This window comes from Micromonospora sp. URMC 103, assembly GCF_051386435.1.
GTDB lineage: Bacteria > Actinomycetota > Actinomycetes > Mycobacteriales > Micromonosporaceae > Micromonospora.
In genome coordinates, this window is the sequence record NZ_JBPQTR010000003.1 from 451927 (window position 1) to 564695 (window position 112769).

The 112769-nt window shown below is 73.1% G+C and carries 106 protein-coding genes and 2 pseudogenes (2 of these 108 only partly in view); 38 read left to right on the forward strand and 70 right to left on the reverse strand.

The annotated features are described in order from the left end of the window. Positions 1-717 carry the 5' portion of a PLP-dependent aminotransferase family protein gene (locus ACSNOA_RS02530; protein WP_436655787.1) on the reverse strand. Its footprint begins 597 nt before the window's first position, so 717 of the gene's 1314 nt are visible here — the first part of the coding sequence; its start codon is at positions 715-717; its stop codon lies off the left edge, out of view. Between the two features lie 288 nt (positions 718-1005). Between ACSNOA_RS02530 and ACSNOA_RS02535 the strand changes: the two genes are divergently transcribed. Next, positions 1006-1671, forward strand: a complete 666-nt coding sequence (locus tag ACSNOA_RS02535; RefSeq protein WP_436655789.1) for a GNAT family N-acetyltransferase — start codon at positions 1006-1008, stop codon at positions 1669-1671. Between the two features lie 22 nt (positions 1672-1693). Here the strand turns inward: ACSNOA_RS02535 and ACSNOA_RS02540 are convergent, their stop codons facing one another. From ACSNOA_RS02540 to murJ, 7 genes are all read right to left on the reverse strand, one after another. Continuing rightward, positions 1694-2857, reverse strand: a complete 1164-nt coding sequence (locus ACSNOA_RS02540; protein WP_436655791.1) for an N-acetylmuramoyl-L-alanine amidase — start codon at positions 2855-2857, stop codon at positions 1694-1696. A 150-nt stretch (positions 2858-3007) separates the two neighbouring features. Continuing rightward, entirely contained in the window at positions 3008-3331 is a 324-nt protein-coding gene (trxA, locus tag ACSNOA_RS02545; RefSeq protein ID WP_436655793.1) for a thioredoxin, read from the reverse strand. Positions 3332-3366: 35 nt separating this feature from the next. After that, positions 3367-4320, reverse strand: a complete 954-nt coding sequence (gene trxB, locus ACSNOA_RS02550) for a thioredoxin-disulfide reductase (protein ID WP_436655795.1) — start codon at positions 4318-4320, stop codon at positions 3367-3369. Between the two features lie 181 nt (positions 4321-4501). Next, entirely contained in the window at positions 4502-5557 is a 1056-nt protein-coding gene (locus ACSNOA_RS02555; RefSeq protein WP_436655797.1) for a hypothetical protein, read from the reverse strand. Continuing rightward, a complete protein-coding gene (sigM, locus tag ACSNOA_RS02560) occupies positions 5554-6384 on the reverse strand; it encodes an RNA polymerase sigma factor SigM (protein ID WP_436655799.1) in 831 nt (276 codons plus the stop codon). The genes ACSNOA_RS02555 and sigM overlap by 4 nt, the downstream gene beginning before the upstream one ends. 43 nt (positions 6385-6427) lie before the next feature. Then, positions 6428-8032, reverse strand: a complete 1605-nt coding sequence (locus ACSNOA_RS02565) for a protein kinase family protein (protein ID WP_436655801.1) — start codon at positions 8030-8032, stop codon at positions 6428-6430. A gap of 433 nt (positions 8033-8465) precedes the next feature. Further along, the gene (gene murJ / locus ACSNOA_RS02570; protein WP_436655803.1) at positions 8466-10208 is read right to left on the reverse strand and encodes a murein biosynthesis integral membrane protein MurJ; all 1743 of its coding nucleotides are present in this window, start codon (positions 10206-10208) and stop codon (positions 8466-8468) included. A 124-nt stretch (positions 10209-10332) separates the two neighbouring features. On the opposite strand from murJ, the gene ACSNOA_RS02575 reads away from it, so the two are divergent. From ACSNOA_RS02575 to ACSNOA_RS02585, 3 genes are all read left to right on the forward strand, one after another. Then, the gene (locus ACSNOA_RS02575) at positions 10333-11793 is read left to right on the forward strand and encodes a CCA tRNA nucleotidyltransferase (protein WP_436655805.1); all 1461 of its coding nucleotides are present in this window, start codon (positions 10333-10335) and stop codon (positions 11791-11793) included. A gap of 199 nt (positions 11794-11992) precedes the next feature. Further along, positions 11993-12397: a hypothetical protein gene (locus tag ACSNOA_RS02580; RefSeq protein WP_436655807.1), complete on the forward strand. Its 405-nt coding sequence runs from the start codon at positions 11993-11995 to the stop codon at positions 12395-12397. Positions 12398-12475: 78 nt separating this feature from the next. After that, a complete protein-coding gene (locus ACSNOA_RS02585) occupies positions 12476-12955 on the forward strand; it encodes a methylated-DNA--[protein]-cysteine S-methyltransferase (protein ID WP_436655809.1) in 480 nt (159 codons plus the stop codon). An 84-nt stretch (positions 12956-13039) separates the two neighbouring features. Here the strand turns inward: ACSNOA_RS02585 and ACSNOA_RS02590 are convergent, their stop codons facing one another. Next, the gene (locus tag ACSNOA_RS02590) at positions 13040-14119 is read right to left on the reverse strand and encodes an inositol-3-phosphate synthase (protein WP_436655811.1); all 1080 of its coding nucleotides are present in this window, start codon (positions 14117-14119) and stop codon (positions 13040-13042) included. Positions 14120-14142: 23 nt separating this feature from the next. After that, positions 14143-14781 carry a PadR family transcriptional regulator gene (locus ACSNOA_RS02595; protein WP_436655813.1) on the reverse strand — a complete coding sequence of 213 codons (639 nt, stop codon included), beginning with the start codon at positions 14779-14781 and terminating at the stop codon, positions 14143-14145. 173 nt (positions 14782-14954) lie between these two features. Here ACSNOA_RS02595 and ACSNOA_RS02600 point away from each other — a divergent pair, with 173 nt between their 5' ends. The 3 genes from ACSNOA_RS02600 (at position 14955) to ACSNOA_RS02610 (ending at position 20067) form a co-directional block, all read left to right on the forward strand. After that, complete coding sequence (locus tag ACSNOA_RS02600; protein WP_436655815.1) at positions 14955-15413, forward strand: DUF5318 domain-containing protein; 459 nt, start codon at positions 14955-14957, stop codon at positions 15411-15413. A gap of 197 nt (positions 15414-15610) precedes the next feature. Next, entirely contained in the window at positions 15611-18448 is a 2838-nt protein-coding gene (locus ACSNOA_RS02605) for a transglycosylase domain-containing protein (protein ID WP_436655817.1), read from the forward strand. Between the two features lie 119 nt (positions 18449-18567). Next, on the forward strand, positions 18568-20067 hold the full coding sequence (locus tag ACSNOA_RS02610; protein WP_436655819.1) for a glycosyltransferase family 87 protein: 1500 nt from the start codon (positions 18568-18570) through the stop codon (positions 20065-20067). Here the strand turns inward: ACSNOA_RS02610 and ACSNOA_RS02615 are convergent. Continuing rightward, positions 20050-22563 carry a hypothetical protein gene (locus ACSNOA_RS02615; protein WP_436655821.1) on the reverse strand — a complete coding sequence of 838 codons (2514 nt, stop codon included), beginning with the start codon at positions 22561-22563 and terminating at the stop codon, positions 20050-20052. The genes ACSNOA_RS02610 and ACSNOA_RS02615 overlap by 18 nt on opposite strands. Beyond that, positions 22560-23351 (reverse strand): deoxyribonuclease IV, encoded by a 792-nt coding sequence (locus tag ACSNOA_RS02620; RefSeq protein ID WP_436655823.1) that lies wholly within the window; start codon positions 23349-23351, stop codon positions 22560-22562. Before ACSNOA_RS02620 ends, ACSNOA_RS02615 begins: the two co-directional genes overlap by 4 nt. A gap of 588 nt (positions 23352-23939) precedes the next feature. Here ACSNOA_RS02620 and rpsF point away from each other — a divergent pair. From rpsF to rplI, 4 genes are all read left to right on the forward strand, one after another. Beyond that, positions 23940-24230 carry a 30S ribosomal protein S6 gene (gene rpsF / locus ACSNOA_RS02625; RefSeq protein WP_358181028.1) on the forward strand — a complete coding sequence of 97 codons (291 nt, stop codon included), beginning with the start codon at positions 23940-23942 and terminating at the stop codon, positions 24228-24230. 78 nt (positions 24231-24308) lie between these two features. Continuing rightward, entirely contained in the window at positions 24309-24836 is a 528-nt protein-coding gene (locus ACSNOA_RS02630; RefSeq protein ID WP_436655826.1) for a single-stranded DNA-binding protein, read from the forward strand. A gap of 41 nt (positions 24837-24877) precedes the next feature. Next, the gene (gene rpsR, locus ACSNOA_RS02635; protein ID WP_013289355.1) at positions 24878-25117 is read left to right on the forward strand and encodes a 30S ribosomal protein S18; all 240 of its coding nucleotides are present in this window, start codon (positions 24878-24880) and stop codon (positions 25115-25117) included. 14 nt (positions 25118-25131) lie between these two features. After that, entirely contained in the window at positions 25132-25578 is a 447-nt protein-coding gene (rplI, locus tag ACSNOA_RS02640) for a 50S ribosomal protein L9 (RefSeq protein ID WP_436655829.1), read from the forward strand. Between the two features lie 390 nt (positions 25579-25968). Here rplI and ACSNOA_RS02645 read toward each other — a convergent pair whose 3' ends face one another. Further along, positions 25969-27666: a hypothetical protein gene (locus ACSNOA_RS02645; protein ID WP_436655831.1), complete on the reverse strand. Its 1698-nt coding sequence runs from the start codon at positions 27664-27666 to the stop codon at positions 25969-25971. Between the two features lie 401 nt (positions 27667-28067). On the opposite strand from ACSNOA_RS02645, the gene dnaB reads away from it, so the two are divergent. Together dnaB and ACSNOA_RS02655 are read left to right on the forward strand one after the other, a co-directional pair. Then, entirely contained in the window at positions 28068-29477 is a 1410-nt protein-coding gene (dnaB, locus tag ACSNOA_RS02650) for a replicative DNA helicase (RefSeq protein ID WP_436655833.1), read from the forward strand. After that, positions 29474-30415, forward strand: coding sequence for a hypothetical protein (locus ACSNOA_RS02655; protein ID WP_436655835.1), 942 nt, complete (start codon positions 29474-29476; stop codon positions 30413-30415). The genes dnaB and ACSNOA_RS02655 overlap by 4 nt, the downstream gene beginning before the upstream one ends. A gap of 71 nt (positions 30416-30486) precedes the next feature. Here the strand turns inward: ACSNOA_RS02655 and ACSNOA_RS02660 are convergent, their stop codons facing one another. The 5 genes from ACSNOA_RS02660 to ACSNOA_RS02680 all read right to left on the reverse strand — a co-directional run bounded on the left by ACSNOA_RS02660 (position 30487) and on the right by ACSNOA_RS02680 (position 36327). Continuing rightward, complete coding sequence (locus tag ACSNOA_RS02660; RefSeq protein ID WP_436655837.1) at positions 30487-31167, reverse strand: maleylpyruvate isomerase N-terminal domain-containing protein; 681 nt, start codon at positions 31165-31167, stop codon at positions 30487-30489. Positions 31168-31280: 113 nt separating this feature from the next. Next, positions 31281-31667, reverse strand: a complete 387-nt coding sequence (locus ACSNOA_RS02665) for a zf-TFIIB domain-containing protein (RefSeq protein ID WP_436655839.1) — start codon at positions 31665-31667, stop codon at positions 31281-31283. Between the two features lie 19 nt (positions 31668-31686). Continuing rightward, positions 31687-32319: a phosphoribosyltransferase gene (locus ACSNOA_RS02670; protein WP_436655841.1), complete on the reverse strand. Its 633-nt coding sequence runs from the start codon at positions 32317-32319 to the stop codon at positions 31687-31689. A 9-nt stretch (positions 32320-32328) separates the two neighbouring features. Then, positions 32329-33720 carry a glycosyltransferase family 87 protein gene (locus ACSNOA_RS02675; protein ID WP_436655843.1) on the reverse strand — a complete coding sequence of 464 codons (1392 nt, stop codon included), beginning with the start codon at positions 33718-33720 and terminating at the stop codon, positions 32329-32331. An 81-nt stretch (positions 33721-33801) separates the two neighbouring features. Beyond that, positions 33802-36327 (reverse strand): putative bifunctional diguanylate cyclase/phosphodiesterase, encoded by a 2526-nt coding sequence (locus tag ACSNOA_RS02680; protein WP_436655845.1) that lies wholly within the window; start codon positions 36325-36327, stop codon positions 33802-33804. A gap of 522 nt (positions 36328-36849) precedes the next feature. On the opposite strand from ACSNOA_RS02680, the gene ACSNOA_RS02685 reads away from it, so the two are divergent. The 5 genes from ACSNOA_RS02685 (at position 36850) to ACSNOA_RS02705 (ending at position 43087) form a co-directional block, all read left to right on the forward strand. Then, entirely contained in the window at positions 36850-39954 is a 3105-nt protein-coding gene (locus tag ACSNOA_RS02685) for an AfsR/SARP family transcriptional regulator (protein ID WP_436655847.1), read from the forward strand. Between the two features lie 296 nt (positions 39955-40250). Next, positions 40251-40799 (forward strand): cyclic pyranopterin monophosphate synthase MoaC, encoded by a 549-nt coding sequence (gene moaC, locus ACSNOA_RS02690; RefSeq protein WP_436655849.1) that lies wholly within the window; start codon positions 40251-40253, stop codon positions 40797-40799. Then, complete coding sequence (locus tag ACSNOA_RS02695; protein ID WP_436655851.1) at positions 40796-41266, forward strand: MogA/MoaB family molybdenum cofactor biosynthesis protein; 471 nt, start codon at positions 40796-40798, stop codon at positions 41264-41266. Before moaC ends, ACSNOA_RS02695 begins: the two co-directional genes overlap by 4 nt. A gap of 136 nt (positions 41267-41402) precedes the next feature. After that, entirely contained in the window at positions 41403-42662 is a 1260-nt protein-coding gene (locus ACSNOA_RS02700) for a molybdopterin molybdotransferase MoeA (protein ID WP_436655853.1), read from the forward strand. Further along, entirely contained in the window at positions 42659-43087 is a 429-nt protein-coding gene (locus ACSNOA_RS02705) for a molybdenum cofactor biosynthesis protein MoaE (RefSeq protein ID WP_436655855.1), read from the forward strand. The genes ACSNOA_RS02700 and ACSNOA_RS02705 overlap by 4 nt, the downstream gene beginning before the upstream one ends. Positions 43088-43150: 63 nt before the next feature. On the opposite strand, the gene ACSNOA_RS02710 is transcribed toward ACSNOA_RS02705, so the two are convergent. Then, entirely contained in the window at positions 43151-44593 is a 1443-nt protein-coding gene (locus ACSNOA_RS02710) for a glycosyltransferase 87 family protein (RefSeq protein WP_436655857.1), read from the reverse strand. A gap of 215 nt (positions 44594-44808) precedes the next feature. Further along, positions 44809-45354 (reverse strand): DoxX family protein, encoded by a 546-nt coding sequence (locus ACSNOA_RS02715; protein WP_436655859.1) that lies wholly within the window; start codon positions 45352-45354, stop codon positions 44809-44811. Between the two features lie 135 nt (positions 45355-45489). Between ACSNOA_RS02715 and ACSNOA_RS02720 the strand changes: the two genes are divergently transcribed. After that, the gene (locus ACSNOA_RS02720; protein WP_436655861.1) at positions 45490-46035 is read left to right on the forward strand and encodes a GNAT family N-acetyltransferase; all 546 of its coding nucleotides are present in this window, start codon (positions 45490-45492) and stop codon (positions 46033-46035) included. A 79-nt stretch (positions 46036-46114) separates the two neighbouring features. Here ACSNOA_RS02720 and ACSNOA_RS02725 read toward each other — a convergent pair whose 3' ends face one another. Beyond that, positions 46115-47356, reverse strand: coding sequence for an AAA family ATPase (locus ACSNOA_RS02725; RefSeq protein WP_436655863.1), 1242 nt, complete (start codon positions 47354-47356; stop codon positions 46115-46117). Between the two features lie 147 nt (positions 47357-47503). After that, positions 47504-48001 (reverse strand): LppU/SCO3897 family protein, encoded by a 498-nt coding sequence (locus tag ACSNOA_RS02730; RefSeq protein ID WP_436656195.1) that lies wholly within the window; start codon positions 47999-48001, stop codon positions 47504-47506. Between the two features lie 427 nt (positions 48002-48428). Between ACSNOA_RS02730 and ACSNOA_RS02735 the strand changes: the two genes are divergently transcribed. After that, complete coding sequence (locus ACSNOA_RS02735; RefSeq protein ID WP_436655865.1) at positions 48429-49427, forward strand: EamA family transporter; 999 nt, start codon at positions 48429-48431, stop codon at positions 49425-49427. Between the two features lie 10 nt (positions 49428-49437). Then, positions 49438-50082 carry a prepilin peptidase gene (locus ACSNOA_RS02740; protein WP_436655867.1) on the forward strand — a complete coding sequence of 215 codons (645 nt, stop codon included), beginning with the start codon at positions 49438-49440 and terminating at the stop codon, positions 50080-50082. A gap of 150 nt (positions 50083-50232) precedes the next feature. On the opposite strand, the gene ACSNOA_RS02745 is transcribed toward ACSNOA_RS02740, so the two are convergent. The 5 genes from ACSNOA_RS02745 to ACSNOA_RS02765 all read right to left on the reverse strand — a co-directional run bounded on the left by ACSNOA_RS02745 (position 50233) and on the right by ACSNOA_RS02765 (position 56974). Next, complete coding sequence (locus tag ACSNOA_RS02745; protein WP_436655869.1) at positions 50233-53427, reverse strand: UvrD-helicase domain-containing protein; 3195 nt, start codon at positions 53425-53427, stop codon at positions 50233-50235. An 85-nt stretch (positions 53428-53512) separates the two neighbouring features. After that, complete coding sequence (locus tag ACSNOA_RS02750) at positions 53513-54757, reverse strand: metallophosphoesterase (protein ID WP_436655871.1); 1245 nt, start codon at positions 54755-54757, stop codon at positions 53513-53515. Positions 54758-54771: 14 nt separating this feature from the next. Continuing rightward, positions 54772-55053 carry a MoaD/ThiS family protein gene (locus ACSNOA_RS02755; protein WP_436655873.1) on the reverse strand — a complete coding sequence of 94 codons (282 nt, stop codon included), beginning with the start codon at positions 55051-55053 and terminating at the stop codon, positions 54772-54774. After that, positions 55050-56063, reverse strand: a complete 1014-nt coding sequence (moaA, locus tag ACSNOA_RS02760; protein WP_436655875.1) for a GTP 3',8-cyclase MoaA — start codon at positions 56061-56063, stop codon at positions 55050-55052. Before moaA ends, ACSNOA_RS02755 begins: the two co-directional genes overlap by 4 nt. After that, on the reverse strand, positions 56060-56974 hold the full coding sequence (locus tag ACSNOA_RS02765) for a fructosamine kinase family protein (protein ID WP_436655877.1): 915 nt from the start codon (positions 56972-56974) through the stop codon (positions 56060-56062). Before ACSNOA_RS02765 ends, moaA begins: the two co-directional genes overlap by 4 nt. A gap of 194 nt (positions 56975-57168) precedes the next feature. Between ACSNOA_RS02765 and ACSNOA_RS02770 the strand changes: the two genes are divergently transcribed. Continuing rightward, on the forward strand, positions 57169-58215 hold the full coding sequence (locus ACSNOA_RS02770; RefSeq protein ID WP_436655879.1) for a DUF4192 domain-containing protein: 1047 nt from the start codon (positions 57169-57171) through the stop codon (positions 58213-58215). Positions 58216-58346: 131 nt separating this feature from the next. Next, a complete protein-coding gene (locus ACSNOA_RS02775; protein WP_436655881.1) occupies positions 58347-59072 on the forward strand; it encodes a GAP family protein in 726 nt (241 codons plus the stop codon). Between the two features lie 21 nt (positions 59073-59093). Here ACSNOA_RS02775 and fdhD read toward each other — a convergent pair whose 3' ends face one another. Next, complete coding sequence (fdhD, locus tag ACSNOA_RS02780; RefSeq protein ID WP_436655883.1) at positions 59094-59948, reverse strand: formate dehydrogenase accessory sulfurtransferase FdhD; 855 nt, start codon at positions 59946-59948, stop codon at positions 59094-59096. A 51-nt stretch (positions 59949-59999) separates the two neighbouring features. Here fdhD and mobA point away from each other — a divergent pair, with 51 nt between their 5' ends. The 3 genes from mobA to ACSNOA_RS02795 all read left to right on the forward strand — a co-directional run bounded on the left by mobA (position 60000) and on the right by ACSNOA_RS02795 (position 62128). Beyond that, the gene (gene mobA / locus ACSNOA_RS02785; RefSeq protein WP_436655885.1) at positions 60000-60608 is read left to right on the forward strand and encodes a molybdenum cofactor guanylyltransferase; all 609 of its coding nucleotides are present in this window, start codon (positions 60000-60002) and stop codon (positions 60606-60608) included. Further along, positions 60605-60871 (forward strand): DUF6457 domain-containing protein, encoded by a 267-nt coding sequence (locus ACSNOA_RS02790; RefSeq protein WP_436655887.1) that lies wholly within the window; start codon positions 60605-60607, stop codon positions 60869-60871. Before mobA ends, ACSNOA_RS02790 begins: the two co-directional genes overlap by 4 nt. Positions 60872-61030: 159 nt before the next feature. Continuing rightward, positions 61031-62128, forward strand: coding sequence for a T3SS (YopN, CesT) and YbjN peptide-binding chaperone 1 (locus tag ACSNOA_RS02795; RefSeq protein ID WP_436655889.1), 1098 nt, complete (start codon positions 61031-61033; stop codon positions 62126-62128). Positions 62129-62147: 19 nt separating this feature from the next. Here the strand turns inward: ACSNOA_RS02795 and ACSNOA_RS02800 are convergent, their stop codons facing one another. Beyond that, positions 62148-63104, reverse strand: a complete 957-nt coding sequence (locus ACSNOA_RS02800) for a zinc-binding dehydrogenase (protein ID WP_436655891.1) — start codon at positions 63102-63104, stop codon at positions 62148-62150. 81 nt (positions 63105-63185) lie between these two features. Beyond that, positions 63186-63644: an Lrp/AsnC family transcriptional regulator gene (locus ACSNOA_RS02805; RefSeq protein WP_436655893.1), complete on the reverse strand. Its 459-nt coding sequence runs from the start codon at positions 63642-63644 to the stop codon at positions 63186-63188. A 59-nt stretch (positions 63645-63703) separates the two neighbouring features. Here ACSNOA_RS02805 and ddaH point away from each other — a divergent pair, with 59 nt between their 5' ends. After that, complete coding sequence (gene ddaH / locus ACSNOA_RS02810) at positions 63704-64537, forward strand: dimethylargininase (protein ID WP_436655895.1); 834 nt, start codon at positions 63704-63706, stop codon at positions 64535-64537. A gap of 39 nt (positions 64538-64576) precedes the next feature. Here the strand turns inward: ddaH and ACSNOA_RS02815 are convergent, their stop codons facing one another. Together ACSNOA_RS02815 and ACSNOA_RS02820 are read right to left on the reverse strand one after the other, a co-directional pair. Further along, positions 64577-65770, reverse strand: a complete 1194-nt coding sequence (locus ACSNOA_RS02815) for an ABC transporter substrate-binding protein (RefSeq protein ID WP_436655897.1) — start codon at positions 65768-65770, stop codon at positions 64577-64579. Positions 65771-65838: 68 nt separating this feature from the next. Beyond that, positions 65839-66645, reverse strand: a complete 807-nt coding sequence (locus tag ACSNOA_RS02820; protein WP_436655899.1) for an alpha/beta hydrolase family protein — start codon at positions 66643-66645, stop codon at positions 65839-65841. A gap of 84 nt (positions 66646-66729) precedes the next feature. Between ACSNOA_RS02820 and ACSNOA_RS02825 the strand changes: the two genes are divergently transcribed. Beyond that, entirely contained in the window at positions 66730-67335 is a 606-nt protein-coding gene (locus ACSNOA_RS02825; RefSeq protein ID WP_436655901.1) for a bacterial proteasome activator family protein, read from the forward strand. A 63-nt stretch (positions 67336-67398) separates the two neighbouring features. On the opposite strand, the gene ACSNOA_RS02830 is transcribed toward ACSNOA_RS02825, so the two are convergent. Both ACSNOA_RS02830 and ACSNOA_RS02835 read right to left on the reverse strand, forming a co-directional pair. Then, positions 67399-68211 (reverse strand): HAD family hydrolase, encoded by an 813-nt coding sequence (locus ACSNOA_RS02830; protein ID WP_436655903.1) that lies wholly within the window; start codon positions 68209-68211, stop codon positions 67399-67401. Then, positions 68211-69032: an HAD family hydrolase gene (locus ACSNOA_RS02835; RefSeq protein WP_436655905.1), complete on the reverse strand. Its 822-nt coding sequence runs from the start codon at positions 69030-69032 to the stop codon at positions 68211-68213. The genes ACSNOA_RS02830 and ACSNOA_RS02835 overlap by 1 nt, the downstream gene beginning before the upstream one ends. A gap of 200 nt (positions 69033-69232) precedes the next feature. Between ACSNOA_RS02835 and ACSNOA_RS02840 the strand changes: the two genes are divergently transcribed. Further along, entirely contained in the window at positions 69233-69754 is a 522-nt protein-coding gene (locus tag ACSNOA_RS02840; RefSeq protein WP_436655908.1) for a GNAT family N-acetyltransferase, read from the forward strand. A gap of 61 nt (positions 69755-69815) precedes the next feature. Here the strand turns inward: ACSNOA_RS02840 and ACSNOA_RS02845 are convergent, their stop codons facing one another. Beyond that, positions 69816-70526: a hypothetical protein gene (locus ACSNOA_RS02845; RefSeq protein WP_436655910.1), complete on the reverse strand. Its 711-nt coding sequence runs from the start codon at positions 70524-70526 to the stop codon at positions 69816-69818. A 130-nt stretch (positions 70527-70656) separates the two neighbouring features. Between ACSNOA_RS02845 and ACSNOA_RS02850 the strand changes: the two genes are divergently transcribed. From ACSNOA_RS02850 to ACSNOA_RS02860, 3 genes are all read left to right on the forward strand, one after another. Then, positions 70657-71088, forward strand: coding sequence for an OsmC family protein (locus ACSNOA_RS02850; RefSeq protein WP_436655912.1), 432 nt, complete (start codon positions 70657-70659; stop codon positions 71086-71088). A 108-nt stretch (positions 71089-71196) separates the two neighbouring features. After that, the gene (locus ACSNOA_RS02855; RefSeq protein ID WP_436656197.1) at positions 71197-71544 is read left to right on the forward strand and encodes a metallopeptidase family protein; all 348 of its coding nucleotides are present in this window, start codon (positions 71197-71199) and stop codon (positions 71542-71544) included. A 103-nt stretch (positions 71545-71647) separates the two neighbouring features. Further along, positions 71648-72370: an AIM24 family protein gene (locus tag ACSNOA_RS02860; protein ID WP_436655914.1), complete on the forward strand. Its 723-nt coding sequence runs from the start codon at positions 71648-71650 to the stop codon at positions 72368-72370. A 79-nt stretch (positions 72371-72449) separates the two neighbouring features. Here ACSNOA_RS02860 and pheA read toward each other — a convergent pair whose 3' ends face one another. The 5 genes from pheA to ACSNOA_RS02885 all read right to left on the reverse strand — a co-directional run bounded on the left by pheA (position 72450) and on the right by ACSNOA_RS02885 (position 75909). After that, positions 72450-73403 carry a prephenate dehydratase gene (gene pheA / locus ACSNOA_RS02865; protein ID WP_436655916.1) on the reverse strand — a complete coding sequence of 318 codons (954 nt, stop codon included), beginning with the start codon at positions 73401-73403 and terminating at the stop codon, positions 72450-72452. A 10-nt stretch (positions 73404-73413) separates the two neighbouring features. Further along, on the reverse strand, positions 73414-73986 hold the full coding sequence (locus tag ACSNOA_RS02870; protein WP_436655918.1) for a hypothetical protein: 573 nt from the start codon (positions 73984-73986) through the stop codon (positions 73414-73416). Positions 73987-74068: 82 nt separating this feature from the next. Further along, the gene (locus tag ACSNOA_RS02875) at positions 74069-74458 is read right to left on the reverse strand and encodes an ACT domain-containing protein (RefSeq protein WP_436655920.1); all 390 of its coding nucleotides are present in this window, start codon (positions 74456-74458) and stop codon (positions 74069-74071) included. Positions 74459-74530: 72 nt separating this feature from the next. Beyond that, positions 74531-74989, reverse strand: coding sequence for a hypothetical protein (locus tag ACSNOA_RS02880; protein WP_436655922.1), 459 nt, complete (start codon positions 74987-74989; stop codon positions 74531-74533). Between the two features lie 179 nt (positions 74990-75168). After that, positions 75169-75909 carry a hypothetical protein gene (locus ACSNOA_RS02885; RefSeq protein ID WP_436655924.1) on the reverse strand — a complete coding sequence of 247 codons (741 nt, stop codon included), beginning with the start codon at positions 75907-75909 and terminating at the stop codon, positions 75169-75171. A gap of 163 nt (positions 75910-76072) precedes the next feature. Between ACSNOA_RS02885 and ACSNOA_RS02890 the strand changes: the two genes are divergently transcribed. Continuing rightward, positions 76073-77284, forward strand: coding sequence for an arginine deiminase (locus tag ACSNOA_RS02890; RefSeq protein WP_436655926.1), 1212 nt, complete (start codon positions 76073-76075; stop codon positions 77282-77284). 39 nt (positions 77285-77323) lie between these two features. On the opposite strand, the gene ACSNOA_RS02895 is transcribed toward ACSNOA_RS02890, so the two are convergent. The 24 genes and pseudogenes from ACSNOA_RS02895 to ACSNOA_RS03010 form a co-directional block, all read right to left on the reverse strand. Further along, complete coding sequence (locus ACSNOA_RS02895; RefSeq protein ID WP_436655928.1) at positions 77324-78208, reverse strand: DUF5926 family protein; 885 nt, start codon at positions 78206-78208, stop codon at positions 77324-77326. A gap of 61 nt (positions 78209-78269) precedes the next feature. Continuing rightward, positions 78270-78752, reverse strand: coding sequence for an ATP-binding protein (locus ACSNOA_RS02900; protein WP_436655930.1), 483 nt, complete (start codon positions 78750-78752; stop codon positions 78270-78272). Beyond that, positions 78749-80206, reverse strand: a complete 1458-nt coding sequence (locus ACSNOA_RS02905) for an ATP-binding protein (protein ID WP_436655932.1) — start codon at positions 80204-80206, stop codon at positions 78749-78751. Before ACSNOA_RS02905 ends, ACSNOA_RS02900 begins: the two co-directional genes overlap by 4 nt. A gap of 214 nt (positions 80207-80420) precedes the next feature. Beyond that, complete coding sequence (locus ACSNOA_RS02910; protein WP_436655934.1) at positions 80421-81215, reverse strand: glycerophosphodiester phosphodiesterase; 795 nt, start codon at positions 81213-81215, stop codon at positions 80421-80423. A gap of 8 nt (positions 81216-81223) precedes the next feature. After that, positions 81224-81559, reverse strand: coding sequence for a rhodanese-like domain-containing protein (locus ACSNOA_RS02915; RefSeq protein WP_436655936.1), 336 nt, complete (start codon positions 81557-81559; stop codon positions 81224-81226). A gap of 58 nt (positions 81560-81617) precedes the next feature. Beyond that, the gene (locus ACSNOA_RS02920; RefSeq protein ID WP_436655938.1) at positions 81618-82556 is read right to left on the reverse strand and encodes an LCP family protein; all 939 of its coding nucleotides are present in this window, start codon (positions 82554-82556) and stop codon (positions 81618-81620) included. A gap of 204 nt (positions 82557-82760) precedes the next feature. Continuing rightward, positions 82761-83975, reverse strand: coding sequence for an LCP family protein (locus tag ACSNOA_RS02925; RefSeq protein ID WP_436655940.1), 1215 nt, complete (start codon positions 83973-83975; stop codon positions 82761-82763). Positions 83976-84195: 220 nt separating this feature from the next. After that, positions 84196-85428, reverse strand: a complete 1233-nt coding sequence (locus tag ACSNOA_RS02930) for an LCP family protein (protein WP_436655943.1) — start codon at positions 85426-85428, stop codon at positions 84196-84198. Positions 85429-85506: 78 nt separating this feature from the next. Further along, a complete protein-coding gene (locus ACSNOA_RS02935) occupies positions 85507-86484 on the reverse strand; it encodes an NAD-dependent epimerase/dehydratase family protein (protein WP_436655945.1) in 978 nt (325 codons plus the stop codon). Positions 86485-86632: 148 nt separating this feature from the next. Beyond that, positions 86633-88306 (reverse strand): solute symporter family protein, encoded by a 1674-nt coding sequence (locus ACSNOA_RS02940; RefSeq protein ID WP_436655947.1) that lies wholly within the window; start codon positions 88304-88306, stop codon positions 86633-86635. After that, positions 88284-88646 (reverse strand): DUF485 domain-containing protein, encoded by a 363-nt coding sequence (locus ACSNOA_RS02945; RefSeq protein WP_436655949.1) that lies wholly within the window; start codon positions 88644-88646, stop codon positions 88284-88286. The genes ACSNOA_RS02940 and ACSNOA_RS02945 overlap by 23 nt, the downstream gene beginning before the upstream one ends. 163 nt (positions 88647-88809) lie before the next feature. Then, positions 88810-89346 (reverse strand): annotated as a pseudogene (locus tag ACSNOA_RS02950) (flavin reductase family protein); the annotation flags it as partial. A gap of 12 nt (positions 89347-89358) precedes the next feature. Beyond that, a complete protein-coding gene (locus ACSNOA_RS02955) occupies positions 89359-89586 on the reverse strand; it encodes an alpha/beta fold hydrolase (protein ID WP_436656215.1) in 228 nt (75 codons plus the stop codon). Positions 89587-89747: 161 nt separating this feature from the next. Continuing rightward, positions 89748-90221: pseudogene (locus ACSNOA_RS02960) on the reverse strand (alpha/beta fold hydrolase); the annotation flags it as partial. A 124-nt stretch (positions 90222-90345) separates the two neighbouring features. Next, on the reverse strand, positions 90346-92040 hold the full coding sequence (locus tag ACSNOA_RS02965; protein WP_436655951.1) for an ABC transporter permease: 1695 nt from the start codon (positions 92038-92040) through the stop codon (positions 90346-90348). After that, positions 92025-92789 carry an ABC transporter ATP-binding protein gene (locus tag ACSNOA_RS02970; RefSeq protein ID WP_436655953.1) on the reverse strand — a complete coding sequence of 255 codons (765 nt, stop codon included), beginning with the start codon at positions 92787-92789 and terminating at the stop codon, positions 92025-92027. Before ACSNOA_RS02970 ends, ACSNOA_RS02965 begins: the two co-directional genes overlap by 16 nt. Positions 92790-92891: 102 nt before the next feature. After that, positions 92892-94532, reverse strand: a complete 1641-nt coding sequence (locus ACSNOA_RS02975) for a cation acetate symporter (RefSeq protein WP_436655956.1) — start codon at positions 94530-94532, stop codon at positions 92892-92894. Beyond that, on the reverse strand, positions 94533-94880 hold the full coding sequence (locus ACSNOA_RS02980; protein ID WP_436656199.1) for a hypothetical protein: 348 nt from the start codon (positions 94878-94880) through the stop codon (positions 94533-94535). It lies immediately after the preceding gene. 269 nt (positions 94881-95149) lie between these two features. Next, entirely contained in the window at positions 95150-97225 is a 2076-nt protein-coding gene (locus ACSNOA_RS02985) for a carboxypeptidase regulatory-like domain-containing protein (protein WP_436655958.1), read from the reverse strand. A gap of 145 nt (positions 97226-97370) precedes the next feature. After that, the gene (locus ACSNOA_RS02990) at positions 97371-98033 is read right to left on the reverse strand and encodes a DUF5701 family protein (protein ID WP_436655960.1); all 663 of its coding nucleotides are present in this window, start codon (positions 98031-98033) and stop codon (positions 97371-97373) included. 64 nt (positions 98034-98097) lie between these two features. After that, positions 98098-98859 carry a LytR/AlgR family response regulator transcription factor gene (locus ACSNOA_RS02995; RefSeq protein ID WP_436656201.1) on the reverse strand — a complete coding sequence of 254 codons (762 nt, stop codon included), beginning with the start codon at positions 98857-98859 and terminating at the stop codon, positions 98098-98100. 17 nt (positions 98860-98876) lie between these two features. Beyond that, positions 98877-100103 carry a sensor histidine kinase gene (locus tag ACSNOA_RS03000; protein ID WP_436655962.1) on the reverse strand — a complete coding sequence of 409 codons (1227 nt, stop codon included), beginning with the start codon at positions 100101-100103 and terminating at the stop codon, positions 98877-98879. Positions 100104-100142: 39 nt separating this feature from the next. Next, positions 100143-101654 carry a sugar transferase gene (locus ACSNOA_RS03005; RefSeq protein WP_436655964.1) on the reverse strand — a complete coding sequence of 504 codons (1512 nt, stop codon included), beginning with the start codon at positions 101652-101654 and terminating at the stop codon, positions 100143-100145. 329 nt (positions 101655-101983) lie between these two features. Next, a complete protein-coding gene (locus tag ACSNOA_RS03010; protein WP_436655966.1) occupies positions 101984-102844 on the reverse strand; it encodes an Fpg/Nei family DNA glycosylase in 861 nt (286 codons plus the stop codon). 136 nt (positions 102845-102980) lie between these two features. On the opposite strand from ACSNOA_RS03010, the gene ACSNOA_RS03015 reads away from it, so the two are divergent. Further along, positions 102981-104249, forward strand: a complete 1269-nt coding sequence (locus ACSNOA_RS03015) for a glycosyltransferase (RefSeq protein WP_436655968.1) — start codon at positions 102981-102983, stop codon at positions 104247-104249. Positions 104250-104274: 25 nt separating this feature from the next. Here the strand turns inward: ACSNOA_RS03015 and ACSNOA_RS03020 are convergent, their stop codons facing one another. The 5 genes from ACSNOA_RS03020 to ACSNOA_RS03040 form a co-directional block, all read right to left on the reverse strand. After that, a complete protein-coding gene (locus ACSNOA_RS03020; protein WP_436655970.1) occupies positions 104275-105000 on the reverse strand; it encodes a CDP-alcohol phosphatidyltransferase family protein in 726 nt (241 codons plus the stop codon). After that, complete coding sequence (locus tag ACSNOA_RS03025) at positions 104975-106042, reverse strand: iron-containing alcohol dehydrogenase family protein (protein WP_436655972.1); 1068 nt, start codon at positions 106040-106042, stop codon at positions 104975-104977. Before ACSNOA_RS03025 ends, ACSNOA_RS03020 begins: the two co-directional genes overlap by 26 nt. Then, a complete protein-coding gene (locus ACSNOA_RS03030; protein WP_436656203.1) occupies positions 106030-106761 on the reverse strand; it encodes a sugar phosphate nucleotidyltransferase in 732 nt (243 codons plus the stop codon). Before ACSNOA_RS03030 ends, ACSNOA_RS03025 begins: the two co-directional genes overlap by 13 nt. 92 nt (positions 106762-106853) lie before the next feature. Then, a complete protein-coding gene (locus ACSNOA_RS03035; protein ID WP_436655974.1) occupies positions 106854-107624 on the reverse strand; it encodes a hypothetical protein in 771 nt (256 codons plus the stop codon). Further along, positions 107621-108070 (reverse strand): NUDIX domain-containing protein, encoded by a 450-nt coding sequence (locus tag ACSNOA_RS03040; protein ID WP_436655976.1) that lies wholly within the window; start codon positions 108068-108070, stop codon positions 107621-107623. The genes ACSNOA_RS03035 and ACSNOA_RS03040 overlap by 4 nt, the downstream gene beginning before the upstream one ends. A 115-nt stretch (positions 108071-108185) precedes the next feature. Between ACSNOA_RS03040 and ACSNOA_RS03045 the strand changes: the two genes are divergently transcribed. From ACSNOA_RS03045 to corA, 3 genes are all read left to right on the forward strand, one after another. After that, a complete protein-coding gene (locus ACSNOA_RS03045) occupies positions 108186-108578 on the forward strand; it encodes a CBS domain-containing protein (RefSeq protein WP_436655978.1) in 393 nt (130 codons plus the stop codon). Positions 108579-108798: 220 nt separating this feature from the next. Then, positions 108799-109893, forward strand: coding sequence for a PLP-dependent aminotransferase family protein (locus tag ACSNOA_RS03050; RefSeq protein WP_436655980.1), 1095 nt, complete (start codon positions 108799-108801; stop codon positions 109891-109893). A 421-nt stretch (positions 109894-110314) separates the two neighbouring features. After that, on the forward strand, positions 110315-111466 hold the full coding sequence (gene corA, locus ACSNOA_RS03055; protein WP_436655982.1) for a magnesium/cobalt transporter CorA: 1152 nt from the start codon (positions 110315-110317) through the stop codon (positions 111464-111466). Between the two features lie 122 nt (positions 111467-111588). Here corA and ACSNOA_RS03060 read toward each other — a convergent pair whose 3' ends face one another. After that, positions 111589-112380, reverse strand: a complete 792-nt coding sequence (locus ACSNOA_RS03060; RefSeq protein ID WP_436655984.1) for a hypothetical protein — start codon at positions 112378-112380, stop codon at positions 111589-111591. An 84-nt stretch (positions 112381-112464) separates the two neighbouring features. Here ACSNOA_RS03060 and ACSNOA_RS03065 point away from each other — a divergent pair, with 84 nt between their 5' ends. Further along, positions 112465-112769 carry the 5' portion of a peptidylprolyl isomerase gene (locus ACSNOA_RS03065; protein WP_436655986.1) on the forward strand. 226 nt of this gene lie beyond the right edge of the window, so the window shows 305 of its 531 coding nt (coding positions 1-305); its start codon is at positions 112465-112467; the stop codon falls past the right edge of the window.

Below are 112769 nucleotides of genomic sequence, written 5' to 3' on the forward strand. Positions count from 1 at the left end.
CCGGCGGGCGCGCAGCGGGGCCGGCGCGTCGCCCTCGAACCCGAGCTGGCCGTACGGGTCGTCCTCGACGACGAGCAGCCCGGCGCGCTCGCAGATGTCGAGGACGCGTTCCCGCCGCTCCTCGGTGAGCGTCACACCGGCCGGGTTCTGGTAGGTGGGGATCGTGTAGAGGAACTTCACCCGCCGGCCGGCCCGGGACAGCTCGGCGATGGCCGCCTCGAGCGCCTCCGGGATCAGCCCGTCGTCGTCCATCGGCACGTGCACCACCTGGGCCTGGGCGGCCTGGAACACCCCGAGCGCGCCGACGTAGGTCGGGCCCTCGGCGAGCACCACGTCTCCCGGGTCGAGGAAGAGCCGGGCCACCAGGTCGAGCGCCTGCTGCCCGCCAACGGTGACCACCACGTCCTCCGGGGAGGCGCCGCAGGACGCGTCGATCCCGGAGAGGGACATCACCTCGCAGATCCGCTCGCGCAGCTCCAGGGTGCCCTGGCCGATGCCGTACTGGAGGGTGGTCGCGCCGTGCTCGGAGCCGAGCCGGCCGAGCATCTCGCCGACCGCGTCGAGCGGCAGGGCGGCGATGTAGGGGGCGCCGCCGGCCAGCGAGACGACCTCCGGACGGCTCGCCACCGCGAAGAGGGCCCGGATCTCCGAAGCCGTCATCCCGCGTACGCGCCGGGCGTACCGGTCGGTGTAGTCGTCGAGCGTCGTGCCGGTCATGACATCACCTCGATCGCTGGAGGGGGGCTCCCGTTCCGGGGCGTACCCCGGACACCGGCGACCATGGCGGCACGGGACGCCGATTTCCGATCCTAGTCGCCCCTCCCGAGGCACACGGCCGGACGTGTGGGGGCGTCCAGATGGCGGACCAGTCACCCGCAGAATGGCCGTTTGCGCGTCCCCTCCCGTACGGTCGGTTGGCGGCGTACGATCGCTCGTCGGGGGCAGGAAGGCGGCGCTGTCGTCCGTGCCGGTTTCACCACCGAGCCGATTGTGTGGGGTGCGCCAATGTCGCGACGTCTGGTCAGTCTGACCCTGGACACCCTCGAGGATCTTCCGCGTCCCTGCCGGCAGTGCGTCTACTGGGAGCTGGACCCGGTGTCGGCGGACCGCGCGTGCGCGGCCGGCGACCCGGGGCTCGAGAAGGAGGCGTGGGTCTCCCAGACGCTGCTGGAGTGGGGCTCCTGCGGCAAGCTCGCCTACGTCGACGGCATGCCGGCCGGCTTCGTCACCTACGCCCCGCCGGCCTACGTGCCCCGCTCGATGGCGTTTCCCACGTCGCCGGTGTCCGCCGACGCGGCGCTGCTCATGACCGCCAACGTGGTGCCGGCCTTCGCGGGCGGCGGGTTGGGGCGGATGCTCGTGCAGGGCGTCGCGCGGGACCTCACGAAGCGGGGGATCAAGGCGATCGAGGCGTTCGGCGACGCGAAGTTCGGTGACGCCGACGAGACGTCGCGGGGTTGTGTCGCGCCCGCCGATTTCTTCCTCTCCGTCGGTTTCAAGACGGTACGCCCGCATCCCCGGTTCCCCCGGCTGCGGCTCGAGCTGCGGACGGCGTTGAGCTGGAAGTCCGACGTCGAGTACGCGCTGGAGAAGCTGCTCGGGTCCATGAGCCCGGAGAGCCTGTTGCGGCCGGTGCGTCCCGCTCCGGCGACCCGGTCCACCGGCAGCTGAGACCGGCCGGGCCGGAGCCGGCTCAGTCCAGGACCGTGCCGGCCGCCACCACGGCCCGGAGCTCGCTGACGTCGATCGAGCCGGTCGGCACGTCCCGCTCGATGGGGAAGTACATCCGCTGGACGGCGGCCACGATGGCGTCGACGATCCGCTCCCGGAAGAGAGGATCGACGAGCCGGCCACGGTCGGCCGGTGAGGTGAGGTAGCCGACCTCGACCCGGACCGCCGGCATGCGGGTCAGCCGGAGCAGGTCCCACGCCTTGGCGTGCGTACGGCAGTCCCGCAGCCCGGTACGCGCCACGATCTCCCGCTGCACGAGCCCGGCGAGCCGCTCCCCGGTCGCCGAGGTCACCCCGTTGTCGGTGCCGTAGTGGTAGGTCGCCACCCCGTCGGCGGCGGGATTGGCGTGCCCGTCCAGGTGCAGGGAGATGAACACGTCGGCGCCGAGCGCGTTGGCGAGCTGCGCGCGGTCGGTGTCCGGCAGGCACTCGCCCGGCGCGGGACCACGGGTGAGCTGCACCCGCACGCCCGAGGCGGCGAGCCGTCCCTCCAGACGGCTGGCCAGGTCGTGCACGAGATCAGCCTCGTTCCAGCGCAGTGGCCCGTCGGGCACCACGACACCGGAGTCGGTGCCGCCGTGGCCGGGGTCGATGACCACCGTCCGGCCGACGAGCGTGGGACCGGACTGCCGGATCGCGTCGGACTCGCGCAGCCACTGGGGGCGGCCACCCACCACCTTCCGGCCCAACCGGCGCAGCGCGTTCATGGTGTGCGGCCCGCAGGAGCCGTCCGGGGTCAGCCCCACCTCCCGCTGGAACTGGGCGACCGCCCGGGACGTACGGATGCCGTAGATGGCGTCCGCCCGGCCCACGTCGTACCCCATCTCCAGCAGGCGTTCCTGGAGCGACCGGACGTCCTCGCCGGTGAGCGGCTCGGGCACCGCGTGGTAGAGGGTGCGCGCCCCGAGCCGCCAGCGGGCGGCCTCCAAGGCCCGCCACGTCTCGGCGCCGACCCGGCCGTCCACGCTGAGACCGCGTGACTGCTGGAACGCCCGCACCGCCCGCTCGGTCGCGGTGTCGAACTCGTCACCCTGCGGTTCGGTGGACGCGAGCAGGTCGAGCCCGGTCAGCACCGTACGGATCTCCGTGACGGCGGGTCCGCGGTCACCGGGACGGATCGGACGCACGCACGACCCCCTCTGCACGGATGCTGGCTGGCCGGGCGGCCCGTGCTTGAGGTTATGCGCTCCGGAACGGCGACGTGGCTCGGCCGCCGAAAAACGCGGCCCCGCACCCGGTTGCGCCAGGTGCGGGGCCGCGTTTTTCGGCGGTGCAGGTCAGAGTGCAGATTCGATGAGCTTGACGAGGTCGCCCTTCGGCTTCGCGCCCGCGATGGACTGCACCGGCTCGCCGTTCTTGAACACGGTGAGCGTCGGCACGGACATGATCCGGTAGGTCCGGGCGGTCTCCGGGTTCTCGTCGATGTTCAGCTTGACGATGGTGACCCGGTCACCCATCTCGCCGGCGATCTCCTCGAGCAGCGGCGACACCTTGCGGCACGGCCCGCACCACTCGGCCCAGAAGTCCACCAGCACCGGCTTGTCTGACTTCAGTACGTCGGCGGCGAAGCTCGCGTCGGTGACCGCCTTGGTCGTTCCCACTATCTGACCCTCCTCCGGGTGTGTTTCCTCGTTGTTCAGCCCGTGATCGTGGCGATGAAGCGCTCGGCGTCGAGAGCGGCCGCGCACCCCGTGCCGGCGGCCGTGATGGCCTGCCGGTAGGTGTGGTCGACCAGGTCACCGGCGGCGAAGACACCGGGCACGCTGGTGCGGGTGCTGGGCGCCTCGACCTTCACGTACCCCTCGGCGTCGAGTTCCACCTGGCCCCGGAAGAGCTCGCTGCGCGGGTCGTGGCCGATCGCGACGAAGACGCCGGTCACGTCGAGCACCTTGGTCTCGCCGGTGTGCACGTTGCGGAGGCGGACGCCGGAGACCTTGCCGTCGGCGCCGAGGACCTCCTCGACCACGCTGTTCCACTCGACCTTGATCTTGTCGTTGCTCAGCGCGCGGTCCGCCATGATCTTGCTGGCCCGGAACGAGTCGCGCCGGTGGACGATGGTCACCGAGTCGGCGAAACGGGTCAGGAAGCTGGCCTCCTCCATCGCGGAGTCACCACCGCCAACGACGACGATGTGCTGGTTGCGGAAGAAGAAGCCGTCACACGTGGCACAGGACGACACGCCGTGGCCCAGGTACTCCTGCTCGCCGGGCACACCGAGCGGCCGCCAGGCGGAGCCCGTGGAGAGGATCACGGCGCGGGCCTTGTAGGCGGTCTCGCCGACCCAGACGGTGCTCGCGGCGTTCGAGCCGATGTCGCCGGTGTCCACCAGCTCGACGCGGGTGACGTCGTCGGTCAGGAACTCGGCACCGAACCGCTCGGCCTGCTTGCGCATGTTGTCCATCAGCTCCGGCCCGAGGATGCCGTCGGCGAAGCCGGGAAAGTTCTCCACCTCGGTCGTCGTCATCAGCGCGCCGCCTGACTGCACGCCCTCGATGATCAGCGGCTTCAGGTTGGCGCGCGCGGCGTAGACCGCGGCCGTGTAGCCGGCCGGCCCGGAGCCGATGATGATCAGGTTGCGGACCTCGTCCACTGCCGTCTCCCGAGTTGTGTGTGTTTCGGCGCCGGCGCGCACCGACGCCGATCCCGTGCCGACGCCTGGAGGGGTGCCGGCAGCTACTACCAGAACGTCATCGTACGAACCGGGAATTCCCGAGCCGGGCGTCCGGTGGGTCACGTCACGCGTGCGCTCAAACGGCCGGCCGCCGCGGGTTTCACCCTACCCGTGTGCGGTAGCGCGTGTCTGCGCCGGAGCCCGGCACGCCGCACTCCGGGCCGCTCACCCACGCCCACCGGGCACCCGTCTCGTCGGTGAACCGGAGAACGAGCGCCTGCTCGCCCTGGAAGGACGCGTAGTCGACCAGCTCGACCACGAGCGGGCCGGCGCGGTGCTCGGCCGCGACCTCGCGCAGGCACGTGGCGAGCGCCGCCTGGTCCGTGAGCCGGGCGAGCCGGTCCCGTCCGTCCGGTGCCGGAAGGCGGTCGCCCTGGCTGCCGGCGTCGCTTCCCGGAGCGGCGGGCGCCGGGCTGTCGCCGCGCTCCGACTTCATGATGGTGGGAACCTCGCCGAGGGTCCGCGGTGTGTAGTCCAGGCCGCTGTGCGCCGGTGGGCCGATCGTCCGCGCCGGGTCGGCGGCGCTGGCGGCCTCGGGAGCGCTTGCCGGCTGGTCCATGGCGGTGCCGGCGGCCCCGCCGTCGGTCCGGTCGCCGAGCAGCTGATTGACGCCGAGCCCGACGGCCGCCACGGACACCGCGGCCAGCGCCACGGGACCGGCGATCCGGGTCCAGCGCCGCCGCCGGCGGCCGGGCCCGGTGGGCGCGCCCGGCTCCGATCGGGGTACGCCGTCGCCCGGCCGCCGCCGACCCGGGCCGCCCTGCGCGGGTACGAGTGGCGTGCCGTTTCCGGCCGTTCCGGTCTCCGGCTCGGTGGCGTCGGCCGGCCCCGCGATCGCCCCGTCCGACACCGGCTCGTCCCCGGATCCGGTGCCCCGGTCCGCCGGGTCGCCGACGGGCGCCGGCAGCGCGGCCAGGGCGGCGGTGATCCGGTCGGCGACCGCCGGCGGAATCTCCTCGACCGGCTCGGCCCAACGGCCCAGGTCCGCCTGCACGGCGGCCACCGCCGGCGCCAGCCGGTCGTACGCCTCGGCCCACGCGCTGTCCTCGGCGACCAGCCGGGCGACTGTCTCCTGCTCCGGCGTCCCGTCCAGTGCGCCGCCGACGAAGTCGGCGAGCAGGTCCTCGTCGACCTCTCGGAACCCACCGGCCGTCACGTGTCCTCCTGGTTGGCGTCCCGCCGGGATCGCCCCGGCCCTGATCCGACGCCCTCCGGGGGACGCGGGTTCCCGGAGGTGACCGGGGGCACGTCGCCCACCGCGGCTCCCGCCGCCACGGCGGGCCTCGACGCCTCGGCGCCCGGACGCGTGTCTCCGGCGACCGGGAGCGCGTCCGTGGGGGTCGGGCGCGTGTCTGCCGGGGTGGGACGCAGATGGCCCAGCAGCACCGCCAGCCGGGCCCGGCCCCGGGCACACCGGCTCTTCACCGTCCCCTCGGCCACACCGAGCATCCGGGCCACCTCGGCGACCGGGTAGCCCTGCAGGTCCACGAGGACGAGCGCGGCGCGCTGTTCCACCGGCAGCGCCGCGAGGGCGTCCCGGACGACCAGCGCCGTGTCGTGGTCGTGCGCCGGGGCGGCCGGCTCGACGCCACCCGTGGCCGACCCGCTGTCGGTGCGTACGCCGTCGGGCAGCGGCACCGTGGGATGGGCCTGTCGCCGGCGGATCCGGTCGAGGCAGGCGTTGACCACGATGCGGTGCAGCCAGGTGGTGACCGCCGAGTCGCCGCGGAACCGGCCTGCGGCCCGGTGTGCCGAGAGCAGGGCGTCCTGGAGGGCGTCCGCGGCCTCCTCCCGGTCGCCCATGGTCCGCAGGGCCACCGCCCACAGGCGGTCCCGGTGCCGGTGGAAGAGCTCGGCGAAGGCGTCGCGGTCACCGGCGACGTGCGCGTGCAGCAGCGCGAGGTCGCTCACCGGGTCGTCGGGCGCGGCCTGTCCCGGCGTGCCGGCCGGAAGCCGGCCCGTCCGGGTGTCGCGCTCGTCCATCACCACGTCCGGCGGAGGCGGTGCCCGGAACGCGGCGGCCGGATCACGACCCCTGGACCGTGATCTCCTGGACGCCGAGCTTGTAGCCGTCGTCGCTCTTGGGCAGCTCCGTGATCCACAAGAGCAGGTAGCGGTACTTCTGCTCCGCGTTGAAGCCGGGAAAGGTCATGGTGGTGCCGTCGTGTTCCTCGAACGCCGGCCCGACCGGCCGCTTCTGGTAATCCGCGACGAGCTGGGCGTCCCCGCTGGCGGAGGACGGGTACGCCCTGGTGCCGGAGAAGATCTGAGCGGAAGCCCCCTGGGCGGAGAGGACGACCTGCACCGACTTCACATTGTGCTCGGCGCCGAGGTCGATCCAGATCCCCATGCCCTTCTTGATGTTGCCGAAGTTGGCGGACCGCCGGTAGGTCTGCGTCTCCCAGCCCTCGTCCTCGTCACCGTCGAACACCTTGTTGGCGTTCTTGACCTCGGTCCGGTCGCCTTCCGGGTCGATGATCTGCGCCTTGCTGATCTTGATCGGGCCCACCGCGGCGGCGGGCTCCGCGGCGCCGCCGGCCGGCGCGCTCGACGTGGGCGCCGCGACCGGGTTGGCCTGCGGGTTCTCGTCGTCACCGCCATTGAACACGCTGATGCCGATCAGGAGCCCGACCAGGGCGACCGCGAGGAGGCCGGCGATGCCGACGGCGACCTTGCGGCCTCCGGCGGCGGCCAGGGGCGAGGGCTCCTCGCCGGTCTCGGCGGCGAAACGCAGCGGCCCCGTGTTGTCGAGGAACTCGTCGGACGGAACGTCGAGGCGGGCCAGCTCGGCGGCCAGGACGTCCGACGACGGCGGGGCGATCTCCGCGTCGAGCAGGTCCATCGTGAGGTCGTCCAGATAGGCCGGAACGCCGGCGCGGACCTGCCGGGGCGCCGCGAGGACGCCGTTCGCGTCCCGGACCGCGTCGGGGATGGCGGCGCGGCCGTGCCCGGCGGTGGCGCCGCGCAGCGGGGCCTCGGTGTGCGGCCAGTGGCCCGTCAGGGCGAAGTAGAGGATCCCACCGACCGCCCGGATGTCGCTCTCCTGGCTGTCGTCGCCGTCGGTGCGGGCGTCGGCCAGCACCACCCGGCCGTCGTCGGAGATCATGACGGTGCCGGGGTGCACGTTGCCGTGCACCATGCCGGTGGCGTGCACCGAGGCGAGGGCGCTGGCCACGGCGGCGCCGATGGCGGTGGCGCGGGCCGGGTCCAGCGGGTCGTCGGTGACGAGCTCGCGGAGCGACTGCCCGTCGACCCACTCACGCACCACGTACGCGCGCTCACCCTCGTCGATCGCGTCGTAGACGCCGACCAGGTTGGGGTGGATGACCCGGCTCGCCGCCACGGCGGCCTGGAGCATCTCGGTGGCGGAGTCGCCCCCCGGGTAGCGCAGCACGACCGCGACGGGACGGCGCAGCACGACGTCGACACCGCGCCAGACCAGCCGACCGGCGCTGTCGTTGTTGATGTGCTCGACCAACTCGTAACGCTCGGCCAGGATCTCACCGGCCGTGGGAGCACCGAAGGTCATGACCGGCGGAGCGCTCTCGTCCGCGTCCTGACCCTCGCCGACCTGGGTCACCCGTCCTCCCTCGGTGATCGTGTCGATCGATGGACCCGCGCTGCTGGGCATGTGGCTTCCCGCTCTGCCTTCGAAGGAACCGGCCGACCCGGTCTCGGCGCGAGCGCCGTCGCCTGCCGTACCCGTCGAGTGCGACCTTACCCGGGTTGCCCGCCTCCCCGACATGTCATCTTCCCGCCGTACCCTCCGGGGTGCCGGGGGTTGGGCGTCTCGTCCGGTTACGACCGTTGTCAGCCACGATGCTGGCACATGTACTAGCCAATCTACGGGTTCACCGCAAGAGGCCAGCGGAGGGGCCCGGGCCGGTGTGGCGGCTGACGCCACGCGGCCGGGGTTCCCTCCGTACGGTCGTCCAGGCTCAGCCGTACGGCTGGTTATCCACAGGCCGAACCGGTACCTGACCGGTGAATCGCGGAGTTATCCACAGGCGCATCCCCAGGCTGGTGATCCACCGTCACGGACCGTACCGGCGGGTAGGGACGCGTCAGCGGCCCAGCCGGCGGCGGACCATGCCCACCACCTCGGTGATCTCGCTGATCCGCAGGGCCATGGCGAGCGCCAGGTAGGCCACGCCGATCGCGCCACCACCGATGACCAGTTGGAGAGCGGCCTGGCCCCAGCTCAGGTGTGCCGAGTCGCCCGGAAGCAGGGTGACCACGAGGAGGCCGACGAGGGCGGCGCCGAGCGCCGCGACGAGGACCCGGCCCATGGTGCGCATGATCCCGCCGATCCCGATGCGACCGACCCTCGGCCGCAGCAGGATCGCGGAAATCACGGCCGCCGCCACGTAGGAGATCGCGTTGCCGAGCATCATGCCGGCCGCCGCGAAGGTGGCCGAGAACGCGACGTAGAGGCCGACCTGGAGCAGCACCCGCAGCGCCACCACCGGGATGTTCACCAGCGCCGGGGTGCGGGTGTCCGGAAGGGCGTAGAAGGCGAACGTGAAGAGCTGGCTGATCGCGAACGGCACCAGCGCGAGCGCGGCGACCAGCAGCACCGTCGAGGTGGCCACCGCGTTGTCGCCGGTGAACGCGCCGTACCGGAAGACCACCACCGCGATCGGCGCGGCCAGCACCGCGTAGCAGACCGCGATCGGCGCGAGCACCGCCGTGACCATCCGGGTGCCGCGGGACAGGTCGGCGGTCACGTCGTGGAACCGGCCGTCGGCCGCGGCCGCGCTCATCCGCGGCATCAGCGCGGTGATGATCGACACGGCGATGATGCCGTGCGCCATGTACAGCAGCAGGAAGACGTTGTTGTAGATCAGCAGGCCGGCGCTGTCCTCACCGGCCGCCCGGGTGAGCAGGTTGACGATCACGAACAGGCCGAGCTGGTTGACGGCCACGTAGCAGAACATCCACCCGCCGAGCTTGGCCAGCTCCCGCAGCCCCAGCTCGCGGAAGTCGAACCGCAGCTTCCACCGGAAACCCACCTTGCGCAGCGCCGGCAGCAGGCCGGCGGACTGCACCGCCACACCGAGCAGGGTGCCGCCGCCGACGAGCAGGATCTGGCCCCAGCTCATCTGGTCCGGACGGATGGCCTCCGCGCCGTAGACCAGGATGTAGAGGCCGAACGAGCCGATCACCACGAGGTTGTTGAGGATCGGCGCCCACATCGGCGCGGCGAAGTGCCCCCGGGTGTTCAGCACCGCGGCGATCAACGCGCTCACCCCGGTGAAGAACAGCATGGGCAGCATCAGGTACGACAGGTCGGTGACCAGGCTCGTGTACGCCTCGTCCTTGCCGCTCGCGTAGAGCGTGGTCAGCTTCGAGGCAAGCAACACCGCGATCAGCGCCGCGGCGGCCAGCGCGATCACCGCGAGGGTGAGCAGCCGCTGGGCGTACGCCTCGCCCCGGTCCGGGTCGGCCTTCCGGCGCCGCACGAGTACCGGGATCAGCACGCTGGTCAGCACGCCGCCGAGGAGGAACTCGTACACCTGGTTCGGGAGGAACTGCGCGGTGGTGTAGACGTTGCCGACGAGGTTGCCCAGCGCGGCGCCGATCATCAGGTTCCGGATGAACCCGGTGCCTCGGCTCACGAGGCTGCCGACCGCCATCACGGCGCTGTTCGCCGCGGCGCTCGTCTCCGCCACGACCTCCTGCGGGGGCGCCACCGCCTCCGCGCCCGGCTGGTTGAGCGGCTCGGCGGAGATGAAGGTGGCGCCGTCCGGCGGCGGCATGGCACCGTCCGGCATGGCGTTCGCGCTGCGGTAGAGCCCGCCGCTCATGTTCCAGCCTCCCCGGTGCCCCGTGCGGGCGCCCGCCCGCACGTCACAGACCTTAGTCAACGCGGGCCCGATACCCGCGCCCGGCGGCGGAGATCCCGACCCGGCCCGATAGGCTGGCGATCCCATGTCCGAAGCCTCCGCACCGCACGCCGCCGACCGCCGGGACCTCACCGCCGCGCAGCGCAACGCCGTCGCCGAACTCCTCCGGGTCTCCCCGGTCGCCGACGAGCTGGGCCGCCGGTTCGCCCGGGCCGGCCACGAGCTGCACCTGGTGGGCGGATCGGTACGGGACGCCCTGCTCGGCCGGCTCGGTGAGGACCTGGACTTCTGCACCGACGCGCACCCGGATCAGACCCTGCAGATCATCAAGGGCTGGGCGGAGGCGGTCTGGGAGACGGGTCGGGAGTTCGGCACCATCGGCGCGCAGCACGGCGGGTTGCGGCTGGAGATCACCACGTTCCGCGCCGAGTCGTACGACCAGGTGAGCCGCAACCCGGTGGTGGAGTACGGCACGAGCCTCACCGAGGACCTGAAGCGGCGGGACTTCACGATCAACGCGATGGCGGTGAGCCTGCCCGAGCACCGCTTCACCGACCCGCACGGTGGGCTCGACGACCTCGCGGCCAAGGTGATCCGTACGCCCGCCGCGCCCCAGGAGTCGTTCCGGGACGACCCGCTGCGGATGCTCCGCGCCGCCCGGTTCGCCGCCCAGCTGCGCTTCGCGGTGCACCCCGACGTACGCGCCGCCATGACCGCCATGGCCGCGGACCTGGACCGGATCACCGCCGAGCGGATCCGGGACGAGTTCACCAAGCTGCTCTGCGGCGCCGACCCGATCACCGGGCTCCGGCTGCTGGTCGACACCGGGCTTGCCGAGCGTTTCCTGCCGGAGCTGACCGGGCTCAAGCTGGAGATCGACGAGCACGCCCAGCACAAGGACGTCTACGAGCACACCCTCACCGTGGTCGCCAACGCCATCGGTTTCGAGGAGGACGGCTGCGACTTCGTCCTGCGGATGGCCGCGCTGATGCACGACGTCGGCAAGCCGGGCACCAAGGCGGTCGGGCCCGACGGTCGGGTGAGCTTCCACCACCACGAGGTGGTCGGCGCCCGGCTCACCAAGGCCCGGATGAAGGCGCTGCGTTACCCGAAGGACGTCACCGGCAAGGTCACCGCGCTGGTCGCGCTGCACCTGCGTTTCTACGGCTACGGCCGGGGCGAGTGGACCGACTCCGCGGTGCGCCGGTACGTGACGGACGCCGGTGACCTGCTGTCCCGGCTGCACAAGTTGACCCGGTCGGACTGCACGACCCGCAACCGCCGCAAGGCGGCCCAGCTCGCCGCGGACTACGACGCGCTGGAGGAGCGCATCGCTCGGATCGCGGCCGAGGAGGACCTGGCGCGCGTCCGCCCCGACCTCGACGGCAACGCGATCATGGAGCTGCTCGGCGTACCGCCCGGCCCGGTCGTGGGCCGGGCCTGGAAGTACCTGAAGGACCTGCGGCTGGAGCGTGGCCCGCTGGACCGCGACGCCGCCGAGGCGGAGCTGCTCCGCTGGGCCCGTGACGAGGGCGTTCTCGACTGAACGGTCTCGGCGAAAGGTTCGTCGCCGACGTCGCCTGACCGGCCCGCGCATTCCGGCGCCCGCCGGCACCTCCCTCCTGCGAGGGGTGCCGGCGGGCGCCGCTCTTCGGCCCTCGGGGAACGGGAACCGCCACAATCTTGCTGTTGACAAGATGCTTTCCAGGGGTCAATCTTGACACCGACAAGACGGAGGTGTCCCCATGTCCTCGGCAACCCTCACCATCGCCGGCATCCTGCTCATCACCGTGGTCACCGTCGCGTACGGCGGTCTCACCCTGCTCACCCATCTCGCCCGCCGTAAGGCCGGCTACCTCGACAACCCCGTACGCCGCGGGCTGTGGACCGCGGGCCACGCGCACGCCGGCGTGCTCGTGCTCTTCGCGCTCGTCGTGCTGCCGTACGTCGACCAGGCGCACGCGTCGGACGGCACGCGCAGCCTCATCCGCGGGCTGTTCCTGGCGGCGCCGATCCTGATGCCGCTCGGCTTCTTCCTCTCGGTGGTGCGACCGCAGGACACGCGGCCGAACAAGCTCATCTGGCTCACGGTGGCCGGCGGAGCCTCCCTGATCGTCGGTTCGCTGCTGCTCGGCATCAACCTGCTCTGACGAGCCGGCACTCGAGCGGCGAGGACGCGGCGCGGCGCCGGCGCGCCGGAGTGTCGCCCGGGCGCGGACAATGGGCGGATGCGCTGGACCGTGCTCGACTCGCCGATCGGTGAGTTCTCCGTGGCGACCGACGGCACGAGCGTCTGCGGGACCCACTTCGGCCGCGTCGCGACGGCTCTCGACGAGCCGGACGACGACCTGGCCCGTCGGGCCGTCGCCGAGCTGCGGGCATACTTCGCCGGCGAGCTGACCGGCTTCACCCTCCCGCTCACGATCCCGCGGGGCTCGGAGTTTGAGCGGGCGGTGTGGCGCGAGATGGTCGGGATCCCGTACGGGGAGACGCTCACCTACGGTGAGGTTGCGCGTCGCCTGGGCGACCTGGGGGCGGCGCGGGCGGTCGGGGTGGCCTGTAACCGGAACCCCGTCCCGGTGATCGTGCCGTGCCACCGCATCGTCGGCGCCGGGGGCAAGCTGGTCGGCTTCGGCGGAGGGCTCGACCGCAAGGTCCACCTGCTGGAGCTGGAGGCGCGGGTCGCCCTGCAGACCGCCTGGTCCTGAAGCGGGTCGGCGGCGGGCACCCGGGCACGTCGAAGGGCCGGGTCCAGAACGGACCCGGCCCTTCGACGATGCGGCGTCAGCGCGTCAGCGCTCGACCTCGCCCTTGATGAAGGACTCGACCGCGGCGTGCGCGTCGTGGTCGGCGTACTGCACCGGCGGGGACTTCATGAAGTACGACGAGGCCGACAGGATCGGGCCGCCGATCTTCCGGTCCAGGGCGATCTTCGCGGCCCGGACCGCGTCGATGATGACGCCGGCCGAGTTCGGGGAGTCCCACACCTCGAGCTTGAGCTCGGCGTTGAGCGGGGCGTCGCCGAACGAGCGGCCCTCGAGACGGATGTACGCCCACTTGCGGTCGTCCAGCCACGGCACGTGGTCTGACGGGCCGATGTGCACGTCGCTCTTCTGCATCTCGTGCGGGATCTGGGACGTCACCGACTGCGTCTTCGAGATCTTCTTCGAGACCAGGCGGTTGCGCTCCAGCATGTTCATGAAGTCCATGTTGCCGCCGAAGTTGAGCTGGTACGTGCGCAGCAGCTCGACGCCCCGGTCCTCGAACAGCTTCGCGAGGGCCCGGTGCACGATGGTGGCGCCGACCTGGCTCTTGATGTCGTCGCCGACGATCGGCAGGCCCGCGTCCTCGAACTTCTTCGCCCACTCGGGGTCGGAGGCGATGAAGACCGGCAGAGCGTTCACGAACGCGCAGCCGGCGTCGATCGCGGCCTGGGCGTAGAACTTGTCGGCCTGCTCGGAGCCCACGGGCAGGTAGGAGACGACCACGTCGACCTGCGCGTCGCGCAGCGCCTGCGCCACGTCGACCGGCTCGGCGTCCGACTCCTCGATGATCTCCCGGTAGTACTGGCCGAGACCGTCGAAGGTCGGGCCGCGCTGCACGGTGACGCCGGTCGGCGGCACGTCGCAGAGCTTGATGGTGTTGTTCTCGCTGGCGACGATCGCCTCCGCGAGGTCCATGCCCACCTTCTTGGCGTCGACGTCGAACGCCGCGACGAACTGCACGTCGGAGACGTGGTAGTCGCCGAAGGTGACGTGCATGAGACCCGGGACGCGATCGTTCGGGTCGGCGTTCCGGTAGTACTCGACGCCCTGCACGAGGGACGAGGCGCAGTTACCCACACCGACGATGGCGACGCGGACGGAGCCCATAGCGTCTGCCTCCTTCTTCTTCATCACGGCCGCTCTGTCCTGGACTCTCCAGGCGGGGGCGGGCTGGTGTCTTCTCGTCGGCCGCCGGCCGTCCCGGGTTGCGGGACCGTCGGGGCTCTGCCGGAGCGCTCGTTGGCGATGAGCTCCTCCAGCCAGCGGACCTCGCGCTCACAGGCATCGAGGCCGTGGCGCTGCAGTTCCAGGGTGTAAGCGTCGAGGCGCTCGGCCGCCCGGGCCAGCACGTCGCGTAGCCCTTCGCGACGTTCCTCGATCTTGCGGCGGCGACCCTCCAGAATGCGCAGTCGGGTCGCCTGGTCGGTCCGGGCGAAGAACGCGAAGTGCACACCGAAGCCCGTGTCGTCGTACGTCTCGGGCCCCGCCTGTGCGATGAGCTGGGCGAAGCGTTCCTTGCCCTCCGCGGTGATTTTGTAGACCACCCGACCGCGTCGGCTGGTCAGCGCGGGAACCTCCTCGGCGGTGGCGGGTGTCTCGGCAGCTTCGGTGATGCAGCCCGCCGCCTGCAGCCGGCGCAGGGTCGGGTACAGCGAGCCGTAGCTGATCGCGGCCCGGATGGCGCCGAGCTTGGCAGCCAACTCCTTGCGCAGCTCGTAGCCGTGCATCGGAGACTCCTGCAGCAGGCCGAGGATGGCGAGCTCGAGCACGGGCCACCCTCTCTTACCCTCTGCGCGGAGCGGTAACCGCCGCGATGTATCGGACCGATACATCGCACGTTAGCGTCTCGCCCCGATCAGGGCAAACCCCGAATGCGGGATGCCCCGGCTACGGATCGTCACCACGGTCGCCTCGTCCGGCCGGACCGCGTACCCTTCTCCGCATGCGTACGCAGCGCCAGGTCGTCGACTACTCGCTCCGGAAGCGAGCGGTGCTGCGTGAGCTCCTGGCCGGCCGGGTCGGCACCTACGACGTCTGCGACGCCTCGCCGTACCTGAAGAACGCTGCTCGGTTCCACGGTGAGCCGACCGACGAGCGTTGCCCGATCTGCCGGAGCGAGAACCTGATCCACGTCCACTACATTTACGGAGACGAACTCAAGCAGTCCGCCGGCCAGGCGCGGACGCTGGCGGAGTTGCCCGTGCTGGCGATGACGCTACGTGAGTTCCAGGTCTTCGTGGTGGAGGTGTGCCTCGGTTGTGACTGGAACCATCTCGTCGAGCAGTACCTGCTCGGCCGGGACGGGCTGGCCGGCGGCACCGAGGGCGGGCCGGAGCAGGGCGCGGGCGGCGACGCCGCGACCCCCGGATCGGCGCACCGAAGGCGAGAGGCGCAACGGTGACCCCAGCCCGATCGATCGGCCACGGCGCCGCGCAGGACCGCCGGGACGAACGACCGGTGATTGGCCCGATAGGCCCGATTGATTCGGAGAAGGCTTCGCGCATCCGGCACAATCGTGCCGCGGTGACGCGTGAAACAGCTCACGGCAACCCGGTGGTGGCGCAGCGGCGCCCCACCGCGACCGGCAGGGTGTGAGGAATGAACTCGTACGGCGATCCCAGTTCGCGTGGGCGGGCCCAGATCCCGAACCCGAGCGGTGACCCCGGACGGGGGGCGGACGACGCGTACCGCCGGCCCGGTGGTGACGCGCACGGGAACGGCTGGTCCGCTTCGGAGGGCTCGGCCTCAGCCGGACGCGCCTCGGTGTCGCCCCGGGGCGCCGCCCCGGGCGGCCGGGCCTCGGTGCCGCCGCCGACCGGAGCCTCCGGTTCGGCGTCGGTTGGTCGCGCCGGCGCCGGCCGCGCGTCGGTGCCCGTGTCCCCGGCGCCCGGTGGCGCGACCGGGCGCGCGGGCGCGGGTCGGGCCTCCGTACCGGTCTCCCCGGCGGGCCCGGCCGGACGCGCCTCCGTCGGCGCGGCCTCGGCGGGCCGGGCCAGCGTCGGCGCGGCGTCGGTGGGCGGCCGCGCCACGGTGGCCCGCGCGAGTGTGTCCCCGGGCTCGGGCGGCCCGGGTGGCCCCGGCGGTCCGACCGGGCCGCGCCGGACAGCCCGCGGCGCGGGCGACCCGGGTGCGGCGGCACGGGCCAAGAAGCGCAAGCGGATCAACATCCTGATCGCCGGTTTCGCCGTCTTCATCATGCTGGCCGGTCTCGGCGTCGTCGGCTTCACCTACTACTCGACCAACGTGGTGCTGCCCGAGGAGATCACGCCGCCGCAGGCGACGACCCTCTACGCGATGGACAACAAGACGATCATCGCGAAGGTGGGCCAGGAGAACCGCACGCTGGTGACCATCGACAAGATCCCGCAGTTCGTGCAGGACGCGGTGGCCGCCGCCGAGGACCGGAACTTCTACCGCCACTCCGGTGTGGACTACAAGGGCATCGTCCGTGCCGCGTGGAACAACTTCACCGGCGGTGACAAGCAGGGCGCCTCGACGATCACGCAGCAGTACGCGCGCAACGCGTACGACAACCTGAAGGACGACACCTACGCCCGGAAGGTCAAGGAGGCGATCTTCGCCTCCAAGCTGAACGACGAGTACACCAAGCCGCAGATCATGCAGCACTACCTCAACGTGATCTACTTCGGCCGGGGCGCGTACGGCATCCAGGCCGCGGCGCAGACGTACTTCGGCAAGGACATCGACAAGGTCAGCCCCGCCGAGGGCGCCGTGCTGGCGGCCCTCATCAAGCAGCCGGAGCCGAGCGAGACCCACCGGGGTTACGACCCGGCCATCAACATGCCCGACGCCAAGAGCCGGTGGGACTACGTCATCGGCGGCATGGTCGAGGAGGGGTGGCTGAACGCCCCCGGCAAGCCCCCGGCGCCGACCGAGTACCCCAGCAAGACGCTGAAGCCCCCGAAGAAGGGCGGCATCGGCGTCGACTACGGCGTGAACACGCCGTACGGCAACGTCATCAACTACGTCCGCCAGGAGATGCAGGAGAAGGGCATCTGCGTCGAGAACGAGGCGGAGGTGACCGAGGAGAAGCCGCTCTGCTCGCAGGCGCTGATGTCCGGCGGCTACCGGATCCGCACGACCATCGACGTCAAGACCCAGAAGGCGGCCGTCGAGACCGCCCAGCGCAAGAGCAAGGGCTCGGAGCTCGACGGCGAGCCCTCGAACCTCATGGCCGCGGTGGTGGCGGTCGACCCGGCGAACGGTCGCGTGCGCGCCTACTACGGCGGTGACACCGGCGTCGGCACCGACTACGCCGGCAAGAACGTCGACTCCAACGGAAACGTGAGCGGCGGCCACTCCCCGGGTTCGAGCTTCAAGATCTACACGCTGGCGGCGGCGCTCGAGGCCGGTAAGGCCCTCGAGTCGCGGTGGAAGGGCACCGGGTTCACCCCGAAGGACACCAAGTTCCACGTGAGCAACGCCGGCGACGACCACCCCGACTGCGGCGACTCCTGCACGCTGCGGGTCTCCACCCTGAAGTCGCTGAACGTGCCGTTCTACCACGTGACCGAGGAGATCGGCCCGGACAAGGTGATCGACATGGCCAAGAAGGCCGGCGTCACCACGATCTGGCGGACCGACACCAACCCGCAGAAGCCGTACGACCTCACGAAGACCGACCCGAAGGACATCGCTCCGTCGCCGTTCTTCCACGTGGTCGGCTACGGCCAGTACCCCATCACGGTGCTGGACCACGCCAACGGTGTCGCCACCTTCGCCAACGGCGGCGTCTACAACAAGGCGCACTTCCTCTACTCCGTCGAGAAGCAGGACGTGAGTACGGGCAAGTGGAAGAAGATCGCCAGTGAGACGCTCAAGCCGCAGCGCCGGATCAACAAGGACGTGGTGGCCGACGTGACCTCCGTCCTGGAGGACTACCCGGCCCAGGTCCACCACGAGCTGGCGGACGGCCGGAAGGCAGCCTCCAAGACCGGTACCTGGGAGCAGAAGGAGGACAGCCCGGAGAACGGCGACGCCTGGATGATCGGCTACACGCCCCAGCTCGCCACCGCCGTCTGGGTCGGCAACGTGAAGGAGCGGAAGCCGCTGCGGCTCAAGGACGGCACGAAGATCAGCGGCGGTAACCTGCCCGGCGCCATCTGGGAACGGTTCATGGACGCGGCGCTCAAGGGGGCGGAGAAGCTCGACTTCCCGCCCGCCGCCAACATCGGCGACAAGGACGCCGGCAACGGCAACCCGCCCCCGGCGCCGCCCGCGCCGCCGGGCTGCCCCAACCCGTTCAACCCGTTGTGTGCGAACACGCCGACCGACCCGAACAACCCCAACGTCCCGACCGACCCGAACGGCCCGGGTGGCGGTGACGGCCGCGGGCCGCTGTTCCCCGGAGGCAACGGTGGCAACGGCGGTAGGGGTGGCGGGTTGCTGCCCAGCACACCACCCGACAGGTACTGACGCGACCATCGACGCCGCCGGCAGCCGGACCATCCGGCCGCCGGCGGCGTCGTCTCGTGTGTGACATCCCGCGCCCGTGCCGGGACGCCGACCGGGGACGTACGGCAGGATGCCTCTTCATGAGCACCCAGTCGACGCCCGACACCGACGACGCCGGCACCAGCGACCACCCGTCCCGCTCCGACGGGTTCGTCCGCGGCGTGTCGGGGCTGATCGGCGGCCCGCTGGGCGACCACGCCGTGGCACTGGACCGGCCGGCCGGCCGGGAGCGCCGGTTCTGGACGGCGGCCCGGATCGTCCTGGCGCTCGCCTGCCTGACGCTGGCCCTGCACTGGGTGCAGAAGTCCCCCTGCCAGGACGGCGCGTGGCAGAACAACGTGCAGTACACCCGCTTCTGCTACACCGACGTGCTCGCCCTCTACTACGCCGAGGGCCTCAACGAGGGCAAGGTGCCCTACCGCGACCACCCGGTCGAGTACCCGGTGCTGACCGGGTACTTCATGGGTGCCCTGGGCCTGCCCGTGCACGCGCTCGGCAGCGACGACCCGAGCATCAACCAGGGCCAGTGGTTCTACAACCTCAACGCCCTGGTGCTCGGCGCCCTCGCGGTGGCCACGGTCGCCGTCATCCTGGCGCTGCGCCGCCGACGACCCTGGGACGCCGCGCTCTTCGCGCTGGCACCGGCGCTGCTGCTCACCGCCACCGTCAACTGGGACCTGCTGGCAGTCGGGTTGGCGGCGTTCGGCCTGCTGGCCTGGGCGAAGCGGCGGCCCGTGGTGGCCGGCGTGCTGCTCGGGCTGGCCGGCGCGGCGAAACTCTGGCCGCTGTTCCTGCTCGGCCCACTGCTGGTGCTCGCGCTGCGCGCGAACCGGCTGCGGGCCGCGCTCACCGCCACCGGCGCGGCGGTCGTGGCGGCGATCGTCGTGAACCTGCCCGCCGCCGTGCCGTACCGGGAGAACTGGGACCGCTTCTTCGAGCTGAGCGACGAGCGTGACATCGACTGGGGAACGCTCTGGTACATCGGCCGCTACCTCGACGGCAAGGTGGGCAACGCCGGGCAACTCGGCCCGTTCGAGTGGCTGAACGCCAACACCCCCACGCTCAACGTGCTCACGTACGCCCTCTTCGCGCTGGCGTGCCTCGGCGTGGCCGCGCTGGCCCTGCTGGCGCCGCGGCGACCCCGGCTGGCCCAGCTCGCGTTCCTGGTGGTCGCCGCCTTCCTGATCTTCAGCAAGGTGTGGTCCCAGCAGTTCGTGCTCTGGCTCCTGCCGCTGGCCGTGCTGGCCCGCCCCCGCTGGGGCGCCTTCCTCGCCTGGCAGGTGGCCGAGGTGTGCTACTTCGCGGCCTTCTACGGCGAACTGCTCGGCGTGGCCACCGGGCGGCCGGTCTTCCCCGAAGGGGTGTTCGTGCTCGCCGCCACGCTCCGGCTGGTCACGGTGGCAGTGCTTTGCGGGCTGGTGGTGCGCGACGTCCTGCGTCCCCGACGCGACCCCGTCCGGGCCACCTACCCCGACGACCCGGACGGCGGCGTGCTCGACGGCGCCCCCGACGCGCCGTGGCTCGACCGGTGGCGACGGGGGCCGGCGCTCCCGGCCGAGCCGCTAACGGCCGCCGGCTGACCCCGGCCCGCCGGTCGCCTGGGTCGGCAGGCCGGTCGGCAGGCCGCTCGGGAGGTTGGTCGGGAAGCCACTGGGCAGGTTCGTCGGGAGACCGCTCGGCAGGTTCGTTGGCAGGCCGCTGGGCAGGTTCGTCGGCAGGCCGGGCTGGCCCGACGGGGTCGGCTGCGGCTGGGGAGCGGGCGACTGCTCGCCGGGCCAGAGCCGGTAGACCACGGCGTCGCCCATCTCCTCGCGGGTGATGCCGAGGGAGTCCACCGGCTGGTCGACCGTCATCTCCCACGGCGTACCGGCGAGCTGGTCGCGCAGCAGCACCACGTTGCGCACCCCGAGGACGCGCAGGTAGTCGACGCTCGTCTGGTCGGGGAACGTCTGGGTAAGCCGGCGGACCTGGTCCAGCTGCCGGGGCGTGAAGCCGCTGCCGCCGTTGACCACGTCCTGGAAGTGCGTCGTCGACCAGAGCATGACGTGCTGGTCGAGGCTCTGGTTGCTGGGCAGGACCAGCATCGGGCCGTCCACCAGGCGCATGGCGGCCGGTTGCGGCGGGGCCACCGGGTGCGGAGTGACGTTCAATCCTTCCGCCGTCACGAGCAGCAACGGCAGCAGCGTGGCCAGGCGCAGCCACGGGCCGGGCCAGGACGGGATCCGCTGGGCGGCGAGCTCGCGCACACGGTCGGTCAGGGCGGTCACCGCGCCCGCAGCCAGGAGGCCGAGCAGCAACGTGGCCCACAGCATCAGCCGGCCCGGCGTACGCAGGCCGTTCCAGCCGGGCAGGTGCTCGAAGAGCGGGATGTACGTCCACGTGCCGCCGAAGAACCGCGTGCCCATGGCCAACGCCATCGTCCCCAGCACACCGGCGAGCAGCAGCAGCCGGTGCCGCAGCTTCCACACCGAGAAGAACAGGCCCCCGGCGGCCAGGGCGTAGAGCACGAAGCCGGGCAGCAGCGTCATCTCCGGGTGCCACGGCAGGGCGGCCCGGGCCCCCTCGTGCAGCCCGCCCCACACCCGCGATTCGGCGGGCGCCGTGACGAAACCCGACGCGGGCGGCGAGAACAGCGCGATGTCACCGACCGTGCGCTCGGCGTACGGGTGCAGCTCGGTGACCTTGAAGTAGGGGATCGCCATCAGCAGGCCCACGCCGGCGAAGAGCAGACCGCCCACCAGGTCCGCGACGACGAGCCGCCGGCCGAAGGGCCGCCGTACGGTCCAGAACCAGGTCCTGCGGACGTACCAGGTGACGACGGCGACGACCACCGTGGCGCCGAGGAAGTACGCGAAGGGCAGGCCGATGCCGAAACCGAGGCTGAGCTGCCAGGCCGCCACGAGCCAGCCGGCGTAGACCCAGCCGTCGTGCCGGCGCTCGGGGCGGTAGCCGTGCCGCAGCGACCAGCCGTGACCGCGCGCCAGCATGGCGAGGGCCAGCGGGATACCCCCGTTGGAGAGCACGTGCAGGTGCCCGGCCTGAGCCAGCAGCCACGGCGCGTACGCGTAGCTCACCCCGGCCACGGCGGCGCCCATCCGGCCCGAGCCGAGCTGCCGTGCCAGCGCGTACGCCCCGAACGTGGCGAGCGCGTGCGCCAGCACGAACATGATGTTGTAGCGGAGGATGGCGGCCTCCGGTCCCGTGCCGAGCATGCCGGCCGGCGCGTAGCCGAGGAGGGTGTCGGAGAAGGCGAAGCTCCACACCTCGGGATAGAACGTGTTGGACTGCCAGAGCTGGGCCGGGTTGTTCAACAGCACATGCCCGGACCAGGCCATCTGCCAGGCCTGCAGGCTCGGGTCCCAGACGTCCTGCGGCAGGGTGTAGAGCGGGTAGCGCAACGTCGGCCAGGTCATGAGCACGGCGAGGGCCAGCGAACCGAGCGCGGCGAGCGTCCACTCGTGGATCAGGAAGCGGCCGACGGCCCGGGCCACCCGGCGGGGACGGGTCAGCACCGGCTCGGGCGCGGGGGCGAAGGCCGCCCACGGGTCCGGCTTCGGTGTGGTCTCGACGGTCGTGCCGTCGGTCTTCGTGGCGGCGTCGCCGGCCGCCGTCCCGGCCGTGTCCGTGGCCGTCGTGTCGGCCTTTCCGGCGGCTGTGTCCTTCTCCAGCGCGGTGGCGGTCTCGTCCCGTGGGCTCCCGGCCTTGTCGCTGTCGGTACCGCCGGCGCTGCCCTCGTCGGCCCCGCCGGCCGCGCTGGCCCCGTCGCCGGTGCCGGTCTCTCCGGCGGTGTTGGTCTTCTCGGCGGTGCTGGTCTTTTCGGTCGTGCCGATCTTCTCGGTCGTGCTGGCCTTTTCGGCCGTGCTGCTCTTCCCGATGGTGCCCGTCGCGCCCGGTGCGACCGTCTTCTCTGCCGTGCCGGTCGCGCCCGGTGCGACCGTCTTTCCGGCCGGGCCGGCGCTGGGCGCTGGCCGTACCGCTGCGTCCGTGGCGCCGCCGGGGGTGGCGCGCGGCGCGTCGCCGGCCGCCTTCGTGTCGCCGGCGGTCGCGTCGCCGGTCTCGGACTGCCCGGTCGTCATGCCGCCGTGCGCCCCGCGTCGAGCTGCTCGCGGAGGAACGCGATGTCGGCCGCCTGGCCGCTCGCCCCGCCGGGGGTCTCGACGACGACCGGCGCGTCCGCGGCCCGGATGACCGCGACCACCAGGTCGGGGTCGATCGTGCCGCCGCCGAGGTTGTCGTGCCGGTCCTGGCCGGAGCCGAAAGCGCCCTTGGAGTTGTTGGCGTGCACCAGGTCGATCCGCCCGGTGATGGCCTTGACCCGGTCGACCAGCCCGAGCAGCTCCTCGCCACCGGCGTGCGCGTGGCACGTGTCGAGGCAGAAGCCCACCTCGAACTCGCCCACGGCGTCCCACAGCCGGGCCAGCGCGTCCAGCCGGCGGGCGCAGGCGTTCTCGCCACCCGCCGTGTTCTCGATCAGCACCGGGACGCCGAAGCCGCCGGAGTCGGCCGCGTAGGCGAAGGTCTTGCGCCAGTTGTCGAAGCCGACCGCCAGGTCGTCGCCGGCGTTGACGTGCCCGCCGTGGACGATCAGACCCTTCGCTCCCACGTCGGCGGCCGCCGTGGCGTGCCCGAGCAGCAGCTTGCGGCTGGGAATGCGGATCCGGTTGTTGAGCGTCGCCACGTTGATGACGTACGGCGCGTGCACGTAGATGTCGACCTCGGCGGCGCGCAGCCCTTCCGCGTCCTCCCGTGGCTTCGGGGCCTTCCACCCCTGCGGGTCGGAGAGGAAGAACTGCACGGCGTCGGCGGCTCGGGCGGCCGCCTCCGCGAGCGGGTCGGTCGAATCGACGTGGGCTCCGATACGCATGCAGGCGAGCCTACGTCGAGCCCCCGACGCACGGAACGACGGCGGGACGAGTCGGCGCCGGTGAGCGCGTCACCCGACGAACCGACGCTCGTTGATGAGGTGGGAGGGAAGGTCATCGACCGACCGTCCACGAAGCGGGTTCCCCCGTCGTGTGGCCCGACGCGACGGGGGACGGCCCGGTGAGGCGGAGGGATCGCAAGATTCCTGGAAATTTAGACCATTTCCCCCTACAGGTGACGAGACCCGTTGTATCGTCAGGTAACAACACGATAAAGCTCCGCGGGGCGTCTTCGGTCCAACCTCATCGGTGTGGTCGTTCCTCCCCAGGTCCCACCCAAGGAATGCGGACGGGACGCCCCGCGGCCCCGTCGACGGGGGTCCGGTGCCGGCTTGGTGGCTGGCACGGGCCCCCGTCGCCGTGCCCCACGGTGCCGCCCCGGGCACCCCGGGCATGATCGTCCGGACCGGGTATCCTGGTCCGGTTGTCCGCGCCCGGACGGGTCCCCCCGCTTCCGGAGCGGTCCACGACGCACGACCTCCTGCCACGGAAGGACCGTGGCCGCTTAGCCCACAGGAGGTGAGCACGTCTTGCGTCATTACGAGATCATGGTGATCCTCGACCCCAGCCTCGAGGAGCGCACCGTCGCCCCGTCGCTCGACACGTACCTGAACGTGATCCGGACCGCGGGTGGCTCGGTGGAGAAGACCGACGTGTGGGGCCGCCGGCGCCTCGCGTACGAGATCGACAAGAAGGCCGAGGGCATCTACGCCGTCATCGACCTGCAGGCGACGCCTGCGGCGGTGGCCGAGCTGGACCGTCAGCTGCGGCTCAACGAGTCCGTGCTGCGCACCAAGGTCATCCGGCCGGAGATGCGCTAAGCATCCACCCCGGCTCGCCCGGATCAACCTCATCGACCCTGTCGTAGGGCTCTGGGAGCCTGTACGACGAGACGATGAGTGCGCGAGGAGATGGTCATGGCAGGAGACACCACCATCACGGTCATCGGCAACCTGACCGATGACCCCGAGTTGCGGTTCACCCCCTCCGGGGCGGCGGTCGCCAAGTTCCGGGTCGCCTCGACGCCCCGATTCATGGACAAGGCGTCCGGCGAGTGGAAGGACGGCGAGCCGTTGTTCCTCTCGTGCACCGTCTGGCGGCAGGCCGCCGAGCACGTCGCCGAGTCGCTCCAGCGGGGCGCTCGCGTGATCGTGTCGGGCCGGCTGCGGCAGCGGTCCTACGAGACCCGTGAGGGCGAGAAGCGCACCGTCATCGAGCTCGAGGTCGACGAGATCGGCCCGTCGCTGCGCTACGCCACGGCGAAGGTGCAGAAGATGTCCCGCTCCGGCGGCGGTGGCGGCGGCTTCGGTGGCGGTGGTGGCCAGGGCGGCGGAGGTAACTTCGACGACCCGTGGGCCTCGGCCGCGCCCGCACCCGCGCGCTCCGGTTCGGGCGGCGGAAACTTCGACGAGGAGCCCCCGTTCTAATGGCGCCGAGCGCCCGCGATCGCAAACCAGGAGCAAGAGCAATGGCCAAGGCTGCGGCACTTCGCAAGCCGAAGAAGAAGGTGAACCCGCTCGACAAGGACGGGATCACCTACATCGATTACAAGGACACCGCGCTGCTGCGCAAGTTCATCTCCGACCGCGGCAAGATCCGCGCTCGGCGGGTGACCGGCGTGACCTCGCAGCAGCAGCGGCAGATCGCCCGTGCGGTCAAGAACGCCCGTGAGATGGCGCTCCTGCCGTACACGGCCACCACCCGCTGAGAGGAGGCGCCGAAATGAAGATCATCCTGACCCAGGAGGTTTCCGGCCTCGGTGCCCCTGGCGACGTCGTCGAGGTGAAGGACGGCTACGGCCGTAACTACCTGCTGCCGCAGGGCTTCGCGATCGCCTGGACCAAGGGCGCGGAGAAGCAGGTCACCCTGATCAAGCGGGCCCGCTCGGCCCGCGAGATCCGCGACCTCGGCCACGCCAACGAGGTGAAGGGCCAGCTCGAGGGCCTGAAGGTGAGCCTGAAGGCCCGCGCCGGCGACGGTGGGCGGCTCTTCGGCTCGGTCACCCCTGCCGAGATCGTCGACGCCGTCCGTGCCGCCGGTGGTCCGGCGCTCGACCGGCGCCGGCTGGAGATGCCCGGTCACATCAAGTCGACCGGCGCATACCCGGTGAAGATCAAGCTTCACCCCGAGGTGACGGCCTCGTTCAACCTGAACGTCGTCGCGTCCTGATCCTCTGAGCACCACGCGGAGGGCCCGCACCGAGCGATCGGTGCGGGCCCTCCGTCGTCGAAGGACGCCGCGCGCCAGGCGAGCGGTCGGGCCAGCCTGGACAGGCGGCGGATCATGCGAGGGCTCTGCCGCGAGCCGGCGCGGCGGATCACATCGGCCGTGCCACCCGGCTTCCGCGCATCGGGCGCGCCTCGGCGGCTGGTGATCGACACCGTCTCGCCGATGTGGCGGCTTCTTCCTGCCCAGAATGCCGCCATATCGCCGAGATGGTGTCGATCAAGGCCGCACACCGCGTCGATCAAGGCTGCACACCCTGTCGATCAAGGCCGCAGACGGTGCCGGTCGAGGCCGGCACACGGTGCCGACCAAGGCAGCGACCCGCCGGGCCGGTCAGCCGATCGGCTGCCCCGTCACCGCGCTGATCATCACGGTGGACAGGCCCCCACCCACCACGGCGGACGCGAGCGCGATGGTGGTGGCACGCCAGGTGGTGCCCACCCGACGCAGCAAAGCGGCGACCACCAGGCTGCTGACCAGCGCCAACCCGAAACGGGGCGCGCCGGCGACGAGCGACCCGAGCGCGTGCGCCCGCGGCGAGTCGCAGCCACCGCCCGTGATGTCCGTGACGCAGCCCGCCGGGGCGCTCGCGTCGAGCGTCAGCAGCCACGCGAAGATCAGCACAGCGGGGATCAGGTAGCAGGCGGCCGTGAGAAGCAGCGGCCGGAACGGCCCACCCGGGTCCGGGTCGAGCAGGTCGTCCTCCAGACGCCGACTCCAGGCGCCCGTCCCCACCCCGTCGAGGCGCCGACGTACGGAAGGTTGCCCGGTGCCCCGCGGAGCGCCGATGGGCGCCGGTCGCCGGGCACTCGGACCGGGCGCGCCGCGCGGCCGAGGCGCCGTGTACGTGACCACGGGCGAGCGCGGCGCCGAGGTCGGCCCGTCCGCCCAGCGGGGGTCGTCCCCCGCCAGCCGGGTGCCCGACCAGAACCCGCCGTCCTCGCCCGACCAGCCCCTGTCCTCGGAGGTCCGCCGAGAACGCGGCGGCTCCGTGCGGTCCCACCGGTCGGCGTCGGCGTACCGGTCCCACTGGCCCGTGCCGTCCGGCTGCTCCCAGCGGCTGGCGGTCTCCGCCTGGTCCCACTGGCCGGTGCCCGCCCACCGGTCCGCCGCGCCCGGCAGGGCGTGAACCCCCGAGGCGTCCCACCGGTCCGTCCCAACGGCCGCCGGCAGGGCATGTGCGCCCGTCGCGTCCCACCCGTCCGGCTCACCGGCTGCCGGCAGCGTGTGCACCCCCGAGGCGTCCCACCGGTCCGACCGGACGGCCGCCGGCCAGTCGTGTACGCCCGAGGCGTCCCAGGGGTCCACTGCCGGCTGGTACGCCGGATCCGGCTCCTCGTCGCGTCGCGCCGTCCGCTCCCACGGATCGACGGCCGGCCGGGACCACGACTCCTCCGCCGCACGCCGGGCCCGCCGGCTCGGGCGGTCCGACTCCGCCCGCGGCGCCGCCTCCCCGCCCGCCGACGACTCGTCACCGCCCGACCAGGTCACCTGCGGCCGGCCGGCGGGCGACCGGCGCGGACGGCGCTCGGCGAACGACCCGGACACCGGCTCGTCCTCCGCCGGGTCGGCGCGCCGGCTGCCCACGTACCCCTGCTCCTGTGGACGGTCGAACGTCCACTCGCCGGTGTGGTCCGAACCGGGACCCGACGTGATCGCCGAAAGCTGGCTACGCCCGGTCTCCCGGACGCGGCCCCGACCGGTCGTCTCGGTGCTGCGCCAATCGGCACCGGTCGTGTCGGTGCTGCGCCAATCGGCTGCCGAGCGGGAGGTGCCCGGCTCGTCGTCGTCCGGCGCGGCGTGCCGGCCACCGCCGTCGGCCCGGCGCACCCCGGAGTCCAACGCCCACCGCGGCAGGTAGGCGTCGACCGACTCCTCCTGCTCCGGGCCCCGCGACCGCCGCCGGCTCGGCGTGCCGTGCCGCTCACCCGGGACGTACGCATCGACCGGAGCGGCGGGCTCGTCCCACGACGAGATCGGCTGACGCGTACGCGGGGTGCCCTCCCCGCGTGCCCAGTCCCGGTAACTCACGGCCGGAGCGTGACCCTTCTCAACACGATGGCGCAATCCGCTGTCCAGGTGTAGCCGTTCGCTGGAGATAGTACGGGACGAAAGACTCAGCGAACCGACCGAAAACTTTCCCTCCACAGGCTGGGGACGGTGTTTTCCCAGCTCAGAAGCGTCGACCGGGCGAATTCCCCAACGGTTGTCCACACCCTGTGCACACGGTGCGCACATGCCCGTCCACCGGCGTCCACAGGTTGTCCCGAGGCTCGTCCACCGGTGGTGTTGAGCCGCTGACCTCGGGGTCCGTATGGTTGGCCACTCGACCGCCCGCGCGATGACCCCCGATCGACCGGCTCGGTCGGCAGAAGTGTCGCACCCGGACGGTAAGGCTGGGGCGAGGATCCGACGCAGCGGAGGGGGGACCCGTGTCGGTCACCGACGACATGCGGGCGGAGCCGCGCGCCGGGGGGCAGCCTCCGGCGCCCGCGCAGCGGGGCGAAGGCCAGTTCGACCGGACCCCGCCGCAGGACGTGGCGGCGGAGCAGTGCGTTCTCGGCGGCATGCTGCTGTCCAAGGACGCCATCGCCGACGTCGTCGAGATCCTCAAGAGCACCGACTTCTACCGGCCGGTGCACGCCACCATCTTCGACACGATCCTGGAGATCTACGGCCGCGGCGAGCCCGCCGACCCGATCACCGTGGCGGCCGCCCTGACCGACTCGGGCGACCTCGCCCGCATCGGCGGCGCTCCCTACCTGCACACGCTGATCGCGAGCGTCCCGACCGCGGCCAACGCGGCCTACTACGCACGGATCGTCAGCGAGCGGGCCATCCTTCGCCGGCTCGTCGAGGCCGGCACCAAGATCGTGCAACTCGGCTACGGCACCGCGAACGGCGGCAGCCGCGACGTGGACGACATCGTCGACCTCGCCCAGCAGGCCGTGTACGACGTCACCGAGCGCCGCGTCAGCGAGGACTTCGCCGTCCTCGCCGACATGCTCCAGCCGACCCTCGACGAGATCGAGGCGGTGGGCGCCCAGGGCGGGGTGATGACGGGCGTGCCCACCGGCTTCACCGACCTGGACCGTCTCCTGAACGGCCTCCACCCCGGCCAATTGATCATCGTGGCCGGCCGGCCCGGTTTGGGCAAGTCGACGGCAAGTATGGACTTTGCCCGAAATGCAGCGATCCGCGCCAACCAGGCGGCCGCGATCTTCTCGTTGGAAATGAGCAAGGTCGAGATCGTCATGCGACTGCTCTCGGCGGAGGCGCGAGTGCCGCTGCACGTGCTGCGCAGCGGCCAGCTCTCCGACGACGACTGGACGAAGCTGGCCCGTTGCATGGGCGAGATCAGCGAGGCGCCGCTCTTCGTCGACGACACGCCGAGCATGAACCTCATGGAGATCCGGGCGAAGGCCCGCCGGCTCAAGCAGCGGCACGACCTAAAGATGATCGTGGTCGACTACCTCCAGCTGATGACCTCGCCCAAGCGCACCGAGAGCCGGCAGCAGGAGGTCGCCGACCTCTCCCGAGGGCTGAAGCTGCTGGCCAAGGAGGTCGAGTGCCCGGTCATCGCGGTGAGTCAGCTGAACCGTGGCCCGGAGCAGCGCACCGACAAGCGACCCCAATTGTCCGATTTGCGTGAATCTGGTTCGATCGAGCAGGATGCCGACGTCGTCATCCTCCTGCACCGCGACGACTACTACGACAAGGAGTCGCCGCGCGCCGGAGAGGCGGATTTCATCATCGCTAAGCACAGGAATGGGCCAACGGATACGGTAACCGTGGCGGCCCAGCTTCACCTGTCCCGTTTCGTCGATATGGCGATCGTGTGACCTCGTCGGCTGGTCGTCTGTCCCCTGCGCAGAGAGAAGACGTTGTTCGCCGTGCAGCCGCAGGTGATTCTCTGACGGAAATCGCCAACTCCTATGGGGTGACACGCCAAGCTGTTCGTGGTCTGCTGCGTCGTCGTGGCGTGCCGGCCCGTGTCATCGGAAAGCTGACCGAAACCCAACGGTCAGAGTTGATTCAGCAGTATTTGAACGGGATGACGATAGGCCAGCTCTCAACTGTTTATGAAGTAACCGAGCCTGCGGTCCGTGGGCTCTTGCTTCGTCGCGGCGTCGCGCTCCGCCGAGTCATCCGGACGCTGCGCCATGACGCCTTCGACCGACTGACACCTGACGCCTGCTACTGGATCGGCTTCCTGTTCGCAGATGGCTGTATCAGCTACCGACCAGGACACATACCTCAGATTTCGGTGGCGCTAGCGGAGAGGGACCGGCAACACCTGGTTTCACTACGAGACTTCCTGGGATCGACCAGCAAGATTTCGGAAACGTCACCCACCCACAAATCCTGTCAATTCTCTGTTCGATCGCTTCGGTTGGCCGACCGGTTGACCGGAATGGGCCGATACGAGGGGCCGATTGACGAGCGGCTCCGCGGCTCACGGAACTTCTGGCGTGGCGTTGTGGACGGAGACGGGTCAATTGGTTCCTATAAGCGGTCCGCGTCGAGCTCGCGCACCACTCCTCAATTCCGTCTGGTCGGCTCGCGACGACTGCTGGATGAATTTGTCCGGTTTATCGATTTACATGAACTGGCAAGGCTCTCGGTTCGGCCACACAAGACGATTCACACGGTAGGTACGACAGGTAGGCCCGCGAGGGCCATCGTTTCGCTGCTCTACACAAACGCCACCACCGCCCTGCGGCGGAAGGCGAAAATAGCCGAGTGGATTCTGGCTGACGAACGGGCCGTTAGCCGCTGAACTCCGCTGTTTGCTCGACATGCACCGGGATCCACGCGAGGCGAGTGCCTCTTGTTTGCATTTGGCGACGGTCAGCCGAGCAGCGGGAACCAGCCCGCGACCTCGCCGAGGTCTCGCCGGTCCCGCTCGGTGAGCGGAAGGCGGCCGGTCCCCTTCAACAGGAACTCCTCGTCGTCCCAGCTCGCCGGCCGGACGGCCTCGTCGCTGAGCAGCCCGTCGAGGGTGGCCGTGGCGACCGCGGTGGCGAGCGGCCCCGGGCCCGGCGCGTCCGGCAGGTCCACCACCAGGTCGAGGTGGTGGACGACCGCCTCGGTGGTGAGAGTGGCGAGGAAGTCCGGCACCCGCAGCACGTGCCCCTGGGTGGCCACGAATCCGGACGGGTCGGCCGCGGCGGCCGCGCGTACGGCGGCGGGCGCCGTGTCGCACCAGTAGCGCACCACGCCGGAGGGGCGGTCGAAGGCGGCGGCGGAGCGGCGGATCCATCGGGCGTGCGCCGCCCCCGCGTCCCCGTCGTCGAACGGCGCCGCCTGCCAGTAGCTGACGTCGTCCACATCGGCCGGGCCGGGAGCGGGGCTGGCCAGCGCCACGAGCGCCCGTTGCGCGTCGGCGAGCACGTGGAGCAGCAGGTCGTCCACGAGCCAACCCCGGCACCGGGTCGGTCTTTGCAGGTCGGCGTCGGTCAGGTCCGCGACCACGGTCGTGATCCCCTGGTACGCCTCGGCCAACGCGTCGTGCTGCCGAACGGCGGTCATGGGGAGCAGCTTCCCACGAGCGGGCGCCGGCGGCACGAAGCGCGGGCCGGCGGCCCCACGCCAGGGCCGGCCCGGCGGGTGCCGGGCCGGCCGTCGGACGCGGTGGTCGGGTCTCAGCCGAAGAAGTCGTCGAGGAAGCTCTTGTGCTTCTTACGCCGGTAGTGCCCGTGGTAGCCGTGGTGCTGCTGGCCGTGGCCGTACGCCGGGGCCGGCGGGTAGCCGTGCGCGGGCGGTGGCGGTGGGGGCACGGCGCCGTAGCCCGGCTGGTGCGGCGCGGGCGCCGGGGGCGGAGGCGGGAATCCGCCGGGCTGGTGCGCGGGCTGGCCGGCCGGTGTGGCGGCCTGCTGGCGGCTCCAGTTCGCCTCCGCTTCGAACAGCTTCTCCAGTTCGCCGCGGTCGAGGAAGATCCCTCGGCACTCGCCGCACTGGTCGATGACGACGCCGCTGCGCTCGTACTGGCGCATTTCTCCATGACACTTGGGACAGGTGAGGCTCATCACCCGACGGTACCCGGTCGTGTCACGCGGTAGCCGTCAACGTGTCGGTGACCTCCTCGTCGCTCACCTCGTGGAAGTCGTCGTAGTAGGTGCTCACGGCCATGAACTCCGGTGGGTGCTGGGCGCAGACGACCTGGTCCGCCTCGGCGGACAGCATCTCGTACGCCTCCTGCGAGCCGACCGGCACGGCGACGATCACGCGGCGGGCGCCGAGCTGGCGGGCGACCTGCACGGCCGCGCGGGCGGTGGCGCCGGTGGCCAGGCCGTCGTCCACGATCACGGCGGTGCGGTCGGTGAGGTCCAGCGGCGGACGTCCGGCGCGGTAGAGCTGCTCGCGACGCTCCAGTTCGGTCTGCTCGCGCTGGTTGACCTCGGCGATCTCGTCCGAGCCGAGCCGGCTCGCGACCTGCTCGTTGAGCACCTGCACCCCGCCGGGGCCGAGCGCGCCGAAGGCGACCTCCCGGGCCCAGGGCATGCCGAGTTTCCGGATCACCAGCACGTCCAGCGGGGCGCCGAGGCGTTCAGAGACCACCTGCGCCACCGGTACGCCGCCGCGTACCAGGCCGAGGACGATGACGTCCGGTTCGCCGATGAGTGCGGTGAGCCGGTCGGCGAGCACCCGGCCCGCCTCGGCGCGGTCGCGGTAGGTCGTCATGCCTCAGGTCTACGCCCTGCCGGGTGTCACCGCCGGCCAGTTGCCGGAATGGGCCGGCTCGGCGGTTTCCCGGGTCGGGTCGCCGGCGTCCTCGGTGTCGCGCAGGGCGGGTGCCCAGGCGAGCAGGGCGAGCGGGTAGAGCAGGTAGCCGAACCGTGTCGAGGGCATCAGCGCGATCGCCGCGAGCAGCCCGTACCCGCAGATCAGCGCCGTGGCGGCGGCCGTGCGTGGTGGGCGGCGGGCGAGCCGGACGGCGATCGCGGTGCCCACCACGACGAGCAGCGCGGCGGCGATCAGCCGGCCGCCGGGCAGGCCGGTGGCGATCAGGTGCCCGGGGAACGGCGACTGGGCCGGGCTGGTCACGAGGCCGTGGCCGAGGGGGAAGCGGAGCACGTTCTCCACGAGGGCGTCCCGGTCGACCAGCAGGACGGGCAGCAGGGCCGCCACGGGGAGCCCGACGGCGCCGGCGGCGACCCGGATGCCGGCCCGGCGGGTGAGGCCCCAGACGACGAGGACCAGGGCGACCGGCCAGGCGAAGAGCTTGAGGGCGCCCGCCAGGCCGACCGCGACGCCGGCCCGTCCGGGTCGGCCGGCGGCGGCGAGGGAGAGCGCCAGCAGGCAGAGCGCGAGTACGGGAAGGTCGTCGCCGCCGGTGGCGAGGGTGAGGGCGCAGATCGGCAGGACGGTGGCGGCCTGTACGCCGCGCAGCAGGGCGGCGCCACGGCGTGCGGGAAGGTCGCCGGAGATCTCGGGCGCTGCCGGCCGGCCGGTGGCCGGGACGCGGCCGGCCCGAGCGCGCAGTGCGGTGACCGCGAGGGCGAGCGCGAGCGCCGTGCCCACGGCGAACCAGACGCGGGCGTCGGTCCACCAGCCGGTGGCGACCGCGCGGGGCAGGCCGAAGACCGCCATGCCCGGCTGGTACGGGGTGTAGCCGAGGAGCCGTTCGTCGGGAGGCAGGGCCGCGATGGCGTCGTGGCCCAGGTACGGGGTGCCGTGTTCGACGAGCCGGGTGCCGGCGTGCTCGACGACGAGCACCTCTTCCTGGGCCCGGTCGGTGCGGCCGGTGGCCCGCTCGACACTCTGGCGTACGAGCGGCAGCAGCGTGGCGGTCGCCCAGGCGAACGCGGTCACCGCCCACCGTGCCGGCAGCCCGGCGAGCGGGGAGCGCGGGTCACGGCGGTGGATCAGCAGTTGGGCGGTGACGGCCAGCGCGGCGACGAGGTAGCCGATGGCGGCGGTGCCGCCCCACGCCCGGTGCGGGAGCAGCGTCGAGGTGTACGCGGTGATCGCCGCGAAGCCGGCGGACACGGCGTACAGGAGGAGGTCCAGGGCGAGACCGCCGGCGGCGGCGTCGACGGCCCGCCAGCTCCGTCGACGGGTGGGCGGGGCTGCGGCGGTCACGCCGGCAAGTGTGGCAGATCGTGGTGGCGTCGGAACCGGCCCGCTTGCGCGGGAATCCCGTCGATCCGGAGCGCGGCCGTGTCAGGCGGGCTGGTGCGGCAGCCGCTCGCGGTTGCGGCCGCCGGCGCGCCGGCCGAGGCGGATGACGGCGCCGGCGTCGTGGAGCGGCGGGGCCAGGGTGCCTGGCTTGCCGCCGGCGCCGCGGTGCAGGGTGGCGAGGAGCGTACCGGCGGGCATGGGACGGGCGAAGAGGTGGCCCTGGCCGGCCACGCAGCCCAGCTCCCAGAGTTGCCGGCGCTGCGGCTCGCTCTCCACGCCCTCCGCCACCACCGCGAGGTCGAGGCTGCGGCCGAGGTCGAGGGTGGAGCGGATGACGGCGGCGGCCTCGGCGGACGTGTCCATGGCGGTCACGAAGCTGCGGTCGATCTTCAGCTCGTGGACGGGGATACGGGAGAGCAGGCTCAGGGACGAGTAGCCGGTGCCGAAGTCGTCGAGGGCGAGCCGTACGCCCTCGTCGCGGAGCCGGCTGAGGACGCGGTCGACCACGTCGAGCTGGCTGAGCGTGAGGGTCTCGGTGAGTTCCAGCACCAGCCGGTCCGGGGGGAGGTCGTGGGCGCGGAGCCGGGCCAGCACCGAGCCGGGGAACCGGGCGTCGAGCAGGCTGCGGGGGGAGACGTTCACGGCGATCGGTACGTCGAAACCGGCCTCCCGCCAGGTCTTGGCGGCGATCAGCGCCTGGTCGAGGATCGCCTCGGCGAAGGCCGGCAGCAGGCCGGAGCGCTCCACGGCCTCCAGGAAGCGCAGGGGATCGATGAGGCCGTGCGTGGGGTGGTGCCATCGGGCGAGCGCCTCGGCGCCGGTGATCTCGCCGGTGCCCAGGTCGACGATGGGCTGGAAGTTCACCGTGAACTCGTGGTCGGCGACCGCGCGCGGCAGCTCCCCGCCGAGGGTGAGCCGGCCGACGTCGGCGGTGTCGCGGGTCGGTGCGTACGTGGAGATGCGCTGGCCGGCCCGCTTGGCCTGGTACATGGCCACGTCGGCGCGGCGGAGCAGCTCCGGCATGCCGCCGCTGGCGGGCGCGGCGGCGATGCCCCCGCTCGCTTCGACGCTGATCCGCAGCCCGTCCAGGTCGAACGGCTCGTGCAGGGCGGCGAGCAGGCCCTCGGCCCGGTGCGCGGCGACCGCGGGCGCCGGCAGGTTGCGCAGGAGCACGGCGAACTCGTCGCCGCCCAGCCGGGCCACCAGGTCGGTGGGCTGTGCCGCCTCGCGCAACCGTTCGGCGACCCCGACCAGCACCTGATCGCCGGCGGCGTGGCCGAGCGTGTCGTTGATTTCCTTGAAGTGGTTCAGGTCGATCAGCACCAGCGCCGTCACACCGTCGGCGTGCCGGGCGCTGAGCTGCTCGGTGCCCTCGTCCAGGAGGTGCCGCCGGTTGGCCAGGCCGGTCAGCGCGTCGTGGCTCGCGGCGTGCGCGTGGTCCTCGGCGACGCGGGCCAGTTCCGCGTAGGCCTGGGCGTTGCGCACGGCCGTGCAGAGGGCCGAGGCGAAGGTCCGCAGCGTGTAGCTCTCCCGCTCGGAGAGCTGCACCGGCCCGTGGAACCGCAGCCGCAGCACGCCGACGTCGACGGCGCGGTCGTGTCCTTCGAGGGGTGCCGGGACCACCGTGCCGTCGACCGCGGTGGCCCGCCCGCCGGGCCCGTCGTACGTGACGGTGCCGGCGCCGTCGCCGCGTACCGTCCGGTTGCCGTCGCGCAGCTCGATCTCGACCTCGTCGGCGGAGAAGAGTTCGGCGGCCTGGGTGACGGCGGTGGTGAGGACCTTGTCGAGGTCGACCACGTTGAGCGCGTCGGTGGCACGTGCCAGGCGCTGCCAGGCCTTCTGTTCGGTGCGTCCCCGCACGCGGGTCGAGTAGGCGAGGTGGAGGCTGAGGACCAGGGGCGGCACGGCGACCAGGAGGCGGGGATCCGCTTTGAGGATGAGCAGTGTGCAGACCGCGACCACGAACCGCACCCCGAAGCCGGTCAGGCGGAGGTCGAGGTTCGTGAGGAAGTGGCGGGAGACCCCGGTGCGCGAGGCCAGCGCGATCACCGGGATCGCGAGGAAGTCGTCCAGGAGCGCGGCGACCAGGTAGATCAGGGCGAGGAGCCCGAGGGTGGTGCCCAGGTCCGTCGGTCCCGAACGCCAGGCGACCGCGGCGGCGACCGCTCCCGCGCCGCCGGCGACCAGGACGTTCTTGGCGACGGCGAACGCCGTCTTGATGGGCGGCAGGTGCAGCAACCAGGCTGCCGTGGCCATGCCCAGGGCGGTGCAGAGGACGACCCAGGAGACGGGGGCCACGGAGAGCCCGACGACGATGGCCGTCTCGGTCCAGGAGATCGCGTGGGTGCTGGACCGGATGCGGACCGGCGCCTTGACGATGGCGGCGATGGCCACCATGAAGATCAGCGTGATGGCGGTGGCGACGTCGTTGACGGAGGCCGGACCGTGGCGGGTCGCGGCCACGATCGCGGCGGCGCCCACACCGGCCGCCAACACGGCGACGAGACCGACAAGCGCCGTGAGGCGCCGATCGGTCTCATTGCCACGTCGTTCAGCAGCTCGGCTCACACGACTCCTGGCAAGCCATTGGGCAGTCGGTTGCTGATCAGCAGCGTATCTCGGAGCCGTCACACATGGGAGTGTCGATCAGTACCACTCGCTACCGCGCATGACTCACTCCTCTCACTCCGCGCCCGAAGGAGTTCTCCCAATTGGGAACCCCGCTTCTGAGGAGGGAGCTTAGGAGTGATCCGAGATGATTAGAAGCAAATAATGTCGGTATGCGCAACATTAGCTAATACGAAAGGGTTTGTTACGTTCTGTCTACCTCCCCTGTGCGGAGAGGGGTCGAACGTATTCGACGCGCATCCGGACCGTGACGCGTCCGTCGAGAGGCACTTTGCCGCCCCACCCAGATTCTGACGGTTGCACGCCGCGGCCTCATCCCTAGTTCGGTCGGTAACCGGCCCGAGTGGTGTCAGCCATTGACGACCGCCGGGGCCTGGGTACGTACTCACCAGCCCACGGTCCGCCTAAGCTGCACATCGTGACGGCTCGAATACCTGTGCCTGGGCGAGGTTAGACAAGCTCGTGGAGATTCGTGTACTCGGCGACTTCGTCGTGCAACTTGCCGGACACAGACTGCACCTGGGAACGCCGAAGCAACGTGCCGTTCTCGCGTTACTTACCGTTCACGCGGCTCACCTTGTCACCGTCGAGGAACTGATTGACGAACTGTGGCCGGAGGTCGCTCCGCCTTCCGCGGGCGCGAACGTCCGCAGCTACGCGGCGAATCTGCGCCGGATATTCGAAACGGCAGGTCACCGGATCCTCGTACGCCAGGGCGCCAGCTACCGGCTCGACCTCGACCCGGACCGGATCGACCTGCGGTGCTTCGAGACCGAGCACCGCCGGGCGCAGGACGCGCTCCGGCGTGGTGATGGGGACCTGGCCGGCCGGCTGCTCACCGCCGCCGTCGCTCGCTGGCACGGGGCCATGCTCGGCGGCGTCCCGCTCGGGCCGGCGCTCACCGCACGCGTCACGGCCGCCCACGAGGAGCGCCTACTGGCCACCGAGTCGCTGGCGGGCGTCCGTATCGACGCCGGACGGCCGGAACTCGCCATCCCGATGCTCCGGGAACTGATCGCCCTGCACCCGCTCCGCGAGTCCGCGTACCTGCTCCTGATGCGGGCGCTCTACCGGCACGGTGACCGGGCGGGGACCATCGCCGCGTTCGACGCCGCGCGCGCGGCGTTACGCGCCGACCTCGGGATCGAACCGGGTCTCGCGCTCCGACGCCTCCGGCAGGCCGTCGACGCGGGCGCCGACACCGCCGCCGACCGTCCCACCCCGCCGCCGGCCCCGGCGGTGGCCGGCCTTGTCCGCGGTGGTTCGCGCGCTCGGCGGACTCTCCCACCACCCCACGCCGTGGACCGGCTGCCGCGATCGGTCACGGACTTCGTCGGACGGGACGAGGCCGTCGAGCGGTTGCTGGCCGAGACGCGACGCGTGGAGGCGCGGACGTCCGCGGTCCACCTCATCGACGGCATGGCGGGAAGTGGAAAGACCACGCTCGCCGTCCACGTGGCGCGGCGCCTCGCCGACCGCTACCCCGACGGCCAGCTGTACCTCGACCTGTGCGGGCACGGCGAGACGCCCGCCCTCGACCCGTCCGCGGCCCTCGTCAGCCTGCTCCGGCAGTTGGGCGTCCCCTCCGGTCGGCTCATGTCCCATCCGGACGAGCGGGTCGAGCTGTGGCGGCGCGAGCTGGCGGCGCGCAGGGTCGTGGTCGTCCTGGACAACGCCGAGAGCAGCGCCCAGGTCCTTCCGCTGCTGCCGACGGCTCCGGGCTCCGTGATCCTGGTGACCTCGCGGCGTCGGCTCGCCGAACTCGACGTGGGACCGCCGGAATCCCTGTCGGTGATGTCGCTGCCCGAAGGGCTCGCGCTCCTCGCCGCGAGTGCCGGGCGGCAGCGCGTGGAGGAGGAGCCGGAGGCCGCCGCCGAGGTCGTACGTCGGTGCGGGTTCCTGCCGTTGGCCATCAGGCTCGCCGGCTCGCGGCTGGCGCTCCGGCGGACCCGCCGGATGGCCGACCTGGCGCGGCTGCTCGCGCCCGACGCGCCGGTGTTGGAGCAACTCGACGTGGGCGAGCGCTCCCTGGCGAGGGCGTTCACGGCGTCCTACGAGCCGTTGGACGAGGCCGCGAAACAGGTGTTCCGCCTGATGAGCGTGCACGCGGGGCACCACACCGCGACGACCGTCGCCGCCGTCGCCGACCTGCCGCTCGCCACGGCGAGCCGGGTGCTCGACGAACTGGTGGACCACCACCTGGTCGAGGAGACCGCGGGTGGGCGGTACCGGTTCCATGACCTGGTCCACCGGTACGCGCGGAACCTCTGCCGGGACGCGGACGCCGCGGAGGTCCGGCGGGCCGCGGTGGTCCGGTTGCTCGACGCGACCCTGCACCACCTCATGGCGGCCGCGGCCGAACTGCACGAGGTGGTCGACGTCCGCGCGGAGATCGGCCTCGGCGAACCCCTGCGGCCGGACCTGCTCACGAGGAGCGACCTGCCCGGCGTCGAGTGGATCGAGCAGGAGCGCGAGAACCTCGTCCTGCTGGTGCGGCTCGCGGCCGACGAGGGTCTCCACGCCTACGTCTGGCGGCTGGCCCGGCTGTCGTGGCGCTTCTGCCACGTCCGGGGCTACTTCGACGACATCCGCACCACCCACGCCCTCGGCCTGGCGTCGGCCGAGGCCCTGGCGGACCGGTCCGCGATTGCGGTGATGTCCAACTACCTCGCCTCCGCCCTCGTGAAGACCGGGTCGTACCGCGAAGCGTCCCGCCACCTCGACCGCGCCGTGGCGCTCGCGAGGGAGGTCGGTGACCGTCGTCGACTCGCCCAGTTCCGCGGCAACCTCGTCGTGGTCGCCTGGCTGCGGGGGGACCTGGAGGAGGCCGTGACGATCGGCGTGGAGAGCATGCGCGAGCGGGACCTGTACGACGAGAGCGTCGTGCCGCTGGTGCTGACGAACCTGGGCATCGCGTTGACGAGCCTCGGTCGCTACGACGAGGCGACCAGGGTTCACCGGCAGCATCTGTTCCGGGCCCGGGTCAGCGGCGACGACTACCAGATCGCGAACGCGCTGAGCCACCTCGCCGCGGTGACCACCGCTGTCGGCCGGTACGACAAGAGCATCCGCCTGCTGAGGGCCTCCCTCAGGCTCTTCGCGCGTACCGGGCATCGCTACGGCCAGGCCGAGACGCGGAACGCGCTGGGTGTCGCCTACCGGGGCCTGGGCCGGCTGGACGAGGCGCGACGGCAGCACGAACTGGCACTCGAACTGGCCGCCGACTCCGGTGAGGTGCACGCCCAGTGCTCGGCGCTCAACGACCTGGGTCGCACGCTGTCGGTGCGGGACGCGGGTGAGCAGGTCGTCGAGGCTCACCGTCGGGCGTTGGAGCTCGCCACCCGGTTCGCGCACCCGTACGAGCAGGCACGGGCGTTGGCCGGGCTGGCCGAGCACCACGCGCGCACCGACCCGGTCGAGGCACGACGGCACTGGGAGCGGGCGCTGGCCATCTTCCGTCGGACCGGTGTCCCGGAACGCTTCGAGGCGGAGCGCCGCCTCGCGGAGCTGGCACCGCCGCCGGAACCGGGCCCGCCATCCGCCGGTGGACGGCGCACCGCCCGTTGACCTGCGGCTCGGTCCCTTATCGATTTCTTATCGCCACCGCCGCTAACGTCCGTGCCGTACCGGCGAACGGGGGAGGTTCTGGCCTTTGTCAGAGCCGGGTCGCCGGCTTCGCCCGCCGTACCGGTCCCCCCAGCGACTGATCGGCGGGAAGGTGGGAGGAGCGCGCCTCCGGTGCTGCCGTGCGGCCAGCAGCTCGCACGTCCGCGCCGGCGTCGCTCCTCCCACCGCCGACCGCCGCCGTCGTCGTCGGGCGAGCACGTCCCCGTCCGTCGTACCCGGAGGATAGGCTCGCGGCCGTGACCGAATCCGCGCAGCGGACCGAGCCCGCGCAGCTCAGCCACCACCCCGCGCAGCTCAGCCACCCCGCGCAGCTCAGCCACGTCGACGCCGCCGGCGCGGCCCGCATGGTCGACGTGTCGGCCAAGGCGGTGACCGGCCGGTCGGCGGTCGCCGCAGGCCGGCTGCGGACCACGCCCGAGGTGATCGACCTGCTGCGCCGCGACGGGCTACCGAAGGGCGACGCGCTGGCCGTCGGGCGTCTCGCCGGCATCATGGGCGCCAAGCGCACGCCCGACCTGATCCCGCTGTGCCACCCCATCGCGCTGCACGGCGTGACCGTCGACCTCGGGCTCACCACCGACACCGTCGAGATCACCGCCACCGCGCGCACGGCCGACCGGACGGGCGTGGAGATGGAGGCGCTGACCGCGGTGGCGGTCGCCGGTCTCGCCCTGATCGACATGGTCAAGGCGGTCGACCCGGCGGCCTCCGTCGAGGCGGTACGGGTGCTGCGCAAGGAGGGCGGCAAGACCGGCGAGTGGGTCCGTCCGGAGGACCGGCCGTGATCCGCGCCCGCGTGATCGTGGCCTCCAACCGGGCCGCCGCCGGCGTCTACGCCGACACCAGCGGTCCACTGCTCGTCGCCGGCCTGCGCGAGCTGGGGTGCGAGGTCGACGAGCCGGTCGTGGTGCCCGACGGCGAGCCCGTCGGCGACGCGTTGCGGGCCGCCTCGGCCGACGGGGTCGACGTCGTGTTGACCAGCGGCGGCACCGGCATCACCCCGTCCGACCGGACGCCCGACGTGACCCGCGCGCTGCTCGACTACGAGATCCCCGGCATCGCCGAGGCGATCCGTGCGCACAGCCGCGACCGTGTCCCGACCTCGGCGCTCTCCCGGGCCCTGGCCGGGGTCGCCGGCCGCATGCTGGTGGTCAACCTGCCCGGCTCCACCGGCGGCGCCCGCGACGGGCTCGCCGTGCTCGGGCCGATCCTCGCCCACGCCGTGGACCAGCTCCGCGGGGGCGACCACTGAGCGCGGCTCGCGGGCCAGTTCCGCGGCGGCGACCACTGAGCGCGGCTCCGAGCGGGCGACCGCCGGACGCGTCCCGTCGCCACCCTGCCCGGCGACTGGCCCGGCGCGCCGGTCGCCGCCCCGATAGGCTCGGCCGGTGAGCACGGAAACCGCACCGGCGGCCGAGCGCGCCGCCGCGCCGCCGCCGGCCGTCTGGGCGGAGGCGCGTTCCCGGGTGTACGCGGCCGGCCTCGCCGCCGCGCTGCCCTCCGCCGCCCGGCCGCTCGCCGGGACCGACGGGCTGACCCTCGCCGAGCCGCTGACCACCCGCACCGACCTGCCCGCGTTCCCCACCTCCAGCGTGGACGGCTGGGCGGTGCGGGGCGCCGGCCCCTGGCGTGTCGTCGGCCGGGTCCTGGCCGGCGGGACGCCGCCACCGCTCACCGAGGACGGCACCACCGTCGAGATCGCCACCGGCGCGATGGTCCCCGAGGGCAGCACGGCGGTGCTGCGGGTCGAGGAGTCCGACCGGACGCCGGACGGCCGGGTCACCGGCACGCCACGGCCCACGCCGGAGTGGCGGGAGCCGGGTGAGGAGGCGTACGCCGGGGAGGAGCTTCTTCCCGCCGGGACGCCGGTGGACCCCGCGGTGATCGGCCTGGCCGCCTCCTGTGGACACGACACCCTGCCGGTCCGGCGCGCGCCGCGGGCCGCGCTGCTGGTCTTCGGCGACGAGCTGCTGACCGCCGGTCCGCCCGCCGCCGGGCGGGTCCGGGACGCGCTCGGCCCGGCGCTGCCGGCCTGGCTGCGCCGGTACGGCTGCGAGGTCCGGCCCTCCGACGTGATCGGCCCGGTCGAGGACACGCTTCCCGCGCACGTCGCCGCCCTGCGCGCCGCGCTGACCGACGCCGACCTGGTCTGTACGACCGGCGGCACCATGCACGGCCCGGTGGACCACCTGCACCCCGCGCTGGCCGAGGTCGGCGCCGACTACGTGGTCAACACCGTGGCCGTGCGGCCGGGTTTCCCGATGCTGCTGGCCCGGCTCACCGGGCCGGACGGGCGACCCCGCTTCGTGGCCGGCCTGCCGGGCAATCCCCAGTCGGCGATCGTCGCGCTCGTCTCCCTGGTCGCCCCGCTGCTCGCGGGCCTGCAGGGCCGCTCGATGCCGACGCTGCCGCACGCCACCCTGGCCGAGCCGGTGCCCGGGCGGGGCGACTACACGCACCTCGCCCTGGTCCGGTTGGACCGGGTGGCCGGCACGGCCCACCCGGTGCGGCACGTCGGCTCGGCGATGCTGCGTGGGCTGGCCGGCGCGGACGGCTTCGCGGTGATCGCCCCGGGCGTCACCGGCGAGCCGGGATCACGCGTGCCGGTGGTGCCGCTGCCGCTGCTCACCGGGGAGCGGCCGTCATGACCGCCCCGGCGCTCGCGCTCGGCGAGGTCACCGACCGGCCGCTCGACCTGGCGGCCCACGAGGCCGCGGTCGCCGACGCGCGGGCCGGCGCCGTGGTCTCCTTCCAGGGCGTCGTCCGCGACCACGACCATGGCCGGGCCGTCACCAGTCTCGAGTACGAGGGGCACCCGACCGCCGAGCGGATCCTGCGCGAGGTCGCCGCGGAGATCGCCGCCGACCCCGACGTGTACGCGGTCGCCGTGTCGCACCGGGTCGGTCCACTGGCGATCGGCGACGTGGCCCTGGTCGCCGCCGTCAGCACCGCGCACCGGGCCGCGGCGTTCGTGGCCTGCGCGCGCCTGGTCGACGAGGTCAAGGCGCGGCTGCCGATCTGGAAGCGCCAGGTGTTCGCCGACGGCACCGAGGAATGGGTCAACTGCCCCTGACGCACGGCGGCCCGCCGCGCTGGGGAACGCTGCGGGCCCGCCGCCGGGGCAAGGGGCGGCGGGTCAGCGACGTGCGGCGGCCGGCATCCGGCCCATGCGGTCGGCGTAGAAGGCCGGCTCGGCGCCGGGCCGCCACGGCAGCGCGGCGACCAGCACGATCAGGGCCAGGGCCAGCGAGTTCTCCATGAGCGCGCCGAAGAGACCGTCCTGGTAGTGGGACACCTCCGGCAACTGGTGCTCGTACGGCCAGATCGGCGAGACGAGGAACAGCAGGTAGAGCCCCACGGCGGCCACGCCGTGCCGCAGCCCGGTCAACGTCGGGTACCAGATCGGCGGGCGCAGCCCGTTCACCCCTGGCAGCCCGCCGAACGGCGCGGAGGCCCCGTTGCGGTGCGCCAGCCCGCGGCTCGCCTCGCGGCGGCGGACGGCGGCGTCGGCCAGCACGATGATCGCCGGGATCACCCACACGAGGTGGTGCGTCCAGGAGATCGGGCTGATCACGTTGGCGGTGAGCCCCACCAGCGTGAACGCGGTCAGCTCGTCACCGTCGGCGTGCGAGTTGGCGGCCCGGGACAGCCCGAGAGCCAGCACCAGCACGGAGAACGAGAGCCAGAGCAGGCCGGGCGTCTCGATCGAGTCGTACAGGCGGGCCAGCAGCCCGGCCAGGGACTGGTTCGGCGTCATGTCGGCCGCGCCGACCCGCTCGGTCTGCCAGAGCACGCTGCTGAAGTACGTGCGGGACTCGGCCCCGACCAGCGCGAACGAGCCGAGCGTGACGCCGATCGTGGTGCCTGTCGCGGTGACCGCCGCCCGCCACTGGCGGGTGATCATGAGGTAGACGATGAAGAGCGCGGGAGTCAGCTTCACGGCGGTGGCGAGGCCGATGCCGGCGCCGGCCCACGCGCCGCTGTAGACGAAGCGCAGCAGCGGGCCGTCCCCGGCGCCGGCGTGGGTGCCCCGGCGGGAGCGCCAGCGCAGCCCGATCAGGTCAGCGATGATCAAGGCGAAGAGCAGGACGTTCACCTGGCCGTAGCCGAGCGTCTCGCGGACCGGCTCGATGGCGGCGGCGAGTGGCACGGCCAGGGCCACCGTGAACCACAGCGGCCACGCGAGCCGGTCGACGATCGGGCGGAGCAGGCCGGCGAGCACGACCGCCAGCGCCGCGAGGCTGGCCAGCGCGTTGACGAGACCGGCGGCCTCGACCGGCAGATGGGCCATCGGCAGCATGACGAGGCCGGCGAACGGTGGGTAGGTGAAACCCAGCGTCGTGTCCGGTGCGACGAACGCGTACAGCTCGTGTCCGGTCGCCCACCACACCACCGCGCCGTGGTAGATCTTCATGTCGAAGAAGTTGTACGGCCGCCCGAAGATGCCGACGGCGAGCCATGCGGCGTAGGCGACGGCGGCCACGACGCTGGCCCGTACGACCGTCCTGCGATCGATCCCACTCGTCACGCGTCGGACTGTGGCGAGGCGGTCCGTCCGTCTCCCGACGGTCGCCGGCATGGCGTCGCCACCCCCGTACCAAGCTCGTCCTACCCGTCCAGGTCCCGCACGGAGCCTAGAACGGCGCCTCACGTTAGTGCCTCCCGCGTTATGCGACCGTGTCCGATCCCACACATGTTTTTGACATTTCCACCGCGTTAACGCCTACCGGGTGGTTCAGGTGATTCGCGGTGTTGCGAGGGGCGAGGCGCGTCGGAACGAGGGATAGAGGCAGGTCAGCCGGGGAGTCGGCGGGCGGTGCTGGCGGCGCGGGTGGCGATCCGGGCCTCCCGGCGGGCGGTGCGGACGGCCCGCGTCACCGAGCGTCGAGAGTGGCCGATGCGATGACCGGCGCGCCAGCGCAGGCCCGGCTTTCCCTCCGTGTCGGCGGCGGCGAGCAGCAGCCCGCCGAGGAGACCCAGGTTCTTGAGGAAGTGCACCTGGTTGTTGTTCCGCGCGACCGGGTCGTCGTTGTTCCAGAAGGGATGCCCGGCGAAGGTGGTGGGCACCAGCGTGCCGGCCAGCACGAGGGCGGACGGGCGGGTGAGCTTCCCGGTCGCGAACATCAACCCGACGCCCACCTGGACCGCCGCGTTGGCCCGGATCAGCGTCGCGGTGTCCGTCGGGATGCGCGGGTTCGCCCGTTGGAGCAACGGCGTCACCCGATCGGTGACCGGCTTGGCCGCGGGCACCAGCCGCTCGGGGTTCATGAAGTTGCGGTACCCGCTGAACACGAAGATGCCGCTCAGCATGGCCCGGGCGAGGGAGCGTACGGGTTTCATGGCTCAGTCATACCCCTTCGCGAGGCCGGCCACCCCTGCAACCGCCGATCCGCTATCGGTGAGTGTGCACGTGACGCCACGCCGAATCGAGCGACCGTCGCGGATGGACCGCTTCCGGCGGGTAACGTCGCGCGCGTGACGACGCTGCGGCTACGACCCGAGGACCCGGCCGACGCCGGGCACCTCCGGCGTGTGCTCGCCGCCGCCTTCGCGCGTCCGGACGTGGCCGCCCCACCCGAGGTGGGACTGGTCGACGAGTTGCGGGACAGCGACGCCTGGATTCCGGAACTCGCCATGGTCGCCGAGTACGGCGGCGAGATCGTTGGTTACGCGCTGCTGACCCGCGTACGGGTGAGGTCCGACGGGGGATCGGCGGCGGCCCTGGCCCTCGGGCCGGTGGCGGTGGCCCCGCACCGGCAGCGGGTCGGGCACGGCACGGCCGTGGTGCAGGCCGCCCTCGACGCCGCCACCGAGTTGGGTGAGCGGCTGGTGGTCGTGCTCGGCAACCCGGCCTTCTACCGGCGCTTCGGTTTCGGCCGGGCCGACCGGATGGGCCTCACCAGCCCCTGGTCCGGTCTGGGCGAGCCGTGGCAGGCCCTCGTCCTGCCCCCGAGCACCAGCGACGCGGCTCCGCCGCCGCAGGGTGAGGTGCTCTTTCCGCCGCCCTGGTCGAAGGTCTGAGCGGCGCCGTCGGGCGACCTGTCGGGGCGCGGCGGCGTCGACGAGCCGGCTGGCGCCGGGCGCGTCGACCGGCCCGCCGTCAGGCCGGCTGGGTGCGCAGGTACCGGCCGAAGTGCGGCACGGTGAACGCGACAGTCCCCCGCTCGCCCGAGTAGATGAGCCCCTTCTTGATGAGCGCGTCCCGGGCCGGGGAGAGGCTCGCCGGCTTGCGGCCGAGGGCGCGCGCGATCTCGGCGGTCGGCACTGCGGCGTCCATGTCGTCGCGGGGCGCGCCGCCCGCCTCGGTCTCCACGAGCGAGAGACTGGCCATGGCCCGCATGTACTCACGCTCGGCCGGGGTGGCCCGCTCGAAGCGGGAGCCGAAGAAGCCCACCGCCAGCTCGGCCTCCGCCTCGGGAGCGGCGACGCGGACGTCCCCCGCGGTGATGGGGGAGCGTGGCGCGTGGTCCCAGGTGGCCTTCCCGTACGCCTGCACGAAGTAGGGATAGCCGCCCGACTTCTCGTAGAGGAGGTCGAGCGCCTTCTGCTCGTACTCCACCTCCTCGCGCTCGGCCGGCGCGCAGAGCGCCTGGTCGGCGGCGATCCGGTCGAGCCGGTCGATCCGCTGGTAGCGGAAGAGACGTTCGGAGTACGACTTGGCGGCGCTGAGCACGGCCGGCAGGTGCGGCAGGCCGGCGCCCACGACGATCAGTGGCGCGCCGATCTGCGACAGCTCGTGGCAGGCGGCGCAGAGGGCGGAGACGTCCTCGGCCCCGAGATCCTGCATCTCGTCGATGAAGACGGCGACCCCGGTGCCCACGTCGCTGGCCACGGCAGCGGCGTCGGTGAGCAGCTCGACCAGGTCGATCTCGATGTCGCCGGAGTCGGCGCGGCCGCTGCTCGCCGGAACGTCGATGCCCGGCTGCCAGCGGTCCCGCAGCTTCGGGGCGGCGCCGCCCCGGCCGGGCGGCGCGGCGCGCAGCGCGAACGCCTTGAGCACGCCGAGGAAGGCGTCGATCCGGTCGGGGGCGCGGTGCCGGGGGGCCAGTTCCCGGACGGCCATGTGCAGCGCGGCGGCGATCGGGCGGCGCAGGGACTGGTCGGGCCGCGCCTCGATCTTGCCGCTGCCCCAGAGCCGGTTGATGGCCTGGGATCGGAGGGTGTTGAGCAGGACCGTCTTGCCGACGCCGCGCAGGCCGGTGAGCATGAGGCTCCGCTCGGGCCGGCCGCGGGCGATGCGCTCCAGGACGACGTCGAAGACGTCCAGTTCCCGCCCCCGCCCGGCGAGCTCGGGCGGGCGCTGGCCGGCGCCCGGGGCGTACGGGTTGCGGACCGGATCCACGCATCGCAGAGTATCGGCCCGTCTAGCTGCGGGGCTAGACATGGATAGATGGGGCTACCGGCGTGTCGACGTCCTCGACACAAAACTAGGGCTGTCTAGCGTGGACGCTAGACAGCCCTAGTTTCGGCTACGGCCTCGCCTCCCCCGCTACGACTTCCGCTCCTTGAGGCAGAGGACGAAGTCGAGGGTGTCGAGTTCGCTGTCGAAGAAGTACCAGTTGGTGTAGTTCTTCACCTTGGCGCACTTCGCCTCGGCGTCCTTCTCCCCGCTCGTGGTGCCGTCGATGCGACTCAGCACCTCGTACGTGTTCGGTGCGCAGCCGGTGATCAGCAGCTTCGGCTTCCCGCCGGCCGAGCCCTCGTTCCGGACGCACTGGCCCACCTTGGCGAAACGCGGGTCCGCGGACGACTCCGGGGCGGCCGCGCTCGGCGCCGGCGCCGGCGCGTCGGTCACGTCCGGATCCGCGGCCTCCGTCGGGGCGGAGTCCGTCGGCGCAGCCACCGGCGCGGGCTCGTCGCGGCCGACGAGGACGTACAGGGTCGCGCCCCCGGCCAGCACGAGCAGCGCGACGACCGCGAGCACCGCGAGCAGCGGGCCGCGCCCGCGGCGCTCGGCCGGGGGCTCCGGGTCGCCGGCGTACGACACCGGGCCGCTGCCCGCGTCCCAGCCCGAGCCCGTTCCGTACGCCGGCCCCGGCGGGTCGGCCGCGTACGGCGGGCCGTGGTCGTAGCGCGGCGGCTCGTCGTGGCGGAAGCCCTCGTAACGGGGGCTCTCCCCGTAGTGCGGCCGGGGAGCGGCGGGCGGGTATTCGGGCCGCCGCTCCTGACCCGGGTGCCCGGGGTACGGACGCTGGCCCTGATCGCGGGGCGGGAAGGCGTCCGGCGGCCCACCCCACCCGGCGCCACCGGGTCCCGACCCGTACGACTGGTCGGGCCGCTGCCCGCGCCACGGGTCCGGGCGGTCGCCACCCGGTGATCCGTAGTTCGCCATGAACGCCCTCCTGGAGCACTCGTGAGAGGCCGGCCACCAACACGGGACGCCGACGCCGACGTCACCGTAGCGTGGACCAGCGATGAGCTCGACTCCCCCACGTGCGACCCGGACCGCCGATCCGATCGGCGCGCCCGTCTCCGCCGCAGCCGCCCCCACTGTCGTCTGGACCGCGCTGGTCCTGGTCTACGTGCTCTGGGGCTCCACCTACCTGGGCATCCGGATCGCGGTGGAGACCCTGCCGCCGCTCGTCTCGGCGGCCGCCCGGTTCGCGGCCGCCGCCGCCGTCCTCGCCCTCGTCCTCCGGCTGAGGCGGGGGCCCGGCGCGCTCCGCGTCGACCGGCGGCAGCTCGGCTCCGCGGCGCTGGTCGGTGTGCTGCTGCTCGCCGGGGGCAACGGTCTCGTGGTGCTCGCCGAGTCCGGGCCGCCCGGCGTGGCGGTGCCCTCCGGGATCGCGGCGCTGCTGGTCGCCACGGTGCCGCTCCTCGTGGTGCTGCTTCGCTCGGCGACCGGAGACCGTCCCCGGTTCTGGACGTTCGCCGGCGTCACCGTCGGCTTCCTCGGGCTCGTCCTGCTGGTGCTCCCCACGGGCGGGGCGGACGCCGTACCGCTGGCCGGGGCGCTCACCGTGGTCGTGGGGGCCGCCTGCTGGTCGATCGGCTCGTTCCTCTCCGGGCGGATCCGCATGCCGGGCAACCCGTTCGTCGCCACCGTCTACGAGATGCTGGCAGGAGCGGCGGCGCTCGCCGTCGTCGCGGTCGGTCGCGGCGAGCTGCGGGGCTTCTCCCCGGCCCAGGTCAGTGCCCGCTCGTGGCTCGCGCTCGGCTACCTCATGGTCGCCGGCTCGCTGGTGGCGTTCACCGCGTACGTCTGGCTGCTGCAGCACGCGCCGATCTCGCTCGTCTCGACGTACGCGTACGTGAATCCGGCCGTCGCCGTCGCGCTCGGGGCGGTGCTGGCGGCCGAGCCGGTCACCAGCCAGGTGCTGCTCGGCGGCGCGGTGATCGTGGCCGGTGTGGCGCTCGTGGTGAGCACCGAGCGGCCGCGCCGCGGGGCCACGCGGGAGGCCGTACGCCGGTAACGTGCGGCCGGTGTCCGCCGGCCCGCCGACCGCCGCCGCGCTCCTCGGCCTGCTGGCCGGCATGGCCGCCCCGGTGCTCGCCCGGCCGTTCGTGACCGCCCACCCGGCCGGCCCGGCGTCCGCGGCCCACGGGTTCCGTCTCGCCCTGCCGGCCGCCGGCGCGGTGGTCTTCGCCGGGCTCGTGGTCGCCCGCCGCGGTGACCCGGCGTTGCCCGTGCTCCTGCTGATCGCCACGGTCGGCCTGGTGCTGGCCGTCGTGGACGTCGCCTGCCTGCGGCTCCCCGATCCCCTGGTGGCCGCGACGGCGGGCGTCGGCACGCTCGGGCTGGGCGCGGTCGCGCTCACCACCGGCACGCCGGCGCGCCTACCGGCGGTCGTGGCCGGCGCCGCCGTCTCGCTCGCCGTCCACCTGGTCCTGGCGCTGCTGCCGGGCTCCCGGCTCGGCTTCGGCGACGTGAAGCTCGCCGCCGCACTGGGCCTGCCGCTCGGCTGGTCGGGGTGGTCCGCCGTCGGCTGGGGCCTCGTCCTGCCGCACGTGCTGGGCGGCGTGGCGGCGCTCGTGCTGCTCGTCACCGGCCGGGTACGCCGGGACACCGCCCTGCCCTTCGGCCCGGTGATCCTGGCCGGCGCCTGGCTGGCCCTGCTCCTCGCCTGACCCGCCCGTCAACGAGAGAGGGCGCGGCGGCGCGGCGCGGGGGTCATCCCGCGACGGGCGTGATGCCTCAGAGGCATAAATATGACTCTGAGGCATCACGCTCGCGCGGTCCGCCGCCCGAAAGCCGCCAACCGAGGGCGGACCGCCGGCTCAGAGCAGGCGGAGCTGGCGGTCCCGGGGGCGGCGGGGCTCGGCGTCACCGAAGCGCTCGAACAGGCCCGGGTCGATGGTGTCCAGGAACGGCGACGGGCTGCACTCCCGTTCCGTCCCCTGCCGCGTACGCCGGGCGGCGTGGCTCACGTAGAGCCGGTCCTGCGCCCGGGTGAGGCCGACGAAGAACAGCCGGCGTTCCTCGGCGACCGCGGCGTCGTCCGGGGTGGACCCGGGCCAGCGCAGCGGCAGCAGCCCGTCCTCGGCGCCGACCAGGAAGACGACCGGGAACTCGAGCCCCTTGGCGGCGTGCAGGGTGAGCAGGGTGACCGCCTCGGCCCGCGGGTCGAGCGCGTCCACCTCGGCGCCGGTGGCCACCTGGGACAGGAACAGCTCCAGGTCGTCGCCGCAGCGGCGGGCGAGCGGGGTGAGCAGGTCCACCGCGACGCGCACGTCCTCGGGGCGTACGGCGCCGCTCCCGTCGAGCGTGGGGGTGGCGAAGCGCTCGGCCAGCACCTGGCCGGCCAGCCGCACCCGGGCGGGCAGGCCGCCGTCGAGCCCGCTCGCGTGCCGTAGCTCGCGCGCGATGGCGGTCACCCCCGGGCGGTCCCGCAGCCGGTCGTGCGAGCGCTTCTGCACGGGGATGTTGGCCCGGGCGAGCGCGTCCACGATCGGCGACGCCTGCGCGTCGGTGCGGTAGAGGACGGCGATGTCGCCGAACGAGAGCGACGTCGACCGGCCGTCGATCCGGCCCGAGTCCAGTGACCGGTGGGAGAGGCCGCCCACCAGCTCGTCGATGGTGCGTACCACGAAGTCGGCCTCGTCGGCCACGGACGCCGCGGGGTAGCGGCCGACCAGCGGGGCCTCCGGGTCCAGCCGGGCCGGGTCGAGCCGGCGGCCTCGCACGAGCGACGACGGCGCGATGGCCTGCACCGCGGCGGCCAGGATGGGCGCCGAGGAGCGGTAGTTGCGGTTCAGCCGCACGAGGCGGGCGTCGGTGAAGTCCTGCGAGAAGCGCAGGAAGTAGCCCACGTCGGCGCCCCGGAACGAGTAGATGGCCTGGTCCGGATCACCGATCGCGCAGAGGTTGCCGTCGGCGGGGCTCAGCAGGCGCAGCAGCTCGTACTGCACGGCGTCGACGTCCTGGTACTCGTCGACGAAGATCCACCGCCAGCGGTTCCGGTAGCGCTCGACGAGCGCCCGGTCCTCCGCGAGCACCGCCACCGGGAGGGTGAGCAGCTCGTCCAGGTCGACGAGGCCCTGCTTGCGCAGCAGCGCCGTGTAGGCGGCCGGGTCGTCGCCGGCGTCGGCGCGGGCCGCGGCACGGTCGGCGTCGTCGGCGATCCGGAACTCCTCCGGCAGGCCGGCCGCCGCCGCGTTCTCCCGCAGGATGGTCAACCCGAGGGCGTGGAAGGTGCCGACCGTGATGTCCTCGGCCACCGGGCCGAGCAGACCGTCGAGGCGGTGCCGCAGCTCCTCGGCGGCCCGGCGGGTGAACGTGATCGCGAGGCAGTGCTCGGGGAAGACGTTCAGCTCGGCGCAGAGGTACGCGATCCGGTGGGTGAGGGTCCGGGTCTTGCCGGTGCCCGGCCCCGCCACGATGAGCAGTGGGCCGCCGGGCGCCGAGGCGGCCACCCGCTGCATCGCGTCCAGCCGGTCCAGCAGCCCGGTGCCGACCTCCTCCATGCCGGCGAGCATCGGCTCGAACGGCTCGTGCGGCGAGGGCGGCGGCGCGATCGGCGGCGCGGGCTGCGCCGGCACCTTGCGCTTCGGCTCGGGGCGGGCCGCCGCCGGCCGCTTGGCCCGCGGCTTCGGCGCCGGCTCCGCGGGCGTGCGCTGCGCCGGCACGGGTACGTCGAACAGCGTCTCGGCCTGCGTGCCGGCCGACTGCCCGCGCAGCTCGCCCGGGTCGAAGAGCGTGATGACGCCGTACTCGCCGTCGTAGCCGGGGACCCGGCGCACGTCGCCCCGGCGCAGCCGGCCGATGCCCTCGGCGAGCAGCTCACCGCCGACGCGGGCGATCTCGTCGAGCGGGGCGCGGGTGAGGATGTCCAGCTCCGGGCCGAGCGCGGCGAGCAGCTCGTTGAGCTTCCCGTCGACCCGCTTGGACCGGGCGCCCACGCCGTTGATCTCGCCGAGGATCTCGGCCAGCGGCACCAGGTGGGTCACCTCCCGGGCGTGCTCCGGCCGGTGTCCCGCCGGCCGGTCGGCCAGCTCCTCGACCCGGCTGAGCACACCGACCGTCAACGGCTTGCCGCACTCCGGGCAGCGGCCGCCGGCCGCCCGCGTGCGCTCCGGGGCCCAGTTGACACCGCAGAGCCGGTGCCCGTCCGCGTGGTACTTCCCCTCCTCCGGGAAGAACTCGATGGTCCCGGCGAGGCCGTCACCCGTGCGCAGCGCCTCCCGTACGGCGAAGTAGTCGCGGGCGGTGGCGAAGACGGTGGCCTCCCGGGCCAGCGCCGGCGGGGAGTGCGCGTCCGAGTTGGACACCAGCCGGTACGCGTCGAGGCTGCCGACCCGCCAGTTCATCTCCGGATCGGAGGAGAGGCCGGTCTCCACGGCGAAGATGTGCCCGGCGAGGTCGGCGTAGCAGTCGGCGATGGCGTCGAAGCCGGACTTCGAGCCGAGCGCCGAGAACCACGGCGTCCAGATGTGCGCCGGCACGAGGTAGCCGTCCGGGCTCGCCTCGAGGGTGATCTCCAGCAGGTCGCGCGAGTCCAGGCCGAGGATGGGGCGGCCGTCGGAGCCGAGGTTGCCGATCCGGCCGAGCGCGGTGTTGAACCGGGCCACGGCGTCCAGGTCGGGCAGGTAGACGAGGTGGTGCACCTTGCGCGTCCGGTCGTCCCGCTTGTAGATCGTGGAGATCTCCACGCTCAGCAGGAACCGGACGGGGTCGCTCTCGGCCTCGCTCGCGAGCCGCGGCGGCAGCCGGCGGGCGATGTCCCGTTCCGCCTCCGGGCTCAGCCGGTAGAGGCCGGGCTCGGCCGGGTGCAGCGTCTCGCGCAGGTGGTCGTACCAGGCGGGGTGCGTGAAGTCGCCGGTGCCCAGCAGGCCGATGCCCTTGCGCCGCGCCCACCAGCCGAGGTTCGGCAGGGTGAGGTCGCGGCTGCACGCGCGGGAGTACTTCGAGTGGATGTGCAGGTCCGCGACGAACGGCGGGAGGCCACCGGGGGGTGCGGCGCTGAACGGAGGCACGCCGCATCCTGTCACGCCCGACCCGGCCGCCGCCCGCCGCCACGCACACACGTGACAAGCGCAATCCGGCGCGGGGGACAGCGGATCAGGCGGCGCGCAGCTCGACGAGGCTGATCTGGGGTTTCGCGCCGACACGGACCGGTGGGCCCCAGAAGCCGGCGCCATTCGTCACGTACACCGTGGTGCCGTCCACCTCGCCCAACCCCGAGACGATCGGCTGCTCGAGCCGGACGGCCAGGTTGAACGGCACGACCTGACCGCCGTGGGTGTGCCCGGACAGTTGCAGGTCCACGCCGAACTTCGCGGCCTCCACGGCGGCGACGGGCTGGTGGGCGAGCAGCACCACCGGGCGGGACGGGTCACGGTCGCCGAGCGCGGCCGCGTAGTCCGGGCCGGCCGCGAGACCCGTGCCGTTGCCGGACAGGTCGTTGACGCCGGCCAGGTCCAGCACGCCACCCCGGGCCGCGATCTCCACCCGCTGGTTCTGGAGTACGCGCAGGCCGAGGCGGTCCACCTCCCGCACCCACTCCTCCACACCGGAGTAGTACTCGTGGTTGCCCGTCACGAAGAAGCTGCCGTGCCGGGCACGCAGGTCGCGCAGCGGCGCCGCCGCCTCGCCCAACTCGGCCACCGTGCCGTCCACGAGGTCGCCCACCACGGCCACGACATCTGCGTCGAGCCGGTTGATGGCGGCGACGATCCGTTCCGTGTGCGCCCGGCCGAGCAGCGGCCCGAGGTGGATGTCGGACACCGTGGCGATGCGCAGGCCGTCCATGCTCCGGGGCAGCCTGGCCAGCGGGATGCGTACGCGGTCCAGCTGCGGCGGGCCGAGGGCGGTGCGGACCCCGTACCCCGTGACGCCGGCGGCGGTGAGCCCCGCGAAGATGGCGGCGCCGCGGGCCAGCAGCAGCCGGCGCGACCGGTCGTGGTCGGGGTGTCCGACGGCCGCGGTGGCCGGCGGGTCGGCGGGCCCGGCGGCGCCGACCAGCGCGGGCTCCGGGGCGGCGGCGGTGGGCTCGGCCGAGACGGCCCGGCGGCGCAGCACCAGGCGCGCCACCAGCATCGGCAACTCCAGCGCCACGAGCACCACCAGCAGGTAGAACATGAGCGCGAGCCAGAGGTAGCCGGGCCAGGCGAGCCAGTAGAGCTCGGCCCGGGTGCCGGCCAGCGTGGCCGGTACGAGTAGCGCCAGCACGACGGCCGCGATGCCGCCGACCCGCCGCCAGCGACCCGCCGGGACGGCGTCGCGGACCAGCCGCTTCCACAGGTACAGATGGATCAGGCCGATGACCAGGGCGATGGTGCCCACGAACGCCAGTGCCGACAGCACGTACCACGCCTCCCTCAGCCGCCGGCGAACGGAGGCAGGACATCGATGGTCGCCCCGGCCGGCAGCGGTGCCTGACGATCATGACAGGTCACCCCGTCCACGAGGAAACTCGCCACCCGCAGCACGGCGGCGAGCCGGTCGCCGTGCCGCCCGGCCAGCTCCGCCGTGAGGTCGTCGAGCGAACGCCCGGCCGGCAGGCGCTCCTCGGTGCGGCCGGCCGCGGCCCGGGCCCCGGCGAAGTAACGCACGGTGAGCGGTGCCGCGGTGGTCCGCGGCGTCGGGTCGGTCACGGTCACCCTCCGATGGCGGACATGGGCCGGGCGGGTTGCAGGAAGGTCGGGTCGTCGATGCCGTGACCGGCCCGCTTGCCCCACATCGCGCTGCGCCAGCGGGCGGCCAACCCGTCGTCGTCCACGCCGCCGCGCAGCGCGCCCCGCAGGTCGGACTCCTCGGTGGCGAACAGGCAGGCGCGGACTTGGCCGTCGGCGGTGAGCCGGGTGCGGTCGCAGTCGCCGCAGAACGGGCGGGTCACGCTGCCGATGACGCCGACCCGGGCCGGGCCGCCGCCGACCAGCCAGGTCTCGGCGGGCGCCGAGCCGCGGTCGCTCGGATCGGCACGCAGGTCGAACTCGCGGCGCAGCGACGCGAGGATCTCGTCGGCCGTCACCATGTCGGCCCGGCTCCACCCGTGTTGCGCGTCCAGCGGCATCTGCTCGATGAACCGCAGCTCGTAGCCGTGCTCGACCGCGAAGCGGAGCAGGGCCGGCGCCTCGTCGTCGTTGATCCCGCGCATGAGGACGCTGTTGACCTTCACCGGGGTCAGGCCCGCCGCCGCCGCGCCGGCCAGGCCGGCCAGGACGGCGTCGAGCCGGGGACGGCGGGTCAGCCGGGCGAAGCGGTCCGCGCTCAGCGTGTCCAGCGAGACGTTCACCCGGTCGAGGCCGGCGGACCGCAGCGTCGGCGCGAGCCGGTCGAGCCCGATGCCGTTCGTGGTCAACGAGATCGTGGGACGGGGTTCGAGCGCGGCCACGGCGGTCACGATGGCGGCCAGCCCGGGCCGGATCAGCGGCTCCCCGCCGGTGAAACGCACCTCGGTCACGCCGAGCCGCTCCACGGCCACGCGGATCAGGCGTACGACCTCGTCGTCGGTGAGCAGCTCCGGCCCGGCCAGCCAGGGCAGGCCCTCGGCCGGCATGCAGTACGTGCAGCGCAGGTTGCACTTGTCGGTCAGCGAAACGCGGAGGTCCCGCGCGACCCGGCCGTACCGGTCGACGAGGACGCCCTCGGTCGGTTGGACGGCGCTCACCTGTCGACCGTAGCGCGACCGAGGCCCGCGAGGGCGGATCGGGCGGCCCGGCCGACCGCATCGCGGTAGGAGGCGCCGAACAGCGCCGTGTGCACCAGCAGCAGATGCAGCTGGTGCAGCGGCACACGGGCCTGCCATCCGTCGGCCAGCGGCCAGACCTCCTGATAGGAGGCGAGGATCCGGTCCAGGAACGGCGTGCCGCCGAAGAGCGCCAGCTGGGCGAGGTCCGTCTCGCGGTGCCCGCCGTGCGCGGCCGGGTCGACGAGCCACGCGCGCTCGTCCGCACCCCAGAGCACGTTGCCCGGCCAGAGGTCGCCGTGGATCCGCGCCGGTGGCTCGTCGCCGCCGAACTCGCCGACCCGGTCGACGATCTCCTCGACGAGGGCCGTCTCGGTCGGGGTCAGCGCGCCACCGGCCACCGAGCGCCGCAGGTACGGGATGAGCCGCCGGCGGGCGAACCACGCCGACCACGGACCCGTGTCGGGCGTGTTGTCCTGCGGAAGCGCCCCGATGTAGCCGGGCCACTCCGCTCCGAATGACGGCGCGCCCGCCCGGTGCAGGGCGGCCAGTTCCCGGCCGAACCGCTCGGCCGCCTCCGGGCCCGGCTCGCCGGGCTGCACCCAGTCGAGGGCGAGCAGGTCGGGCAACGCCACGATCACCTCGGGCAGCGGCACGGCGCCCGCCTCTCGCAGCCAGCGCAGCCCGGCGGCCTCGGCGGCGAAGAAGCCCTCCGGCACCGGTCGCCCGGCGTGCTCCGGCCAGGTCTTGGCGAACACCGAGTGGCCGTCGTCCAGCGTGAGTCGCGAGGCGGCGCAGATGTCGCCGCCGGACACCGGCGTCTCCCGGATCCGCTGGTGGGTCAGGAAGGTCGGCAGGTGCGCCGGGTGCGCCCGCAGATACGCGAGGTCCATCAGCGCACCGTAACCCGTGCCGCCGACACCGACCGCCTCCGGAGCGTACGGCCGCCCGAATCGTGCGCCGGTGACGCTGTCGCGCACGCCGCCGAACGCGCCCCAGCAGGGAAACTACGGTGCGTGCCTGTGGACGACGTGCGTGTCGTCCACAGGGGCAGCCGGGCCCCCGTTCCGGGTCGCAGGCTGCCGGCATGACCTCGACCGACCGTCCCCGGCTCGCCGTCCGCTCACCCGCCGACCTGCTCGCCGCCGTGCCGTACCTGCTCGGCTTCCACCCCGCCGACAGCGTGGTCGTGGTGGCGCTGCGCGGCCGGCGCATCGTCTTCGCCGCCCGCGCCGACCTGCCCGCCCCGCCCGAGGACCCGGCCCACCCGGCCCGGCATCTCGCCGGTGTCGTCCACCGGCAGCGCGTCGACGCCGCCACCGTGGTCGGCTACGGGCCCGCGGCCCGGGTGACGCCCACCGTGGACGCGGTCCGCGAGGCGCTTGGCGAAGCCGGCCTCGAGCTGCTCGACGCGCTGCGGGTCACCGACGGCCGCTGGTGGTCGTACCTGTGCACGGAGGCGCGCTGCTGCCCGCCCGACGGCCGGCCGTACGACCCCGGCACGAGCCCGGTCACCGCGTCCGCGGTCCTGGCCGGGCAGGTCGCGCTGCCGGACCGGGCCGCGCTGGCCGCCCGGGTGGCGCCCGTGGACGGGCCGGCCCGGCTGGCCATGCGCCGGGCGACCGACGCCGCCGAACGGCGGCTCGTGGACCTCGTCGAGGCGTCGCCGGGCAGCGGCCCGCCGGGCGGGCGCGCGCTGCACGAGGCGGGGGTGACGGCGGTACGCGAGGCGCTGCGCCGGCAGCGGAGGGGCGAGCGCCTCGGCGACGACGAGGTGGCCTGGCTCAGCCTGCTCCTGACCCACCTGTCGGTCCGTGACCACGCCTGGGAGCGCACCGACGGCCGGGACCGGGACATCGCGCTCTGGTCCGACGTGCTGCGGCGGGCCGAGCCGGAGTTCATCGCCGCTCCCGCGAGTCTGCTGGCCTTCGCGGCGTGGCGCGCGGGCGAGGGCGCGCTCGCCGCGGTCGCGCTGGAACGGGCGCTCGCCCAGCACCCCGACTACTCGCTGGCCGTGCTCCTCGACGACCTGCTCCGTCGGGGCGTACCGCCCTCGGACCTCGACGGCTGGCCGGCCGTCGGGCCGCCCGGTGTGGTCCGTCCGCGGCGGCGGAGGCGCCGTGCGGGCCGCTGAGTCGAGTCGACCACGGCGCCGCGGGCTCCGGTCCGTCGAAGGATGTAGACGCTGTTCGTTCCCGTGGTCGACTCGATCGGGCCGCGCCGGGCCGAGAATCGGCACGTGCACCTACTCCCCTCGGCGAAGCCATGAGCGTCGGCCTGCTGCTGACGCTCGCCGGTCTGGCGCTGATCGACAGCACCAGCATCGGCACGCTCTTCATCCCGGTCTGGCTCCTGCTGACGCCGGGTCCGATCCGGGTGGGGCGGATCCTCACCTACCTCGGCACGATCGCCGGCTTCTACCTCGGGGTCGGGCTGCTGCTCGTCTGGGGCGGCACGCGACTGGCCGAGACGGTGGGCGGGGCGCTGGACCACCGGCCGGTGCTCTGGGCGCAGCTCGCGCTCGGGGTGGGGCTCTTCGTGCTCAGCTTCCGCTACGACGGCAAGCGGCAGCGCCGCTCCGGCGGCGGTGTGCTGCGCTGGCGGGACCGGGCCACCTCGGGCGACGCCTCGGGCCGCTGGCTGGTCGGGCTGGCGTTGCTCGCCGCGCTGGCCGAGGTGGCGACCATGCTGCCGTACCTCGGCGCGGTGACCCTGCTGTCGACGGCCGATCTCTCCGGTCCGGCAGTGGTGGCCGTGCTGGCCGGCTACTGCGTGGTCATGGTGGTGCCCGCGCTGCTGCTACTGGGCGCCAGGCTGGCCTTCCCCGCGCCCATCGAGCGGCTGCTCGGGCGGCTCAACACGTGGATCACGCAGAAGGCGGGCAGCGCGCTGGGCTGGGTCCTCGGGATCGCCGGCTTCCTCATCGCCCGCGACGCCGCCTACCGCCTCGGTCTGCTGGGCGGCGCCGTCGAGATCAACCTGTTCACCTGACGACGGTCGGCCCCTGCGGGATCAGCTCACGCGCACCCGCTGCGGGCCGGCGTAGACGTTCATCGTCCGGCCGCGCAGGAAGCCGACGAGCGTCATCCCGGCCTCCTCGGCGAGGTCGACGGCGAGGCTGCTCGGCGCGGACACCGCCGCCAGCAACGGCAGCCCCGCCATCCACGCCTTCTGGGTCAGCTCGAAGCTCGCCCGCCCGGACACCATCAGCAGGTGCCCGGCCAGGGGCAGCCGGCGCTCGCGCACCGCCCAGCCGACCACCTTGTCGACGGCGTTGTGCCGGCCCACGTCCTCGCGGAGCACGAGCAACTCCCCCTCGGCGCTGAACAGGCCGGCCGCGTGCAGGCCGCCGGTGCGGTCGAAGCCGCGCTGCGCCGCGCGCAGAAGGTCCGGCAGCTCGGTCAGGACGGTCGCCGGCACGGTGACCGCGTCGTCGGCCACGGGGAAGAGCGACCGGGTCCGGACCGCGTCGATGCTGGCCTTCCCGCAGACGCCGCAGGAGCTGGTCGTGTAGAAGTTCCGGGCCGGGTCGGTCGTCGGCTCCGGCACACCGGGCGCGAGCACCACGTCGACCACGTTGTACGTGTTGGGCGTCTCCGCGCCGGCGCAGAGCTGGGCGGTGTGCACGTCGTCGGCCGACCGGATCAACCCCTCGGTCAGCAGGAACCCGACGGCGAGGTCGAGGTCGTCGCCGGGGGTGCGCATCGTCACCGCGAGCGGCGCACGGCGGCCCGGGCCGGCGCGGCCCACCCGGATTTCCAGCGGCTCCTCCGCGGCGAGGGTGTCCGGTCGCCGGACGGAGGTGCGGCCGTCGGTCGCGTCGAGGTCGATCCGGAGTACGCCACGTCGCTCAGCTGCCCGTCCCACCCCGCCATCCTGCACCCTGCGCCGGGGCACCCGCACGGCTACCGTGACCGGGTGGGTACGTACGCGGCGGTGGTGCTCGCGGGCGGCGCGGCCCGGCGGATGGGCGGGGTGGACAAGCCCGCGCTGCCGGTCGGCGGTCGCCCCATGCGGGACCGGGTGTTGGCCGCGGTCTCCGACGCCACCGCGCGGATCCTGGTCGGGCCGGCCGATCCACCCCCGCCCGGCGTACGCGTGACGCGCGAGGATCCGCCCGGCGGCGGTCCGGTGGCCGCCACCGCGGCCGGGCTCGCCCTGCTCGACCTCGGCACGGCCGTGGTCGCCCTGCTCGCCGCCGACCTCCCGCTGCTCACCGGCGACGCGGTGGCCGTCCTGCTCCGCGAACTGACCGGCCCGGACGCCGGGACAGACGCCGACGGGGCCTGTTACGTCGACGCCGACGGGCGGCGGCAGACGCTCTGCGGGGTGTGGCGCGTGCCCGCGCTGCGGGCCGCCCTCGACCGGGTCGCGGCCGAGCGGGGCACGCTCACGGGCGCCCCGGTGCGCTTACTGCTCGACGGGCTGCGTGTGCGGGAGGTGTCCTGGGTGGGCGGGGGCCCGCCGCCGTGGTTCGACTGCGACACTGACCAGGACGTACGCCGGGCGGAGGGGTGGGCGCGATGACGGTGATGGACGACTGGGTCACGGCGGCCTGCGCCGACCTGGGCCTCGATCCGGCGCAGGTCCCGGTCCCGGCCGTGCTCGACCTGGCGAAGGACGTCGCCCACCAGGTTCTCCGGCCCGGCGCGCCGGTGTCCGCGTACCTTCTCGGGCTGGCGGTGGGGCGCGGCGCCGATCCGGCGGCCGCCGCCGCGAGGCTCAGCGCGCTCGCGGCCGCCTGGCCCGTCGAACTCGGCGCCGACCGCCCCGACCCGACCGCACCCTGACCCGGTGCGGAGGGGACCGACCGTACGGACACTGCCGCGCGGATCGCGCCGTGTGAGCCTCGCTGACCGGTCCGCCGGGCGGGGCTGTCCGATGACGGTCGGGGCTGATTCGGCCCCCGCTCGGCGTGGGTAGGGTGACCATGACGGACGGAGGCGATCATGACGGCAGACCACCCCTCGGCGCCGCTCGGCGAACCGCCGGGCGCCGCTTCGGAGTCGATCCTGCTCGACGAGCCGAGCACCGCCGACCTGCGTGCCAAGGTGACCCAGGCGTGGCAGGAGTTCGCCCGGGCCCTCGCCGAGCGGCTGCCGACGCTGCCCGCCGGCGCGCACGTCGAGTTGACCCTCGACCCGACCGCCTCCGGCACGGGCGACGCCGTCTACTCGATCAGCGTCGACGTGGGCGAGGACGGTCAGCTCTCGGCCCGGGCGGTCGGCAACGCCGGCCTGCCGGACGGCTACCGGCTGAACCGGATGGCGGTCGCGGACATGATCGCGCTGGGCTGGTCGCCGCCGGGCGTTCTCGAGGGCTCGGGTGAGTACTTCGGCCTGGACGGCACGACGGCCGAGACGAAGCGGATCGCCGCCCTGCTCTCCCGTACGCTGCGCGACGTCTACGGCGCGCCGCACCCCGCGTTCCTCGTCTACCTGATCCACGACGCCGAGGGCGAGCCGCTGCCCGGTGGCCCGCTGGGCACCGCGCGCAGCGAGTTCGGGGCGGGTCGCGACGTGGGGGAGGACCTGGACGAGGCGCTCGTGGAGGCCGTGTCGGCCCAGTCGCAGCAGAGCGACGTGCTGGCGCTGGAGGAGCGGGTCCGGACGGTCGTGTCCACGATGTTGAAGTCCGACTCCGACAGGTTGCAGGTGGACTCCGACGGCGACATCAACATCCGGGCCGGCTCGGCCATGGTCTTCGTCCGGGTGCGGGACAATCCGCCCCTCGTCGACGTCTTCTCGCCGGTGCTCACCGAGGTCGAGCCGACCGAGCGGCTCTACGTCAAGCTCTCCGAACTGACCAACCGGATGCCGATCGGGCGCCTCTACTGCGCGGACGACACGGTCTGGGCGTCCATCCCGGTGTTCGGCCGCAACTTTCAGCCCACCCACCTCATGCTGGCCGTCCAGGTGATGACGGGGCTCGCCGACGAGCTGGACGACCGGCTGCACGGCGAGTTCGGCGGCAAGCGGTTCTTCGGTGAGGGCGACAAGCCCGTCCGCCGCGAGGACGGCGAGCACCGCACCGGCATGTACCTCTGAGCGGGCGTCGACCGCCGCGTCAGCGGACGTCGAGCAGCGTCTTGCCCACCGTGGCCCGGGACTCGATCGCCGCGTGCGCGTCGGCCGCCTGGTCCAGCGGGAACCGCTGGCCGATCAGCGGGCGCAGCCGCCCGGCCGCCGCCTCCGCGAGGGCCCGTTCGGCGTACGCGCGCAGCCGCGCGGGCGGCACGTCCGGCCGTACCAGCGTCACGTCCCGGGCCGCCGCGTCCTCGGCGGTGATCCCGGCCCACTCGCCGCTGGCCAGGCCGAAGCTCACCATGCGCCCGCCCCGGTCGAGGAGCGTGAACGCGGTCCGGCCGACGTCGCCGCCGACGCCGTCGAACACGATGTCGACGCCGCCGGTGGCGGCTCGGACCCGGTCGGCCCAGCCCGGCCGGCGGTAGTCCACCGCCACCTCGGCGCCCAGCTCCGGCAGCAGCGACACCTTCCGCTCACCGCCGGCGAGCCCGACAACCCGCGCGCCCGCCGCCGCGGCGAGCTGCACGAGCAGGCTGCCCACCCCGCCGGCGGCGGCCTCGACCAGCACCCGCTCGCCGGGGCGCACGCCTACCGCGTCGACGAGCATGGTCGCGGTGCGTCCGTCGGCGAGCAGCGCCACGGCCGCGTCGAGCGCCAGCCCGTCGGGGACCTCGATGGGTGCCGCGGCGTCCACCGCGACCCGCTCGGCGTACGCGCCGGAGCCGCCCGTGGCGCTCACGACGCGCCGGCCGGTGAGCGCCGGGTCGACGGCCGCGCCCACCGCGGTGATGACGCCTCCCACGCCGTTGCCGGGAATGAGCGGCGGGGCGCCGCCGAACGGCCCCGACCGGCCGGCCCGGAACTGGGTCTCCACGAAGGTGATGTTGGCGTGCGCCACCTCGACGAGCACCTGGCCCGGCCCCGCCACCGGATCCGGCGCGCTGCCCGGCACGAGCACCTCCGGCCCGCCGAACCCGCGTATCCCGACAGCCCGCACGGCGTACTCCCCTCCTCGGCCCCCGGACCAGTCGACACCCTGAAGCGCGGTTCAGGTCAAGGCCGCTCCGAGGGGTGGGCGTCAGCGTGTGGAGGGGCCCACACCGGGGGACTCGACCAGGCGCGAGAGCACGATCGTGCTGCGGGTGGAGGTCACGAAGGTCTCGGCGCGCAGCCGCTCCAGCGCGGCCTCCAGGTGGGCGATGTCGGCGGCGCGCAGGTGCACGAGCGCGTCGGCCTCCCCGGAGACGGTGTACGCGCCGACCACCTCGGGGTGGCGGCGGGCCGCCACGCCGATCTGCGCGGGCGTGGTGCGGCCGGCACAGAAGAGCTCGACGAAGGCCTCGGTCGTCCACCCGACGGCGGCCGGGTCGACGACGGCCGTGAATCCCCGGATCACCCCGGCCGCGCGGAGCCGGTCGACCCGTCGCTTGACGGCCGGGGCGGAGAGTGACACCCGGGTGCCGATGTCGGCGTACGACGCGCGGGCGTCGGCGACGAGCAACGCAATGATCCGCTGGTCAACGGCGTCTATCTGCAACGTTCCGCCTCTGGGAAGCAATGGTTGTGGCTGTTACCAAAGTTCTACGGTACCTACCCTTGGTCACCGTGAACCAGCAGCGAGTGCCGCGAAAGCGGACATATCTCATGTGTTCTCCGGAGCACTTCGCGGTCGAGTACGCGATCAACCCGTGGATGGACGTGACCACGCCGGTCGACTCCGAGCTGGCCGTGAAGCAGTGGGACCGGCTGCGGGAGACACTCGTCAACCTCGGCCACGACGTGCACCTGCTCACCGCCGAGCAGGGCCTGCCGGACATGGTGTACGCGGCCAACGGCGCCTTCGTGGTCGACGGCAGCGTCTACGGCGCCCAGTTCAAGCACGAGCAGCGGGCCGCCGAGGCCGCCGCGCACCGCGCGTTCTACGAGGCGCAGGGCTGGCGGTTCGTGGCGCCGAGCGAGACCAACGAGGGCGAGGGCGACTTCGCGTTCGTCCCGGAGGCGCACGGCGGGCTCATCCTCGCGGGGCACGGCTTCCGCACCGAGATCGCGGCGCACGCCGAGGCGCAGGAGGCGCTCAACCGGCCGGTGGTGTCGCTGCGCCTCGTCGACCCGCGCTTCTACCACCTCGACGTGGCGCTCGCGGCCATCGACGACAGCAACATCACGTACTTCCCCGGCGCGTTCTCCACGGCCAGCCAGCGGGTGCTCGCCCAGCTCTTCCCGGACGCCGTGATCGCCGACGACGACGACGCCATGGCCTTCGGTCTCAACCTGGTGAGCGACGGGCTCAACGTGGTGCTGAACAGCGAGGCCACCGGGCTCGCGCGGAAGCTCAAGGCGGCCGGCTACCAGCCGGTGCCGGTCGAGCTGGCCGAGCTGAAGAAGGGCGGCGGCAGCGTCAAGTGCTGCATCGCCGAGCTGCGGCACTGACACCACCGACCCGGGCCCGCCGGCCCGGGGCCGGGGATCTCAGCCGAGCGTCGCCAGCTCGGTCACCACGACGTTCGACGTCACCTGGCCGTCGCGCTGCACCTGGCGGAGGTACCACTTCTGCTGGGGGGTGCGCGGCTGGTTGAACTGCCAGATCCCGCGTGGGCTGTCGATCTGCCCGAGCTTGCCCAGCGCGAGGTTGACCTGCTGCGGGTTCGGGTTCTCACCGGCCAGGTCGATCGCCTGGTGAAGCACCTGCGCCGCGTCGTACGAGGCCATGGCGTAGGTGGTCGGCGAGGTGTTGTGCTTCTTCCGGTACGCCGAGGCGAAGACCCGGTTCGCCGTGTTGTTGAGGTCGGCCGAGTAGTTCAACGCGGTCTGGATGTTGAGCGCGTCGTTCTTCATGCTGTCGAGCGCGGTGCCCTCGGTGAGGAAGCCGGGAGCGTAGACGGGCCCCCGGTAGCCCTCGTTGCGGAGCTGCTTGATGAACTCGACGCCCGCGTCGCCCGCGAAGAAGCAGAAGACGGCGCTCGGGCGGCGGCTCAGTGCCTTCTGGATGTCCGACACGAAGGCGGTCTTGCCGGGGTTGGTGGCGGCCGTGGTCCAGACGACGGGGTCGCCGATGCGCCGGTCGGACGCGCCGAACTCCTGCCGGAAGCCGCGCACCACGTCGGGGGCGCCGACGTTCTCCGGCATGATCATCGCCACCCGGCTGTTGGCCGGGAGCTTGTCCCGGAGGTACCCGCCGAGCGCCCGGCCCGCCTCGTCGAGCACATACGACGTCCGCCAGATGTAGACCACGCTCTGGAGGGTGCTCGGCGAGGCGTTCGAGCCGATGAGCGGCACCCGCGCCTGCTCGACGGTGTCCCGGATGCCGAGCATGACGGCCGAGTTGACGACGCCGGTCAGGGCGAGCACGCCCTGCCGCAGCAGCTCGTCGACCGCGGCCTTGCCCGTCTTGGCGCTCTCACCCTCGTCCGCGGTGACCAACGTCACGGGGTGGCCGCCCAGCTGCTGCTGGTTCAGGTCGAGGAACAGCTGGAAGCCGTTGGTGATCTCCTCGCCGATCGCCTTGAGGCCCCCCGCCTGCGGGGTGATGAGGCCGATCTTGATCGGGCTCCTGGCGCCCCCGCCCGAGCCTTCGTCGGTGTCGTTGCCGCACGCCGCGACGAGTCCGGTCGTACCGAGCGCGGCCAGGAGTTGGAGCGCCCGCCTGCGGTTCATCTGCGACACCGAGTCCTTCCAGGAGAAATGCAGGGCCGGTCGCCCCTTCGGCGTTCTACCGGGTCGACGACGCTGCGTCAATCGGCCGCGTGATCATCGTGTAGGGATTGCAACGCTTCCACCACCCGGGGCCAGGCGGCCGACTCGGGGTCTATCAGCCCGAAATGCTCGCATTCATCCAGCTCAACCAGGGTCATTTCGGACCCCGCAGATCGCGCCGACGCCACGAAATCCCGGCTGATCGAGGGCGGAACCTGCACGTCCCGCCCGCCGTGGATGACTACTGTGCGTGGCCGTATCGGTACCAGCGTCCGCGGATCGGTTGTCGCGTACCGTTCCGGGACCTCGTCCGGCCCGCCCCCGAGCAGGGCGGCCACCGCGCCGCCGTCGAGGTCCCGCCGGTACGCCTCGGCCAGGTCGGCCACCGGGGCGAGCGCCACCACACCACCGACCGCCGCGGGCGCGGTGGCCGCCACGTAGAGCGCGAGGTGACCGCCCGCCGAGTGACCGACGAGGATCGGCGGCGCGGCGGAGACCCGGCCCGGCATCGCCGTGGCGGTCAGCCGGGGCAGCGCGGCCACGCCGGTCAGCACGTCGGTGAGGGTGTTCGGCCAGCCGCCGCCGGGCTGCCCGGTACGCCGGTACTCGAGCTGCGCCACCGGGTGACCCAGCGCGGCCAGCGCGGCCGCCAGGGGGCCGGTGTGCCGGCGGTCGTACTCCGCCCGCCAGAAGCCGCCGTGCACCACGACGACGAGCGGTCGGGCGGGTCCGCCACCGGCCGGCGCCCGCAGGTCGGCGATCTGGTCCGGATGGTCGCCGTACGCGACGGTGTGGTCCGGCTCCGGGGCGGGCCGGCTCAGCACGGCGCGCGGGTCGGCGGGCATGGCCCGAACGGTAGCGCGCACCAGCGGGTGGTTCCGGCCGGGGAGCCGGTCCCGGCGAGCGTCCGCGGGGAGCCCTGGGTAAAGATGGATCCCATGACCGAAGCGCGTTCCGCTGGACAGAACGACGAGCCGGGCCACGAGGGCACCGGTCACTCCGGGACGGTGGTGGTGGTCGGCCCCGACGGGCGGCCGGTCGGCACCGTGCAGACCGACGACGGGCCGGGGGAGGATCCGACCCGCCTGGTCGAGCAGCCCGCCAAGGTGATGCGGATCGGCAGCATGATCAAGCAGCTGCTGGAGGAGGTCAAGGCCGCCCCGCTGGACGACGCCAGCCGACACCGGATGCGGGAGATCCACGAGCGCTCGATCGTGGAGCTCAAGGAGGGTCTCGCCCCCGAGCTGCGCGAGGAGCTGGAGCGGATCTCGCTGCCCTTCACCGAGGAGGTCGCGCCGAGCGAGGGCGAGCTGCGGATCGCCCACGCCCAGCTGGTCGGCTGGCTCGAGGGCCTGTTCCACGGCATCCAGGCGGCGCTGGTCGCCCAGCAGATGGCCGCCCGCGTGCAGCTCGAGCAGATGCGCTCCGGCGGCCGGGCGCTGCCCAGCGGGCCCAGCGGGATGGTGCCCGGAATGCCGGGCATGGGGCAGCAGGGCGGCGAGGGGCAGGGGCACGGCACCGGCCAGTACCTCTGATCCGTCGCACACCTCCGGCCGCGGCCGGGCCTGCCGGCGGGGGCGTCGCGCCCCCGCCGGCGCTCACCCCACGTCGAAGATCTTCTCCAGGTACGCCGCGACGCCGTCCTCGGTGTTGGCGGGCGCCACCTCGTGAGCGATCTCCCGGACGGCGGGGTGCGCGTTCGCCACAGCGACCGCCCGGCCGGCCCAGGTCAGCATCGGCACGTCGTTGGGCATGTCGCCGAAGGCCAGCACGTCCCGGGCCTCGACGCCGAGCCGGGCACAGAACCAGGCCAGCCCCGCCGCCTTCGTCACCCCGGCCGCCGAGATCTCCACGAGTCCCGAGTACGACGAGTGGGTGGCCTCGGCCAGGCCCCTCAGCGCCCCGGACACCAGCGCGACGAACGCGTCCGGGTCCTGCTCGCCGGCCCGCGCGAGCAGCTTCACCGCCGGCGCCGCCAGCAGCTCCTCGGGTGTCTCCACCACGCGGATCGCGTCGTGGTCGGCGTCCCAGCGCAGCGGGTAGTGCGCCTCGTGGCGCATCTGGCGGCTGTCGGTGACCTCCACCGCGAAGCTCACGTCGGGCACCTCGGCCCGCAGCCGCCGGGCCACCTCGGCGAGCAGCTCCGGCGCCAGCGGATCGGCCCGCAGCACCTCGTCGCCGTGCGGGTCGTACACCACCGCGCCGTTCGCGCAGATCGCCGGCAGCGGCTCGGCCAGCTGGTCGTACACCAGCTTGAGCCAGCGGATGGGACGGCCGGTGACCAGCACGACGGGCGTGCCCCGCGCGGCGACCCGGGCCAGCACCTCGGCGGTGCGCGGGCTGACCGTCCGGTCGTCCCGGAGCAGCGTTCCGTCGATGTCGGTGGCGACCAGCCGCGGCGTCTCTCCCATCACCGGGAGAGTAGTCGGTCCAGGTAGACGGCCACACCGTCGTCGTCGTTGCGCAGGGTCACCTCGTCGGCGGCGGCGCGGACGGCCGGGTGGGCGTTGGAGACGGCCACCCGGGACCAGCCGGCCCACGTGAACATCGGCAGGTCGTTGGGCTGGTCCCCGAAGACCAGCACGTCGCCCGGGTCCACGCCGAGGGCCTGCGCCACGACGGCCAGACCCGTCGCCTTGTCCACTCCGGCCGGGGTGATCTCGACGAACCCGAGCCCCGCCTGGGTCAGCGTGGCCACCTCGGCCGGGACGATCCGCCGCGCCACCTCGAGCAGCTCGTCCACGTGGTGGTCGGCGGTCCGGGCGAACGCCTTGATGACATCGCTGGAGAGGCACTCCGCGCGGGTACGCGGCTCGAACCGGTCCTGGTAGGGCCAGCTCGGGTCGTAGTCGCCCCAGAGCGGGGCGTCGTGCTCGTCCGACGCCTCCACCATCACGGTGAGGGGACCGACCTCGGCCTCCAGGTCGGCGAGGAGCCGGGCGAGCACCTCGGCGGGCAGCCGCTCGTCCCGGAGGACCACCGGTCCGGCGGGGTCGCTCTGGTCGACCACGCGCCCGCCGCCGGCCATCACGAGGAAGTCGGCCGCGCGGATGTCGTTGCGGGTCAGCTCGGTCAGCCGCGGGCCACGTCCGGTGGCGCCCACCACCGGGATCCCGGCGGCCCGGACCCGGTCGAGCACCTCGTGGGTGTACGCGGAAACCGTGTCGTCGCTGCGGACGAGCGTCCCGTCGAGGTCGGTGGCGATCAGCTTGGGCAGGCCCGGGCGGGTCATCGTTCCTCCTTCGCCCGCCGCCGCCGCAACCAGCCGTTTCTGTGGTCGATCCTCGACCCGGAGTGACGGCGGGCAGCAACCGTACCTCGCCGAACCGGTCGCATCCATGGCTTCCAGACGAATCGGATGCCAACCCGTGGCGGCCCCGCGATGTCGCCTTCCCCACCCCGCGTCCGGCCGACCGGACGTACGGTTGGCGTGTGGCGGCGCGTGACTTCCCGGTGGCCGAGCTGGTCGAGACCGAGCGGTTGGTGTTGGAGCCGCTGCGGGTCGAGCACGCCGACGAGATGGCCCCGCTCCTGCGGGACGAGCGCCTGCACGAGTACATCGGCGGCGAGCCGGCCACGCTCGAGCAGCTGCGGTCCCGTTACGCGCGCCAGGCCACCGGGCGCTCCCCGGACGGCACCGAGGGCTGGCTGAACTGGATCGTCCGTCACCGGGAGACCGGTGAGGCGGTGGGCACCGTGCAGGCGACCGTACGGCTCGACGGCGACCGGAGCGTGGCCGAGCTGGCCTGGGTGGTCGTGGCACCCGAACAGGGCCGCGGTTACGCGGCCGAGGCCGCGGCCGGCATGGTCGGCTGGCTCGACCGGCAGGGGATCCAGGCGCTGATCGCGCACGTGCACCCCGACCACCGGGCCTCCGCGCGGGTCGCCGAGCGGCTGGGACTGCGCGCCACCGACGTGCTGGTCGACGGCGAGCGGCGCTGGGCGGCGCTCTGACCCGCCGGGCGCGCTCCGGGCCGCCCGCCCGTGGCGTGCGGGCCGGGTCGCCCCGCCGGGATCAGGCCGGCGGTTGCGGGTGGGCGAACGGAACCGTCGGCTGCACGGTCAGGTCGGCCGGCGCGGGCGGCACGTCCTCCGGCTCCTGGCGCGGGCGGCGACGCCGGCGGAACACCGGGCCGGCCGGCGCGTCGCCGTCGAGGGCGCCCGCGTTCGGGGCCAGCCACAGCGCCGCGCCGAGCAGCAGGCAGGCCACGAAGGCCATCACGAGGCCGCGGCCGTACTCGACGCGGAAGCCGGCCTCCGGCGCGTAGAAGAGGCCCCGCTGCCCGGGGTCGTCGAGTTCCAGAGCGGTAGCCGTGAGCAGCGCCACCAGCACCCCGGCCACGGCGAGCCCGGCGACCCGGGCGTCGTGCCGGACGGCGGTCGTGCCGCGCAGGGCAAGCGCCACCCCGCAGGCCAGCACGACCAGCCCGACCAGGTAACCGACCCCGAAGCCGCCGATCTCGGAGACCCCGGAGGGCACCCGGATGTCGCCGCCCAACGGGCCGCCACCGGGCAGCGGCATCACCACCCACTCGCCGACCAGCGAGGCGACCCCGGCCACCGCGCCCAGCCCGGCCAGCAGGAGCGGAAGCCGCCGGTCCCGGCCGAGGTCGACGAGGGTGCGGCGGGGCCGCGTCGGCGTCACCGGCTCGGTGGCTCCCCATTCGACGACCGACGTCCCCTCGGACCGGTCGTCCTGCCGTGGGATGGGAATGTCTCGGGACATGGGGAAGTCCTCCCGCCGGTCACGCGCCTGGGTCGAATCATGGCACAGCGGACGCCCGGTGACGGGGATCGCAGGACGGGCCTCGGCGGAGGCCGTCGCAGGCCGATCGGCTTTCGGATAGCGTCGGGCCATGCCTATCCGTACCGCTTCCGCACGTTGGCAGGGCAACCTCACCGAGGGGTCCGGCACCATCCGCACCGGCAAGGGCGGCATGCAGGGGAACTACTCCTTCAAGTCGCGCTTCGAGGAGGGAGAGGGCACCAACCCGGAGGAGCTGATCGGCGCCGCGCACGCCGGCTGCTTCTCGATGGCCTTCTCCAAGGCGCTCGCCGACGCCGGCTCGGCGCCGACCTCCGTGGACACCACGGCCAAGGTCCACCTGGACAAGACCGACGCCGGGTTCAGCGTGACCCGCATCGAGCTCGAGACCGTCGGCGAGGTGCCCGGCATCGACGAGGGCGAGTTCCAGAAGCTCGCCGAGGCCGCCAAGGCGAACTGCCCGATCTCGCGGCTGCTCTCGCCGGGCGCCGAGATCACCCTCACCGCGCGTCTCGTCTCCTGAAGCCCCGCTGAGCCGCACGCCCACGGAAAGGGTGACTCTTCCCGTGGGCGTGCGTCGATCTTGACGGGGTCCGCTCCCGGTCACGTCGGGCAGAATGGCGGGGTGCCGATGGAGATGAGCCGCGAGCGCTTCGAGGAGCTGGTCGCCGACGCCCTCGACGAGGTGCCCGAGGAACTGCTCGGCCTCATGAGCAACGTGGTGATCCTCGTCGAGGACGACCCGCCGCCAGGTGAGGAGGACCTCCTCGGCCTGTACGAGGGCCACGCCCTCACCGAGCGGGGCTGGGACTACTCCGGCGTGCTGCCGGACCGGATCTTCATCTACCGCCACCCGATCCTGCGCATCTGCGACAACGACGACGACGTCGTCGACGAGGTGGCGATCACCGTGGTGCACGAGATCGCCCACCACTTCGGCATCGACGACGAGCGGCTGCACGACCTCGGCTGGGCCTGAGCGCGCGCCGGCCGCTCACCCGGCACGCCGCGTGCCCCGCCGCCGGCCGTTGCGGGGGTCGCCTACGGTCGTTGCAGGCATCGCGACCTCAGGAGGCACATCCATGCGCAGCGCGCTGTTCTCCGCGGAGAACCTGGAGAAGGAGTCCGCCCAGCCCGGCATGCGGCTGCAGAACTCCAAGATGTTGAAGATCGAGCTCAACGGTGAGGCGATGGCCCGCGTCGGGTCGATGGTCGCCTACCAGGGGCAGGTGCAGTTCCAGGCGCTGGGCTCCGGCGGGCTCGGCAAGTTTCTCAAGCAGAAGCTCACCGGCGAGGGCGTACCCCTCATGAAGGTCAGCGGCCGCGGCGACGTCTTCCTGGCCGAGCTGGCCAAGGACGTGCACATCATCGACCTGGAGCCGGGCGACGCGCTCTCCATCAACGGCTCCAGCGTGCTGGCGTTCGACACCACCCTCCAGTACGACATCCGCATGGTCGGCGGCGCCGGCATGGCCTCCTCCTCGGGCCTGTTCAACTGCGTCTTCTCCGGCCACGGCCGGATCGCGATCACGACCAGGGGCACCCCGGTGGTGCTCAACGTCGACCAGCCCACGTACGTCGACCCGCAGGCCGCCGTCTGCTGGTCGGCCAACCTGCAGACCGGCTACCACCGGGCCGAGCAGCTGGGCCTCGGCACGCTGCTGGGCCGGCGCACCGGCGAGGCGTTCACCATGAGCTTCGCCGGTCAGGGCTTCGTGGTGGTGCAGCCGTCCGAGGAGCCGCCCGTGATGGGCAGCGGGGCGCAGGAGCAGCAGGGCGGTCTGCTCGGCGGCCTGCTGAGCTGAGGAACGCGGCGTCCGGCGGGGCCGCCCGGCCGGACGCCGCACGGGGTTGCGCGGCCCGGCCGGGCGCGGCGCCGATCGATCAGCTCAGCTCGCCGAAGCGCAGCCGGGCGAGCCAGGCCGCCGCGTCGGCGTAGTCGACGTCCGAGAGACCGGGCGGTGGCGGCACGGGCCGGTCGCCCGCCTCGGCCCAGCGGTGCCGGGGATACGAGCCGAGGAAGCGTACGTCGGCGCAGACCCGGCGCAGGCCCTGCAACGCCTCACCGAGCCGCACGTCCGCCACGTGACCGGTGCAGTCGAGGAAGAAGACGTAGCGGCCGAGTGCCTCGCCCGTCGGCCGGGACTCGATCCGGGTCAGGTTGACCCCGCGTACGGCCAGTTCCATGAGCACCGACAGCAGCGCGCCCACCCGGTCGTGGGCGATGTAGACGGCCAGCGAGGTGACGTCGTCCCCGGTCGGTGGCGGCGGCGGGCCGGGGCGGGACACCAGCGCGAAGCGGGTCACCGCCTCCGCGTGGTCGGCGATCTTGTCGGCGAGCACCGCGAGCCGGTGCCGGCTCGCGCCGATCGGAGCGCAGATGGCGGCGTCGTACTCGCCGGTGGCCGCGCCCGCCGCGGCCGCGCCGTTGGACAGCACGTCGACCACGACCGCGTCGGGCAGGTGCGCGCGCAGCCAGTTCCGGCACTGCGTGGACGCCTGCGGGTGCGCCGCCACCATGCGGACGGCGGCCAGCTCGGTGCCGGGGCGCGCGCCGAGCACGAACTCCACGGGCAGGATCACCTCGCGGGTGATCACCAGCGGCTCGCCCTCGGCCAGCTCGTCGAGGGTCACCCCCACGGCTCCGCCGATCGAGTTCTCCAGCGGCACGAGGGCGGCGTCGGCGTCTCCGGCCCGGACGTTCTCCAGCGCCTCCCCGACGCTGCGGGCGGGCGTACGGCTGCCGCGTTCGGCGGCGGGGAGAGTGCGCAGCGCCTGCTCCGCGAAGGTGCCCTCGGGCCCGAGGTAGACGAAGCGCGTCGGCGGAGTTCCCGGCATGCCGACCAGCCTACGCACCCGGCGGGGCCACCGTGCCGCCGTCGCAGGCCAACGTCCGGATCCCGGGCGGGCTGACCGCCCGCACCTCGGCGGTGCAGACGTCCGTGCCGGCCGTCACCAGCTCCGGGGCGCTGGACCGGCCCCGGGTGACCACCTGGAGCTCCTCGTGCCCGGTCACGTCGAGCACCGTGTACTGCCAGTCCCCGGCGCAGAGCGGCCCGGTGCGGACCCGGACCCCGACGGAATCGGGGAGGACCGCGCTCGGCCCCCGTAGCAACTGGACGACCCGTTGGCCGGCCGGACCGTTCCGGCACGGCGTCGCCACGAAGCCGGGGTCGGTCGAGGGCGACGTGACGCCCGGCACGGCCGACGGCAGGCCGGTGACCGACGGCACCGGGGAAGCCGGCGCGGAGGTCGGGGGAGGCGGGGTGGACGGCGTCCCGGCCGACACCGGCTGGCGCAGCTCGGGCGGCGCGGCGCACCCGGTCACCGCGGCCACCGCGGCCAGCACGACGAGAACGCGGGCCGGGAGGCGGCCGGCGGGGGGCGACGCCGGGCGGCGAGGCGGCGGGGTGGGCGGCACGGGCCGATCCTCGAAGGCAGCGGGGACGTTACGGCCGGGGTGGCCGTGCCCATCGTAGGAGGAACCGCGGCGGCCGTGAAGGTCAGCCGAGGACGCGGTGCCCGGCGCGCTCCAGGGCGGCGGTCGCCTCCCGCAGGCGCACGGCCGGGACCAGCAGATAGTCGGTGTCGAAGGTGGAGAACGCGATCGCGCTGACCCGGGCCCCGGCGAGCGGGTCGACGAGGGCGGCGAGCGTGCCGGTGACGGTCACCTCGACCGGCCCGGCCAGCCGCAGACAGCGCCAGGCGGTCTCCACCACGGCCAGCGCGGGGGCCCGGTCCATCGGGCAGATCACCGAGATCCCGTCCGCGGTCCAGCTCACCGTCACCACGTCGGCGACGCCCAGCCCGCTCGACAGCTCGGGCGGCAGGACCGAGTCGGCGGCCATCCGGCACACCGCGTACTCACCCGGCAGCAGAGCGATATCGAGCATGAGGGCACCCTACGGCCTCGGGCCGCGTACGCCCGGCTTCGCCGCGTGCGGCGAACGCCACTGCGCCGCAGGTCAGACCGCCGAAAAGAACGTGAGCGAGCCGGCCACCGTGCCCTCGCAGACCACCGGCGTGGAGATGGCGTCCACGGTCGCGACGGATGCCTTCTCGGTCGCCGCCTGCACCCGCAGGAGGCCCCGGGCGAGCCGGCCGGAGGAGAGCGCCAGCAGCGGCGGGATCTTGTCGATCTCCTGCTCGGTCAGCTCCGCGCGGTTGGCGGTGAAGTCGAGCAGGCGCAGCCCCCCGTCGAGCAGGGGCAGCCCGATCACGGTCGCCGGCTCGCCGAGGCACAGCAGCTCGCATCCGGCGGACGAGATCGCCACCACGTTGGTGTCGGCGTCGATCAGCAGGCAGGGCTCCTCGGCATCGGAGACCGTGGTGGACCAGCGGCCGAAGTTGTCGGGCAGCGGCTCTGTCGACGCCCCCGCCGCCGGCACGAACACTTCCGAGAGCGAGAGTTCGACGTGGGCCACCGCGCCTCCTATGTGCACCGAGGGACTGTCCACGCTAGCCGGTCACCCGGACGATCGCCGGTCGGCACCACGGCCGCCGGGGCCGCGGCTGACGGAGCAGCGCCCGGACCAGGCGACCGGCTACGGCGCGGAACCGCGGTGCCGGCGCCGACCGGCCCGCGTGACGTCCCTCGACGACGTTACCGACGGTTGGCCGGCTTGTCAGCGGCCGTTCGGCCGTCCTCGTACCACCGGTAGTCGGCTGCTGGACGGTACGTGCCGTTCAGCCAGGTGCCGGGGTGCTGCGCCACCCGGGACAGCTTCTCGGCGGTGGCCGGGCTGATCCGGTTGCCACCGGCCACGAGCAGGCGGTCCAGCTCGCGGTGGGTGGCCATGAGGCAGTCCTTCGGCAGGCCGTAGACGCTGATGACGCCGGAGCCGACGAAGGTCAGCACCGGCGTCACCGGGATCGGCAGGCCCACGGCATCGGACAGCGCCTTGCTGGCCCGTTTGGCGTCACGGCGGGCCTCGGCCACGTAGGGCGGGCGCTTGCCGTTGATCTGGACCACGTCACCGGCGACGAGGACACGGGCCCGGCCGTGGTCGGCGATCGTGACCGCGAAGAGCCCGCTCGGCCCGATGGCCAGGAACCCGGCGCGTTCCTCGTGCGGGCGGTCGAGCAGGACGTCGGCCACGTCGGTGCGGGGCCACTCGATGACGTGCCACGCCGGCCCGAGGTGGTCGAGCTGGCCCAGGGCCCGGGCTCCCGCCGCCTCCAGACGCCGCGCGCCGCGCTCCGCCCGCCGACGGCGGGCCCACTCCAGGGGTGTCGGACGCGCCGGGTCGAGAACCCCCGGCGACTCCACCCGTGGGTGCGGCACCGTGGCGGGCGGCAGGGCCCGGGCGGTGGGTACGGCTCGTCGAGCGGGGAAGACAGTCATCGCGACCTCCGGCAAAAGGTCCCTCGAAGTTATGTCCCCACTACCCTACGTTGCCACTCGGGGGGCTCGGCAAGGTGGAGCGCCGGAGTGACTGTGGATGAATGCCATATTCATCCACAGTTCTTTTGCCGGATGCCGCCAAACGCTGCCCTACTCTTCCAGGGTGACCCACTACGTGGACAGCGAAGTCGGGCGGCTCGGAACGGTGCTGCTGCACCGCCCCGGCCCCGAGTTGGCCCGGCTCACCCCTCGCAACAACGACACCCTCCTCTTCGACGCGATCCCCTGGGTGGGGCGGGCCCAGGAGGAGCACGACGCCTTCGCCGCGGCGCTGCGCTCGCGCGGGGTCGAGGTGCTCTACCTCGCGAACCTGCTCGCCGAGACGCTGGCCGTGCCCGACGCGCGGGCCGAGCTGACCGAGCAGGTGCTCCGCTCGCCCCGCCTCGGCGACTCGCTGCGCGCCCGCGCCGCCGACCACCTCGCGTACCTGGACCCGGTCGCGCTCGCCGACGTGCTCATCGCCGGTCTCGCCCACGAGGAGCTGCGGATCAGCCGCGAGCGGCCCGGCGGGCTGGTCTACACGCTCATGGACCGGCATGATTTCGTGATCGACCCGCTGCCCAACCTGCTCTTCACGCGCGACTCGTCGCTCTGGATCCGGGACCGCGTCGGGGTGACGAGCCTCGCCATGCCGGCCCGGCGGCGGGAGAGCACCCTCACCAACGCCATCTACCGCTACCATCCCCGCTTCGCCGGCACCGAGTTCGTCTACGACCCCGGGCTGGAGCACCTCGAGGGCGGCGACGTGCTGCTGCTGGCGCCGGGCGTGCTCGCGGTGGGCGTGGGCGAGCGGACGACGCCCGCCGGCGCGGAGCGGCTCGGGCGGCAGGTCTTCGCCGCCGGCCTGGCGCACACCATCCTCGTGGTGCCCATCGCGCAGGAGCGGGCCACCATGCACCTGGACACCGTCTGCACGATGGTCGACGTCGACGCCGTCCTGATGTACCCGAACGTGGCCGACACGCTGTCGGCGTACACCGTCATCGCCGGGGCCGACGGCGAGGACCCGCGGGTGGACGGCCCGGCGCCCTTCCTGCGGGCCGCCGCGGACGCCATGGACCTCGACCAGCTCCGGGTGATCGACACCGGCCTCGACCCGGTCACGGCCGAGCGTGAGCAGTGGGACGACGGCAACAACACCCTCGCCCTCGCGCCGCGCCTCTGCGTCGGCTACGAGCGCAACGTCGAGACCAACGCCCAGCTGGAGCGGGCCGGCATCGAGGTGATCCCGATCGCCGGCTCGGAGCTGGGGTCGGGCCGGGGCGGCCCCCGCTGCATGTCCTGCCCGATGGTCCGCGAGCCGCTGCGCGGCTGACGGCGCCGCCGGGCCCGGGCCGCGCCGCGACCTCCGCCGTCAGCGCAGTGTGAGCTGGCGGCCGAGCAGACCCTGCCGGGCACGGCGCCCGGCCGCGTCGAGCGGGGCGGAGTCGGCCAGCGCCTCGGCGTACCGCTTGCCGAACTGCGCGACCGGCTCCTCCCACTCGGCGGCGGGCGTCTGCTCGGGCAGGTCCCACACCGGGACGAGGCGCCCGTGCGCGCGGAACATGCCGGCGAACCGGGTGTCGTCGCCGAGGAGCAGGGAGCCGGCAGCGCCGAGCCGGGCCAGCGCGTCGAGCGCCGTGTCCTCGTCCTCGGACAGCACCCAGCGCACGTGCGCCTTCTCCGGCACCTGGCACCAGTACGCGGCCCTCGCGGCGGCGAGCCGGACCGTCGGGTAGATGGCGGCGTTCGCCCGCTCGAGGGACGCCTGCACGTTCGGGTCGTCGGTGGCGCCCGGGTCGAGCCAGAACTCGAACCCGTCGTGCATGGTGATCTCCAGCGGCCCGTCGACCAGGATGTCCTGCAACCGCGGCCCGGGGCCGGGCAGCGGCGGCACCGACACCGGGTCGCCCGGCTCGGTGCGCAGCGCGCAGAGCAGGGCCTCGGCGAGGTCCCGGGACACGTCGCCGGACTGCTGGTGGCGCTGGAGCCCGACGAACACCCGGCCGTCCGGCTTCGTCATGGCGGGAGCGGCCATCGGGAGCACGGTGGCCAGCGTCACGGAGCGCTCGCCGAACTCCTCGACCAGGGCGGGAGCCAGCCGCAGCGGCGCCGACGCGGCCGGCACCAGCTCGCGCAGCGCGATCCACTCGGGCTCGTCGACGAGCCCCTCGAACGGGCGCGGCACGAAGACGTCGCGCACCTTCTCCCGCTTCGGTGTGGTCTCGGCGGCCCGCTGGCTCTTTCGACGCTTGCTCACGGCGAGACAGCCTAGAGGCCCGAGCCGACCGGCGTGGGGAGGACCCGCCCCACCGAGCTGCTCAGCCGGCCGCGACGAGATCGGCCCGGGACGACCCGGCCGGCTCGAACTCGGCCCAGACGCTCTGCCCGAGCCCGTCCTGCTCGACGCCCCAGCGGCTGGACAGCCCCGCGACGATGTGCAGCCCGCGGCCGTCCGCCGCGTCCATGCTGGGCGCCCGCATCCGCGGGCCCTCGCCGGCGCCGCCGTCGGTGACCCGGAGCTGGATCCGCGTGCCGTCTACCGACGCCCGCAGCCGCCAGGCCACCCGGATCACCCCGCCGGGCAGCGGGCGGGCGTGCCGGACCGCGTTGCCCACGAGCTCGGCCAGGACGGCGACGAGATCCGCGAGCAGCGTGGGCGGGACGAGGCCGGCCAGCTCGTCGGCGAGCCGGTGCCGGGCCAGCCGCGCGCCGCTGGCGTGGTGGGGAACCACCACGCACCAGGCCCGTTCGCCCTTCGCCGTCGCCACCGTCGCCCCTTCGCACTTCCCGCCGCCGGTCAACCCCGCGGCAGCCGCACCTCTGCGACCGTACCGCCACCGGCCCTCGGTCGGAGGGATACCCACCCGTTCTGCTGTTCAACGATCCGGCGGACCAGGTAGAGACCGAGTCCGGCGCCCGGGTAGCCGCGGCGGTCGCCGGACTCGCCCTGCCAGAACCGGTCGAACGCCCGCTCGACGTGCTCGGGCCGGATGCCGATCCCCCGGTCGCTCACGCGGAACGAGACCATCTGGCCGTCCGCCCGGGCGCTCACCTCGATCGGTGACCCCGGAGCGGAGTACTTGCCGGCGTTCGTGGACAGCTCGGTGAGCACGGTGGCCAGGCTCGGCCGGTGCCCGAGCGCCTTGGGCAGGTCGACCGGCAGCTCGAGGACGAGCCGGTGGCGCAGCTCGCCGGGCAGGTCGGTGACCGCCGCCCGGAGCGCCTCGCCGAGGTCGAACGGCGCGGGCGGATCGTCCCCCGGCCCCGACTCGGCGGCGGACGTGAGCAGCCGGTCGACGAGCCGGGCCAGCTCGTTGGCCCGCTGGCCGATCACCCGGGCGGCCTGGCGCCGGTCGGTGTCGGTGAGCGACTCCCAGTGGTCGGTGAGCGTGTCCGCGTACCCCTTGATCACGGTGACGGGCGTCCGCAGCTCGTGGCTGGTCACCGCGACGAAGAGGTCGCGCTCGTGGTCGCGGCGCTGCTGGTCGGTGATGTCCCGGAAGGTGACCACCCGCAGGGCGCCGGGACCGGGCAGCTCGCCCGAGGTGACCCGCAGCCAGCGACCGTCCGGCAGGCGGTGGTCGAGCACCTGCCCCGGCGGGGGGATCGGGAAGGGCAGCGGCCGGCCGAGGGCCTGGGTGGCCGTCCGCCCCGTCACCTGGGCGGCCGCCGGGTTCCACAGGCGTACGCGACCGTCCCGGTCGACCACGGCCAGCCCGTCGGCGAGCGCCGCCACGACGGGACCGTCGTTGTGCACCGGCAGCCCGGTCTGGTCGCCGTACATGTGCGCGATGCAGGAGGCGAGGTAGGCGATCACCGCATGCTGGTCGGCGTCCGGCTCGTCGTCGCCGTCGCCGTAGAGCGCCTGCAGGCTGCCCACCGTGTACCCGCCGATCTCCGCCCGGGACACCACCATCCGGCGCAGGCCCCGGTCGGCCAGCTCGTCGAGGAGCTTGCCGTCGAGCTGGTCCGTGCGCACCTGCTGGACGCGGGGCCCGGAGAGCAGGCACACGGTGGCGGGGTCGTCGGCGGGCAGCGGCCGGCCGACGGTCCACTCGGCGGCGCCGGTCGCGGAGATCACCCGGCCCCCGGTCGGGCCGAACTCGACGAACGCCATGGCGGCCGCGCCGAGCGCCGGCTGCGCCACACGCAAGAGCTGGGTGAGGACGGGAAGTCCGGCGTCACCAGAGTTGATCATCTCGATCACGACGGTGTGGCCGGCGATGAGAGCGGCGAAGTCGATGCGCTCCGGCATGTCCCGAGTGTGCCCCGCGGGCCCGCTTTTGGGCACCCCCGGCCGGCCCGCCGGTGCCGCCTGCCGGCTTCGCCGACCCGCCCGCCGGGCGGTCACGCTCCTGATCCGAAGATCGCGCTCGATCCGGGAAGTAGTGGCCTCCCGGCGCGGGGAGCCCACTACTTTCTGGTTTGAGCGCGATCATGTGCCGCACTCGGCCGGCGTGGCCCGCCGCTCAGCGGCCGAGGCGGGCCAGTGTGTGCGCGGGCCGGTCCGTGATGATCCCGTCCACGCCGGCCGCGAGGACGAGATCGAGGTCGGACGGCTCGTTCACCGTCCAGACGTACACCTCGTTGCCCGCCGCCCGCAGCGCCGGCAGCAGCCGCGGGCGGGCCCGGACCAGGCCGATGCCCGGCCCCGCGATGCGCGTGCCGAAGGGCAGCCGGCCCAGCCGGAGCCAGCGCGGCAGCACCTCCAGCAGGAGCACGGTGGGCAGCGTCGGCGCCAGCTCGCGGATCCGGCGCACGGCCAGCGCCGAGAAGGACATCACGGTGACCTGGACCGGGTCGCCCGGCCGCGGCTCGGCGAGCCCGTACCGGCGCAGCAGCGCGACGAGCCGCCGTTCGACGTCGCCGCCGTACCGGGTCGGGTGCTTGGTCTCGATGAGCAGCCGGACCGGTCGGCCGGCGGACAGCACGGCGTCGAGGAGCCGTTCCAGCGTGAGCAGGCGGGTGCGCGACTCGTCCGGCGGTTCGTCCCCGTCGTCCGGTACGCAGCCCGGGTGCCACGAGCCGAAGTCGAGCGACTCCAGCTCGGCGAGGGTGCGGGCGCTGACCACGCCCCGACCGTTGCTCGTGCGGTCGAGGCGGCGGTCGTGTACGCACACCAGGTGACCGTCCCGGGTCAGCCGGACGTCGCACTCCAGCCCGTCGGCGCCCTCCGCGAGGGCCCGCAGGTAGGCCGCGAGGGTGTGCTCGGGAAGGTCGTGGGAGGCGCCGCGGTGCGCGAAGACCAGGGGTCGGTCGCCCATCGCGCGCCCTAGAGCACCCGGCCCGGCTGCCCGTCCTCGCCCACCACGGGCCGACCGGCGGCAGCCCACTCGCCCATGCCGCCCTCGACGTTGCGCACCTGCTCCCAGCCGTTGCGCGTCAGGTAGGCGACGACCTGCGCCGAACGACCGCCGGAGCGGCAGATGACCGCCACGTCGCGGTCCGTCGGCACCTCGGCCAGCCGGGCCGGCAGCTCCATCATCGGGAGGTGGTGGGCGTCGGGCGCGTGCCCGGCGGCCCACTCGTCGTCCTCCCGGACGTCGAGCAGGTAGGTGGCGTCGTCGATCTCGGTCACGGTCATGGTGGGTACCTGGGGTCCGAACACGGCTACCAAGCCTAGATCCTCCCGGAGCGGTTCGGCGCGGACCGGCCGGTCTCGCCGCTCACAGCCGGATGACCCACCGCGGGTTGGCGCGGGCCCAGTCGGGCATGCGGGTGCCGCGGACCGCGTCGAACAGGCCGTTCCCCCCGTTGTCGAGCACGACGTACGACGTCTCGTCGATGAGCTGCGGGTACGACGGCACCTGTACGCCCTGGAGGGCGTTCGCGGGCAGCCCGCGCAGCGCGAGGACCAGGTCCTCCAGGGGTACGCCGTTGCTGTCCACGGTCAGCGACCCGCCCACGGCCCGGATCACCTGGTCCAGCTTGATCGGGTTGTTGCGCAGGTTCGTCTCGCCGGCACGGTCCAGCAGTGCCCGGAGCAGTTGCTGCTGGTGGCGCTGCCGGTCGTAGTCGCCGCCGGGCAGGTCGTAGCGCTGGCGGACGTAGTCCAGCGCCTCGGCGCCGGTCATCTGCCGGCACCCGGGACTGAACACGCGGTTGGTGTGGATCGAGCGCACCTCGCTGTCCACGCACATCCGGACCCCGCCGAGCAGGTCGATCACCTTCTTGATCCCCGCGAAGTCGACCAGGGCGGCGCCGTCGAAGCGGATCCCGGTCAACCGGCTGAGCGTGGCCGACAGCAACTGGGCGCCGGGCCGTCCCCCGCCCCCGTGCTCGTACGCCGCGTTGATCTTGTCTTGACCGCCGCCGTAGCCGTTGCCGGCGGGAATAGCGACGAGCAGGTCGCGGGGGATGGAGACCAGGTACGCCTCCCGCAGCCCGGCCGGCACGTGCACGATGAGGATGGTGTCGGCGCGCTGCTCCGAGGTGGTGTCACCGGGCCGCTTGTCGGTGCCGATCAGCAGGTAGTTCAGCGGGCCGGAGAGGTTCGGCCGCTCGGTGCGGGCGCCGGGGTCGAGCAGTTCCTCGCGGGCGACCGTACGGTCGTAGCGGTCGGTGAGCGTGTGGAGGCCGAACACGGCGATCCCGGCCAGCACCACGAGGGTCAGGCCGATCCCGATCAGGATCCGCGGCCACCGGGCGCGCCTCGGCCGGGTGGCCCCGGCATCCGCCTCGGCCCCCTCCGCGCCGTCCCGGCCCGACCTGGACGTGTCCCCTCCCCGGAGCCGATACGTGAGACCTGCTCACGTCAGGCTACGAGCGGTACCGCCGGAGCTGGTCCGATTCGCCGACTTTGGGCTTGATCACTTCCGGTTGGAGATGACCTCGGGGTGGTTGAACACGAACTCGGCCAGCTTGTCCTGCTTGACCGCCTGGAACATCTGCAACGTCTCGGGGCTGAGCTCCTCCCGGCCGTTGCCGTTGCCGTTGAAGGTGCCGTTGTTCGTCTTGAGCATGGTGAGCTCGTTCGCGGTGACGCCGCGCATGGTGAAGACGAAGTTCTCGATGGACGCCCCGTTGACGTCCAGGACCAACGCCTTGCCGGCGGCCTTGACCAGCTGCTGGAGCTTCAGCGGGTTGGTCAGGATGCCCTTGTCGGTGGCCTTCCTGGCCATCGCCTTGATGAGCTGCTGCTGGTTGGCCTGCCGGTCGTAGTCGCCCTGGGCGAGGCCGTAGCGCTGCCGGGCGTAGTCGAGCGCGGCCCAGCCCTCCATCTCCTGGCAGCCCTTCTTGTGCACCACGGGGGTCATCGGCTTGCCGGTCTTCTTGGCGTCCGCGTTCCACATGGGCTTGCCGTCGACGTACGACATGTGGTGCGACTTGACCTCCTGCTTGACGCAGATCCGCACCGTGCCGAGGGTGTCGATGACGTTCTTGAAGCCGCCGAAGTTGATGATCGCGGCGCCGTCGAAGCTCACGCCCGTGAGGTTCTTGATGGTCTGCGCCATGAGCTGGGCGCCGCCCTCCCAGCCGCCGCCGTTGCGGGCGCCGATCTGGAACGCCGCGTTGATCTTGTCGGTGCCGCCCTGCCAGCCGCTCTTCTTGAACGCCGGGATGTGGGCCTCGGTGTCCCGGGGGACGGAGATCAGGTACGCCTGGTCGTGCGTGGCCGGGATGTGCAGGACGATGATCGAGTCCGATCGGACGTCGTCGGCCGCCCATCGTTCCCGGGCGTCCACCCCCAGCAGCAGCATGTCGATCGGGCCGTCGAGGCTCGCGCCGCCCTCGGCGTCGGTCTTGCCGGCGTCGCCGAGCAGGTTCCGCTGGGCGATGTTGCCGGTCGCCTGGCTGATCAGCGCCTTGCTGCCGACGATGGCGACGCCGCTGGTCAACATCAGCACCGCGCCCGCGACGACGGTGAGCCGCGCCCAGAGCGGGTCCTTGCGCCGCGGCCGCTTCTTCGGCGGCGCGGGGTCGGCCCCGCCACGCGTGCGGGCCTGCGACGGTATGACAGCGGACCCGCCGGGCGGGCGCTTGGAGTCCAGCGACGGAGGGCGACGGCTGGTCTGAACCGGCATGCGTGCTCCAGCTCGCGTGATCAGGGGGCGGGACCACTGTACGGACACTTTCCGGTCCTGGCGAGTTCGTCAGACGGCAAAGTGCCGTTACCCGGAAGGTCACCGTAGATATTGACCGATCGGCCGGTGTGAGGGCGACCGGAAGGTCATCGCCTTTCAGCAACTGGAAAGTTCTTCACCGCCTGACGTATTCGTCGCTGTCAGCGCCCGCGGCGGTTCGTCAGCCGCCGTTGCCGTTCTTCGGTTGGTTGGCCTTCACCCAGTCCGCCATCGTGTCGGCCGACATCGCCTGGTACATCGCCAGCGCCTTCTCCCGGTCGGAGACCACGACCGACTCGCCGTCGATCGTGTCGCTGCCCGTGTTCGGGCTGGTGATGAACGTCAGGCTCTCGCCCCGCAGGTTGCGGAACTCGACCCCCATGTCGACCAACGAGAAGTCGCGGTCGACGGTCACGGCGTCGGTCACCGACCGGAGGAAGTCGTTCAGCTTCTTCGGGTTGCTCAGGGTGCCGCTGCTGGCCGCCTTGTCCATGAGCGCGCGCAGGAACTCCTGCTGGTGGCGCATCCGCGCGAAGTCGCCGTCCGGGAACTGCTTGCGCTGCCGGATCCAGTCCAGCGCCTCGGTGCCGTTCATGTGGTTCTTGCCCTTGGTGAACGTGCGGTACGGCTTGTGGATCGACGTGATCGTCCGCTCGACGTTCAGGTCGACGCCGCCGAGCGCGTCGGTGACCTGCTTGAACCCGGCGAAGTCGATCGCCATCACGTGGTCCAGACGGACGTCGGTGAAGCACTCGACGGTGCGTACCGCGAGCGGCAGCCCACCGAACGCGAACGCCGCGTTGATCTTCGCCCGGCGGCCCGAGCCGCAGTCGGCGCCGGCGCTCTCCGGGATCGGCACGTACAGGTCACGCGGGATGGAGACCAGGTAGGCCGCCTGGTGGTCGGCCGGGATGTGCATCACGATGACCGTGTCGGCGCGCCACTTGCCCGCCTGGTCGACCGGGGCGTCCGGGTCCCGGGAGTCGCTGCCGACCAGCAGGATGTTGAGAGAGCCCTCCACCGGCTTGGCCGGGCGCCCGCCGGTGATCTCGGCGAACGGGTCGGTGCGGGCCAGGTCGTTGTCGAGGTTGCGCACGTAGAGCCACGCACCGACACCGCCGAGCAGCGCCAGCACCAGCACCGCGATCCCGGCCACCAGGCCGATCCGCCCCCACCGCGGCCGCGGGCCGCGCCCACCGGGCCGCCCGCCGCCACCCGGGCCGCCGGGGCCCACGGGCCCGGACGGGCCGGCCGGCCCGCCACCCTGCGGCTGCTCGTCGTACGACGGATACCAGCTCGCGTCGGACGGTCGGGCGCGTCCGGACGTGCCGCGGGCGGAGCCGGGCACCGACGCGCGCCCGGAGCTGCGGTGCAGGTACGGGTGCGGGAGGCCGGCGGAGGAGGTGGCTGACATGTAACTCAGGGTACGTAGCCCCGGCCAATGTCGCCCTCAGGCGACGCCCAGCTTCCGGCGTCGCGCCCAGGACGGGCCCTAGCCGACCCGGCCGCGGAAGTACTCGATCGTGCGGCGGAGGCCGTCCTCGGGCGCCACCGCCGGCTCGTAGCCCAGCAGTTCGCGCGCGAGCGTCAGGTCCGGCCGGCGCATCTCCGGGTCGTCGGCGCTGCGGGTGACATAGGTCACCTCGGAGCTGCTGCCGCAGAGCGACACGATCGTCTCGGCGAGCTGCCGCATCGTCATCTCGTGCTCGGTCCCGCAGTTGATCGGGCCGGTCTCGGTCGAGTCGAGCAGCAGCAGGATGCCGCGGACGAGGTCCTCGACGTAGCAGATCGAGCGCGTCTGGTTGCCCGTGCCGTGCACGGTGATGGGGTCGCCGCGCAGCGCCTGGGCGATGAAGGTGGGGATGGCGCGGCCGTCGTCGGGCCGCATGCGCGGGCCGTACGTGTTGAAGATCCGCACGATGGCGGTGTCGAGCCCGCGGCTGCGGTGGTAGGCCATCGTGGCGGCCTCCGAGAAGCGCTTGGCCTCGTCGTAGACGCTGCGGATCCCGATCGGGTTGACGTTGCCCCAGTACGTCTCGCGCTGCGGGTGCTCCTTCGGGTCCCCGTACGCCTCGGACGTGGACGCCATGAGGAACCGGGCGCCGTCGGCGACGGCGCGGTCCAGCAGGTGGAGCGTGGCCACCGAGCCGACCCGGAGGATCTCGACGGGCAGCTTCTCGAAATCGGTCGGGCTGGCCGGGGAGGCCATGTGCAGGATCGCGTCGAACCGCTCGGCCAGCGCCGGGTGGTGCGCCGGCAGCCCGTCGGCGATGTCCGCCTCGACGAGCGTGAAGGTCGGCGTGTCCAGCAGGTGGGCGACGTTCTCCTTCGACCCGGTGACGAAGTTGTCCACCGCGACGACCGTGCAGCCGCGCGCGATCAGCGCGTCCACCAGGTGCGACGGAACGAAACCGGCGCCGCCGGTGACGAGGATGCGATGACCGGTGCCGAAACGGGGAGCGACCTTCATACCGCTCAGCCTACTCAGCGTGAACGGTGCGACGTGGCCGGCCGCGCCTCCGCTTCCCGTCGAGTCCCGGCGGTCGCCGGCGTACGCGTCGGGGCCCCTCCGGTGTCGGAGGGGCCCCGCAGCCGGGCGCGGTCCGCCCGGCGGTTGCTCAGTGCGCGCCGGCCCCGGTCAGGCTGCGCACCTCCAGTTCGGCGTACTTGGCGTCGTCGCGCTCCTTGGAGATGACGGTGCCGATCCAGCCACAGAGGAACCCGAACGGAATCGAGATGAGGCCCGGGTTGGACAGCGGGAACCACTGCCAGTCGTGGTCGGGGAACATGGCCGTGGGCGCCCCCGAGACGACCGGCGAGAAGAACACGAGGACCACCGCGGCGAGCAGACCTCCGTAGATGGCCCAGACCGCGCCCGAGGTGTTGAACCGCCTCCAGAACAGGCTGTAGAGGATCGCCGGCAGGTTGCCGGACGCGGCCACCGCGAACGCGAGTGCCACGAGGAACGCCACGTTCAGGTTCTGCGCGAAGATGGAGAGCGCGATCGAGATCGCGCCGATCACCAGCGCGGAGATCCGGGCGACGTTCACCTCCTGCCGCTCCGACGCCTGCCCGTTCTTGAGCACGTTGGCGTAGAAGTCGTGTGCCAGGCTCGACGAGGACGCCAGCGTCAGGCCCGCGACGACCGCCAGGATGGTCGCGAACGCGACCGCGGCGATGATCGCGAGCAGGGTCGCCCCGCCCAGGTCGCCGCCGAGGAAGTCGATGCCGAGCGCCTCGGCCAACTGCGGCGCCGCGGTGTTGCCGGCCTTGTCCTGGGCGGTGATCGCCTCGCCGCCCACGAGGGCCGCCGCGCCGAAGCCGAGGGCCAGCGTGAGCAGGTAGAAGGCGCCGATGATGCCGATCGCCCACAGGACGCTCTTACGGGCGGCGCGGGCGGTCGGGACGGTGTAGAAGCGGATCAGGATGTGCGGCAGGCCCGCCGTGCCGAGCACCAGGGCGATGCCCAGCGAGAGCAGGTCCATCTTGTTGTAGAAGGTCTGCGTCGAGTTGCCGGCCACCTCGACGCCGTAGCGCAACCCCGGTTCGAGGAACGCGGCGCCCTTGCCCGAGGAGGACGCGGCGTCGCCGAGCAGCGAGGAGAGGTTGAACTTGTACTTGGCGAGCACCAGCAGCGTCATGACGATGGCGCCGCCCATGAGCAGGAACGCCTTGACGATCTGCACGTAGGTGGTGCCCTTCATGCCGCCCACCGTGACGTAGATGATCATCAGGGCGCCGACCATGATGATGGTGGCGATCTTCGCGGCGTCCGCGTCCATGCCGAGGAACGTGGTGCCCGGCCGGATGCCGAGCAGCAGTGCCACGAGGGCGCCGGCGCCCACCATCTGGGCCAGCAGGTAGAAGATCGACACGGTGATGGTCGAGACGGCCGCGGCCGTACGCACCGGACGCTGGCGCATCCGGAACGCCAGCACGTCGGCCATCGTGTAGCGGCCCGAGTTTCGCAGCAACTCGGCGACCAGCAGCAATGCCACGAGCCAGGCGACCAGGAAGCCGATCGAGTAGAGGAAGCCGTCGTAGCCGTAGAGGGCGATGAGGCCGGCGATGCCGAGGAACGAGGCGGCCGACATGTAGTCGCCGCCGATGGCCATGCCGTTCTGGAAACCGGAGAAGGACCGGCCGCCCGCGTAGAAGTCCGTGGCCGTCTTGGTCTGCCGGCTGGCCCAGACGGTGATGGCCAGCGTGATGGCCACGAAGACGAGGAAGAGCGTGATCGTGAGGTTGCGGGCGGTCGTGTCACCCGCCTCAGCCGCGAGGACCGTGTTCATGGTTCACCTCCCCCACCTCGGCGCGGATCCGGTCGGCGACCGGGTCGATCTTCCGGTCGGCGAACCGGGAGTAGAGCCAGGCGATGAGGAACGTGGACACGAACTGGAGCAGCCCGAAGACGAGCGCCACGTTGACGTTGCCGAAGAGCTTCGTGCCCATGAAGTCCCGGGCGTACGCGGACAGGATCACGTAGAGCGCGTACCACAGGAAGAACGCGACGGTCATCGGGAAGACGAAGCCGCGCAGGGTGCGACGCAACCCGGCGAACTCGTCCGACTGTGCAACGGCCGAATACCGGTCCGGTGCGGACGCGGCCGGCGCGGGTGTGTCCGTGGACATCTGTGGATCACCACCTTCACAGGCGTCGGGGATTTTCCGCGCACGGTAGAAAGCGCGCTCCCCGGCGGGGAAGGCCGAGATCGGCGCCGGTCGGCGGATGCGCCGAACGGCGGGCTGGCTGCGCCGAGTGACTCAGGTCACTTCGCTCAGCGGTCGGTGCCCGTCAGGTCAGCTCCCGGTAACGGCCCCGGTAGTGCAGCAGCGGCTCGGTCTCCTCGACCAGCTCGACCGCCTCGATGGTCGCCTCGACGAGCAGCGCCCAGCCGTACTCGCGGGCGGCGTCCAGCCGGCAGCCGGTCCACCCGCCGGCGTCGGCCGGCACCGGCCCGTACGGCGTGTCGGTCCAGTCGCCGGTGGCGAAGAGCCCGCCCGGCGACGGGAAGAGGCCGGCGAACCGGTCGGCGAGCTGGCGGTGCGCCGGGGCGAGCGGCGCCACCGCGAACCGGCCCGCGCCCTCGACGGCCGCCCAGAGGTCGGACTCGGGGTCGACGAGGCCCAGCAGCCGATCCGGCTCGCCCTCGGCGACGAGCGTGGAGGAGACGGTGAGCCCGGCGGGCCCGGGCGCCGTCCACAGCGTCACGGGCGACGCCAGCCGGCCCCTCAGCCGGCGTACGGGGGAGCGTTGACCGGCCGGCACGGCGAACGGGTCGGTGTGGTGGATCTCGGCGCCCGGCTCATGATTCACGTGAAACATTCTGCCCGCGGCATCCGCTCAGCCGCCGGCGGACGCGAAGCCGCGGACCAGCGAGGCCACCTCGTCGGCGCGGGTGTCCATCACGAAGTGGCCGCCGTCCAGGACGTACACCTCGGCGTCCGGCACGTCCGACCGGTACGCCTCCGCCTCCGCCACCTGGAACGAGGTGTCGTAGCGGCCCCACAGGACGAGCAGCCGCGGCCGGTTGGCGCGCAGCCACTCCTGCCACCGGCCGTACGACGCCACGTTCGTCCGGTAGTCGTGGAAGAGGTCGAGCTGGATCTCGGCCTGCCCGGGCCGGCTGAGGAAGGCGTGCTCGTCGGTCCAGAGGTCCGGGTCGTACCGCTGGGATCCGGGTCGTCGCCCACGTGCCGGGTGCGCGCGGCGTCGAGGGACAGGAAGTTCTGGCGTACGGCCGCCTCGTGCCCCGCCCGGTCGCGCCAGTACGCCCGGCGGCTGTCCCAGAGCGGTCCCAGCCCGACCTCGTGCGCCACCGCGTTCTGCACCACGAGGCCGGTGAGCCGGCCCGGGTCCGCGAGGGCAATCCGGAAGCCCACCGGGCCGCCGTAGTCCTGGACGTACAGCAGATGGCGCTCGACACCGATCGTGGTGACGAAGCGCGCCATCACCTCGGCGATCCGGTCGAAGGTGTACGCGAAGCGGCCCGGCTCGGGGGCGTCGCTGTGCCCGAATCCCGGATAGTCGGGCGCGACCAGCCGGAACCGGTCGACGAGCCGGGCGAGCAGCGGTTCGAACATGCGGGACGAGGACGGGAACCCGTGCAGGAGCAGCAGCACGGGCGCGTCGGTTGGACCGGCCTCGCGGTAGAAGATGGACAGGCCGTCGACCACCACCGTGCGGTAGCGCGTGTGGGTGCTCATGGCGACTGCTCCTCGTCGGCTTCCCGCACCGTAGCGACCGGCCGGGCGCCGGCGCCCGCGTTCGCCGGGCACGCCACCGAACGGGTGCCGCCCCGGCGTCACCGGCCCGGGGCGGCGCCCGGCCTCAGCGGCGCGGGGTGACCGTCGCCAGCAGCTCGGGCTGCCGCCGGTCCAGCACGTCCCCCGCCAGATAGCTGCCAAGCAGCGCCGCGGCCACGCCGTAGGCGGCGCCGAAGGGCAGACCCAGCCACAGCCAGGCGTCGCCGAGCAGTGCGGCCGCCAGCACGACCGGCACACCGGCCACCCCCGCGGCGAGCATCGCCAGCATGCTGAGGGCGCCCTTCGCCATCCCGGCGCCGGTGTTCAGCGCGAACGGGTTGCTCGACTCCGGCAGCGAGTACGCCCCGAGCACCGAGACGAAACCGGTCACCGCGAGCCCGGCACCGTACGCGGCCACCAGACTGCCGGCGGTCATGGCGATCCAGGACGGCTCGCCGAGCACCAGCGGGATGGCCACGGCGACGACCGTCAGCATCGGCAGCACGTAGACGGAGAACGCGGCGTAGCGGGCGCGCAGTTCCAGTCGGCCGGGCACGCCGGCCACCAGGTGCGCCGCGTAGGCGCTGCCGTCGAACCCGAACTGGTTGGCCAGGGTGACCGAGGCGATCACGCCGACGAAGAGCATCGACAGGCTGACCACCACGGGTGACGCCGTGCCGTCGACGGCCGCCAGCCCTCCCTCGTCGTCCAGGGCGAAACCGGCGCCGCCGAGGTTGACCATCGCCGGCACGAAGATGCCGACGACCGCGATCGTGATGAGGTTGGCCCGCCGCCGGGCGTCCCGCCACCAGTAGCGGCACTCGCGGGCGACCAGCGCGCCGAAGCGGTCACGCCGGGCCCAGCCGGCGGCCCGGGGAAAGAGCTGGGCGACGGCGCCGCCCGCGACGCCGCGCGTCGTCGGGGCCGGGCCGGCGGTCGCCGCACCGACCATCGCCGACTCCAGCGACCGGGACCACCAGAGCAGCAGCGCGCCGAGGGCCAGCGCGGTGATCAGCAGCTTGACCGGGGCCGCCCAGGCCCGGCCCTGCGCCACGTCGATGCCGGCCGTCCACGGCGCGCCGAACGGCGTCCAGCCCACCACCTCGGCGAACCCGGTCAGGCGCGTCCAGTCGGTCTCGCGGAGCGCGGCGAGCCCGAAGACCTGCAGCGGACCGAGCAGCGCGGCGGTCACCGCGAGCAGCACGGCGGCCAGGTCGCGGACCCGCCGGGACCGGAGCATGGTGGCGAAGGCGCTGGTCACCGCCCGGCTCGCCGCCACGCAGAGCAGCAGACCGGCGAGCACCCCGACGAGCTCGACCACCGCGGCCGACCAGCCGCCGAGCACCCCGGCGGTGAGCACGAGACCGCAGACCGCGAGCAGGACGGCGACCACCGGCACGCTGATCAGGGCGGCCGCGAAGAGCCCGGTGACCAGCGTCCGGCGCGGCAGCGGCAGCAGGGCGAAGCGCGCCGGGTCGAGCGTCTCGTCCACCCCGAAGAAGACCAGGGGCAGCAGCAGCCAGCCGAGCACCAGCAGGGCGCCGCCGAGCGACGCGACCATGAGCGCGTAGCGGTCGGTGTCGGCCAGGCCGGGCGCGGCGAACAGGAAGAACCCGCTGGCCGCGAACCACAGCCCGACCAGCACACCGCCCAGGAAGAGCGCGACCCGCCAGCCCTGCCCGCGGAAGTTGTTGCCCATCACCCGCAGCTTGAGCCGGACGAAGTGTTGCGCGGAGACGCGGCGCACCGGCGCGGCCTGCCCGGTCAGTTGGACAGCCATGCCAGCTCCTCGCCGGTCGCCGTGCGGCCGCCCACAACCTCGACGAAGACGTCCTCGAGCGAACGCTTGCCGCGGACCTCGTCGAGCGTCCCCACCCGCTTGATGGCGCCCTCGGCGAGGATCGCCACGTGCGAGCAGAGCCGCTCGACGACCTCCATGACGTGGCTGGAGAAGACGACCGTGCCGCCGCTCGTCACGTAGCGCTGGAGGATGTCCCGGATCAGCGCCGCGGAGACCGGGTCGACCGCCTCGAACGGCTCGTCCAGCACGAGCAGCCGCGGCCCGTGCAGCAGCGCGCAGGCGAGGCCGATCTTCTTCTTCATGCCGGCCGAGTAGTCGACCACGAGCGTGCGGCCGGCGTCGGTGAGCGCCAGCACGTCGAGCAGCTCGGCCGCCCGCTGGTCGACAACGGCCGGGTCCATGCCGCGCAGCAGACCGGTGTACGCGAGCAGCTCCGCGCCGTTGAGCCGGTCGAACAGCCGCACCCCGTCGGGCATGACACCGAGCAGCCGCTTCGCCGCGACCGGGTCGCCCCAGACGTCCTGACCGAGGACCCAGGCCTGACCGGCGTCGGGCCGGAGCAGCCCGACCGCCATGGAGAGCGTGGTGGTCTTGCCGGCGCCGTTCGGGCCGAGCAGGCCGTAGAAGGAACCGGCCGGGACGTCGAGGTCGACGCCCGAGACCGCCACCTTGCCGTCGAACCGTTTCGCGAGGCCGCGCAGCGCCAGAGCCGGGTGCTCACCAGTCATGGGTCCGACCGTATCGGGCCGGGACCATCGATGGATCCCGCCGCGGGATGACCTCCGGTCCGCCGTGGGTCGTACCGCTGCGGGACCGCCGCCGGTGCGACCCTAGAGACGCAGGGTGTCCGGGGCGTGCAGGCGCAGCATGGTGGCTCCCACGTCGGCCGGTACGCGACGGCGGGTCGCCATCGACACCACCACGGTCACGGTGAACGCGAGCGGCACCGTCCAGGCGGCCGGCTGGGCGACGAGCGTGGCCGGCCAACCGGACAGCGGCGGGCCGACCACCGTCACCAGCACGGCCGCGATGGCCGCGCCGCCGCCCACCAGCACGCCGGCGGCGGCGCCGAGGTCGGTGAGCCCGCGCCACCAGATGCCGAGCACCAGCAGCGGGCAGAAGCTGGACGCCGCGACGGCGAAGGCGAGCCCCACCACCTGCGAGACGTCCAGGCCGGACACGTTCAGCGCGAGCACGAGCGGGACCGCCCCGGCGATCACCGTGGCCAGCCGGAAGCCGCGCACCGAGCCGCGACCGAGCACGTCGGTGGAGATCACGCCGGCCACGCTGGTGAGCAGGCCGGACGAGGTGGAGAGGAAGGCGGCGAACGCGCCCGCCGCGACCAGCGCGGCGAGCAGCCGGCCGGTCGTGCCGTGGCCGAGCGCGGCACCGGGGAGGAGCACGACCACCGCGTCCGTCTGGCCGGTGACCAGCAGTTGCGGGGTGTAGATCCGGCCGAGCACGCCGTACAGGGTGGGGAGCAGGTAGAAGGCGCCCACGAGCGCGAGGACGACGAGGGTGGTGCGCCGGGCCGCCGCGCCGTCCGGATTCGTGTAGAAGCGGACGAGCACGTGCGGCAGACCCATGGTGCCGAGGAACGTGGCGAGGATGAGCGAGTACGTGGCGAAGAGGCCGCGGTCGTCGTCCCCCGCCGTGCTGGGCAGCAGCCAGTCGGCCGCCCCGGTGGCCACTCCGGACACCTGCGGCACCGGGTCGCCGGCAGCGAAGGACAGCTCCTCGCCCTGGCGTACCTCCCGGACCTCGCCGTCGGGCAGGGTGAGGGTCGCCGGGTGCTCGACCACGACGGTGGTCGCGGTGCGGAACACCGGGCCGTCCGGCGGTGTCACCGCCGGACGGGCGTCCGCCTGCCACTGGAGCGCCAGGAAGATCGCCGGTACGGCGAGCGCGGTCAGCTTGAGCCAGTACTGGAACGCCTGCACGAAGGTGATGGCCCGCATGCCGCCCAGCGCCACGTTGGTGGTCACCACGACGGCCACCAGCACGGCGCCCACCGGGTACGCCGAGCCGGTGACCGTGGAGAGCGTGAGGCCGGCGCCCTGGAGCTGGGGCACCAGGTACAGCCAGCCGATGAAGATCACGAAGGCGGTGGCCAGGATGCGCAGGCGCCGGGAACCCAGCCGCACCTCGCAGAAGTCGGGCAGCGTGAACGCGCCGGAGCGGCGCAGCGGGGCGGCCACGAACAGCAGCAGCGCCAGGTAGCCGGCGGCGAAGCCGACCGGGTACCAGAGCACGTCCACGCCGTACTTCAGGATCAGGCCGGCCACACCCAGGAAGGAGGCCGCGGAGAGGTACTCCCCGCCGATCGCCGCGGCGTTCCACGTCGGACTGATCACCCGGGACGCCACGAGGAAGTCCGAGGTGGTCCGGGCCAGGCGTAGGCCGTAGAAGCCGATGCCGACGGTCACCAGCGTGACCGCGACGATGGCCGGGACGACGAGCGTGTTGCCCACTCAGCGCTCCGGCCGCTGGACGAGGTCGGTGAAGTCCTGCTCGTTCCGCTCGGCCAGCCGCACGTACGCCCAGCCCACGCCGATGAGGAACGGGAAGCTCGCGACGCCGAGCAGCAGCCACGGCAGGTTCACACCGAGCACGGTGACCCGGCCGACCGAGGGCGCGATCGCGAACAGCCACGGCAGCCCGCCGAGCCCGATCATCACCACGAGCGAGAGTCGCAACGCCAGGGCGAGCTGGGCGCGGACCAGGCCCTTGACGAGCGCCTCGCCGACGCGGGTCTGCTGGGCCAGCTCGGTGCGCGTGCGGTCGGCGCGATCCTCCCGGCCGGACACCTCGGCCAGCACGACCCGCGCCCGTGGCTGCGGGACGTCGACCCGCGCGTGGCCGCCGGAGGGCGCCGGACCGGGTGGCCCGGGCGGTTCCCCGGCCGGGGGGACCGGGATCGGATCGACGGCGGCGGCCACCCCGGCAGTCTCGCCCGATCATGCGGAATGTCAAGCGCGGGTTGTGGATAACCTGTGGAGAACGCGTCACCCCTGTGGATAACCGGTGGATGGCCGACGGGGAGGGGCGGGGTCGGTGGCGTCGCCACGGACCCCGCCCCCGCCGGTCGTCAGCCGATCGGTACGACGAGCTCCGCCGACATGCTGCCGGTCGCCGGCACGGTGAACAGCCCCACCTTCCGGGTGCCGTCCGGCTCGGTGACCAGGTAGCGGCCGCTCAGCTGCTGGTCGCCGAGCTGGACGTCGTACGTGAAGAAGACCCGCTGGCGGCCCTTGAGCCGCATCTCGAACCGGCCGTCGGTGATCCAGCCGCTGCCCGCGATGTCACCCGTGTCGGCGCTGCGGGCGACGACGAACCCACCCGTGTACGGCGCGCCGTCGGGGGTGCGGAACGTGCCGGTGAGCGAGACGCCCCGGTCCAGCTGGGCGTCCTGGCGGGCGGTGCCGCCCGCGGTCACCGTCACCGGGGTGGCGGTGAACCGGCTGGGCTTGTCGCCGGACCACTCGATGGCGTACTGGGCGTCGGAGTAGACCACGGGCCAGGCGTACGGGCCCAGCCGGCCGAGGGTGTAGACGCCGTTCTCGTCGGTCGTGGCGTCGTCGACCCCGGCACCCGGGTGGCCGGTCAGCACCGACACGGTGATGCCCTGCACCGGCTTCCCGGTCGCGGCGTCGGTCACCGTGCCGGTCACCGAGCCCGCCCGGTCCAGCCGCACCTGCGGGCCGGTGGCGACCTGACCCGCCGTCGCGTCCACGACGACCGCCTGCCGCTCGTCGCCGGTGCCGCCGTCGGCGCCGACCCACTGCCGTCCGTACGTCGTCTCCTGCGGCGCCGCGAACAGCTTGTAGCTGCCCGTCCGCAGCGGGCCCACCGAGATGCGACCGGTGCGGTCACTGCACTCGCCGTGACCGTCGGTGAGAGCCGCCTGCTTGGGCAGGAACGCGTCCAGACAGACGTCCGGCACCGGCGCACCGGTCTGCCGGTCCACGATGGTCGTGGTGATGACCGCACCGGGCCGCAGCTTCACGGTGAGCGGGGTCGTCTGACCCGCCCGGACCCGCACGCCGGTCAGGTCCCGGGAGAAGTACCGGCCGTTCGGTGCGTAGAGGGAGAGGTCGTGCTGCCCCTGCGGCAGGCCCGTGACGGTCAGCCGGCCGGTGCCGTTGCTGCACACCGACTCGGCGCAGAAGTCGGCGACCGGCGCACCGGTCACCGAGTCGACCGCGGAGATCGTCACGGATCCGGTGCCGAGGAGGCTGTCGCGGATCGTGGTCGTGGCGCCACCGGTGACGGTGACCGTGTCCGCCTGCTCGGCGAGGAGCTTGCCGCGGTAGTACTGCTGGCGGTCACCCGCCATGAACCCGACCTTGTAGGAGCCCTGGAGCAGCTCCACGCGGAACTCGCCGTCGGCGTCGGTCTGGGTAGACGCGCCGCCGTACATGTTGACGGTCGTGACGTTGACGTCGGCGTTGGTCAGCGGTGCGCCGGCCGCGGTGGTGAAACGTCCGGTGAGGGTGCCCACCGGAAGCACCGTGTCGTCGACCGTGGTCTCCGCCCCGGCCGTCACCTCGAAGACGGCGGCGGCCTCCTCGTCGAGCTTCCCGGGCACGTACTGGCTTTGGTAGGAGCCCTCGATGGGCTGGAAGCTGACCCGGTAGCGGCCGGCCAGGGCGTTCATGGCGAACCGGCCCTGCTCGTCCGTGCGCCCGCTGGCCGAGTTGCTCCCGTCGACCTCGCTGGCCTGCAGGTACATGTCCACGACCGGGTTGCCGGCGACGTCGGTCAGCCGGCCCGTGATGGTGCCGGTCGCGCGCATCTGCTCGTCGACCCGGGTGGTGGCGCCCGCGGTGACCGTCACCGGATCGGCGTCCCAGGGCGTGGACTTGTGGTGGTAGTACTGCTCGGGCAGACCGTCGGCGTAGTAGCCCACGACGTACGACCCGGCGGCGAGCCCCGCGACCGTGTAGTTGCCGTCGGCGTCGGTCATCGCCGAGCCGGCGTGGTCGTAGCTGTCGGCGCGGTACACATTGATCGGCACCTCGGTGGCGGCGACACCGGTGCTGGTGGTCAGCCGTCCGCTGACCGACCCGGTCTCCGCGGCCTGGGCCGGCGCCGCACCGGGCAGCACCAGCGCTGCCGTGACGGCGCCGGCCACCAGAGCGCGGCGGGCGACAGTAAGGCGCATCTGCGTCCCAACGTGAGGGTGGTGGGGCGTCCGAGCAGGCGACGCCCGCACCGACCCTGCGCCCCGTACGGAATCGGCACGGGGAGGATAGGGCAGGAGTGCGACGGCTCACCCGTCCTTTGTCCACGATCCGATGCCGGAGGGTTCAGGACAGCCCGGCGCGCTCCGGTCGGGCGGAGGCGGAGCCGAGCCACGTGTGCGGGTTGCCGTACCAGCACCAGCCGAGCTTCGGCGCACCCTGGCTGATCCAGATCGCGGGCACCCGCTTGTCGCCGCACCGGGAGCCGACCAGCGAGAAGCACTTGTTCTTCGCGAGCGCCGCCGGGTACAGCGTGACGAGCGCGAGGCCCTCGTCGATGGTGAGCGGCAGCCGGTCCTGCCCCGTGATCACCTCCATGGCCGACGAGGGGGCGAGGTTGAGCGTCTCCTCGCCGCGGTCGGCGTCGAAGAGCAGGTACGCGGGCCCCTCCGGCACCTCCAACTCCTTGATCGGGTCGAAGCGGGCCAGGTCGCCCTCGGCGTAGTGCCGGTCGAGGAAGCCGGGCTTGCGCTTGCCCGCGAGCGTGGTGAGCGCGAGTCGCTCCTCGACACCGATCAGCTCACGGGTGACCACGAGCAGGAACGGCACCCGCCCCTCGGTGGGGGCCGGCAGGCCCACCGCACCGGCCACGGCCGCGGGGCGCAACGGGTGGACCAGCTCCCGGAAGCGGTTCTCGGTCATACCGGCGAGGCTCGGGTAGTCGAGTTCCACCAGGCGCCCCACCTGGCGGTCGAATTCGGTGGCAGGGTCGAACGGCGCATCGGACACGGTGCCTCCTCGCGAGTCGTACGGCCTACCGTACAGCGTACGACCAAGCGCCACTATTCCCGACCTAGCGGCTCCAGTCCTGCTTGGCCGCCCGGACCAGCTTGTCCTTCAGCTCGCGGGTGTGCCGGCGGCTGACCGGCAGCTCGGTGCCGTCGATCACCACCACGTAGCCCGAGTTGACCAGCCGCAGCTCGGCGATCAGCTTCAACTGCACCAGGTACGACCGGTGGATCCGCACGAAACCGGCGTCCGCCCAGCGCTCGGCGAGGGTGGCGAGCGAAACCCGGACCAGGTGGGAGCCGTCGGCCGTGTGCAGCCGTGCGTAGTCGCCCTGCGCCTCCACCCACCGCACCGCCGAGCGGGGCAGCATCCGGGTGGTGCCGGCCAGCTCGATGGGGATCGTCGGATCCTCCTCGGCACGGGCCAGCGCGGCCGGATGCGACGGCACCACCCGCGCGCCGATCACCCGGCGCAGCGACTCGGCGAGCCGCTCCGCGCGCACCGGCTTGCGGACGTAGTCGGTGGCGCCCAGGTCGAACGCGTCGACCGCGCCGTCGTCGTACGCGGTCACGAAGACGATGGCGGGTGGCCGGGCGAACCGGCGCAGCACCCGGGCCAGCTCCATCCCGTCGAGGCCGGGCATCCGGATGTCGAGGAAGACCACGTCCACGTCGCCGTCGCGCAGCAGGCGCAGCGCCTCGGTCGCGTCCCCCGCCGTGTGCAGCCGGGCCACCCGCGGGTCGGCCCGCAGGTGGTACGCCAACTCGTCGAGCGCCGGCGGCTCGTCGTCGACCGCCAGCACCCGGAGGAAGCCCGTCCCGCTCACCGCGCCCACCCGCTCGTTCACGAACCGGCCCGTACACCCGGATGGAACTTCGGCACCCGCATGCTCACCTTCGTGCCGGAGCCCAGCCCGGTCTCCACGACGAGCCCGAAGCCGTCCCCGAACACCGACCGGAGCCGCTCGTCGACGTTGGAGAGCCCGACGTGCTGGCCCGAGTCCTCCCCCGGGTCGCCGGTGCTGCGGGCCAGCTCGGCGATGCCGGCGGTCAGCGTCGTCGGATCCATCCCCACCCCGTCGTCCTCCACCGTGATGTGGCATTCGGCACCCGCGTCCCGGGCCTCGATGCTCACCATGCCCGTGCCCGGCTTGCGGGACAACCCGTGCCGGACCGCGTTCTCGACCAACGGTTGCAGGCAGAGGAACGGCAGGGTGACGGGCAGTACCTCGGGGGCGATCTGCAACCGCACCTGGAGGCGGTCGCCGAACCGGGCGCGTTCGATGGTGAGGTAGCGGTCGATCGAGCGCAGCTCCTCGGCCAACGTGGTGAACTCGCCGTGCGCCCGGAACGAGTACCGGGTGAACTCGGCGAACTCCAGGATCAGCTCCCGCGCCCGCTCCGGGTCGGTGCGGACGAACGAACCGATCGCGGTCAGCGCGTTGTAGATGAAGTGCGGGCTGATCTGGGCCCGCAGCGCCCGGATCTCGGCGCGGGCCAGCCGCTCCCGGGACGAGTCCAGTTCCGCCAGGGCGAGCTGGTTGCCGGCCCAGTGCGCGGTCTCCAGGGTGGCCTGCACGAGGCCGGGGGCCGGCGGACCGTCGGCGACCGCGACCAGGGCGCCGACCACCCGCCCGTCGGTGCCGGTCAGAGGCGCGACCACGGCCCCCCGCACCGGGCAGTCGACGCGGTCGCAGCTCAGCTCCGACTCGCCGAGCACCGTGGACCGGCCCGTGGCCACCGCCCGCCGCGCCGCGCCCAGCAGCTGCTCGCCGTGGTGCCCGCCGCGGCCGTCGAGCGCGAGCAGCCGGTCCCGGTCGGTGAGGGCCAGCCCGACCGCGCCCACGAGGGTCCGCAGATGCCGTACGGCCTTCGCGGCGCCCGCCACGCTCAGGCCCGCGCGCAGCGGCTCGGCGGCCAGGCCGGCGGTGTGCAGCACCTCGTACGTGGCGCGTTGGGTGGCGGTCGCGATGCCCCGCCGGGCGCGCAGCCGCAGGACCGCGAACAGGGCCGCGGCGAGCGCGGTGACCAGCGAGACGACGCCGAAGACGGCCGAGAGGTTGCCACCCACGCCCAGATCCTGTCGGCTCCGGGCCCCACCGCCAAGGGGTCAGTACGCGCCCTTGCGGGCGAGCACCACGCCCACGGTCCGCCAGAGGATGCTCAGGTCGTACGCGAGCGACCAGTTGTCGACGTAGTAGAGGTCCAGCCGGACGGCCTCGTCCCAGGAGAGGTCGGAACGGCCGGAGACCTGCCAGAGACCCGTCATGCCCGGCCGCACCAGCAGCCGGCGGCGCACGTCGCCCAGGAAGTCGCCGTCGTCGGCGGGCAGCGGGCGCGGCCCGACCAGCGACATCTCGCCCCAGAGCACGTTGATCAACTGGGGCAGCTCGTCCAGCGAGGAGGCACGCAGGAAGCGGCCCACCGGGAAGACCCGGGGGTCCTGCTTCATCTTGAAGAGCATGCCGTCGGTCTCGTTCTGGTCGACCAGGCTCGCCAGGCGCTCCTCGGCGTCGACGTACATGGTGCGGAACTTCCACACCCGGAACGTCCGCCCCTCGTGGCCCACCCGGGGCTGGCGGAAGAAGACCGGCCCCGGGTCGGAGATCTTGATGGCCACCGCGATGGCCACGAAGACCGGCACCAGCACCAGCAGCCCGAGCCCGGCGGCGACGCGGTCCATCAGGTTCTTGGCCAGCAGCGCCGGACCCGACAGGGTCGGCTCCTCGACGTGCAGCAGCGGCAGGCCCTCGATCGGGCGGATGTGCACCCGGGGACCGGCGATGTCGGTGAGCTGCGGGGCGACGACCAGGTCGACGCCGGAGCCCTCCAGTTGCCAGGCGAGCCGGCGCAGCTCGCCCGGCTCGGCGCTGGCCGAGCCGCACACCGCGATGGTGTCACCGCCCACCTCGCGCACCAGGGCGAGCACGTCGCGCCCGGCGTACACGGGGACGGGCGTCTGGATGCCGCGGGCGGCCGCGTAGCCGTCGGTCAGGTGGATGGCCACCGGCACGAGCCCGGCCGCCGGGTTGCGGGTGACCGCCGTGTAGACCTCCAGGCACTCGGGCAGCGTGCCGACCAGGATCATCCGGTGACCGCCCTGGCCGATGTTGCGGCGCACCACGTGCAGCACGAACCGGGCGAGGATGCGACCGAGCAGGATCAGCAGCAGCGCGCCGAGCAGCGCGGTGCCGACGGTCCACCGGGAGAGGTCCGTCTTGGTGGCGAAGGCCAGGAAGGAGACCGTGGCCGCGACCGCGACCCCGGCCCGGATCACCCGCTTGAACTCGTCCGGGCCCAGCCCCAGGTAGCGCCGGTCGTACGCCCGGTTGCCCCAGAGGATGACCACCCAGCCCAGCGGCAGCAGCACGAACGCCACCGTGAAGAACCAGGTGGGGTCGTTCTTGGCGTTGTAGAAGCCGGCGCGGGCCTGGTCGAACGTGTGGATCGCGGTGAAGCTCGCGAACGCGGCCGCCGCGAAGTCGAGGAGCAGGAGGATGGTCGTGTAGGGGCGATGCCAACGGGAGACGCGTCGGCGGGCCCGTGCCCACGCCGACCGGGGTACGCCGTTGTGCGACGGCGGTGTCGGCGGCTGGATCTCGAAGCTGTCGACGTGCCGCACGAGTTTGCTCCGGCCTTCGTTGGTTACCGGGCGCTGGAGGCTTGTCGTCACCTCAACCCATGTCCTCCCGCATGACACGCGCCGCTCACTCCTCGTGAGGGGCCCGAGTCGCCCACCGTCCCAGTCTCCCACGCGGGGCCCGACCGGGCGCCGGACCCGAAGGACTTCCGCGCCCCGCTGGTGCCGGCGGGATCTGGCCGGCTCCACGCCATATCAGAAGCCGGGGACCGAGCCACTATACCGATGGATGGCGGCCTCGGTAGAGCCACCGAGCGGGACTTGTCGCGTTATCCCGCCGATTTCGCTCCGTAACCGGCGCGTGGCCTTACTCACCGTACGAGCCGTGACAGCCGACGGTCAGCGAGGGGCTTCCCCCCGGTCTGGCAGGTCGGGCAGTACTGGAGGCTCGAGTCGGCGAAGGAGACCTCCCGGACGGTGTCGCCGCACACCGGGCAGGGCAGGCCCGTGCGCGCGTGCACCTTCAGCCCGGAGCGCTTCTCGCCCTTCAGCTCGGCGGCCCGCTGCCCGAGCGACCGGGTGACCGCGTCGCCGAGCACCTGCCGGGTGGCGGCGTGCAGCTCGGCGAGCTGCCCGTCGGTCAGCCGGTCGGTGATCGCGAACGGGGAGAGCTTCGCCGCGTGCAGGATCTCGTCGGAGTAGGCGTTGCCCACCCCGGCCAGCACCGCCTGGTCGGTGAGCACGCCCTTGACCTGCCCCCGCCGGCTGCGCAGCCGCTCCGTGAACGTGGCGAGGTCCGCGGCGAGGGCGTCCGGGCCGAGCTTGGCCACCCCGGGCACGGTCGCCGGGTCGGTCACCAGGTACGCGGCCAGCTTCTTCTGGGTGCCGGCCTCGGTCAGGTCGAACCCGGAGCCGTCGTCGAGGCGTACCCGCAGCGCGATCGGACCCTTGCCGGGGCGCAGCGGCGCCGCCGACGGGAACGCCTCCCGGTAGTGCAGCCAGCCCGCCCGGGCCAGGTGGACCACCAGGTGCAGATCGCCGTCGAAGATCACGTCGAGGAACTTGCCGTGCCGGCGCGCGTCCACCACCGCCCGGCCGGCCACCGCGGTCGGGGGCGGGTCGTACGTCTTCAGGGCGCTGATCGCGGCGACCTCGAGCCGGTCGACGCGCCGGCCCACCGCGCGCTGGCGCAGATAACCCGCGAGCGCTTCGACCTCCGGTAGTTCGGGCACGAGACAACGGTAGCCTCCTTTGGCGTGAGCGCGAGGAATGAGCTTGCGAATCCCTGCCGCGAGCGTGAGGAGTGAGTTTGCGAGCCCCGCAGGCGCGAGCAGGAGCCGGCACAGTCGTGAACGGAAGGCAAGCTCAGTGAGAATCGTGGTGGCGCACAACCGGTACCGGGAGGCTCAGCCGTCCGGGGAGAACACCATCGTCGACGCGGAGATCGCCCAGCTCACCGCGGCCGGCGTGGAGGTGGTGCCGTTCCTCCGCAGCTCGGACGAGATCCCGTCGATGTCGACCGCGGCGAAGGCGCTGCTGCCGATCTCGCCGATCTGGGCCCCGCGCGCCCAGCACGACCTGAGCCGCTTGATCACCGAGCACCGGCCGGACGTGCTGCACCTGCACAACCCGTACCCGCTGCTCTCGCCCTGGGTGGTGCGGACCGCCCACCGTCACGGCGTGCCGGTCGTGCAGACCGTGCACAACTACCGGCAGGTCTGCTCCTCGGGGATCTACTTCCGGGACGGCGTGATCTGCCAGGACTGCCGGGGCCGGACGCTCGGCGTGCCGGCGATCAAGCACCGCTGCTACCGGGACTCGGCGGCGCAGAGCGCGCTGATGGCGACCACCCTGGCCGTGCACCGGGGCACCTGGCGGTCGGTGGACCGGTACGTCGCGCTCACCACGGCCATCGCCGACCACCTGCGTGACTACGGGATCCCGGACGAGCGCATCGTGGTGAAGCCGAACGCCGTGCCGGACCCGGGCCGGCCCGCGCCGCTGGGCGACGGGTTCCTCTACATGGCCCGGCTCTCTCCGGAGAAGGGCGTGGACCTCTTGCTGGACGCCTGGCGCCGGCACCCGGTGGGGGCGCTGGGCACGCTGCGCGTGGCCGGCGACGGCGAGCTGCGCCCGCTGGTGGAGGCTGCCGCCGCCGAGCGCCCCGACGTGGTCTACCTGGGCCAGCTCGACCGGGCCGGTGTGCGCTCGGCGGTCGAGGCGAGCGCCGTGGTCATCGCCGCGTCGATGTGGCACGACGTGCTGCCCACCGTGATCATCGAGGCGCTGGCCAGCGGCCGGCCGGTGCTCGGCACCGCGCTCGGCGGCATTCCGTACCTGGTCGGGGCGGACGCTCCCCGCGAGCCGGCCGGCACCGGGCCGGCCGAGGTGGCCTCCGCCGTCGCCGGGGGTGGTAAGTCGCCGATGCCGGCCGGCATCGAGGCGGGAGAGGCCGGTTGGGTGGTGGCACCGGAGCCGGCCGCGCTGGCCGCCGCCCTGCCGCTCGCCCGCGCCGGGGCTGCCGCGCTCGCGCCGGCCGCCCGGGCGCGCTACGAGCGGACCTTCCACCCCGACGTGGTCACCGGACAGCTCGTCGGCATCTACGCCGGTCTGTCCCGCACCCCGAGCCGCGCCTGACCCGCCCGCGGAGGAGCTGCTGAGGTCAGCGGAGGGACGCGCGGGCGCTGAAGGCGATGCTCGCCAGGAGGAAGCCGCCGTTCACGACCGTGAACGCCACCACGACCCAGAGCGTGAGGGCGGGGGCGAACAGCAGGACCAGCGCCGCCACGAAGATCACCGCGCCGTAGTCGCGGACCAGTTTCACGAGCCGGACCGGCAGCGAGGTCGAGGTGACCATGCTCGCCGCGTTGGGGCCCGCCTGCATCACCGACGTGACGAGGTTGACCATCCAGGTGCCGGCGAACGCCGCGACCAGCCAGACCGGGGTGGACGGATGCTGCGCCACGGTGGTCGCGGAGAGCGCCGCGACCAGGGCGATCTGGGCCGCCACGTCGCAGAGCACGTCGACCCGGGCGCCCGCCGCGCTGCCCTGGCCGGTCACCCGGGCGAGCTGGCCGTCGGCGCAGTCCAGGGCGTACGCCACCTGCCAGCCGATTAGCGCGAGCAACCCGACCACCCATGCCGGCACCGTGCCGTCGGCGACCGGGCCGGCCAGCGCGACCACGGTGACCGAGGTGGCGAGCCCGAGCACCAGGTTCGTGAGGGTCAGCGCGGTCGGGGGCAGCCCGAGCCGGTGCGCGGCGACCGCGAACGCGGCACCCACCCACTGGCTGATCGACTCGCTGAACAGCCCGCCGCCGCGGTTCGTCCGGTGGAAGTGGCCGGCAGTGGGACGGGAGGTGTCAGCCAAGGTAATCGCGGATTGCACCGGCGTAGTCTGCCAGCCGCGCCCGGGCGTCGGAAGGCGACAGCGCGAGGTGTTCGAGGATGGTGTAGCGGTCCGGCCGCGTACGCGGCGCGAAGATCACCGCGTCGACGAACTGCTCGTCGGTGAGCCCGAGCTCCGCGGGGGTGGTGGCGAGGCCGTGCCGGTGCAGGCAGTGGGCGAGCTGCCCGAACCGCTCGGGCTCCCCGCGCAGGAAGGTGCAGAACAGCGCGCCGAGGCCGGCCTGCTCGCCGTGAGAGGCGGTGCCCGGGAAGAGGTGGTCGATGGCGTGCGAGATCTCGTGGTCGCCGCCACTGGCCGGCCGGGTCGACCCGCACACCGAGCTGGCGAGGCCGCCGAGGATCAGCGCCTCGGCGAGCGTCGTGAGGAACCCGTCGTCGGTGATCTTGCCGGGATGGTTGACCAGCGCCTCGGCGCCGGACCGGGCCAGCGTCACGGCGAGACCGTCGATGGGCTCCCCGCGTACCTCGTGGGCCAGCTCCCAGTCGGCGCAGGCGCTCAGGTTGCTCACCGCGTCCCCGATGCCCGCCTGGGTCTGCCGGTCCGGGCCGTTCTCCACGAAGTCCAGGTCGACGATCACCGCGATCGGGATGTGCACCCCGTACGAGCCCTTGCCGCCCTCGTGATCGAGCGAGGCGGTCGGCGAGGCGATCCCGTCGTTCGCGAGGGAGGTGGCCACGGTCACCACGGGGATGCCGTAGCGGGTGGCGGCGTACTTGGCGGTGTCGATCGTCTTCCCGCCGCCGATGCCGACCACCGCGTCGTACGAGCGCGCGCGGAGCCGGTCACCCAGCTCGTTCGCGGCGTCGATCGTGCCGCCGGCCACCGTGAACACGTCGGCCGAGCCGAGGCTGGGCCGGCACAGCTCGACGATCTTCTCGCCCTGGCCGGGGCCGACGACCACCGCGACGTCGCCCCCGGAGGAGATCCGCCGGTCGGCGAGCAGGGGACCCAGGTCGGCCACGGCGCCCCGCCGGACCTCGATGAGCAACGGGGTGTTGACGGTCCGGGCTAGTAGCGGCACGCGATCTCCCGGGCGCGGGCCAGGTCGGCGTGGTTGTCGACCTCGACCCAGGAGACGTCCCCGATGGGGGCCGCCCGCACCTCGCCGCCCCGGTCGGCGAACTCCTGGTAGCCGTCCTCGTAGTAGAGGTTGGGGTCGCGCCGCCAGGTCGTCTCCAGCGCGTCGGCGAGCGCGTCGGCCACCTGCGGCTCGATCAGCGTGGCGCCGATGTACTCCCCGTACGCCTCGCCCGGATCCATGATCTTGGTAATCCGGGTGAGCTGGCCGGCCGCGTCGAAGGTGGTCTTCATCTCCTCCTCGGCCAGCGGCTTGAGGGTGTCCACGGCGAGCAGGATCCCCGGCCCCCGCTCGGCGAGCAGGGTCTTCTCGACGCTCACCGGGTGCACGGTGTCGCCGTTCACGAGCAGCACGCCCCGCTTGAACCAGTCCCGGGCCAGCCAGAGCGAGTACGCGTTGTTCCACTCCTCGGCCTTGTCGTTGTGCACGAGGGTGAGCGTCACGCCGTACCGCTTCTCCAGCTCCGCCTGCCGGCTGCGGACGGCGTCCGCCGCGTACCCGACCACGATCACGATCTCGTCGAGCCCCACCTCGGCGAGGTTCCCGAGCGCGATGTCGAGGATCGTCACGTCACCGTCCACCGGCACGAGGGCCTTGGGCAGGGTGTCGGTGTACGGGCGCAGCCGGCGCCCCGCCCCGGCCGCGAGCACCATCCCGATCATGCCGGCTTCCTCCCTCGTACGACTCCCGGTCACCGGTGGAGGATAGCGCCGGCTGGGAGACGCCCTCGGGTCAACCGGAGTTCACCGGCCGCTCACCCGGGCAGCGCGGCCAGGTCGGCGAGCACCGTGAGCCGCTCCTCGGCGGTCAGCACGGCGTATGGGCCGGCCGCGCGACGGTCGGTCTCCAGGTCGATGGCGAGCCGCTCCGGCCCCGGCGGCAGGGCGGCCACGCTGCGGGCGGTGTGCCCGGCGGCGCTCCACGCGGCCGCGTGCGCGTCGGCCCGGTGGTGGCGCAGCGTGCCGAGCCGGTTGAGCAGCAGCACGCCCGGCGGGGTGCCGTCGGGCTCGTACGGGGGCGCCGTCGCCGCGAAGGCCGCCCCTGCCGCGTCGGGCCGCTCCGCGTCGAGCACCAACGCGTACGCCAGCAGTCGGCCGAACGCCTCGACCAGCCGGACGACCCGCTCCTCGTGGCCGGCCCACAGCTCGGCGGTCACCTCGGCCTGCAGACCCCAGAGCTCGCCGAGGAAGGCGAGCCCGCGCTCGGTGGCCGCGATCCCGCCGTCCGGCCGGCGGTGCAGCATCCCGTACGCCACCTGCTTGTCCAGCGCGCGCCGGCACTCGGCCGCGTCCCGGTAGCGGGTGACGGCCGCGAACCCGGGCTCGTCCACGATCCCGCCGGGCTCGGCGAGCCGGGTGCGGAACTCCACGAGGAAACCGGTGGCCGCCGGTCCGCCGTAGCGCTGGCTCAACCCCGCGGCGCCCCGGTCGCGCCCGGCCTGCAGGCCGGCCGCGAACGCCCGGTCGACGGCCGGGGCCACCAGCCCGGCGAACCGGTGCGGGGCCAGCTCGACGGTGTGGTTCACCGACCCATCGCACGCAGGGTGGCGAAGGCCTCCTCCGCGATCCGGCGGATCAGGCCGTCGTTGACGTGCCGGTGCTCGTCGAGCAGGGGGACGTCGTCCTCGCCGAGCCACCGGAACTCGGTGTGCTTGCCCGCCTCGAGCCGCGGGTGGGCGAGGTCGCCGTCGACCCGGACGAGGAAGTCGCTCTCGACCCGCTCGAGGCCGTCGTCGCCGACGTAGCGGTACTCGCCCACCGGGCCCAGCACCTGCGCGACGGTCCAGCCGGTCTCCTCGGTCACCTCCCGGCGCAGCGCCGCCTCGACGTCCTCGCCGGGCTCCAGGTGGCCGCCCACCATGTCCCAACAATTGGGAAAGAGGCGCCGGTCCGGGGACCGCCGCTGGAAGAAGAGTCGCCCGTCGTCGTGCACGATGAGGGCGCCGGCGCAGCGCAGGGGCTCGGTGGACACGCCCCGACAGTAGCGAGCCGGCCGGCGTGGCGGCGATGCCGAGGTCTTGTTCCCGTAACATCGACGGCTCACCATGTCCGTACCGGATGCCACCGTCCCACAGGGGTGATGCGTGATGCAGGTACGGGAAGCGATGTCCAACGAGGTCCTCGTGGTCGGCCCGGAGCACACGCTCCGGCAGGCGGCCCGGATGATGTCGGCCCGCGGGGTCGGCTCGGCGGTGGTGATCGACCCCGACTCCGAGGGAATCGGGATCATGACCGAACGCGACGTGCTCAACGCCATCGGAGCGGGGCTGGACTGTGACGTCGAGCGCACGGGCGCCCACCTGACCTGGGACGTGGTGTACGCGGTCCCGGACTGGACCCTGGAGGAGGCGGCCGTCGCCATGGCCCGGGGCGGCTTCCGGCACCTGGTGGTGCTCGACGGCCGCGAGGTGGCCGGGGTGATCTCGGTGCGGGACATCATGCGCGTCTGGGCCGCCGGCCGGATGGTGGCGACCGGCTGACCGGCAGGCCGGCGGGCCGGCGGGCCGGCTCACCGACGCGCCGGTCGGCGGGCGGGGGCCGGGGGCGCCGGGCGGGCGGGCGCAGCACGACCCGCTCGCCCTTCCGGTCCGACTTGCCGCGCCACCGGGTCGGCCCAGGTCACCCGACCCGGTGGCTCAGGATGCGGACATCGCCGTGCCGTCGGCGCAGCCCCGGGGGCCGCCCGTACGCTCAACAGCCATGACCGCCGAGCAGCTGATCTCCTTCGCCCGCGGAGCGCCCTCGCTGGACATCGTCGATGTCGAGGGGCTCAAGGCCGCCGCCGTGCGCGCGTTCGACGCCGACCCCGCGGGGATCACGGCGTACGGCACCTCCGTCGGTTACCCCCCGTTGCGGAAGTGGATCGCCGAGAAGCACGGTGTGACGCCGGAGCAGGTGCTGGTGACCAACGGCTCGTTGCAGGCCGACGCCTTCCTCTTCGACCACCTGGTGCGCCCGGGCGACGCGGTGGTGGTCGAGCGGCCCACGTACGACCGGACGCTGCTCAACCTCAAGCGGATGGGCAGCGAGCTGCACGGCGTCTCGATCCAGCCGGACGGCCTGGACACCGCAGAGCTGCGCAAGCTGCTCGAGTCCGGGGTGCGCCCGCGGCTCGCGCACGTCATCCCGAACTACCAGAACCCGGCCGGCGTGACGCTCTCCCTGGAGAAGCGGCGCGAGCTGCTCGACCTGGCGGCGGAGTACGAGTTCACGATCTTCGAGGACGACCCGTACGCGGACATCCGGTTCCGGGGCGAGGCGCTGCCGTCCATGCTCTCGCTGGACACCCGCGACGTGGTGGTGCACGCCTCCAGCTTCACCAAGACCGTCTGCCCCGGTGTGCGGGTCGGCTACCTGGTCGGGCCGGCGGACCTGATCGCGGACATCGCCAAGAAGGCCACGAGCCTCTACATCTCCCCGGGCATGGTGGCCCAGGCGATCGTGCACCAGTTCTGCGTGTCGGGCGAGATCGACCGCTCGATCGAGACGGTGCGGGCCGCGCTCGGCGAGCGGGCCCGGGTGCTCGCCGAGTCGCTGCGCCGCCACCTGCCGCAGGCCCGGTTCGTGGAGCCGGACGGCGGCTACTTCCTCTGGGTGGAGTTCCCGGAGGACGTCCACGTCGACCGGCTCTTCCCGGCGGCCGCCGAGCGCGGCGTGGCCGTGGTCAAGGGCAGCGACTTCGTCGTCGACGGTGGGCGGCACGCGTTGCGGCTGGCCTTCTCGGCCGTGACGGCCGACAAGATCGACGAGGGGGTCCGCCGGCTCGCCGAGGCGGTGGCGGCGGTCCGCGGGTAGGGATCCTGTCGGGTTTCCGACAGAACGGCGGCATCCGCCCCTCGGGGACTCCCGCCGGAGCGGCGTGCGGCCCACAATGCTGCGAGCGTTACTCACGACGTGTAGCGGAGATCACCGCCCCGGCCTCGTCGCCGGTCGCACCCGCGACAGACGCCAGGTGATCCGCCGACACCCACGACGAGTGGCGTGACCAGCACAACCCCCCGCCCCCACAGGGCGCCGGGCGGGCCGGGGCGCCCCTCACCCCCCGATGCGGCCCGGCCCGCCCGGCCCCGCACGCTCGACGACCTCGTCACACGGCGTAACTGCCTCGATCGGCGTACCCTGCAAGCCGGCCGCCGGGCCGGGGCACGCGCCGCCGCCCGGGAGCGGCCTCCGCCCCCGTGCGGCGCGGGGCGGCGAGGCGTGGGGAGGGGGAGCGTTGGCGGATCGGGACCAGCGGGGTCGGGCGACCCCGCAGAACGGCGGACGGTTGGTCCGGCCGCGGGGAGCCTGGGCGGCGCCGGTCCGGGCCATGAGTCGCATCCTCAGCGCCGACGGCACCCCCCGCGACCCGGCGCCCGCCGACTCGGGACGCAGCGGGATCGTCGACTGCGCGCTGTACGTGGACGGCAAGCGGCAGCCGGGCGACTGGACCTACGCCGACGCGCTGGCCGCCGCCCGCCGGGAGGAGCACGGCTTCGTCTGGCTCGGGCTGCACCAACCCGAACTGGACGAGATGACCGCCATCGCGGCCACGTACGGTCTGCACGAGCTCGCCGTCGAGGACGCGGTCAAGGCCGAGCAGCGGCCCAAGCTGGAGCAGTTCGGCGACGTGAGCTTCCTCGTGCTGCGTACGGCCCGGTACTGCGAGCACACCGAGCTGACCGAGCAGTCCGAGGTGGTGGAGACCGGGCAGGTGCTGCTCTTCATCGGCCCGAACTTCGTGGTCAGCGTCCGGCACGGCGATGCCTCTCGGCTGTCCCCGGTCCGCGCCGACCTGGAGAGCAAGGAGGAGCTGCTCCTCCACGGGCCGTGGGCGGTCGCGTACGCCATCACCGACCGGGTGGTCGACCTCTACCTGGAGGTCGCCGACAAGCTCGAGGACGACCTCGACGTGCTGGAGGCGGAGGTCTTCGACCGGCAGGGCATCTCGCGGATCCAGCGGATCTACCAGATGAAGCGCGAGCTGGTGGAGTTCAAGCGGGCCGTCGTGCCGCTGCAACGCCCGCTGCTGACGCTGACCTCGCAGGGCAACCGCGAGGTGCCGAAGGAGATCCGGCGCTACTTCCGCGACGTGCAGGACCACCTCAGCCGCACGGTCGAGCAGGTGAACTCGTACGACGACCTGCTGAACTCGATCCTGCAGGCGCGGCTCGCCCAGGTCACCGTCGACCAGAACAACGACATGCGCAAGATCGCCGCGTGGGCGGCCATCGCCGCCGTGTGGACCGCCATCGCCGGCATCTACGGCATGAACTTCAAGTACATGCCGGAGCTGGACTGGGCGTACAGCTATCCGATCGTCTGGGCCCTGATGCTCGGAGCCTCGTTCGCGCTGTACCGCTGGTTCCACCGCAACGGCTGGCTCTGACGGCGGGCCGGCCGGGCCGCGCCGCCGCGCCGGTCCGCGTCCGGTCCGCCTTCCGAGAACGCGGAAGCGCCGGCGTTGCGGGCCGGAGCCCGCCTCGCCGGCACTTCCCGCCGTCGCGTGGGTCAGCGGCGCCCGTTGGTGCGGGCGGTGTCCTTGCCCAGTGCCTTGCTGAGGTCGTCGGCCGGGCGGCCGGTCACGTCCTTGGCGCCCTCGGCCACCGAGGGGACCTTCCCGGTCGGCTGGACCTTGGCCGTGGACGAGGTGCTCGGCGCGGTCGTCGACGCGCTCTGCCCGCCGGCCACCGCCGAGCTGCCGGCGCCGGTCGGGCCACCGCCCACACCGGACGTGCTCGCGTCAGCCATCTTCTCGCCTCCCGGGGTCGAACGGGTCTGCACCTCGATGGTGTCCACCTCGTCCCGCATGGGCTCGAGGGTGCGCGTGGGGTCGTACTCGGCCCACTCCTGCTGCTCGCGGCGGCGCCGCATCGCCATGGCCCCGGCCAGACCGGCGATCGCGCCGGCGGCCAGCAGGCCGGTCATCATCGAGCCGCGACGCCGCGGCTGCTTCTTCTTGCCGGTGATCCGCATGTTCCTCGACTTCGCCTTCCTGGTCATCGATCCCGCCTGCACGGCCCCGTCGCGGGCGGCCGCGGCGAGCGGTGCGAGCGAGGTGAGCGTCGTCCCCCAGCCGGTCGCGGCGCGGTCACGCATCCGGGTCGCCGTCGGCCCGACGTAGTCCCGGGCCGCCTGGACCCGGGGGCCGACCGTCGCGCCGGCACCCTTCGCGGCGTACGTGGCTGCCTGCATCAGATGGTTGATGCTCTGGTTCAGCTCGGCCTTCGCGAGCTGCCCCTGGGACTTGCGCCGCCCCATTCCAAACACGGTCCCACCTCCTGGGAGTTGTTCCTCCGTCATCCTCCACCCTCGGATGCCTCCGCGATGCCAGATCGGGCACATGGGAGGATCCGCATGGAACTGACCAACGAGTGAGGAGTACCCGTGGCCGAGGCTCTCTACGCCACCTTGCACACCAACGCCGGCCCGATCCGGCTGGAGCTCTTCCCCAACCACGCGCCGAAGACCGTCCGCAACTTCGTGGAGCTGGCGCAGGGGACGCGCGAGTACGTCGACCCGCGCACCGGCCAGCCCGGCAAGGGGCCGTACTACGACGGCACCATCTCGCACCGGGTCATCGCCGGCTTCATGATCCAGATGGGCGACCCGACCGGCACCGGTCGCGGTGGCCCGGGCTACAAGTTCGCCGACGAGTTCCACCCGGAGCTGCGCTTCGACCGGCCGTACCT

What these genes read in the sequence shown, in the direction of transcription:
- ACSNOA_RS02535 (WP_436655789.1), top strand. Translation starts at nt 1,006, where the DNA reads ATGTCGCGACGTCTGGTCAGTCTGACCCTGGACACCCTCGAGGATCTT.
- sigM (WP_436655799.1), bottom strand. Translation starts at nt 6,384, where the DNA reads ATGGACGAGCGCGACACCCGGACGGGCCGGCTTCCGGCCGGCACGCCG.
- ACSNOA_RS02565 (WP_436655801.1), bottom strand. Translation starts at nt 8,032, where the DNA reads ATGCCCAGCAGCGCGGGTCCATCGATCGACACGATCACCGAGGGAGGA.
- murJ (WP_436655803.1), bottom strand. Translation starts at nt 10,208, where the DNA reads ATGAGCGGCGGGCTCTACCGCAGCGCGAACGCCATGCCGGACGGTGCC.
- ACSNOA_RS02575 (WP_436655805.1), top strand. Translation starts at nt 10,333, where the DNA reads ATGTCCGAAGCCTCCGCACCGCACGCCGCCGACCGCCGGGACCTCACC.
- ACSNOA_RS02580 (WP_436655807.1), top strand. Translation starts at nt 11,993, where the DNA reads ATGTCCTCGGCAACCCTCACCATCGCCGGCATCCTGCTCATCACCGTG.
- ACSNOA_RS02585 (WP_436655809.1), top strand. Translation starts at nt 12,476, where the DNA reads ATGCGCTGGACCGTGCTCGACTCGCCGATCGGTGAGTTCTCCGTGGCG.
- ACSNOA_RS02590 (WP_436655811.1), bottom strand. Translation starts at nt 14,119, where the DNA reads ATGGGCTCCGTCCGCGTCGCCATCGTCGGTGTGGGTAACTGCGCCTCG.
- ACSNOA_RS02600 (WP_436655815.1), top strand. Translation starts at nt 14,955, where the DNA reads ATGCGTACGCAGCGCCAGGTCGTCGACTACTCGCTCCGGAAGCGAGCG.
- ACSNOA_RS02605 (WP_436655817.1), top strand. Translation starts at nt 15,611, where the DNA reads ATGAACTCGTACGGCGATCCCAGTTCGCGTGGGCGGGCCCAGATCCCG.
- ACSNOA_RS02610 (WP_436655819.1), top strand. Translation starts at nt 18,568, where the DNA reads ATGAGCACCCAGTCGACGCCCGACACCGACGACGCCGGCACCAGCGAC.
- ACSNOA_RS02615 (WP_436655821.1), bottom strand. Translation starts at nt 22,563, where the DNA reads ATGACGACCGGGCAGTCCGAGACCGGCGACGCGACCGCCGGCGACACG.
- ACSNOA_RS02620 (WP_436655823.1), bottom strand. Translation starts at nt 23,351, where the DNA reads ATGCGTATCGGAGCCCACGTCGATTCGACCGACCCGCTCGCGGAGGCG.
- rpsR (WP_013289355.1), top strand. Translation starts at nt 24,878, where the DNA reads ATGGCCAAGGCTGCGGCACTTCGCAAGCCGAAGAAGAAGGTGAACCCG.
- rplI (WP_436655829.1), top strand. Translation starts at nt 25,132, where the DNA reads ATGAAGATCATCCTGACCCAGGAGGTTTCCGGCCTCGGTGCCCCTGGC.
- ACSNOA_RS02660 (WP_436655837.1), bottom strand. Translation starts at nt 31,167, where the DNA reads ATGACCGCCGTTCGGCAGCACGACGCGTTGGCCGAGGCGTACCAGGGG.
- ACSNOA_RS02670 (WP_436655841.1), bottom strand. Translation starts at nt 32,319, where the DNA reads ATGACGACCTACCGCGACCGCGCCGAGGCGGGCCGGGTGCTCGCCGAC.
- ACSNOA_RS02705 (WP_436655855.1), top strand. Translation starts at nt 42,659, where the DNA reads ATGACCGCCCCGGCGCTCGCGCTCGGCGAGGTCACCGACCGGCCGCTC.
- ACSNOA_RS02710 (WP_436655857.1), bottom strand. Translation starts at nt 44,593, where the DNA reads ATGCCGGCGACCGTCGGGAGACGGACGGACCGCCTCGCCACAGTCCGA.
- ACSNOA_RS02715 (WP_436655859.1), bottom strand. Translation starts at nt 45,354, where the DNA reads ATGAAACCCGTACGCTCCCTCGCCCGGGCCATGCTGAGCGGCATCTTC.
- ACSNOA_RS02735 (WP_436655865.1), top strand. Translation starts at nt 48,429, where the DNA reads ATGAGCTCGACTCCCCCACGTGCGACCCGGACCGCCGATCCGATCGGC.
- ACSNOA_RS02765 (WP_436655877.1), bottom strand. Translation starts at nt 56,974, where the DNA reads ATGGACCTCGCGTATCTGCGGGCGCACCCGGCGCACCTGCCGACCTTC.
- ACSNOA_RS02770 (WP_436655879.1), top strand. Translation starts at nt 57,169, where the DNA reads ATGACCTCGACCGACCGTCCCCGGCTCGCCGTCCGCTCACCCGCCGAC.
- ACSNOA_RS02775 (WP_436655881.1), top strand. Translation starts at nt 58,347, where the DNA reads ATGAGCGTCGGCCTGCTGCTGACGCTCGCCGGTCTGGCGCTGATCGAC.
- ACSNOA_RS02790 (WP_436655887.1), top strand. Translation starts at nt 60,605, where the DNA reads ATGACGGTGATGGACGACTGGGTCACGGCGGCCTGCGCCGACCTGGGC.
- ACSNOA_RS02795 (WP_436655889.1), top strand. Translation starts at nt 61,031, where the DNA reads ATGACGGCAGACCACCCCTCGGCGCCGCTCGGCGAACCGCCGGGCGCC.
- ACSNOA_RS02820 (WP_436655899.1), bottom strand. Translation starts at nt 66,645, where the DNA reads ATGCCCGCCGACCCGCGCGCCGTGCTGAGCCGGCCCGCCCCGGAGCCG.
- ACSNOA_RS02825 (WP_436655901.1), top strand. Translation starts at nt 66,730, where the DNA reads ATGGATCCCATGACCGAAGCGCGTTCCGCTGGACAGAACGACGAGCCG.
- ACSNOA_RS02830 (WP_436655903.1), bottom strand. Translation starts at nt 68,211, where the DNA reads ATGGGAGAGACGCCGCGGCTGGTCGCCACCGACATCGACGGAACGCTG.
- ACSNOA_RS02835 (WP_436655905.1), bottom strand. Translation starts at nt 69,032, where the DNA reads ATGACCCGCCCGGGCCTGCCCAAGCTGATCGCCACCGACCTCGACGGG.
- ACSNOA_RS02845 (WP_436655910.1), bottom strand. Translation starts at nt 70,526, where the DNA reads ATGTCCCGAGACATTCCCATCCCACGGCAGGACGACCGGTCCGAGGGG.
- ACSNOA_RS02850 (WP_436655912.1), top strand. Translation starts at nt 70,657, where the DNA reads ATGCCTATCCGTACCGCTTCCGCACGTTGGCAGGGCAACCTCACCGAG.
- ACSNOA_RS02855 (WP_436656197.1), top strand. Translation starts at nt 71,197, where the DNA reads ATGGAGATGAGCCGCGAGCGCTTCGAGGAGCTGGTCGCCGACGCCCTC.
- ACSNOA_RS02860 (WP_436655914.1), top strand. Translation starts at nt 71,648, where the DNA reads ATGCGCAGCGCGCTGTTCTCCGCGGAGAACCTGGAGAAGGAGTCCGCC.
- pheA (WP_436655916.1), bottom strand. Translation starts at nt 73,403, where the DNA reads ATGCCGGGAACTCCGCCGACGCGCTTCGTCTACCTCGGGCCCGAGGGC.
- ACSNOA_RS02875 (WP_436655920.1), bottom strand. Translation starts at nt 74,458, where the DNA reads ATGCTCGATATCGCTCTGCTGCCGGGTGAGTACGCGGTGTGCCGGATG.
- ACSNOA_RS02885 (WP_436655924.1), bottom strand. Translation starts at nt 75,909, where the DNA reads ATGACTGTCTTCCCCGCTCGACGAGCCGTACCCACCGCCCGGGCCCTG.
- ACSNOA_RS02905 (WP_436655932.1), bottom strand. Translation starts at nt 80,206, where the DNA reads ATGCCGGAGCGCATCGACTTCGCCGCTCTCATCGCCGGCCACACCGTC.
- ACSNOA_RS02910 (WP_436655934.1), bottom strand. Translation starts at nt 81,215, where the DNA reads ATGGGCGACCGACCCCTGGTCTTCGCGCACCGCGGCGCCTCCCACGAC.
- ACSNOA_RS02925 (WP_436655940.1), bottom strand. Translation starts at nt 83,975, where the DNA reads ATGCCGGTTCAGACCAGCCGTCGCCCTCCGTCGCTGGACTCCAAGCGC.
- ACSNOA_RS02930 (WP_436655943.1), bottom strand. Translation starts at nt 85,428, where the DNA reads ATGTCAGCCACCTCCTCCGCCGGCCTCCCGCACCCGTACCTGCACCGC.
- ACSNOA_RS02935 (WP_436655945.1), bottom strand. Translation starts at nt 86,484, where the DNA reads ATGAAGGTCGCTCCCCGTTTCGGCACCGGTCATCGCATCCTCGTCACC.
- ACSNOA_RS02940 (WP_436655947.1), bottom strand. Translation starts at nt 88,306, where the DNA reads ATGAACACGGTCCTCGCGGCTGAGGCGGGTGACACGACCGCCCGCAAC.
- ACSNOA_RS02945 (WP_436655949.1), bottom strand. Translation starts at nt 88,646, where the DNA reads ATGTCCACGGACACACCCGCGCCGGCCGCGTCCGCACCGGACCGGTAT.
- ACSNOA_RS02965 (WP_436655951.1), bottom strand. Translation starts at nt 92,040, where the DNA reads ATGGCTGTCCAACTGACCGGGCAGGCCGCGCCGGTGCGCCGCGTCTCC.
- ACSNOA_RS02970 (WP_436655953.1), bottom strand. Translation starts at nt 92,789, where the DNA reads ATGACTGGTGAGCACCCGGCTCTGGCGCTGCGCGGCCTCGCGAAACGG.
- ACSNOA_RS02985 (WP_436655958.1), bottom strand. Translation starts at nt 97,225, where the DNA reads ATGCGCCTTACTGTCGCCCGCCGCGCTCTGGTGGCCGGCGCCGTCACG.
- ACSNOA_RS03030 (WP_436656203.1), bottom strand. Translation starts at nt 106,761, where the DNA reads ATGATCGGGATGGTGCTCGCGGCCGGGGCGGGGCGCCGGCTGCGCCCG.
- ACSNOA_RS03045 (WP_436655978.1), top strand. Translation starts at nt 108,186, where the DNA reads ATGCAGGTACGGGAAGCGATGTCCAACGAGGTCCTCGTGGTCGGCCCG.
- ACSNOA_RS03050 (WP_436655980.1), top strand. Translation starts at nt 108,799, where the DNA reads ATGACCGCCGAGCAGCTGATCTCCTTCGCCCGCGGAGCGCCCTCGCTG.
- ACSNOA_RS03060 (WP_436655984.1), bottom strand. Translation starts at nt 112,380, where the DNA reads ATGACGGAGGAACAACTCCCAGGAGGTGGGACCGTGTTTGGAATGGGG.